Here is a 115,343-nt window from a genome sequence, read left to right as displayed (position 1 = left end):
ATAATCACTTTCAGCTCTGGCAAAGGTCACTGGCAAACGCCCGCCAGGCTCACGGTCACCGGCCAAAACACCCGCCAGCGCCGGGCCGAACTCTTGCCCGGGGTACCAGGCAACCAAAACAGCCGCAGCATCTTGCAGGCAACTGGTGTCAATCGGATGAGCGACATTCAACACCACTACGGTCCGGCTGTTGACGGCACATACGCGCCGTATGAGCTCAGCCTGGGCTGCGGGCAGCTGCGTCGTGGTACGGTCAACGCTCTCCAGTCCCGCATCTGCCGTTTCACCCACGATCAGCAAAACTTCATCTGCTTCAGCCGCCAAGGCGACAGCTTGTTCCAGCAGATCCTCCTTTGCCGGAACACCGCACCCCAACCACAGACCATGTGCCAGGCTGCGGGTAATGCGCAGGGTGGCAAGCAGTTCGACCGTACGCCCCTCCTCCAGTTGGCACGTGACTACCTGGTGGGGTGCCTGCATGAGCTTGCCCATGATGTCACCCTCGGCGACACTGCCGTCGAATGAGCCGACCCGTTGGCCATTGACATGCAAATCGACCACACCTGTACCACCGAGATGAAATACGTACTCGCCGCTGCGCGGAGCCACGAAGCACGTTCTCACTTCGACGACTCCCTCTCCCTCCAGTGCCAACAGGTTGCCAACGCCTGGCATCTGCTTGAACCAGATGAGCGAGCTGGCGTGACGGATCTCATGAGCGGCTACTGCCTCTTCCCCATCACGCCGATAAGTCACGTCGATGCCAGGCTGACCCTCGCTTCTGAACAAGGGCAGCTGTGTCAGGGGTGGAATGCGGTGTTCGGCCGGGACACCTTCGGCATGCCGCACTGTCCGCCCGGTCATTCGCGCAGACACTGCTTCAAGCGGCGTACGGATACCGTCAGACAGCGCCACTTTGGCGAAGGTACCGCCCTGGTAGCAGGGCGCTGTGGCGTTGGGACCGATCACTGCGAGCAATCCTGGAGTGCCCGCATCGAACGGTAATATTTGCCCTTCGTTGCGCAACAGGACCATGCCTGCAGCGGCGGCCTCTTCCAGTACTTCGAGGCGCTGCGCCTGGTGAGCAGGCTGATATCGATGACGGTTCTTGAGTCGATCGGACAGCGTCAGTAGGCGCTGCGCTGCATCATCAATACGCCCAGATTCGACTTCTGCCATTCTTCCATTGGCAAGCAGTGCGCTGCCCATGTGTCGACCTGGACCCGGCATTTCCAGGTCCAGGCCATTGTTCAAACTGCTCACACCATCATGCGTGCCGAACCAGTCGGACATCACCAGCCCGTCCCACCCCAGGTCGCCTTTAAGCCACTGCTGAAGGACCTGTCCATGCTCGGCGCACAGCACGCCGTTGACCTTGTTGTAACCCGTGAGCATGGCCCATGCGCCCGACTTAGCAGCGTATTCGAAGGGCCAGAAATAAACGTCGCGCAGTACATCGTCTGCAACCACCGCGTTCATGTTGCGTCGATCGGTCTCGGAGTCGTTGCACACCACATGTTTGATCACAGAGGCCACGCCTTTGCGCTGGACACCCTCGGCCCAAGCCCAACCTAGCGCTGCAATCAGATGAGGGTCTTCGCCAAACAGTTCGAAAGCTCGACCGGCAAGTGGACTGCGCATCAGGTTGAGATTAGGTGCCAGCATCGCCTGAACATTCATGCGCAATGCTTCATCACCAATCACTTCACCCACGCGGCCTACCAGCTCGGCATCCCAACTTGCTGCGAGGGATAGTCCACAAGGCGTCAGGAGAGCAACGTCACGCTCATCAACCCTGCCCCCAGTTACCCCCATGGGGCCGTCGGCCATCCGCACCGCATCCAGGCCAACCTGTGCCGAGGCACAGGTGGACCACATGTCGTTGCCAGCCGTGAGCGCCACTTTCTGCTCCAGCGGCAACTCTCTGACCTCGCTATGCATGGCAGCTCTCCGCCTCAACTGGCCGGATATAAGATGTGGGAACGCTCATGGTCTGCTCTGCCAAGGTTTCAAGCGACTGTTGAGCAGCGGCATTAAGGCATTGCCCAAGATCATCGAACATGGGGGTGCCCGCTGTATTAAGCGTGACGCCCAACGGCGTCGGCCATCCTCGCATCGCATGCACGATCGAGCGCAACGCACCCAGGGTCGTATTGCAGCCCTGCCAACCCGCGGCGGTGACAATACAGCCAACTGCACGGCCATCGAAATACACCCTGGCATCGCAGCGCAAATCTTCCAGGAGATCGAGCGCATTCTTGACCAGGCCAGAGACGCCGCCGTGATAACCCGGGGTAGCGATGATGATGCCGTCAGCCTGTCGAACCGCTTCTATGAATGCCTTCTGTTCAGCAGTACGCTCACTGATCTCCGGATTGAAGGGCGGCAGAGCCGCCAGCTCACGCCCGCCGAACAGCTTCGTCCGAGCGCCGCGCAAAGCAGCCGCGCGCAGGCTGCACGCCAATGCTTTTTCAGTACTGGAATTGGGGCGGGTGGTACCACCGATGCCAATGATGAGTGGGCCCTGGGCCTGCACGAAGGGTCTGACTTTTAGGTTCTGCATGATTGGACTCACTCTCGAATCACTTGAAACGCGGCATGACTTCGCGGGCGAACAGGCTCATCGACTGTTCGCTGAAACGAATACGCTCCGCGGTTAACGGCCCGTTGGTGAAGCCCATCAAGACATTACCGATGCCCAATTGGCGATGCTTCTCAAGCTCAGCTGCGACCGTGTCAGGGCTGCCATGCAGACACCAGGTTTTGATCCAGTCGCGGCTGAAGCAGTCAGGGTGAGGCTGCAGCTGTACCCCGCTGATCTGTTCAGCGCGCTTGTTGAAGGTGTGCTCGCGCTCGATAGCGCGCTTGTATGCCACCAGAATCTGCTGCAACTCTTCTTCTGCCTGGTCATCACTGGGTGCTACGTGTACACATTGATAGGTATGAGTCGTCCAGGACAGGCAGTGGTCGATGACTTCCTGCGTGTGGCCGGCTGCCAAAAGTGCTGCCTTGTAGCGATTGAAGTAGAGGCTGAGGTGCTCGAAAGGTTCGGCACTGGCCGGCACCGGCGGCGTGAAAGCTGGGATAAACGCAGGGCAGCCCATATCAGCAGCACGCTGCATACTGGTTTCACGTAAGGCAACCGGCATGATCCGGTTGAAAGGACGCTGATAAGCAGTGGGTACAATCCGCTGAACCACAGCTCCCTTGTAGTGGCCCGTCTCGAATGTGATTGGCTCATCTTCGGTTTGCTTGTTCCACAAGCGCAGCACCAGGTCCAGGTTTTCTTGCAGCATCGCCGAGGCATTTTTGTAGTTGACGCCAAAGCCAATCATTTCTTCCGGTGTAGTACCGCTGCCGATGCCGACCAGCAAGCGCCCCTCGGTCAGTTGGTCGAGCAGGTTGACACGCTCGGCAAATCGCACCGGGTGATGCAACGGAACAGTTGTCACCGACATCCCGAAGTGGACCCGCTTCAACTGACCTGCCAAGTAGGCAGCGAACAGAAACGGATCACTAGACATCGGGGCGTAGCCGGTAAAGTGGTGATCCGGCATGAACACGGCATCAAAGCCCAGTGCATCCGCCTGCCGAGCGTGGTCCACCAGGGCATCCATCACTGGCTTGTCTTCTTGAACGCAGGTAGACCTTCCAACGAGGAAAACTGAAAAGCGCATGGCGCGAGTCCTTTTTTGTTTTGTGAACCAGAATTCTAGTTCTGTTAATAAATCAAACAGGTAGCCAATCACGCACCTCCCCGCAGGGAAGAATCTGGCTGTAACGATGATGTCAGAGGCTCCCTCCCAAAAGCTGAGGGAGGCCAACCCTTAAATAGAATCATCGTTCTATTTAACCAAAGCTAGCATCTGCCATTGGCATCGTCAACCTATGAATTGATCCTCGCGCTACGCAAATTGAGAGGTCAATTTGTCAAGCCCTCCGCTCTCTCAAAGTAAGCGCGCAGCACTTCTTGCCGTTGCACAGTCGACGCTGCGTGGTCCATGTGAGGGTTGATATCCAACCTCATCACGTTGTCGGGTCGGGCATTGGCAGGCGTCCAGGACGCGTCTCCACCTCCAGCACTGTCTATACCAGTACGGCTCATGAAAGCGGCCCAGTAACCTTGGATGACGCTCGCCATCTTGCTATCAGCTGCCTCGTAAGGGCGACTGGTTCTATCGAGGACGTTGAACAGGTAAGGCACTTCGGCGGTATGAAATGCACCGAAGGATCGCCCGGCGGCCGCGGGGGGAACGTGCGTGAACAGATAGGTGTACACCGGATGATCCGTATGCTGCGTCACCTGCTGTGCCCAGAAACTGAGCGATACCATATAGCAGTCTCTGTCCAAGGCCTTGGCTGAAGACGCTGCTTGAGCGTCAGCGTCATGGGGATAGAGCGCCAGAAGCCGTTCCGCAAAATCGCCAAACCTCCCCTTAACCCATTTGACAAAATCTGATTTGTTCTGAGGGAGTTGCGTCAGGGCCTCATCGGCTGTGAAACCGATGATCAGTGGGATTTTTAACAAATGCTTCGAATGATAAGACAAAAAATTCTCTGTGATCGCCCATCCATCAAGGTGTGGCTGGAATTGAATTTTTGGTAAGTTTGACGATACAAAAGGTAGCCATATTGCTTGCGCTATTTCTTTCGCGGGCAATTGTCGTAGTTCGCGGGCCGTGGTGATGCCAAAGTACTTACCGAAGGACAACCCATCCCTTTCGGCACTTGCGGTATCGGGTATTTGCCCACCCAGCGTGACCGGGCTTTGTAAAATGGCTTTCGCGAATAGCCCTTGGGCCAGCGGCGATGAGGTCAGGTAAGCCGTCGAAATAGCCCCCGCAGATTGGCCAGTCAGCGTAATATTTTTCGCGTCACCACCAAACTGGGAGATGTTGGCACGCACCCATTTCAAGGCCGCTATCTGATCAAGCAGCCCATAATTACCTGATAACTTATCCGTATTTTCTGCCGCCAAGGCAGGGTGCGTTAAAAAACCAAATGGCCCAAGACGATAGTTTACCGTGACCACTACCACGCCTTGCTTCGCGAGCTGTGACCCATTGTAAATGGGAACAGCACCTGAGCCACCGATGAAACCACCGCCGTGTAACCAAACCATTACTGGATAGCGTTTAGAGCGATCTTCGGGCGCCCAGACGTTGAGATAAAGGCAGTCTTCACTCGGCGGCGGTGTCGCTAGAAATTCGCGAGAATAGGGACCGAATTCAGGCGCTTCGGGCTGATAGCAACTGCTCTGAAAGGCTTGTGCCTTGCGAGTTCCCGTCCAGGAAGACACGGGCTCTGGAGCGCGCCAGCGGAGCGAACCCACCGGCGGTGCCGCGTATGGAATCCCCAGAAATGAAACAACCCCGCCTGCAGAGAGCCCTGACAACATCCCTTCGCTTGTTGATACCACGGGAGCAGCCAGCGATAAACGACTCGCCACCAGGGTTAGCACAACCAAACCAGCCATCCCACCCAGTGCATTTTTCCGCATACTGATGCCTACCTTTTTATTATTTATCAACGCCAATACTTGGCTTACCGAAACTCAAACCTCATGAATGCAATGATCTATTCACCCGCTTTGCCATCGCTCCCCTGCCCTGGCAGCCACAAACCACCCAGGCGTATGAAGGATGCCAATAAACTATACAGGAACAGGAATTCTAGTTCTATTAGTAAATCTAACCGTTCGTGGCCCCGCCAATGGGTCGTCTTTGCACACGGTGATGCCACAGGTCCGACCAATGTTGCGCGCGAGGCGTTAACGGGTGACTGTCAAAGTTAACAGCGGGGTGCCACCGCACAGTGCTGTCATCCGTCGGTTACTTCAACGCACGCTTCTACGCATCAGCTTACCCGTCGCGGACTTCGGCAACTCTGCCAACATCTCCACAGTGCGCGGGTATTTGTAGGCGGCAAGATGCGCCTTGCAGTGCTCAATCAAGTCGGCTTCGCTAGCCTGACAGCCTGGTTTCAAAGAAACCACTGCCTTGACGCTCTCTCCCCGATAGTCATCGGGCACGCCAACCACCAACGCCTCGAAAACGGCAGGATGACGGTAGAGCACGTCTTCCACTTCACGTGGCCACACTTTGTACCCGGACACGTTAATCATGTCCTTCTTGCGGTCAATCAGATAGAACCAGCCTTTTTCATCCATGAATCCGACGTCGCCCGTCTTCAGCCAACCGTCAGCCATGGCAGCCAAGGTGGCCTGCGGCTGTTGCCAATACCCCTTCATGACCTGAGGCCCACGATCCAGTATTTCACCGCTGGCGCCGACGGGTACCACCTGACCCTCATCATCGACCACTCTCACACAGGTATTGAAGACGGGAACACCGATAGAGATGGCACCGGACTGCGGGTCGACCGGTGCTCGGTGTCCAAATGGTACCAGGTGCGTGGGCGAACAGGTTTCCGTCATGCCGAACGCGTTGTGTGGATAGACCCCAGAAAAGGCTTCGAACGCCTTGGCAGTGGCGGGAGACATCGGTGCTCCGCCGGTGTAAATAGCTCTGAAACTTGAAAAGTCATCCCGCTTCGCCCCTGGCGCCTTCATCAGGCTCATGAAGGCAGTGATCGCACCGATGGTGAAGGTAGGACGGTGCTGGCGCAGGGTGTCCAGAATGACATCCGGATGAAACCGGTGGGCCAGGATCAAGGGGCACCGCGCCAAAAACGACAAGGCAATGTGGGCTACCGCTCCGGTCACATGGAACAGTGGGGCAATGCCAAGAATTTTGTCTGTTGCGTTCAGGCCAATCCAGTCGCGATAGGTCTGGGCGGTGAAAACCAAGTTGCCATGGGTGTTCATTACCCCTTTCGGCTTTCCGGTCGTACCAGAGGTATAGGTGAGCATCGCCACATCGTCACTGACCAGGTGACTCAAACAGCAACTCGCCAGCAGCCGCCCTCTATCAACGATCTCTCGCAGGCATAAAACGCCTGAAGTCGAAAATTGCCCGCAGGGTCGATCCAAGACCCGGTGATCGTTGAGCGTCTGCCCGTCAAGGTTGGAACAAGTAACAACGAAGGGAACAAGGTCCGGCTCCTCCCGACGCACGACCTCGACCACATCCCTGTAGAGCGTGTCGAGGCAGAGCAAGGCGCGGGCCCCACTGTCCCTGAGAATGTAGGCAAGTTCGCGGGCCTTGTTCATTGGGTTGATCGCCACAGCGATCCCGCCAAGCTTCCAGCACGCCAGCTGTCCAATCACAAATGCCGGATTATTCTGCAGATACAGCCCGAGCCTGTCTCCCCGTGTGAAGCCGCCCGCGTTCAGCTCAGCCGCTAAACGACTCGAAGCCTCGTCCAGCTGCCGGAAGGTCAGCGTGCTGTCGAAGTAATGAAGGGCCGGCTGATCGGGCGCTGCATTGACTGCACTGAAGAAAGCTGCGAGCAGGCTTGGAAACTCAGGGTCTATAGCTGTGGGTATTTCTGCGCCATAACACGACAACCAAGGTTTGGTCTCGTAACAATCATCGTTCATCCCGGAACCTCATCGATGGTGTGCGCTCGACCACGTTCAGATACCGCCAAGGCCCACGCAGGAGCTTGAGCCTTGGCCGCGAAGCGCTATAGCAGACCTCACAAGCAAGGCTTCAGGCGCGAACTGACGCACCCCGCATCGCATCCTTTTGAGCCTGATGAGCAGCCTCGTACTCGGCTTTCAGTAGACGCTTCATCAGTTTGCCTGTCGGTTCGCGCGGAAGCTCACTGCGAAAATCGAATTGCTGTGGGCACTTGACGCCGCCGAGCGCCTCCCTGACGAAGCGCTTCAATCGCTCGCGAAGCTCATCATTAGGCACAACCCCGGCCTTCGGCTGCACGACGGCAACAACACGCTCGCCCATTTCATCATCAGGCGCGCCGATCACCGCCGCATCTTCGATCTCCGGATGAGTGATCAGGTGGTTCTCGATCTCCTGTGGGTAGATATTGACCCCACCAGAAATGATCATGAAACTTTTGCGATCGGTGATGAAGAGGTATCCCTCCTCATCGACCCAACCAATATCGTTAAGCGTCGCCCAGCCTTTGTCGTTGTAGGCCAGACGGGTTTTTTCGGGGTCATTGTGGTACTCGAACTTAGGCCCGTGGGCGAAGTAGATATCCCCCTGTGTGCCGGCGGGTACCTCCTCGCCGTCAGGGCCGACGATCTTCACCACACCCAGCACCGCCCGCCCCACCGAGCCCGGTTTGCTGAGCCACTCCGCTGAATCCAGAGCCGTGATACCACAGGTTTCGGTGCCCGAGTAATACTCGTAGATAATCGGCCCCCACCAATCGATCATGGCGTGCTTCACCGGTACCGGGCATGGTGCAGCAGCGTGGATCACCGCTTGCAGCGAAGCGTAATCGTATTGGCCGCGAATGCTCTGATCGAGCTTCAGCATGCGGACGAAGTGGGTGGGCACGAAGGTCGCGTGAGTGATTCGATGCTGCTCGATCAACGCGAGCGACTGCTCGGCGTCGAACCGGTCCATGATCACCACCGTGCCACCCAGCCGATGGATAACCATTGCCCATCGCAGCGGCGCGGCATGATACAGCGGAGAGGTTGAAAGATAGCTACTGGCCATGCTCATTCCGTACAAGCTTTCCCCCAGCTGCATCAAGGCCGTAGCGGATTCGATGGGCCCCTCAGGCAACTGGGGCTTCACACCCTTGGGTCGGCCAGTCATTCCCGACGAATACAGCATGTCGGAACCGATACTGGTGTCGCTGATCATGCTGCTTGGGAAATGCCGGCAGGCACTGAGAAACGGTACGTCACCTGGGGCATGGCTAAACACATGCAGCGTACCGGAACCGAGTTTTTGTGCAGCCTGAGTGGCAACGTCGGTATAAGCCTTGCCAGCAATCAAGACTTTAGCTTCGGAGTTGCCCAGCACGTAGGCCAGATCATCAACGGACGTTTTGGTCGAGACGGCAGTCATGTACAAGCCGATCCGCTGGGTCGCCCAGGCGGCGACGAATATCTCAAAATCATTACCGAGCACGACGGCGACGGTATCCCCACGTTTCAGGCCAAGGCTGCGCAGTAAATGGGCGCCCTGGTTGGCGAGCGCCTCGAGCTCGCCGTAGGTCAACACTTCATTTGTCGACGCCAGGATGCAAGCAGCCTTCTCTGGGCGCTCACCGGCGTGAATGAACGGGTGCATGGCTTATCCTCTTTTTATCGTTGTTGGCTAGCACATCACGGTCAATCAGCGCCCAAGCCACCTTGGTGGGCGTTTCTCAGCAAAGGCTTTAGGGCCTTCTACCGCGTCCTGCGAATTGAGCATCGTCTGCACATCTGGGTAATCCCACTGTTCATGCAGAGCCTGCGCCAAAGGCACTTCAAGCCCTCGGAGTACAGTGGCCTTGGTGGCCCGCACCGAGAGCGGGCTGCAGGCCAGAATATCGTCGGCCCAGCGGCGCGCGGCAGCCAGCACATCGCCGTCCACCACCTCGTTCACAAAACCCAGCTGCAGGCCTTCACTGGCGCTCACTCGACGCCCCGTCAGCAACATTCCCATGCTTTGCTTCAAGCCGATCAGGCTGGGCAACCGCTGCATGCCACCGGCGAGGGCAGCGAGCCCGACTTTGGCTTCCGGCAGCGCAAACACCGCATGCTGTGCGGCAACGATGATGTCGCACGCCAATGCCAGTTCAAAGCCGCCGCCCATTGCCACACCATTGACGGCGGCGATCACTGGCTTATTCATGTCAAAACGCCCGGTAAGACCGCCGAAACCGCTTGCCGGTGTGCCCAGGTTGGCATTGGTGGCCTGCTGTTTCAGGTCATGCCCTGCACAGAACGCTTTGCTGCCACTGCCGGTGATAATGGCAACCCACTGATCATCGCTGCGGGCGAAGTCATCAAAGGCGAGCTGAAGCTCTTCATGCGCCCCAAAATTCAGGGCATTGTGCGATTCGGGGCGCTGGAGCGTGATGAGCGTAAGATGCCCCTCATGTACAACATCGATAAACTGGTAATTCATCATGCACTCTCCAGCAGATGATCGAGCATTCCCGCAAGGCGCTTGCGGATGATGTCCTGGGCGTCACTCACCATGCGATCCAGCAATTGCTGACAAGTCGGTACATCGCGGATCAGGCCCTGAATCTGGCCGGCCCAGATCAGCCCGGCATCCAGGTTGCCGGTTTCCAGCGCCTCGCGGCCGCGGGCACCTGAGACGTAGCTGCGGATATCTTCAAAGGTCGCGCCCGGCGCCTTCGAGAGGTCCACGACAGTGTCGGAAACGCTGTTTCGCGCAACGCGCCCAGTATTGTGAAAGCGGCGGAAAATGAGGTTGGTAGCGCGCTCGTCGTTATCCACCAGAAACGCCTTGATCGCGTCATGAATGGGCGCCTCGCGGGTCGCGCAGAAACGCGTCCCCATATTCACGCCCTCTGCACCCAGTGCCATCGCCGCAGCCAGCCCGCGACCATCGCCGATACCGCCGCTGGCAATGATAGGGATACTGACTTGGTCGGCGGTGGCAGGAATCAGGACCAGGCCTGGAATATCATCCTCGCCCGGGTGCCCTGCGCACTCGAAACCGTCGATGGAGATAATGTCAACGCCCATGCGCTGCGCCGAGAGCGCGTGACGCACGGCGGTGCATTTATGGATGACGGTAAGGCCGTGCGCTTTGAAAACCTCGACATGCTCCTGGGGCTTGCTACCCGCGGTTTCGACGATACGCACGCCCGACTCGATGATCGCTTGACGGTATTCGGCGTACGGCGGAGGGTTTACGGAAGGCAGGATCGTCAGGTTAACCGCGAAGGGCTTGTCGGTCATGCTCCTGCAGCGCTCGATCTCCCGACGCAAGTCGTCGGGAGTCGGTTGCGTCAGGGCCGTCAGGGTGCCAAGCCCACCGGCATTGGACACCGCGCTGGCCAGTTCGGCGCGGCCGACCCACATCATGCCGCCCTGAACGATGGGGTGGCGGATGCCCAGGAGCTCTGTGACGCGATTCTTGAAAGCCATTCAGAGCACCTCCAGAATGGTCACATTGCTCACGCCACCACCCTCGCACATCGTTTGCAGGCCGTAGCGCTTGCCGCGCGCCTTCAGCGCATGAATCAAAGTGGTCATCAGCTTGGTTCCGGATGAGCCCAGTGGGTGACCCAAGGCGATGGCGCCGCCGTTCACGTTCAGGCGCTCAGGATCTGCCTCGATCGCATCAAGCCATGCCAAAGGTACGGGGGCAAACGCCTCATTGACTTCATACAGGTCGATGTCCGCGATGTTCATGCCGGCCCGCTTCAAGGCCTTGCGTGTGGTGAAAATTGGCTCTTCGAGCATGATGACCGGATCGCCGGCAGTCACGGTCATGTCGACGATTCGAGCAATGGGCGTCAAACCGTGCAGTTTCAACGCTCGCTCGCTTACGACCAGGACACCTGAGGCACCATCACATACCTGGCTGGCATTCGCCGCGGTGACGACACCGCCTTCGACAAGTGGCTTCACCGCGCCAATGCCTTCAAGCGATGCGTCAAAACGGATACCTTCGTCCACCAGGTGCAGGCCGTCCTCGACCGCCAGGCCAACGATCTCCTGCTGGAACGCTCCTGCGTTGGCCGCCTGCGCAGCCCGCTGATGGCTTTGCAAGGCAAACCGGTCCAGCGTGAGCCGGTCATAGCCGTATTTCTCCGCAAGCATCTGCGCACCGGCAAACTGGCTGAACGTGTCGACTCCGAAGCGCTGCTTGATGCGTTCGCTGAAGGGGCCCACACCCACGCCTTCCTTCTCATGGAACGACATGTTCGAAAACATCGGCACGCGGCTCATGCTCTCCGCGCCACCGGCGATGACGACGTCCTGCACGCCGGACATCACCGCTTGAGCGGCAAACTGGACAGCCTGCTGCGAGCTGCCGCACTGACGATCGATGGTCACTGCCGGAACACTTTGCGGCAACTTCGACGCCAACACCACATTACGGGCGAACGCAAACGCCTGTTCGCCTGCCTGGGTGACACAGCCAAAAATCACATCCTCGACCGCGGCAGGGTCGATGCCTGAACGGTCCACGAGGGCGTTCAGCACTTCGGCTCCCAAGTCCGCCGGGTGCCAACCTGCCAGCTTGCCGTTACGACGGCCACCAGCGGTACGAACGGCTGCAACGATATAGGCATCAGCCATGGCTCACCTCCTTCTTGTTCTTATGGGTCCGCTGCGCAACGAATGCAGCAACTTTGTCACGGACATAGGGTTGGCTCGCGAGCGCAGAGATGCTGCGGGCCTCTTGTTCGAGCTGGGATTCCAGCGAGGTACCATGGGTCTCGAGCAGTAATTGGCGCACCCGGCCAAGGGCCGACACGTTCATCGTCGCGAGACGCTGGGCGACTTCGACGCCTTCAGCCCACAACTGCCCCTCATTGACCACACGCGTGATCAGGCCAGTCACTTGGGCTTGTTCAGCGCTGACACGCTGGTTCAGCAGGATGATTTCCTGGGCTCGACGCAACCCGACCAGCCGGGGCAGCAGCCAACTCAGACCACCGTCTGGGCTCAATCCGATGGCCCCATACGCCGGGGTGAATGACGCGCTCGCTTCGGCAAGAACGATGTCACCCACCAGTGACAGACTCATGCCCGCCCCTGCCGCTGGACCATTGACCAGGACCACCAGTGGTTTTTCCATGCGCATGAGCCTGGAAACCGCCAAATGCAGCGTTCCTGCCAACTCGCTGAGAAAGCCGGCAATACCGTCGCCTGCGGCAACGAAGGCGTCGAGGTCGCCGCCGGCACAAAAGAGTTTTCCGCTCCCGGTCAACACGACGCTACTGACACTCGCGTGCTGATCACAAGTGATTACCGCTTTGAGCAGGGCTTGAGCCATGGGCAAGTCAATGGCGTTGCCTTGTTGCGGTCGGTTCAGGGTGATTGTCGCGACCTGATTGCACACATGCAGCTTGACTGAATCGTTCATCGGCATGCCTCCAGCGCCTTGCGAGCCAGGCTGGCCAGCAAGGGGAAGCTCTTGGCCCGCTCCTGTGCGTGAGCAGAGGCAGCTGTGCCCCGGATCACGCGCCCTTTGATGCCGTGGAAAATCGACGCCATGCGGAAGAAGTTGAACGCAATGTAGAACTCCCAGTCAGGTATCGAGTTTCGCCCTGTGCGTTCGCAGTAAGCCTGCACATAGCGCGACTCGCTGGGGATATTGAGGCTATGCAGATCCGCGCCAGCCAGGCCCGCCACGATTTCAGGTGGCATGCGATACATCATCGCGTGATTGGCAAAATCGGCAAGCGGGTGCCCCAAGGTAGACAGCTCCCAATCCAGCACCGCCACCACCTTAGGCTCAACCGGATGGAAAATCATGTTGTCGCAGCGGAAGTCGCCATGCACGATTCGCGTTTCATCACCGGCCGGGATGTGCTCGGGCAGCCACTGCACGAGCAGGTCCATGTCCGGGTTGCGCCCTGCTGCTTCATCTTCCAGGTACTGGCGGGTCCAGCGACTTATCTGGCGCGAAAAGTAGTTACCTGTCTTGCCATAGGATTCGAGGCCAACCGCAGACGGCTCGATGCTGTGCAGTTTGGCAAGCGTCTGGTTCATCGCCTCGAAATACAGCGGCCGCTCTGCCGCACTGACTTGCGCAAACGTGGCATCCCAGAAGATCCGCCCCTCCACCCTCTCCATCACGTAGAACGGCGTGCCTAGTACCGCAGGATCAGTGCACAGTGCGAAAACCTTCGGCACACTGAAACCAACCGTGGCCAATGCCTGCTGCACCTGCGCTTCCCGCTCGACCGAGTGGGCACCTTTGAGCAGAACCCCAGACGGTTTGCGCCGAAGCACATAGCTGTGGCTTGGCGTGGTGATCTGATAGGTCGGAATGGACTGCCCACCTTTGAACTGCAATACCGTCATCGGCCCCGAGAAGCCTTCCACATTCGCGCGCATCCATCGCGCCAGCGCCTGCTCATCGACCTCCATGTCTGCCCGGACAACGCCAGCACCGGCATTCGCTTGCTGATCGAGCACGTTCATTGTCTGGCCCTCGTCCATTCACGCTTGATCATTTTGGCCAGTGACCACTTATGCACTTCGGTCGGCCCGTCGTAGATACGGAAGGCGCGTATTTCGCGAAAAACTTGCTCGACGATGGTGTCACCGGTAACGCCGCTACCTCCCATCACCTGTACGCAGCGATCCGCCACCCGCATCAATGCCTCGCTCACAGCCACTTTGGTCATCGAACTCTCGTTGCCGCCCGATGCCCCGCTATCCAGTACGCCGGCACACCATTGGATCATCAGCTCGACCTGTTTCAGATCAATCAGGTTCTCCGCCAGGCTGAACCCCATGCCTTCGTGGTCGATCAACAGCTTGCCAAACGCCATCCGGCGGTTGGCATAGTCAGTAGCGATTTCGTTCGCGCGCAGACAGGCGCCATACCAACGCATGCAGTGGGACAATCGGGCCGGGGCAAGCCTGATCTGGGCATAGCGGAACCCCTCACCGGCCTCACCCAACATCTGCTCGGCAGGAACACGTAGGTTGTCCAGCGTGACAACGGCATGCCCGCCAGGCATTGAGCTGTCGATGGTCCGTGGGATGCGCTCGATACGTATCGCAGGATCAGGCAGCGCTACCAGGAACATGCACGCTCCCTCCTGCGCCTTGGCCATCACGATGCCGATCTGAGCACCTTGCGCGCCGGTGATGAACGCTTTTCGCCCATTGATGACCCAATGGGCACCCTCACGGGAACAAGTGGTGCGCATCATCGAGGGATCAGAACCCGCACCACCGTCTTCCGCCGGCTCGGTCATGAAGAACGCTGAGCGCGCGGTTCCGGCCACCAGTGGTGCCAGGAAGCGCTCCTTGAGCAAGTCGCTGCCCACTTTGCCCAGCAAATACATGTTGCCCTCGTCCGGAGCGCAGGTATTGCATGCCAGTGGCCCAAGCGGCGACAACCCGGTGCGTGCCAGAACCAATGCAGTGCCAGCCTGGCTCAGGTGACTGCCGTTGGCCAAGATGTGAGGCGTAAGCACGCCGGCTTGACGGGCCTTTTCGCGGAGCTCCAGAACAAGCTCGTCGGTTGGGCAATCATGATGGTCACGGCGTGGATCCTGCTCATAGGGCACCACTACTTCACGCACGAACCGCTCCACGCGATCAGCAATCGCCGTCGCCAACGGCAGATCGTCGACACTCATCGGGCAGCCATCCGAATTGCGCCGTCCAGGCGAATCACTTCTCCGTTGAGCATTGGATTCTCAACGATTGACTGGACCAATTGGGCGAATTCCTCAGGCTGGCCCAAACGACTGGGGAATGGGACCTGCTGCCCGAGTGACTGCTGAGCCTCTTGCGGTAACGAGGCCAGCAGCGGCGTAAGAAAGATACCGGGAGCGATAGTCATCACCCGGATGCCGTAGCGGGCGAACTCGCGGGCCAGGGGAAGCGTCATGCCCACGATAGCGGCCTTCGAAGCCGCATAGGCCGGCTGACCAATCTGGCCATCGAATGCCGCCACGCTCGCCGTGTTGATGATGACGCCGCGCTCCTCTTCTGCCTGCTCGACCGCGTGCAGCCGCGCAGCGAACTTCGACAATACGTTGAAGCTACCGTTGAGGTTGATGTTGACGATGCGCGCGAAGTCGGCAAGGGCAAGCGCCTTGCCTTCACGGTTGATAGCCTTGGCGGGCGGCCCGATACCTGCGCAGTTCACCAGAATACGCGCTTTGCCATGCACCCCCTCAGCGGTTTCCAGTGCATGCTCGATCGCTTGTTCATCCGTGACGTCGGCCTTGATGAACAGACCACCCGTTGCGCGGGCATGAGCTTGGCCTAGCTCTTCGTTGAGATCGATGATCGCAACCCTCGCTCCAGCCGCCGCCAGCCTCGCCACCACCGCCCCGCCCAGGCCTGAAGCTCCGCCTGTTACCACCGCTGCCACACCATGAATATTCATTCGGGCACATCCCCTGCTTGTTGTTTTGAATTCATGTCACTCATTCAGCGGTCAAAAACCATTTGGTAGACCACCTACTCGTGAGTAGGCTAGAATTCACACTGTGCCGCTGTCAAGGTTGTGCATGATGAAAAATACGAAGTGGCCAACCGCCTTGTGGTTTCCATCAGGTGGCTGCGCTGGTTCGCCTAGCCATGCCGCTTTTTCAGCACTCCAACTCTGACTGGAAAAACAAACGTGACAGAAACTTCCCCATTTCAAACAGCCCAGCAGAAGCAGAACGAGCGCGAAGCCAAGCGCCAAGCCGTGTTGCGCGCTGCTGTGCGTATCTTCAATGAGCGTGGTTTCCATGCCACCCTGCTGGAAGATGTTGCGACCAGCCTGGGCATTTCGAAGCCCACGATCTATCACTACCTCGGTAACAAGGAGCAGGTGTTGCTGCACTGCGTGGTGCATGGTCTGGAACAGCTCATCGAAGCGGCAGAATCGGCCCGGCAGGAACCAGGAACAGGCATTGATCGACTGCGCAACTACCTGAAGCGTTACGCCGAAATCAACATGGATGACTTCGGCCGTTGCGTGATCCGCACCGGGGACGAAGCCTTGTCGGAAGATGGCCGGACCAAATTCAGAGCGCTGAAAAGCCAAATCGACCAGGCCATGCGCGGGCTGATCGAGGAGGCGATCAGAGACGAGTCGATCGCGCCTTGCGACTCCAAAATGCTGGCATTCACATTGGCCGGCGCGCTGAACTGGCCAGCGCGGTGGTTCTCGCCGGACGGTACGCAATCCCGAGAGGAAGTGGCTGCGCAGATGGTCGATTTGCTGACCAAGGGCTTTGCGCCGCGCTGATGGGCTGAACCGAGGGCAGAAACCCGATCCAAGCTGGGAGGCTGTGAATCATGCTCAAACCCAATGCCGATTCAGATCCAGGTTTTGGCGGTCCGGTCCTTCCGCCCGTTCATGTTCGCCGCAACCGTATATTGCCGATGCTGAACCAGGCCGGCGGCACATTCGTGTTGTTGAGCGCTCCTGCGGGTTTCGGAAAATCCACAGCCATGATGCAAGCCTTCGAGCAGCTGTCCACACAAGGCATTGCCAGCGCCTGGCTCACCGCCAGCGCTAGCGACAATGATCTGCCGACCTTTTTGAGCCGGCTGGAAAAAATTGTCAGGTACCTGGATATCGCCCGCCCGGCATGTGACGCCATCACCAGCATGACCACGCACAACGGCCCTTTCGCACTGTTCATCGATGACTTGGAGGCCGTCAACGAAACCGCGGTACTGGAGCTGATAGAAGAAATTGCCCAGCACCTGCCGCGCCGCGCCTACCTGTTCGCAGCCACGCGCATTACGCCTTCGATGGCGCTTTCGCGCTTGCGAGTCGGCGGGCGCCTGACCGAAATCGGTAGTGGTGAGCTGCGCTTTGACCTGGATGAATGCCTCGCCTTGTTCAATGCCCAGTTTCCAGACGGCCACCTTGGGCAGGAGGATCTTGAGTACCTGCACAAGAAAACCGAAGGCTGGGCAGCGGCCTTGTGGCTGGCCTCGATCGCCCTGAGACGCACCGAGTCCCGCATCGATTTCATCGCGCAATTCTCCGGGTCCACCGGCACGGTAGCTCAGTACCTGAGTGAGGTGGTGTTAGCCGAGCAGGACGCCGCTACTCGGCGCTTTCTGCTGCGCATCAGCGTGGTCAAATCCTTCAATGTCGCGCTGTGCAATGCGCTGCACGACGGCGTTGACAGCCGGCAGATGATTGCACGCCTGCATGCCCAGGGCCTGGTCATACCCATCGAATCCATCACCGGCCAATGGCGTTTCCACGCCCTTTTCGCCGAGTTCCTGCGTGACCGACTCGCCAGCGAAGCCCCCGAAAGCCGCGCGGCACTGCATCAGTGCGCCTCTCAGTGGTATCAAGCGCATGGCCAAGCGGTGCTCGCCATCGACCACGCCCTGCTCGGCAATGCCTTCGGGCAGGCGATCAACCTGCTTGAGCAGCACGGGGAAACACTGCTCGAGCAGGGCCGAATGCGGCTTTTGAAACGCTGGTTCAGCGCCTTTTCGCTGCCATTGCTCAAAGCCCACCCTATCCTGCACATGATGTCGATCTGGGCGACAGCGCTGACAGAAGGTGCCCATCTTGCGCATCAGCAGTTGAATAATCTGGATTGGCGGAACAGCTCCGAGCCATGGGTACGTAACCATGGGGCCGCGCTCTATCCCACACTGCTGGGTATGCAGGACCAATGCGAGGAGGCCGTGAACGTTGGGCGACTAGCACTGGAACACATGGAGCCAGGCCACAATTTCGCCAGTGCCACGTTGCTCAATGCCATCGCCCACCAGACCCTGATCATTGGCAACGCACGCGATGCACAACGCATGCTAGATGCTGCGCGGCGCCTGCATGGCGGTGAAAGCCCATTCAATCGCATGTATTCAGAAACGACCGAGGGCTTGATCGACCTGCTGCACGGTCGCCTGCGGCACGCCTCCGCTCGGTTCCGCCTTGCGGTCGATGCGTCCCAGGCCAACTGCAACAAACACGCACATGGCAACGCCTGGGCAGGTGTCCTCTACACGGCAACAGTCTATGAGGCCAATGATCTGGTCAAAACCCGACACCTGGTCAATGTCTATCTGCCACTGGCCCGAGAGGTGGGCATACCCGACCACCTGATTCTCATCTATTTGCTTAAAGCCAGGTCGGCAGTGATCGATCAGGACCTCGACACAGCACTGCGAGCGCTGACAGAACTTGAATACCTGGGGCATGGCCGAAAACTCTCCAGGGTCGTGGCAGCTGCGCAACTGGAGCGAGCCAAAATCCTCCTCATCCAAGGCAAGGCCAACGCTTCGCTCGATGAGCTGGCCAGGGCAGATAATCCGGAGATATGGTCGCGGGAATGTCGGCAGCGTTTGTTAGCGCACGACAGCCACTACCTGCGCTTGGCACGCTTGAGGTGGGAGATTCATTTTGGCGACCCAGTGGCGGCATTGAAACAAGTCGATGCAGACCTGGATGAGGCAGGTACATCAGGCCGTAGACAACGCGCGCTGGTGTTGCAGTTGCTCAAGGCGCTCGCCCTGCACCGATGTGATCATATTCTCGCGGCGCATGCGGTGCTGGAGGACGCCCTGGCCTTTGCCGCGAGTGAAGGCTACCAGCGCACGATCCTTGACGAAGGCCCGCTGTTGGCGAGGGTGATTGCTGAGTTCAAACATGCCTACGAAACTCGCCGGATACGCAACCCTCTGCTGTCGGATTACCTTCGAGGATTACTGGTCGATTTTGGTCCGCTCGTGGACAAACAAGAGGTTGAGCAGCCGAGTGCGGGCTTGGCCGAGCCGCTTACGCGCAAAGAAATCGAAGTGCTGACTTTGCTGACCGAGGGTTGCTCCAATCTGGACCTGGCTGATCGTCTTCACGTGTCCAAAAGCACTGTGCGCACCCACCTTCGCAACATCAACGCCAAGCTTGAAACCACCAGTCGCAATCACGCGCTGGCAGTCGCTCGGCGGCTCGGGCTCGTTTCCTGATGCGGCCGGAAAAATCGTCTCTTGGGACGATTTTTCCTCCCCCTGCACTCCATAGACTGAACGCACGGCGCCCCCCTTCGCGGGCACTTCGCTCTCGCCGCCGGGCCCGCGGCGGCGCGCCTCACTTGCTGTCTCACGGCCTACCGGGTAGGACTAACGGCCCCGGGCACTTAGCAGATCCAACAACAATAACTACAGGGTTTACGCAATGAACGAGCAGAGCACGTCTTTACCCTATGTTGAAAGCAAGGTTCACCCAGGGCGCTGGTACGCATTGGGTTGTCTCATGATTTTCTATGCCGTTTCGATGGTCGACCGGTTCATTCTCTCTGCTGTCGCGCAGCCGGTAACGCAAAGTCTGGGCCTGACCAATACGCAAATGGGGCTGCTCTTGGGCGCAGGCTTTGCCGTGCTCTATGCCGTGGCGGGCATACCGGTCGCTTACCTGATCGACAAGGGCAACCGTGTCAGGATCATTCTCGCTGGCGTGTTGCTGTGGTCCATGATGACTGCTGCCTCGGCATTCACCGTCGACTTCACCACATTGATCATTTGCCGAGCGGGTGTCGCTATCGGTGAAGCCGTGCTCACGCCTGCTGCAATGTCGCTGATCGGTGACATGTTCCAGCGTAAGGAAAGAGCGCTCCCAACCAGCCTATACATGGCAACGGGCAACATAATGGCAACCGGTGCGTTCCTGATTGGCGGCGCCGTGTACCAATATGCCGGTGCTCAGCAGCTGTTTCCAGACATGGAGGCCTGGCGCTTCACTTTACTTGCCGTGAGCCTGCCAGGCTTCCTGATGATTGCACTGTTCGCCTTCACCGTTCGCGAGCCCGCACGCGTTGAGTCGCACCCGGCCGAAAGTACTGCTGTTGGGCGAGACGCGCTGGTGCCGTTCCTGAACGACCACAAAAGCATGTTCATCCCGTTTTTCATTGCCGTGGGGATGATTTCTTCCCTTACGCTGGGGGTGATCTCCTGGGCGCCGACCCTGCTGGTGCGACTGCATGACCTGACGGCGTCACATGCAAGCTTTGTGTTCGGCTCGGTAGGCCTGCCGACGTCTGTGTTGGGTACGTTGTGCCTGCCTTGGCTCGCTACCAAGGTTCAGAAGGCCGGCCGCCAGGATGGCATCTTGCTGGTGCTTCTGCTCTGCATCGCGATCCCGGTTCCAGCCATCATCGCAGGCCTTCTGCTCGACCAGTACTGGCTCCTTGTCGCTGCGTTCGGGTGCTGCATGATGTTTCTTCCCAGCATCTCGGTGATGACATGCCTGGGCATGCAGTTGATCAGCCCTTCCCGCCTCAGGGCGCGGACCGTAGCCGTGAACCTGTTGGTCATCAACCTGTTCGGTTACACCGTCGGGCCTTTCCTTAGCGGCCTGCTTGCCGATCGGGTGTTCACCGGACCTACCGCCATCGCCTCTGCACTGGCCACCATGGCAGCGATCATCGGCCCCGTTGCATTCCTGGGTTTCCTGTTCGCGCGGCGAAATTTCGGCCTGATGATGAGTGCTCAAAGAGACTGACACGGCGCCCTCCCATGGTCGTCGTGATGACCATGACCTCCACACAAGAATAAATATTGGAGTGTTCACATGAGTTTCCGAACAGCAGCTTTGCTGATGTCCACACTACCCCTGTCACTCGCTGCCGAGGCTCAGAGCAGTTTCTTCACCGACAGCAGTGCCAGCGTGCTTTTGCACAACTACTACATGGATCGGGACTACAAAGACCCACAAAACCCTGCGCTCAAGCGTGAGTTGCGTGAGTGGGCGCAAGGCGTCACCGTCGACTTCAAATCCGGTTATACGCAAGGCCCGATTGGCTTTGGCCTCGATCTCAGCAGCATGACGGGCATCAAACTGGACTCCGCCCCTCATCGCGCCGGTACGCAGTTGCTACCGGTCGATTCCAAGGGGCGAGCCGAAGACGATTTCAGCACTTTCGGCGGTATTGCCAAGATGCGCTTCGCCAAGTCCAAGCTCAATCATGGACGGATGGTGCTCCTGCTACCCGTCGCCTACTCGAGCCCCGGACGGTTGCTGCCTCAGACCTTCCAGGGCACCACGTTTCAGTCAGAGGACATCGACAAGCTCACCTTGCTGGGCGGGTACCTGGATCGCATCAAGTTTCGTGACTCGAGCAACTATGAAAATATTCGTGTGACAGCCCAGAACGGTCGCTTCCTCGATGTCGACTCAAGCGGTTTCAGCTACGTCGGGGGCAAATACAATGTCGCGCCCAATTTCACTGCCAGCTACTACCACGCCACGCTCAACGACATCTATCGCCAGGATTATGTATGGCTGGTCCATGACCTACCCTTGGGCCCCGGCAGTTTGAAAACCGATTTCCGCTGGGTGAAATCGACGGAGGATGGCGCCGCCAAGGCCGGCAAGGTGGATAACGACAACTACGGCGTGGTGTTCCGCTACGCCTTGGGCGGCCACACCTTCAGCACCGGCTACATGGCCCTGTTCGGTGACACCGCCCAGCCTTACATGGGGCGCAGTGAGCCGTCTCCCACCGTGGAGGGGGCGATTGCCACCGACTTCCTCAATACGAAGGAGCGCACGTGGCAGGTCCGTTACGACTACAACTTCGCTGCGGCTGGCATACCTGGGCTTACCGCCATGCTTTGGCACATGCGCGGTGACAACATCGAACTTCCCGAGCGTATGGGGGGCAGCGGCCTGTCTGAACGTGAAAGCCAGGCGCAAATAGCCTATGTCATTCAATCAGGCCCCCTCCAGGGCCTGGGCTTCAAGGTCCGTCATGCATGGTACCGCAACAACTTTACCCAAGCGGCCACGTTCCGTGACAACAACGATCTCCGGGTAAACGTGCTTTATACCTGGAAGCTCTGGTGAACCAATATGGGGGCAGCGCTGCCCCCGCTTTAGGGAGGCGCTAATGCAACGTCTGGGCTTTTGCACCGAACATGACATCTTCCGTGAGGCCTATCGGGCTTTCCTGCAAAAAGAGGTTCAACCGAACAAGCAGGCCTGGCGCCAAGCCGGCATCGTGCCTCGAGAGATGTTTCAAAAGATGGGCGCACTGGGTTTCCTGCTGGTGTGGGCCGATGAAGAGCACGGCGGGCTCGGCCTGTGGGACTTCCGTTATCAACAGATCATGATTGAGGAGGACAATCGCTTCGGTGAGGTGGGTTTCTACCATACCCTGCACAGTCGCTTGGTGGCGCCCTACATCACACACTTCGGTAACGCCGCACAGCAGCAACGTTGGCTGCCCCGTTGCGCGACCGGGGAGACCATCCTCGCGATCGCCATGACGGAGCCGGACGCGGGCAGCGACTTGGCGGGCATGAAAACCCGCGCGCAGGAACGCAGCGATCATTGGCTGCTCAATGGCGCCAAGACCTACATATCCAACGGTATCAATGGGGACGTGGTACTCGTGGCGGCCAAGACCAACCCTGAGAACCCCCGGCAGATCGGGCTGTTCCTGGTTGAGCGGGGCATGCCAGGGTTCGAGCGCGGGCGCCAACTGGAGAAGATGGGGCTGCACGCTCAAGACACTGCAGAGCTGTTTTTCAACGAGGTGCGGGTACCCAAGGAAAACGTCCTGGGCGACAGCGCCCTGGGCCTTCAGTACCTGAAGGCCTCGCTGGTCGAAGAACGGCTGATCTCGGCGGTAGGTTCATTGGCCAATGCCCAGTGCGGCTTCGCCCTGACACGGGATTACGTCAATGAACGACGCGCATTCGGCAAAAAAATTGCCGATTTCCAGAACACCCGTTTCACCCTCGCTGACTTGGCAGCTGACCTGGAAGTGGCGCAAGTCTATGTCGACCGCTGCGTCGATCTTCACAATGCCGGCGAGCTTTCGGCCCACTCGGCGGCAAAGGCCAAGCTCGTTACCAGCGAGCTGGAAGCCCGAGTAATGGATGCGGGCGTGCAATTGCACGGTGGCGCCGGCTACATGCAGGAGTACGAGATCTGTCAGCGCTTCCTGGACGCTCGGGTGTCCAGAATATTTGCAGGAAGCTCGGAAATCATGAAAGAAATCATCGCCCGCTCAGTGCTGGGTTGAATGCATCAGCGTGCCGGAGGAGCCATGGGCCCACTGCAAGGTATCAAGGTTGTAGAAATGTCGGGAATCGGGCCAGCACCCTTTTGTGCGATGGTTCTGGCGGATTACGGCGCCGACGTCATCCGCATTGTAAGGCCCGGTACGGCTGTTGATCACCGGGATGTACTCAGCCGAAACCGGCCTAGCGTAGAGCTGGATATTTCTACTGCACAAGGCCAGGCGGCCATACTCGATCTGGTCGAGCAAGCCGACCTTTTGATCGAGGGTTTCCGGCCGGGAGTGATGGAAAGGAACGGTTTGGGCCCCACCCAGTGTCATGCCCGTAACCCAAGACTGATCTATGGCCGCATGACAGGCTGGGGGCAATTCGGCCCACTGGCCCAGGCAGCCGGTCACGACATCAACTACATCGCGATCACGGGTGCATTGCACAGCATTGGTCGGCGCGATGAGACACCCCCGCCTCCGATCAACTTCGTGGGCGACTTCGGTGGCGGCGGCATGCTGCTACTGGTGGGGCTATTGGCCGCCCTGCATGAGGTCAAGCATTCGGGGGTAGGTCAGGTCATCGATGCCGCCATGAGCGATGGCACCTCCCTTTTAGCGGCCTTCATACACGGCCTGAAAGCCCAAGGCCATTGGACCAACGAGCGCGGCAGCAACCTGCTGGATGGCGCCGCCCCGTTCTACGATACCTACCGCTGCGCTGATGGGCGTTTCATCGCGCTGGGTGCCATCGAACCCAAGTTCTATCAAGAGCTGCGCGACCGATGTGGGCTAGAGGGCAGCTTGTTCGACGAGCAGATGGACCAGGCGTCCTGGGTGTCACAGAAGCAAGCCCTCAGCGGTATCATCGCCTCGCGCACCCGTGATGAATGGTGCGCCCTACTGGAAGGAACCGATGCCTGCTTCGCGCCGGTACTCGACTGGGAGGAAGCACCCGAGCATGCACACAATCGGGCCCGCGAAACCTTCGTCAGAGTGGAAGAAGTGTTGCACCCCGCGCCGGCGCCAAGGTTCTCACGCACAGCACCAGGCGTGCCTGAAGCACCGCATTCGATGTCGCTGGCACAGGTCATGGATCGCTGGGCTGCCAACCGCGGTTGATCGCAGGAGCCTGGGCGCCGTTCCCTGGCACCCGGGCTAGCCGCCCTGCCCGGCTGCTATCCTGCAAGCACAAACAAAGGGGGCGCCTGATCGGCGCCCCCTTTGACGTTTACAGCCAGCGTTGAAGCTCGAAGCTCAAACCGCTGAAACCTGGATAATGGTTTTCCCCAGCCCCTTGCCACTCAGCGCGTACTCAAGCGCTTGGGCATATTCGCCGAAACCGAAGACCTTGCCGATTGGCGGTTTCAGCTTGCCCTGCGCCACCCAACCGAGCAGTTGCTGCAAATGCTGTTCGCTTTTGTCCGGTTCGAAGATTCCGAACTGACGGACGTCGACCCCCACCAGCGAAGCGCCTTTGAGCAGCGGTAAGTTTGCCCGCAAGGCAGGAATCGGGCCACCGGCAAAACCTACGACCAGGTGCCTTCCACCCCAGGTCAACGAACGGAATGCGGGCTCGAAAAGCGGACCGCAAACCGGGTCGAACACCACATTCGGGCCTTTCTGGTCACACAATTCCTTTATCAGTTCACGGAAGTTCTCCGCTGCCGAATCAATAACGTGATCGGCACCCATTTGCGTGGCAAACGCACGCTTTTCAGCGCTGGAGGCGACGGCAATCACTCTGGCGCCAAGGCATTTGGCCACCTGAATCGCGGCCGAACCTACGCCGCCCGCTGCGCCTATCACCAGCACGGTTTCACCCGGCTGCAGGTTGCCACGATCACGCAGGGCATGGAGAACGGTGACATAGTTGATCTTGAAGCCGGCTGCCTGGGCGAAGTCCATGCCGGCCGGGATTCTTGTGACTTTAGTGGCACTGGCGGTTGCCAGCTCAGCGAAACCGCCGTGAATCTGCGTGATCACCCGATCACCAACCTGCAGATCGGCTACCCCCTCCCCAATCCCTACTACCTCGCCACTGATCTCTTGACCTGGCACATGCGGAACCGGTGGCCGGACCTGGTACTTACCCAATGACTCCAGCGCATCGACATACCCGATCCCGCAGCTTGCGACCTTTATCAACACCTCACCCGCGCCAGGTGCAGGGTCGGGGACATCCACCATCTTGTAATTGGAAATCGAATCCAGATCATGGGTTTCAACACGCTTCATGTGAATCTCCAGTTGATGCAAGCGGTAGGTATGTCGATGCAATCAAGCAAAGCCCCGGAACTCGACCACGGCTTCGAGCGGTTCACGCTCGGTGCGCAGGGCGTTGATAGGGTGATCAGCGTCGGCATAGCCAACGGCTATGCCGCAGAACAGCATCAGCTCAGCGGGCAACTCGAGTTGGCGCTGCACCGTCTGATGAACCAGCGTCCAGCAGGCTTGCGCACAGGTAGCCAGCCCTCGTTCGTGAGCCAATAGCATCAGGGTTTGCAGAAACATGCCCAGGTCCGCCCACTGGGCGCTTCCCATGCTCCTATCCACGGCCAGGATCATTCCGACCGGGGCATCGAAGAAGGTGAAGTTGCGGGCAAACTGCTGGGCGCGGCCGGCGCGGTCATCTCTAAGCACATTCAAGGTGGCGTAGAGGTCCTCAGCGCATTTTGCGCGGCGCGCCTGGAAGTGCGCTTTGAGGTCGTCTGGGTAGATGGGGTAGCCCATGCCTTCGCCACGTGGGCTCGCCTTCAGCGTCACCGCAACCTCGCTCTTCAGCTGGGCCAGGTTGTGGCCGGTCAGCACGTAAAGTTTCCAGGGCTGCAAATTGCCGCTTGAGGGCGAATAGCGCGCAGCCTCTATGATCTCGCGCAGCAGCGACTCTTCAACACCCCGGGATAGAAACGCCCGGGTCGAATGCCGGCTTTTTACCGCGTGCGTTACCGCTGACATATCTCACTCCTCACACAAGTCATTGCTCATCGTATCCTTGCGATTTTCGGATTAGAATAACCATCTTGCGATTTCACTTATGCGTAAATTCGATGAATACTCCCTCTCTCGCTGACGTTGAAGCCTTTCTTGCCGTAGCCGGCTGCAACAGCTTTGTTCTCGCTGCACGAGAACTTGGAGTCGCACAATCAACAGTCAGCCGACGAATCTCCAACCTGGAGGCACGACTTGGGCGCCAACTGGTGCTCAGAACGACTCGCAAGGTCGCGTTGACCGACTCAGGATTGACCTATGCATCTGATTTGCGCGACGTGATGGCACGCCTCAACTCGGCCGATACGCGTTTGCAAAGCGGCCTGTCCAAGCCAGAAGGCGTTTTGCGTGTGACCATGCCGACGTCATTTGGACGCACATTCGTGCTGCCGCGCATCGCCACGCTGTCCACCCAATATCCCGACCTGCGCTTCGAGGTCGATTTGTCTGATCGCTACGTTGACCTGCTGGATGGTGAATATGATGTCGCCATTCGCTTGGCTTCGCCGGCTCAGTCCGGCGTCAGGTACGACAAGGTCGCGAGCTTCGGATTGGCGCTCTGTGCTTCGCCCGCTTACTTCGAACGCAACCCTGCGCCCAAAGACCTGGCAGAGCTCAGTGCTCATGCCTGCCTGGCGCAGCGGGTTTACGCCCCGGTGATCAGCTTCCCGGTCACATGGCGGAAAAAGCGAACGGCTCTGCAGATCAACCCGGTAATCAGCGTCAATGATTCCACTTCGCTTCGCGCCTTGGCCTTGGCGGGAGCAGGATTAGCGGTACTCCCGCTGTACCTGATCGAGCAGGATCTCAAGGCCGGGTCGTTGGTAAACGCGCTCCCCGGTCTTGAATTCGCCCAGTACGAAGTATTTGCCGCCTACCTCAGGCACCGCCGGGAATCCGAGAAGGTCAAAGTGCTGCTTCAGGCACTGTCGACTTGACCTGCACAGCAGCGCTTGGCGACCGCGGGGGATCGCCCGTCACTGCACCACTACTCGGAGCCGATCCAGATTCCGTACCAAGGCGAACGGTGTCTGCGCATTGCCCTGCCGTTGCGTGGTTACGCGCAGTACCGGGTAGTAGGTACCTGGGGTCGTATAGCGCACCACCTTGCGGACCTGAAAATCGCCGTCAGGTAGGTGTTTCAGGCCAGATCTGGCGAAAGGGCCCTCGCTGGTAGCACTCCACTCGACCGCAACCACCTTGCCCACATTGGCAGGCAGGGAGATCTTGCCTGTGAGAGTAACCGGCTCGCCGCTGCGGACGTGAACGACCTTCTTGCCCGCAGTGGTGAGATCGACGCTGGCCTGGATACCGCCCCGCAGGGCCCCGGCCCGAGCGATCTCGACCTGGCCATTGGCGATGTTGTAGCGGGTCGTGGGTGAGGGTGGCTTACCCGCTTCCACCCAATGGCTCAGATCCCTCAAGGCTTGCTGAAGTATGCCGACGTAGCTGACCAACACCACATCGTTGCTCTTGCCAGAGATGATCACGGAGCCATCGGCATGGTTGGCGTTTTCGTTGTACCACAGCCTGAAGTTGTTTTCGAACCGAGGACCAAGCGCAGTCTTGACGCGTTGTGCGTACCAGTCACCATCCCAGGGAAACGCGTCAAGATCGAGTAGATTGCCAATGACGATCATTCTACCCGCAAAGCGCCCGGTGAACTGACCGCCGCCGGAAGCGCCATCGCCGATGACAGGGCCGACCAGCAGCGGGCGCTGGGGGTAGATCGCAGTACCGTCCGAGCGGCGAAATTGATCCCATACATGAAAGTCCCGTTCGCTGGGCACTTGGTAGCGGTGATAGGCGGTCAGCGCCAGCGACGCGCTGTTATCGATCTCGAGCATTGCCGCGCGCGTTACCGCATCGCCGACCTGGATAAGGCTCTGGGGGTCGATCGTGAAGGTTTTGCGGGAAGGATCCAGCACGCCTTTGACACTACCAAGGGATGAGCCGGCAGAGTCGAGCAATGTATAGGCGAGGTCTGTAACGGAGGTTCTTTCTGGCACGTGCTCAAGGTGAAGCACCTGCGGCGTGCTCGCCTCGACACTCAGCGACGTCTTCATGCTGACTCTCGCCGACCGGAAGATATCGCCCAGCCTTGAGTGCTCGGTGCCGAGATAACCCGGCCGCCGCCAAAAGTCGTGCGTGTACTCAGGGTCCAACGCTTGAACCGTGTCGGCGAAACCCATCAGCCCCTGCGCGTCGTCCAGCCCGAGCAGATAAGACGGCGTCGTCCAGCCTTTGAGTGGGACCCCCATAGCCGTCACTTCGCGCAGAATGGCCTGCTCCGTAGCATCGAGCCCTGAGTATGGATCGCCGCTACCGCCAGGCATCATGGCATCCTGAATTTGCGCGGCTTTATCCGCCAACACCACCCGTGCAAACGCCCGCACGAAAAAATTGACCGGGATCGAAGTTGGAGTCCCTATGACGAAAGGAACTGCGCCGTCCCAGACGCCCTGGCTGTTCTCCATCGCGGCAATGGTCTGATAGGACCCGCCGCTGCCGCCGGTGATGTAGCCGTAAATCTGGCGGCCAGGCGCCTGGTAGTAGTCTTGCGCAAGGGCTCTGGCCAGTTTTGCCGCAGCGGCATCTGCGCGATAGCCAGTGGTATGGCCGGTAGCGACGGTATACGCACCGTCTTCGTTGGCAAATGCCAGCGTAGCTTCGGGTATTTCACCATTGGACATGGGATAGACGCTTTGATAAAAGCGCCCACGCCACTGGGCTTTCGGCGGGAAGTAAATACTGAAGGTGGCTTCAGTACCTTTGAAATGTCCAGTGATCTTGACCATGTTCGCCGGTTGCTTTATCGAGGTTCTGGCATCGATAACCGGCTGGCCGAATTGTGGATCTACGCAGCTGGCGCTGATGAACAGCGGCGCACCCGACGCGGGTGCCTTGCACACCTCGCTCGAGTGCGCATTTGCGCACACAGCGAGGCACAGCATGAGAAGAACGGGCTTACGGCTTGAGGTCTTCACGCGAGGTCCATGCGGGCTAGTAGAAAAGTTTAGGATCGTTAGTCTCCAACAAGCTCACCAGCTTGGTCAGTGCAAAGCGAAGCTCCGACTGGTTGGTGGGTGACATCAGCACGATCCTCACGGCTGAGACGTCATCAGATCCTCCAGCCTCGAACTGGTTCGCGCTCATGACCAGTACACCATTGGCACGCGCTAGCGTGGCGAACTCATCGCTGCCCCAAGGTGCCGGGAGCTTAAGCCAAGCGTGGTAGCTGAAAGGCTGGCCAATCAACTCCCAGCGCTGGAAAACGTCGCGGGCAATCGCTTGCCGGGCTGCGGCCTCAGCCCTGTGCCGCGCAATGATTTCGGCATGCAAACCCGTGTTCAGAACATGACTGGCAATGTGTGCGGTCAGCGGCGAAGGCATCCACACCGTGCTACGAACCATCGCCGTCAAGCGTGGCAATAAACGCGCGGGGCTGTACAGGTAGCCGATGCGCAATGCCGGAAGAACCGACTTGGAAAGGCTGGTCAAATAGATGGAGCGCTCAGGAGCGAAAGTAGACAGCGGACGAATATCATCGTCAGTGGCGAGGAAACCATAGATATCGTCGTCCAGGATCAGAAAGTCGAACTCCCGCGCGATCGCCGCAATCTCTGCCCTTCGGGCATTGGGCATGATTGCGGTGGTAGGATTCTGGCAAGTGGCGACGCAAACCAGCATCGCCGGGCGCTCTCGCTTACAAATGTCACGCAGGGCCTGCGGAATGATCCCGTACTCATCCATGGGAACGCCTGCCAATCGGCGCCCGGTGCCATGCACCACCGAAATGATCCCGGGATAGCAGAGCGACTCGCACAGCACCAGGTCCTGATGACGGGTAAGCGCGCTGATCGCAACCATCAGCCCATGCTGGGCGCCGCTGGTCAGTACTACCTGCTGCCACTCTGCATCCGGAATCCATTGACTCAACCAGGCAGCGGCCGCCTGCCGGTGCAGCGGATGCCCTCCATCGGGCACGTAATCCAGGGCTGGACCAAGGTCATCACCTTGGGACAATTCTGCGAAGGCTGAACGGAGCCACGGTTCCTGGAATGTGCTCTGAGGTTTGATGATCGACAGGTCGAGCACTCCTGAGCGTAGAACGCCGCTCTGACCCGAACCGGGTATCGCCACAGGGAGTTCAGCCTCTGGGGCGCCCTCCCCCAGCACATAAGTGCCTCGCCCCACTTCTCCGTGGGTGAGCCCCCGCCGCGACGCTTCGGTATAGGCGCGGCTGACGGTGCCCGGGGTTATATCCAGGGCGGTGGCAAGCTCGCGCAAAGTCGGCAGTCGGTCGCCCCTTCTCAGTTGGCCGCGAGCAATGTCTTTGCCGAGCGCATCGACGATCGCGAGGTATACCGGTTGATTGTGCTCACTGAGGTGGGGGACCCACATAGTCTTTTGCCCTTGAGTCAAAGGAGCACAGATATTACACCAGTGGCCGACGAGCAGAGCGCATCAATTTGCACGGCCCCTTGAGCCTGCCTCCGCAACCAGGCGTGGTACGTTCCGCACCTTCCATCCGGCGCAGTAAATGTAACTTGATTTGTCTTAGTGACACATATTAGATTAATTGAACTGACTCAATATGAATCGATTGATTCGATCAAGATAGAGGTATGCGATGCCGGCAATCAGACAAGATCTATCCCTCTCGGCGGTAATTTCAGGTTTCGTGGCCATGCTTGTGTCGTACGCTGGGCCGTTGGTGATCGTGTTTCAAGCGGCGCACCAGGCGCACCTGCCCAACGACATCATCGGCTCTTGGATATGGGCCATCTCAATCGGCAGCGGCGTCACAGGAGTAGTGCTCAGCTATTGGCTCAAGGTACCGGTGATCACAGCATGGTCGACGCCTGGCGCTGCATTGCTGGTTTCGACGCTGCCGGGTATCACGCTGGCGCAGGCCATTGGTGCCTACCTCGTATCTGCAGCCCTGATCGCTGCAATTGCGTTGAGCGGTGCATTCGATCGGCTCATGAATCGACTCCCCAAGGCAATTGCCTCGGCCATGCTGGCGGGGATCCTGTTCCGCTTTGGCGCAGACCTGTTCGGCTCGCTCAACACGCAACCTGTGCTGGTGCTGGCCATGCTCGCCGCCTACCTGTGCTTCAAACGGATCAACCCCCGCTATGCGGTGCTGTCAGTACTGCTCGTTGGTTGTATCGTCGCCGCTTGCCTCGGTCAGTTGCACACTGGCGACTGGGTGCTTGAAGCATCGGTACCGGTGTGGACCACCCCTGAGTGGAACTGGCAGGTGATCATCAGCGTGGGCCTCCCTCTTGCGCTGGTCTCTCTGACAGGGCAGTCGGTACCGGGTATTGCAGTGTTGCGTAGCGCAGGCTACGGAACTCCGGCTCGGCCGATGGTCGCGCTCACTGCACTCGGCTCCTTGCTGATGGCACCGTTCGGTGCCCATGGCGTCAATCTGGCCGCCATCACCGCTGCAATCTGTACTGGACCCGAAGCCCACGAGAATCCAGGCAAACGCTACGTGGCCGGTATCGCCTGCGGGGTGTTCTACATTCTGGTGGGCACATTCGGTGCGACGCTGGCCGTGGTGTTCGGGGCGCTGCCGAAAGCGTTGATCGCAACACTGGCGGGCCTTGCTCTGTTCGGCGCCATCGCCAACGGCTTATCGGGTGCCATGGCAGATGAGAAGCAACGCGAAGCAGCCCTGATCACCTTCCTGGTGACCGCTTCTGGCATGAGCTTCCTGGGGCTCGCTGCAGCCTTCTGGGGAATCGTTTTCGGCATCGCAGCCTACGCGGGGCTCAACATGAACCTCGCGCGCAACAATGCCCCGACTCTTGAGCGCCCCACACGTTGACGCAGCAGCGGCGCAGCCAAGGGCCATTGCAGTTCTACGACGTGGCATCACACTGAACGAACTCTTGGCCTACCCTCCATGTCGCAGGTAGGAACGTTCGCCCCGAACGTGGTAGGCAACAGACTCCAGGAGGACAGCTTCATGGCCATTGATCGCCGCACACTGCTACGACTCGGTTCGCTAGCCGGGGCCAGTTTGATGCTCCCAGCCCAGGCCAGCACCCCTTCTCCAGAGCGCGCTGGCCGGCTGCTGATTCGCAACGCCACGGTGATTACCATGGATCCGGCGCTGGGCGACATGAACAATACCGACGTGTTGATAGAGCACGACACCATCCGCCAGATCGGCAAGGGGCTGGTCGCCAGTCAAGCGCAGGTAATCGACGCGACGGACATGATCCTGATCCCAGGGCTCATCGATACCCACTGGCATTTGTGGAATAGCTTGCTGCGCAATAGCGCGCCAGTTCCGGGCGGGCCTGCCTTCTTCGTCACCCAGCAAGCCACCAGCAAGCGCTTCACCCCTGCCCTCACCGAGCTCAGCATTCGGCTCGGGCTGGCCGAGGCCACTCATGCAGGCATCACCACGGTGAACAGCTGGGCGCACAATATTCGCGATCCCGACTTCGCCCAGGCTGAGTTGCGCGCCCTCTCCTCCAGCGGTTTGCGGGCGCGGCTGTGGTACGGCTATGCGCAAGACTTGCCGGCCACGGGTGCGATGGACTTCAAGGATATCGAGCGTGTGCAGTCCCAACTGAAGACCCCCGCTCACCGGCGCATCGATCTTGGGTTGGCTATCCGTGGTCCCGAACGCACCGAAGCGCCGATCTGGGAAGCAGAGTTTGCATTTGCCAAAGCCCATGGTCTGCCTGTATCCACCCATATTGCCGTCAGCCGCCAGATGCAGGAGAAAAAGGCTATCCAACAACTGGCTGGCCGGGGCCTGTTGAGCTCGTCCGTGCAACTGGTGCACGCCACCCACGCCGATGAACAAGACTTGGCCAGCATCGCGCAGGCGGGCGCCACGGTGTGCATCACACCCTTGACGGAAATGCGTGTGGGCTACGGGCTGCCGCCCGTGGCAGCGCTGCATCGCGCGAAACTACCGATCACGCTCGGCATCGACACGTTGGTGCTAGGGGGCAATGCCAACCCGTTCATGCTCATGCAGACCTGCCTCAACCTGGCTATTGGCACTTCTGGTGATGAGCAACTGATGACCGCCAAGGATGTGCTGCATTGGGCCACACAGGGGGCTGCGCTCGCCATGGGCATCGGCCAGGAAACAGGTTCGATCACTGTGGGCAAGCGCGCCGACCTGGCGCTGATCGACACCCGCAGGCTGGGCATCTTCCCAGTCAACGACCCCGTGGCGTGCATCGTTCAGTCGGCGACTCCAGCAGACGTCGACACCGTGATCGCCGACGGCCGTATCGTCAAACGTGGGGGCCAACTCATCGGGATCGATACAGCCACGCTCCGCAGCCAAGCCCTGGCTGCGGCACGGCACTTGTTGCAGCAAGGCTGACCCGCTTGCAAGCAGGGCAAGGCTTGTGCCTTGCCCTGCGCACGTACCACCTCTGCACTCAGAAGCTCGCTTGCACCTTCAAACCGCCTACCCAGGCATCGTCAACCTGTTTCACCCCGCCTGGGTGACGCACAAACTGCAGGTTCGGCCGCACCGTCAGCCAATCGGCTAGATGGATGCCATAGTTCAGCTCGGCGTTGTACTCGGTTTCCTGGACCGGCAGATAGTCGGGGTTGTCGTAGTCATCGATCCCGTTGACCTGATTGGTCAGCGCCGCATTCTTTCGGTAGGCCGCGTTCACATGGACTTCCGATAGAGCCAGGCCGACATCGTCCTTTGGCCGTGCATCGAATGGGCCCTTGTAGATAGCGCCCACAGACAGGTAGTGATCGACCTTGCTGGTCTTACGGTCATGGGCCGTGCCCATTGCAAAAACGGTCAGCCCGCGTGAAGCATCGCCAGCGTGCTGGGTTACCTGCTGCATGGCACCCAGCCACACGCCGTGCTTGCTCGATGCGCTGCGATAGGCTGCTCCGCTGATTACAGCAGGCTGGCCACGGCTGTCCTTGAGCACATCCTTGGCGTTGGACGTACTGTAGTAATAACCGGCACGGTATTCACCCGGTAGGCCGTCAATGCGCGGCTGCCATACCAGTTCCACCGGCAGCACTGCGCCCTCGGTGCCACTGCCACTGAGCTTGAAGCCATTGTCGTTCTGAGTGTTCGACGGGTTTTGCTCGTACGCGCCGATTTGCGCGAACAGCTCGGCACTGAGCTGGTACTTGACCCGCAGCGCCCACTGGGTGATCGGCCAGTTGTACCAGATGCCACCCCAGTTCCCGACCTGCGAGCCGCAAAAAGTCAGGTTCTGAAAGTTGCAATCAAAGCTGTTGAAGTCCTCACCCTCACCGAAGCGCCCAGCCTTGATGTCCAGGTGCCGATCGAAGAACGCTTGCTGGTAGTACAGCTGGGTCATGCGCCAGTGCGAGCCACGGCCCCAGACTTCCTGCGACGAGCTGAGCGTACCGGTGCGGGGGTCGCCAACGCGGTCGTTGGAAATGTTGTCGCCATTGCGGTTGGCCACGGTCAGCTGGAAGCGCGCGTCGTGCCAGCCCAGCAGTTTCTCCAGGTCGAAATGGGCGCCCAGGGAGTATTGGTCGCTGTAGCGGGCAGTACGGTCGTTGTTGTACCCGCCACCAAGATTGGCACCGATTTCGCCGACATAAGCGAATTCGAAATTCACGCCCTGCTGGGCCAGGTCGCTGCGGGCGCCATTCCAGTCGCCCAGCGCCCAAGGGGAATCGCTGGCAAAAGGCTCTGCAGCGTGAACGGTCGGGGCGCAGGCCAAAGCGGCAAGCAAGACGCGCTGTTTGAAAATGGACATTGATGGTTCTCTTTGTTATTGGATGCTGCCTGTTGCGGCTCTCGCCGCCGAAGGGCCGGCGGACACAGGTGGTGCACAGGGCCAATGGCCGTGCTCCACCTGTGCCGCAGGTTCAGCCGCGGGTGATTACTGAACGCTGGCGCGCATTTGCTCAGGCAGCTCAAGCTGCTTGCGCATCTTCGTCACTTCCGCAGCCGTGACCGGCTGGGCACTGTTGCCCCAGCTGTTGCGGGCAAATGTGAGGATGTCGGCGATCTCGCTGTCACTGAGTTTCCAGTCGAACGCCGGCATGCCCGCACCGGTGGTGTAGGTGTGGGTATGCACCGCACGCGCACCACCCAGGACCACGCTGGTGAGCGTGTCGGTGTTGTTCGCCAGGATCGCCTTGTTGCCGGCAAAGCCAGTGATCATATGGCTCACACCCTCGCCCGCAGTGCCGTGACAGGCCGAGCAATGCACCTCGTAGCCTTGACCCCCGCGTTGCATGCGCGCATCGCTTGCGGCCAGTGCTTGGGCGGCAGGTTGCGGTGTGCCAGGTAACGATTTGAGGTACACAGCAATGGCGCGCAGGTCCTGCTCGGTCAGGTGCTGTGTCGAGTTCTCGATCGCTTCGGCCATGGGCCCACTGGCTACTGCCACACCGTCACTGCCGGTTTTCAGGTAGTCGACGATCTGCTCGACCGAGCTGTCCCCCAAGCCCTGGTGCGGGTCGTTGGTGATGTTAGGCGCGAACCAAGTCCCTACCAGCCCACCCTGCAGGGCCTGGCTGGCAATCGGGCCACCCAAGGCATTACGCGGGCTGTGGCAGGCGGCGCAGTGCCCTGCCCCGTCCACCAGGTACCGGCCACGGTTCCACTCCACGCTTTGCCCAGGATCGGGGGCGTATGGCTGGTTGTCGAAAAACATCCAGTTCCAGCCGGCCATCAGCAAACGCTGGTTGAACGGGAAGTTCATGCCCGACAGCTCGTCGACTTTGTGCGCCTGCGGCTCGATCGTGCTGAAGAATGCCCACAACGCGCGCAGGTCATCGTCGCTCATGCGCGTGTAGTCGGTGTAAGGCATGGCCGGGAATAGCAGGCCATGACGGCCTCGGCCCTGGCGCACGGCATTGAAGAAGTCGCGCTGGGTGTAGTTGCCAATACCGGTTTCGCGGTCGGGGGTAATGTTGGAGGACTGGATGTCACCGAATGGCGTGCCGATCACATAGCCACCGGCAAAATCGCCACTTTTGGCAGTGTGGCAAGCCGCGCAGTCGGCGCCACGCATCACATATTCACCCTGCTTGATCAGCACCGCATCGGTGGATTTGAAATCGCCAAGACGCACCGTGTCGTCCGCCACCTGCGAGCGTGCAGTGGAGTTGGCCTGGATGACCAGGCCGAGCATCACGGCACCAGCCAAGGCCAGCATGCCGCCGCCGATCAGGGCGGTTTTCTTGTTGAGCATCGCGGGCCTCACACCAGGGAACCGGGGTTGTGCTGATACTTTTCATGGATCGCGCGTGCCGTACGTATGGCCAGAGCGCCGACGGTGCTGGTGGGGTTGTAACCCGCGTTGGTCGGGAACGCCGATGCGCCGACTACGAACACGTTGTGTGCATCCCAGCTTTGCAGGTAGGTGTTGACCGCGCTGGTCCGCGGGTCTTCGCCCATGATCATGCCGCCTTGGGTGTGGTTGGAGTTCTCGTCGTACGGGCTCCAGGACTTTGCCGCCGAGTTGAAGGTGTGCACGTGCTTGGCACCCATCTTCCTGCCGATGTCCACCGCGCGTTGCTCGATGAAACGGGCCATGTTGCGGTCGTTCTGGTTCCAGTCGAAGGTCATGCGCAGCAGCGGTGTGCCCCAGCGGTCCTTGTAGTTCGGGTCCAGTGACAGGTAGGCATCACGGGCCGGCATCGAAGTGCCCTGGCCGAAAATGATCCCGTAGTTCTGGTAGTTGTCCTGGTAGTTCTGCTTGAAGCCTTTACCCCAGCGTGGGGTGCCCGGCGGCAGCAGACCGGAACGGCCAATCGGCATACCTTCGCGGGAAACAGTGAGCAAGCCGGCACCGCCGATGAAGTCTTGCTGGCTGTGATCGAAGTTGTCACCGTTGTAGTCGTCGACCTGGATACCCAGACCGCCAGCGCCGATGAACGGGTTGAGTGTCTGGTCTTCGAACCACACGTGGGCGCCGGAGCAGGTCTGGTAGTTGTAGGCACGGCCGAGGGTGCCAGTCTGGGTCACCGGGTCGTACTGCTGACCGATCTGGCTGATCATCATCAGCCGCGCGTTGTCGTAGGTGAACGAACACAGCGCGACAATATCGGCCGGCTGGATCACTTCGCGGCCCTGCTCGTCGAAGTAGCTCACGCCGGTGGCGGTCTTGCCGTCCTCGGCCTTGTGGATCTTGGTCACATAACCCTGGGTGATCAGGGTGAAATTCTTGCGCCGCATCAGCGCCGGGATGACACAGGCCTGGGGCGATGACTTGGAATAGTTACCACAGCCGTGGAACATGCAATAGCCGCAGTAGGTGCACGGCGCCATGCTTACACCAAGCGGGTTCACATAGGCTGCGCCGACGTGGGCGACGGGAATGTAGAACGGGTGCAGGCCCATTTGTGCGGTGCTGTCGCGGTACATCTGCATCAGCTGTGAGTCTTTGAGCGCAGGCGTCGGGAATTCCCGACTGCGCGGCCCTTCGAAGGGGTTGCCGCCAGGTTGCAGCTTGCCATTGATGTTGCCAGCCACACCGGAGATACCGGCGATCCGCTCGAAGCGGTCGTAGAACGGCTCGAGGTCGGAATAGGTGATGCCCCAGTCCTGCACCTGCTCAAGGCCCTTGAGCTTGCTCGCACCGTAGCGTTCCAAGGTGGCCGAGCGCACGCGGAAGTCCCATTCGGAGAAGCGCCAGGCCATGCCGGCCCAGTGGAAGCCTGCGCCACCGACCGATTTGCCCATCTGGAAGGCCTTCAGTTCGCGTGTCGGCACCGCAGTCTGGCCTGAATGGTTGCGGAACGTCAGGGTGTAATCACCTGGCTGCAGCAGCAGCTCGCGGCGTATGGTCCAGCGCAGCTCGTCCGGGTCGACCGCTGGCGGGGTGTCGGTGGCGGTATCAAGCCAAGGGCCGCGGTCGATGGCGACCACTTCCAGCCCAGCACGCGTCAGTTCTTCGGCCATCAGCGAGCCGGCCCAGCCCAAGCCGACGATCACGACGTCAGCTTTCTTTCGTTGAATTGCCATGGGATTCTCCTGGGCTCAGCTCACCGGGATCAGGCTGATGGGCTCAAGGCCCAAGTCCTGACCGCGGCGGTCTATGTATTGGCGGTAGTCGTAGCGGGCACCGGGGAAGCCAACCAGCTTCCAGCCGACCATCCCACGGTTGCCGCCGTACAACGGGTCGGAGAAGTAGCCTTCACGCACGCTCATCAGCAGGAATTCAAACAGGCGGTTGCTGCTGCCCTTGCCTTCCCAATCAAGCTTGCCGGCCTCCAGGTCAGACAGTACAGCGTCCATCTGCTCGCCTTCGAGTTCGGCGAAGGGTTTGGAATGGCGCGCGCGGGCGTGCCGGTCAATGAACTCGAGCCCAGCCAGGGTGTAGTCGCGGCGGGTGCGCAAACTGATGGTCAGCCCCATTAATTGCGACTCATCCGCGCGCAGCGGCTGGTCCAGATAGAGGTCTTTCGACTCACCGTAGGGGCCGTTCATCTGCGCATCGAGGAAGTCTACGCAGCCCGCTTCACTGGCGGATGGGCCTAGCTCGTCATGGGGGATCAGGCGGTCGAACACCGCTGTCAGGGTGGCGCGAGCCTGGCCTTTGAACACGTTGCCTTGGCCGCCGCTCATAACGGGTGACGGCAGCATTTCGCGGGTCAGGCCGGTTTCTGACGGCACCGACTTGAGTTCAACCGCTCCGACCTTGGCAAGGCCTGCGGCGGCGAACAGCGCACCCATAGAACGCAAGGCGTCCCTACGCTTCATGGAATTCTCCTTATCGACAATCACGGGGGGCCGTGGGCAGGTAGCGGATTTTCGGGCACACGAGGGCACACGGCGCGCACGAATGAGCACGTCGAAGCGATGGGGAAGCAGTGGGCGAACGAAAAGCGCGGGATGCTGGGAGGTGTACCTGGCGACCTGCCGATCACGGCGGGCGCCAGTGTAGGGCGCGACATAACGCCACGCTATTGGGGCTTTGACGTGTTTACGTCAAAACAACTTCAGGGTCGGACAGATTCAACAGTCTCGTCGATCACTATACGCAGCTGTGGGTGCACTTGCGGGGGCGCGTCCAGGTCACCATTGGCGTAGAGCAACTGCTGGATGGCGGCTTCTGCCTGGCCTTCAGGGTCTTGGTCGAGGACCAGCGACAGTACCCCCTCGGCGAGCATATCAGCATGCTGATGCGTAGCCTCATGGCTGATCCAGACCGGATTGACAGTGAAACGCGCCAGCCCCCGATGCACCCCAGTCGATCCACTGCCCGTGGTATACAAGCCGGCGATCGGGGCGCCCTGGCTGGAGTGTTCACTGAGTGTCGCCGCGCTCAGGTCGTCATCATCGAAGCATTCAAGCGGGCCAAGCACCGTAACGTTCGGCGCCCGCTCCTCCATCACCTCGAGAAAACCTTGAACCCGCTGCTGGTGAGCGTGGTACAACAGCGAATTGGTTATCAGCAACACCGGGCCCTGCCCCGGGCGGACCCACTGGCTCATCAGCCGGCCGGCGGCACGGCCTGCCTTGTGGTTGTCAATGCCAACATAGGTTGCGCCTGTCAGCCCCGAGAGGCTGCTGGTCAGCAGCACCACTGGAACGCCGGCATCGATTTGCGCCCTCAGCGCGGCGCGTACTTCAGGTGTGTCCTGAGCCACCACGATCATGCCCTGGCGCGGCACCTTGGGTTTGCTGATCAGGGCAAGCAATTGCTGCGGGGCTCGCTCCTGCCAGACGTGGCGTTGCAGGACCAGGCGCGAGCGGTGTATCTGCGCCTGTTGAACGAAGGCTGCCGTCAGCCGCTGGAAGTGATCAGTTGCACTGTCGACCATCAGCAGGTCGAAACGCAGCAGACCATGCACCGGCGATGGCAGTAGCCGCTTGAGCCCTAGAGCCTGAGCAGCTTGCAGCACTTTGCGGCGCTTGCTGTCAGAGACACTGCCTCGTTCGTTCAGCACGCGGTCCACGGTGCTCAGGCTGACGCCAGCGTGACGGGCGACATCGGCCATGCGCTGGCGACGATCGATCTTGTCCACCTTGCAACATCCAGTTACTTAAAGCGGGCAGTCTGCCATGCCTGCCCGACTTTAGCCTACTGGCGTCGAGCTCAACCCAACGCGGCCCCTGGCTTGTTGACCGCCAAGGGTATGAGCCGCCGCGGGATAAGGCCACGATGCAACAACCAGCCGTCCAGTGAAAACTTGCCGGCGCCCGTCATCATCACTCCGGCGAACACGACCATCAGCAGCATCACGTACTCCCAGCCACCGCCGCCTGCCGAGGCCCACGCGTAACCGCGGCTCCATTCCCCACCGAAACCGATGGTGGCGACCAGGAAGTAGATGAGACTGATGAATGCGCCCAGCCTGGCAAACAGGCCAAGACCGACACTCACCGCACTGGCAAACTCGATCAACCCGCCCAGGATCACGAATGCCGCAGCCAGCTCCCCCAGACCGAAACCTTGGAAGCCCGCTTCGAGCTTATGGAACCAGCCCATGCCGGCGAAGATCTTTTCAGCACTGTGGCAAAGCTCGTTCAGGCCGAAGTACATCCGCACTAGCGTGGCCTGCCACAACAAGGTACCCAACCACGCACCTGGCCTGGACCGGCCTCGACGCAGGTCGCTGAGGGCGCAGTCCACGAACTGCAGAAAGATCGGAATGGCGGCGATGCTCGCGACCCACACCATCACCTGCGCGTCATTCATGGCGGCGACGCGCCAGGCGAGCAGGAACGGCAACAGCGACAACAGATAGCCAGGCGCGAACACCCTTGGCGTGATGAATACCGCGCTGAGCAACGCCACGCCCATCCAGAGGGTGCTGGACCAGGCTGCGAAATCTGGCAGTGTCAGGTTGCCCCAGCCGCAATAGAGTGCGGCCAGCAACGTGGCTGCCAGGCCCGCCACGCTGAGCGAGTGAGGCATGGTCGAAGGCTTCAGCAAGCCATAATCGCTGGCAAAAGCGCCCTCGACAGTATCAAGACGCAGAGCGGCGCTCTTCATGGACGGTGCTCCTCAAGGGTTGGCGGAACAGGTAGCGTTTTTTCGAAGGCACGCACCAACTCGGTGGCAAAGCGCTGCTCCTGGGAATCACCGGCACCACCGGCCACCCCTATGCCGCCGACCCGCTGGCCCTGCTGGCGTATCACCAGGCCCGCTACCGCCGGCAGGATGCCCGGGATGCTGCCCAGTTGCAGGTTGTCTTTGCGCGCCAGGTCGTAGAACACCACCGTGTCGACATCATTGATCGCGGCCGAGTTGGCCTTTTTGATCGCCGCCTCAACGCAGCCCGGGGCTGCGCCATCCATGCGCTTGAACGCCAGCAGGTAACCGCTGGCATCGGTGACCGCAATGCACGGATGCACGCCTTCTCCAATCGCCTTGGCGACTGCCTGTTCCAACAGCGCGGAAGCCCCGGCCAGCGAAAGGTTCGCAGCGTCAAGCAATGGCTGGGGCGCTTGCGCGGCATTGGCCAGCGGCAAGAGCCCTGCGACAGTGGCGGACAACAGTAAACGTGACAAGCTCATCTTCGATTCCTTACAGACAAAGTGCCGGTCCAATACGGCCCCCTGCAACACAGGAGGCCGCTGCTTTCAACGGAACGTGGCCGCCACGTCTTCTGCCAGTTTCTGTTCGGTCAAGTCTGTCGCGCCGCTGATGCCCACACTGCCGATCACGTTGCTGTCATGCTTGACCACGACACCGCCCACCGCTGGCAGGATGCCCGGAATGGTGCCGATGGCCAGGTTCTCTTTTCGCGCCAGGTCGTAGAAGGTGATGGTATTGATGGCAAAGCGCGCTGCAGACTTGGCCTTGGCGATCGACGCTTCGACGCAACCGGCGTAAGCGCCCTGCATGCGGGTAAAGGCCAGCAGATGCCCGTCGGCGTCGGTCACGGCAATACAGATGTTCATGCTGCGGCTGCGGGCCATCTCGGTTGCGCGTTCGGCCAACTGCTGGGCTGCGGCGGTCGACAGGTTTTCCTGGGTGACCACTGAAGTACTCGGCGCATTAGCCGCCTGCACATGGGTGAAAGCCGAAGCGATGAAGGCGAAGCTCAAAGCGGCCATGCTGTTTTTTGTTTTCATGGTTACAACTCCTGGGTTTACGACCTGTGCTCCATTGCACAGGCAGGCTTGGAAAATGTACGGGGGCCTTTCGCGCAGGCGTAGGCACCCTGCGGCCGCCAATGACGGCCGCTGGATCATGGGTGTGAAAGGTGCGGGGTTGGCAGGCACCGCAACGCCTGCCCGGGGTTCAACGCGTGGTGGCTAACGGTTTGCCGACCAGTCCAGGGACTTTCTCCCGATCGCCAAGGTTTTCAGGCAGCTGCAGCTTGTAGATCTTGAAGGGCAACTGCAGCGCATCCTTGCCCCCGGGCCCTCGGTTAGACGCCATGCGGGCACTTTGCGGAACCGGTATATACAGCTCGCGCTGATCGGAGATGATCATCGCGTCGGGGTTGGCCAGGCGTTCGTCCTCGGCAACCACGCGCAGCGTGCCATCTGGCGAATAGACAGTGACTCGGGGCTTGTCGTACTCACCCATGTAAATGTTGCCGGCGCTGTCGATTGCGGTGCCGGTAAGGGGATTGGTGTTGTAGACGAACTGCACTTGCTTGCCCAACTGCTCATCGCTCAGCCCCGGGTCACGCAGGCCGGCGGTCGGTACCCGCCACAATGGCCCGCTCAGCGGCTGGTAATAGAGCCACTGGCCATCGGGGCTGATCTCGATGGGGTCTGAGTGCACCTGGTGATCACTGCCGTCCGGCAGCAACAACACATGGCCGTCTTCACCGATTGGCCGCCGCGTGGGAATCATCTGCGTCGACGGGTGCCCCGCCAGCCGCCTGACAGCGTCACCGGTGCGCAAGTTGACGACGATCACCCCACCCAGGCCGGAGTCGGTCACATAGGCGTGTTCGCTGTCCAGGCGCAAATCATTGAGGTTCGCGCCAGCCGGCAGCACGCTGGCGGGTAGGCTGATGCTGCGCAACAGCTTGCCGCTGCGGGTATCGAACTGGAGGATCTTCTGCCCGGGATTGATGCCTTCAGGGCCCGCATCCTCGCCTTGGTCGATGGCCCACAAGGTGTCATCGTCGAAGATGTGGATGGTGTTGATCTTTACCAACGCGGCCGCACTTGGCTTGCCCGGCGCCCAGTCGTTCCACTGCCCGCCCGGGAAGGGCTTGAGGCTGCCATCAGGCATGACCTCAGCAATGGAGGGGGTTTTCTCGAACCCCGGCCAGCGCGGCAGGCCGACGAACATGCGGCCGTCAGAGGTCAGCGCCACGGCATTGCACAGCCAATCCAGGCGTGCCACTTCGGTGAGCGCAGCGCCCATGGTTGGCCACTGGCTGGCGTGCGCCTGCGGGGTGCCAGCCAGGCCGATCATGCAGGTTGCGAGGCTAAAGGCGCTGAACAGCTTTCTGCTCTTCTCGTACATTATTGTTGTCCTTGTCAGTAATGGGGCCACAGCGGGTAATCAATGGGCAGCCGCAGCGTTGAGTGGCGGGCCGGGTTGCGCACCATCCTGGCCGTTGGCGCCCTCGTCCGGGCGGCGCAGCGGGCCAACGATCACCAGGTAACTGACGAACGCCCCGACGGCATTCAGGGCGACGTAGATCAACGCGCCGTTGAACGAGTTCATCGACTGCACCATGTAGCCGATCACCACCGGTGTGACGATGCCGGCCAGGCTGCCGAAGGTATTGAAGATGGCGCCGTTCATGCCAATGCTGTCCTTGGGCGAGACGTCCGCGATGATCGCCCAACCCAAGGCGCCCACCCCCTTGCCGAAGAACGCCAGCGCCATGAACAGCACCACCAGCAGGTTGGTTTCCACGTAGTTGCACAAGATCATGCTCATCGACAGCGCCATGCCGATGAAGATCGGCAGCTTGCGCGCCAGGGTCAACGACAGGCCTTTGCGCAGCATCCAGTCCGACGCCATGCCACCGGTAATCCCCCCCACGAAGCCGCAGATCGCCGGCACGGCCGCGAGCAGCCCGGCGTCGAGCAGCGACAGCCCGCGCTGCTGCACCAGGTACACGGGGAACCAGGTGAGAAAGAAGAACGTCAAGGTACTGATGCAGAATTGGGCCAGGTAGATCCCTAGGTACATGCGTTGCCTGAGCAACCCACGGGCACGTTCCCAGGTCTGTTTCCAGCCCTCTGCCTGCGGGCGGCTTGCAGCATGCTCTCGCAGGCTGGCGCCACCGACGCGCATGGTTTCCAGCTCCGAAGGTGTGATGGAAGGGTGCTGCACGGGTGCCTTGATGCGGCGAATGAACAGCAACCCCATGAGCACGCCGGCAACGCCCATCACATAGAACACCCACGGCCAACCCCAGCGGGTGGATATCCAGGCCAGCAGCGGCGTGAACACCACCGCTGCAAAATACTGCGAAGAATTGAAGATCGCCGTGGCAGTCCCGCGCTCGGCAGTGGGAAACCACATCGAAACGATCTTGCTGTTGGCAGGAAAGCACGGGGCCTCGGCCGCGCCGACCATGAAACGCAGGATGAACACGGCGAAAAACGCGAGCCCCACCGGCATCATCGCCACTGTGCCAATCAGCCCGGTGAAGACCGACCAGGCCACGATCGCCAAGCCCAGCACACGAATGCTGCCGAACCGGTCGATGGCCAGTCCGCCGGGTAGTTGCAGCAGCATGTAGGCCCAGGCGAAGGCCGAGAACAGCCAGCCCATCTGGGCATGCCCCAAGCCCATCTCATCGGCCAGGCTGGCGCCGGCAATGGAGAGCGTGGCGCGGTCGCCCTGGTTGATGATCATCATTACAAACAGCAGGATGATGACTTCGTAACGGCGATGCTCGGCAAAAAAACGGCGCAGAGAATGTGTTTTTTTCATTGTATTCTCGATGGCGGATTGGCGGCGCAGACAAGCGGCTGCGCCGCAACCACTCAGCAGTGGGTTTCTCGGATGATTGCGTCCGCACGCTGCCTGGTCTCCGGCCGCAGCGCCGTCCCCAATCCCGGCAGGGTAGGCGCGAGCGCGAAGCCCGCTTCGATCTGCGGCAGATGGGTCACCAGTTCCCCATACCAGGTCGACAGCGAAGCGCGCACGACCTCCTGCAGCACAGCAGTGGGTGCATGCAGCCCCAAGTGCAGGCCGGCGAACAGCGCCACCGGTCCGGTGCAGTCATGCGGTGCCAGGGGCTTGTTGTAGGCCTGGGCCAACGCGGCAATCTTGCGCGCCTCGGTGAAACCACCGCACCACACCAGGTCCAGCATCAGGTAATCGAGGCTGCCGGCGTTGAGCAGGTCGCGGTAGGCAGTGCTGCCGCCGAGTGTCTCGCTGGCGCAGATCGGCACCCGGGTGCGGTTACGCAGGTCCGCCAGGGCCTGGGCATCGTCCATCTTGCACAGCGGGTCTTCCACCCAGTACACATCGAAGGCCTCCAATGCCTGGCAGATACGCAGGGCTGCAGTGCTGTCCCAGAGGCTGTGCAGCTCGCACATGATTTCGATGCGATCCCCCACAGCCTCGCGAATCTGGCGGAACGCCTCACAGCCTTTGCGCACCTCTTCAAGGCTGATGCTGTTGGCCCCTTGCTGGCGGGCAAACGGGTCGAACGGCCAGATTTTCATGGCCGTGTATCCCTCTTCAACCAGGCTGATCGCCAGGGCGCCAGCATCGCGACTGAAGGCCAGTTGGTCGTCATAGGGGCCCTGCGCACGATCAGCCGCAGTGATCTCGCGGCGTGCACCTTGCTGAGTGTTGAAATCGTAGCCGGCGCAGGTGTTGTAGACGCGAATCCGCTCGCGGCAGGCACCGCCCATGGCTTCGTGAATCGGCACTCCATGGCGCTGTCCCTTGAGGTCCCACAGAGCAATGTCGACCGCACTGGCGGCGCGGATTTCAGCGCTTGCGCTGTGGTAGCCGATGTAGGGGTTGGTGAGCTCCAGGGCGATGGCCTCGATCTGCCGCGAATCCCTGCCGATCAGGCCTGGCGCAATGAGTTCATGTATCGCCGCTTCGACGGTGGCAGCACCGCGAAAGGTTTCGCCGAGGCCAATAAGCCCTTCATCGGTTTCGATCTCCAGCCAGATCAGCTTGGGGCGCTCGGGCAGGCGCAAGGTTCTAACGCAGGTTATCTTGGACATTGTTCTTATCCTGAATCCATTCCAGCCAAATGGTATCGTTACCATTTCCGCTAAAAACCTAGCTCATCGAGCCAAGATGGACAAGAGGATTTCAACGATTCAATGAAAAAAATCGATCTGGTAACGTTATCTTTTAGCCGCCAAACAGCGCTTGCCCCCGCTAGATAGTGCTCTCCCGCTTCACCAGCTCGAAGCCGATATCGACCGTTTTCGACGCCACGCTATCACCCTGCAAGCGCTCCAAAAGCATCGTTGCGGCCGTGTGGCCCATGAGCGTGCCGTCGATCCTGACCGTGGACAAGGCGGGAAAGGTGTGAGCCGCGAATGCCATGTCGCCGAACCCCATCACCGCCAATTGTTCAGGCACGCGAATGCCACGGGAAGCTGCTTCGGTGAGCACACCCTGGGCGATGGTGTCGGAGGTGCACACCACCACGCAAGGCCCGGGCTGGTCGCTTGGCAAAGCCTGCAACAAGGCGCTCAGGCCCTCGCGCCCCTGCGCCAGTGAAGGCAAGCCTTGCCAGGTGCGCCGATACAGGTCAGTGCCCCCCTCCTCTGCCAGGGTCTTGCTGAAACTGTCGGCACGCCGCAAGCCGCGTGGGTCGTCGACAGCGAGCAGGGCGAAATGCCGATAGCCTTGGCCAAGCAAATGCCGAGCAACATCGCGGCCCGCCTGCTCGTGGGAAAACCCGACCAACATATCGATGGGTTCGGCCGACAAATCCCAGGTTTCGACCACCGGCACCCCGGCGGCCCGCAGGCGGTTGCGGCTGGTAGTGGTATGCAGGGTGCCGGTAAGGATGATGCCGTCCGGGCGGCGACTGAGGATTACCTCAAGCAGCTCCTGCTCCTGCTCGCACTGGTAACCGGAGACACCCAACAGCACCTGATACCCAGCCTTGGCCAGGCGCTCGTTGATCGCCTGGAAGGCGTCGGAAAAAATCGGGTTGGTCACCATCGGCACCACCACCGCCACCAGCCGAGTCCGGCTGGATTTCAGCGCACCGGCCAGGCGGTTGTGTACATAGCCGGTCTGCTCGATGGCCCGGCGGACTTTCAGGCGGGTAGGCTCACGCACTGTTTCCGGCTGGTTGAGATAGCGCGATACCGTCATGGGCGCAACACCAGCCAAGCGAGCCACATCGCTCAAGGTGACTGCCGCACGCCCCTGCCCTTTGCCCTCTGAAGACATACCTGCCCTACCCCGTGGTCCAGCGTTCGATAAGTCGCGCAAGAGTAGCCTGCGAAAATTTTGAAGGAAACCCATCAAAAGCATCGTGGCGCGATGTTCTGTCGCAGCCCTAGACTCGCTCCGCTTGGATTCGAAGCAACGTCCAGCCCCGTCGGTGACGTGCCGGGGACCTGCCTGCCCGGCCGTACACACAGTGTGCGGCGAACGTTGCATCAAGCCGATAACAATAACTCATGCGTCATCGCGCGGTGCCAGCGCATCGATTGCGGTCGACGCACGTCCTGAGGATGATGGACATGAACAGACGTGAAGCCTTGATATCGCTTGTTCAAATCAGCGCCCTTGGCGCGATCAGCAGCGCCAGCGCCGGCGTGATAGGTTCCGATAGCCACTTCCCTGCCGGCACCCAGGCTGATGCGCTGCCGTCGCCGCCAACCCCGGGTGCACTGGTGTACTTCACCGCTGCCGAAGCGCACGAAGTGGCCGCCCTCTTCGACCGGCTCATTCCCGAAGACGAACTGGGCATGAGTGCCAGTCAGGCGGGTTGCGTGGTCTTTGTTGACCGCCAGCTGGCGGGCCCCTACGGCCAGGCGGCCAGCACCTATCGCCTTGGCCCCTTCAAGCAAGGTACGGCAGAACAAGGACCGCAGTTCCGGCTGACCCCCGCCCAGCGTTACCGTGAAGCCCTTGCACGCCTGGGCGAGCACTGTCGCACTCAGTACGGAAAGTTGTTCAGCGCACTCGAACCCGACCGCCAGGACGACCTGCTTCGCGCCATGGAAGCCGGCCAAAACCGCCTGCCATTGCCGCTGGATGCCGAGTTCTTCGCTTTGCTGCTGCAGAACGTGCGTGAAGGTTACCTGGCTGACCCGATGTACGGCGGCAACCGCAACATGGTGGGCTGGCGCTTGATCGGTTTTCCGGGGGCACGCTACGACTACCGGCCCTACCTCCACAAAAAGGGCCAACCACTCCACCTGGAACCTGTGAGCCTGCTCGACAAGGCAGTCTGACCGGAAACACGGCATATCGCACACCCTTCACGCAAGGCGGTCACGGCATCTGCCGGGGCCCGGCTGCGCGCGAACCAAGGAACACGCATGAGAACAACAAGACCTAAAGCGGACGTGGTAGTCATCGGCCTGGGCTGGTCGGGCTCGGTGATTGCAGAGGAACTGGCCAGGGCTGGGCTGCGGGTAGTCGCCATCGAACGCGGCGCCTGGCGTGACACTGCCACCGACTTTCCACCCTCGGTGGACACCGACGAGCTGCGCTGGGCAACGCGCAGGGAAATTCTTCAGGCACCGCGCCAGGAAACCTACACCGTACGCAACAACGCCCGTCAGGAGGCGCTGCCCGTTCGCGAGTGGAGCAACCTCACCCTCGGCAACAATGTGGGTGGCGCAGGCACGCACTGGGCCGCAGCCTCCTGGCGCTTCAACCCGTTCGACTTCGAGCCTTACAGCAAGACCGTGGAGCGTTACGGCAAGGGCCACTTGCTGCCTGGCCTGCAGGTGCAGGACTGGGGTGTCACCTACCAGGAACTGGAGCCTTTCTACGATCGGTTCGAGCGCATCGCCGGCACGAGTGGCAAGGCAGGTGTCATCCAAGGCGTGGTCATGCCCGGCGGCAACCCGTTCGAGGGCTCACGCAGCCGTGAATTCCCTACGCCGCCATTGGTCCCGAGCCACTGGAACGACATCTTCAGCGAGAAGACTACGCAGATGGGCTACCACCCGTTCCCGGTACCTGCCGGGACGATATCCCAGGCCTACGTCAACCCGCTGGGGGTACGCATGGGGCCCTGCACCTATTGCGGTTACTGCCAGCTGTTCGGCTGCGGCAACTGGTCCAAAAGCAGCCCCAACGCCTGCGTGGTGCCGGCATTGATGCGCCACTCAAGTTTCGAACTGCTGACTGAAACCGAAGTACTGCATATCAACAAGTCGCCCGATGGCAAGACCGCAACCGGCGTCACCTACGTAGACAAGAATGGCGTGCGTGGTGAACAACCCGCCGACATCGTCATCGTCGCCGCCTATCAACTCGACAATGTGCGCCTGATGCTGCTCTCGGGCATCGGCGAGCCTTACGACCCGCGCACACGACGCGGCGTGATCGGCCGCAACTACAGCTTCCAGACCCTTTCGTATGCCTACCTGTGGTTCGAGAACGCACACCTCAACCCGTTCATGAACACCGGCTGCCTGGCGATTCAGATCGACGACTTCAACGCCGACAACTTCGACCACAGCGGGTTGGGGTTCATTGGCGGTGCGGGCATTCAGTCGTTATCCAACAGCGGCTTGCCGATTGGCATGGCCGGCGTACTGCCAAAAGGCGCCCCGGCCTGGGGCAAGGGATGGAAGCAGGCCTTCCGCCACAGCTATCAGAACTGGGCGATGATCCAGGGTCAAGGCACCAGCTACGCGCATGAAGACATGTACTTCGACCTGGACCCGACCTACAAGGACAACTACGGTCGACCGCTGATGCGCATGACGTTCGATTACAACCTCAACGACAAACGCTCAGGTGAGTTCATCCGGCAAAAGTGCGAGCAGATCGCCAAGGCCGTCGGAGGCCAGCACATCGAGTCCTACAACTTCGCTGCAGATCACTACACGCCATTTCGCGCCAATGACTCGTCTCACACCAACGGCGGCGTGGTCATGGGCACCGACCCCACCACCAGCGCGCTGAACCGCTACCAGCAATCCTGGGCCGCGCATAACGTGTTCGTGCTTGGCGCTTCATCGTTCCCCAATAATGGCGGCTATAACCCCACCGTGACCATCGGTGCGCTGGCGTTGTGGACCGCCAAGGCGATTCTCGAGCACTACCTGAAAAACCCTGGCCCATTGGTGCAAGCATGAGGAGAGCTGGCATGAGCAAGAAAAAACTGCTGGCAGCGACTGTCGCCTCGCTGGCACTGGTGGGGCTGGCCGCCGCCCTGTACAGCAACAACAATACCGCTGCCGATGATGTCGCCGACGACCAGGTCACGGCCGCCCAGGCCAGTCCCGCCGACCCGGCCGCCATCGCCCGTGGTGCCTATGTGGCGATTCAGGGCGACTGCGCCGCTTGCCACAGTGTCCCAGGCGGCAAGCCCTTTGCCGGCGGCTATGGTTTGCAGACACCGTTCGGCGTGGTCTATTCAACCAACATCACCCCCGCCCTCAACACCGGCCTGGGCCACTGGACCGAGCGCGACTTCTTCCGTGCCGTGCGCCACGGCAAGCACAAGGATGGGCAGCTGTTGTACCCGGCCATGCCCTACAACGCTTACGTGCGTTTCAATGACGATGACATGCACGACTTATGGGCCTACATACGCTCACTGCAACCTGTCGAGCAGCCGGCTAAGCAGAACACGCTAGGCTTCCCCTACAACATTCGCCTGGCGATGCACGGCTGGAACCTGCTGTTCTTCGACAATTCAACATTCCAGGCCGACCCATCGCAGTCTGAACAATGGAATCGCGGCCGTTATCTGGTAGACGGTGCTGGCCATTGTGCCTCGTGCCACACGCCGAAGAACCTGCTCGGCGGCGATACTGGCCGCTACCTGCAAGGTGCCGAAGTAGCGGGCAGCCATGCCCCCGAAATCACCGGGGAGCGTTACCACGGTCTGGGGGCCTGGAACGCCGAGCAGATCCAGCAGTACCTCAAGACCGGTAGCAACCATCAGGCAGTCGCATCAGGCACGATGGCAGAGGTTGTCGAGTTTTCGACCCAGTATTTCACTGATCAGGACCTAGCAGCGATTGCCGTATACCTGCTGTCATTGCCAGGCTCACAGAGCGCCAGGCCCAAAGCGCTTGCTCAAGCGACGCCAGTCATGCGCCGTGGTGCAGCTGTGTATGAGTACAACTGCATGGCCTGCCACAATGTCGCCGGTGAGGGTATTCCAGGCATGGTCACCGCCTTCGCCGACAATCCGGGGATTCGTGCACCAAGCCACTCCAACCTGGTGACAACCGTACTGTCCGGTAGCAGAGCCGCGATAACTGATGCAAACGTAACCGGTGCTGGCATGCCTTCGTTCGACTGGAAACTCAGCGATGCCGACATTGCAGCGGTGTTGACCTACGTGCGTAACAGTTGGGGAAATGCTGCTCCAGAGGTGCAGGCGGTGGAGGTTGCCAAGGTCCGGAAGTACCTGGGCAAACCGGGGAACCTGCAGAACAGCTTCTAAGCCACGATCAGGCGACACCTTGCACGTGAGCGTCTTCTTCTACCGGCCGGCTGAAGCCTTGCACCCATTAGACTGACCGGCGTCGGGGTCCGCTGGCCGACGCCGGTGCATGCCAGGCCAGGATTCGGGCTTTTCCGGCCAGCTATGGCAGGGCTGTTGCTGCAGCCGGTGTTCGAAGCCCAACGAATCTCAGAGGTATTTATCGAGCCAGCTTTGGGCTTCACTGCCACTGGCAATTTCAGCTTTCACACGTTCTTCAAGCGCCTCGTGGGCTTGCGCCAGTTTCAGAATTTGTACGGCATCCGCTTGCGGGAAACTGACGACACCGTCTTCATCGCCAACGATGATGTCACCCGGGCTGATGATCTGCCCACCAATGCTGACCGGCACATTGATTTCTCCAGGCCCGGACTTATACGGCCCGCAGTGTGTCACCGCTCGCGCATACAGCGGTGTGGCGTCGAAGGCTGCCACATCGCGGATGGCGCCGTCGACCACGTAACCTACGCAGCCTTTTGACTCTGCATACAGTTTTATCAATTCGCCGATGACGGCGTTATTGGTATCGCCTTGGGCATCAATCACCAATACGTGGCCTGGTCGAATCAACGGGAGCGCTTTGTAAATATACAGATTGTCGCCAGGGCGGGTCTTGATGGTCAGGGCCGTGCCGACAAGCTTCCCTTTCGTGTTCATGCGCGTGAGGCCACGTACGCCTATATGCCGGGCCAGATTGTCGCTTATGTGCGGCGTTACCACGCGCTTGAACGCCTCGATGATTGCGACGTCGGCTAGAGGTGGGCACGGGTTCACTCGGTGACCGATCAAGGACATTTGATCAACTCCAATAATGGTGAGAGGGGGGTTCCAGCCAGCTGAAGTGGGCGCCCATGCTTGAGCGCCCACGCGCACTACTGCTGTTCCAGGGGCTCGGATATCGTGAGCAAGATCACGAAGCTGAGGAGCGAACTGATCGCCATGAAGAGGAAGACGTAGTTCCAGCCAAGGCTGTCGAGGAGGATGCCGGTAATCAGAGGCGTCGCTGCCCCGCCTAATTGCCCACCCATGTTCACGACGGCACTGGAGATAGGGAAAGTCTTCTTGGTGGCCAGGCCCATGGGATAGACCATGTAGGACGAGTAGCCAACGCTGAGCAAAATCCCGGTGAGTAGCAACAGCATGCCGTACTGAAGCGGGTCTGCTGGGGAATTGATCAACAAATACATCATGACCGCTGTAGCCAAGGCAGACAGCATCATGCCTGGTTTGCGGCGCCCGCCCAGCACTCGGTCAGAAAGGAAACCGCCGAGAATGTTGCCGATCACAGCGCCGACCCAGGGTGCTGCTGAAACCAGCCCCATGTTCATCAGCGAATAGTTTTTGACCGTCACAAGGTATGTGGGAATCCAGGCCAGCAGTACGCTCGAAATGCCAAGCTGGAAGCAGTAACCCAGCGCGCACCCCCAAATGTTCCAGGATCTGAACACCCTGCGGTTGGTATCGAGCGGTTCTTCACGACGCGCCCGGATGAAGCGATCCAGCATCCTGAAATCACGCCGACGCGCTGGGGCGGTAGCACCTGCCTGCGATGGCTTGTCGACCGCCTCGTCATGCTCGATGTATTCCAGCTCGGCCTTGTTGACGAACCGGCTTTCGGAAGGTGTGTTGGTGATCAGGAAATACCAGGCGATAGACAGGACGATCCCTGGAATAGCGAAGAAGTAAAAGATTTCCCGCCAACCCCACACTGCAATGATCACGGCGCACAATGGAGGAACGATAACCGGTCCAAACTTTACTGCCGACAGGAAAATACCCGTCGCCGTGCCCTTCTCTCTAGCTGGAAACCAGTTGTTGATGGTGGACGTCATCCCGATAGGAAGCGGCCCCTCCGCAAGGCCCAAGCCCACGCGATAAATTTTCAAGGCGATGACCGAACTTACCGTGCCCACCAAACCGGTGAACAAAGAAGTTGCGATCATCGCACCCGGAAGAATCTTTCTGACGCCAAACCGGCTCGAGGCAAATCCTGATGGTAGCTGAGCCAAGGCGTAGGCCAGCAGGAACAGGCTGATCAGTGCCCCTGCCTCCGTATTGGACATCTCGAACTCTTTACGTATGAATGGAAGGGCAACGCCAAGGTTGGCCCGGTCCGCGGCAGCGATTGTGTAAACGAGGAATATCATGCCTGCGACGATCCAACGAAAACGCGTTGGCTTCACCACTTGAGGCACATCCAGTTTCAAGTTGGACATGTGGCCTACCTTTCTGATTTTTTTTGTTAGCTCGATTCTCCGACGCCATTTATTGAAGAAAAAGCGAATTTTTCTCTGGCTTTATGTTCGCTTTTTGGAAACATTGAGGTGCGCTTACTTACACCAGGCCGGCGGGCGCGCTGAAGTTCAGGGTCTTGATGGCCAGTGAACGCGCTTGTTCTATCAACGGGCGTGTATCGTCACGACGCCACTGGAAAGTGTATTGAAGCGGCCGCAGGGCCGGGAATGAATCGAGCGCAACCAGGGCCCCCTTCGCGATGAGTGCTTCGGCCCACGCTCGCGGCAGGAAGCCCAGGCCAAGACCGTGATGAATCAAGCCTGCCACTGCGCCCCAGTTTTCACAGATGATCGAGCGCTCCGGCGTAACGCCGTGATCGGCCAGCCAATCGTCGAGAATTCTCACGGTCCCTGCGCTAGCAGGGAGGCTCACCAGGGGGAGTGAGGGCAAGTCCTCCAGGCCAATGGCACTGACATCGCGCCCTGACGTCAGCACCTTGCGGCTTACCCAGGTGAACTCGGCAGTTCCAATAATGTGAGAGGAAATGCCAGGCCGTGTCGAGGGGCCCGCAATCAGCGCGAAATCAAGCTCGGCATTCGCCAGTGCCATCTCGATCTTCATGCCTACGCTGACAGTGGGCTCCATCAGCAGGTTTGGATGTTCGGCTTGCATCGCTGCCATCATGGAAGGCAACCAGGTAAGGCCGGTCAACTCGCCAACGCCAAACCGGCATCGGCCCTCGATTGTGGAACTGCTCTTCGCCATGTCCAGGAAGCGGCCTGCGTGAGTGAGCAGGTCCCGTGCGTGAGGGAGCAAATGTTGCGCGGCAGGGGTGACCGCCGCATTTCGGGATGAGCGATTGAACAGCTCCGTCCCCAGCGCCCCTTCCAGTTCAACGATCCGTTTGGAGAGGGAGGAAACTGAAATATTGAGCCGATTCGCAGCTATGGCGAAGCTGGAACAGGTGGCAGCCCAATAAAAGGCTTCCAGTTGCTTCAAGGTCATCGAACACCCCTTCTATTTCATAAAAGCGAACAAAAAAGAATAAATTAATTCGCTTTAATGGTAAACGTTCTGGCTTTACCGTGACCCTCATAATTAAAACCGTCTGCAGAAGTGAGTGTCGAACGTGAGCAATCTCAACCGGTTTCTATCCTTGCACGATTTTGAAGCGGTCGCCCGCAAGCGCCTGCCAGGGCCCCTCTATGCCTACGTATCGGGCGCCGTGGAAGACGAGGTGTCGGTAAAGGCCAATCAGGCAGCGTTCGGCGAGTACGGGTTCGTACCCAATGTGCTGGTCAACGTTTCCCGGATCGACATGTCCATCGAGCTGTTCGGCGAAGCCTACGCTGCCCCTGTTGGTATCGCGCCGATGGGGATAGCTGCTCTGACCAGTTACCGCGGTGATGTGACGCTCGCCAAGGCTGCTGAGCGGGCTGCCCTACCCAGCATCATGAGCGGATCCTCACTGATCCGTCTGGAAGAGGTGATTGAAAAGGCACCCTCAACCTGGTTTCAGGCATATCTGCCGGGGAATGAGGCGCAAATTGATGCGCTGATTGACAGAATCGCTGCAGCAGGCGTTCGCACGCTTGTGCTTACGGTCGATACCCCCGTCGCGGCCAACAGAGAAAACAATATCAAGGCTGGCTTCTCGACGCCTCTGAGGCCCAGCTTGCGACTTGCGCTGGAAGGCATCACGCATCCGCGCTGGTTGTTCGGCACTTTCCTGAAAACGCTGTATCACCATGGCATGCCCCACTTCGAGAACAACTATGCGACCCGCGGCACGCCTATCATGTCGAAGAATGTGTTGCGCGACTTCTCGGATCGAGGCCATTTGAACTGGGAACATGTCGCAAGGATTCGGGCTCGATGGCAGGGCCCGCTCGTCATCAAGGGCATCCTCAATCCACAGGATGCGGTGAAAGCGAGATCGATCGGTGTCGATGGCATCATCGTCTCAAACCACGGCGGGCGCCAACTCGATGGCAGCGTACCGCCACTACTGGTGCTGCCACAGATCGTAGAAGCAGTGCCCGATGTAACAGTGATGCTGGACAGTGGCGTACGTCGTGGCACCGATGTCATCAAAGCAATGAGCCTTGGGGCAAAAGCCGTCTTCATTGGCAGACCTTTCAACTATGCAGCGTGCATTGCAGGCGAAGCCGGCGTCTCACGTGCAATCGAGCTGGTTTGTGCCGAGATAAAGCGTGATCTCGGCTTGCTCGGTGTCCCCAACCTGTCGGACTTGAATGCAGCCGCCGTGCGAGCACTGTAACGCCAGGCCGAGGTGCGCGCACATGAATGAAAAAAAGGGGCCATCAATACAAGATGGCCCCTTTGCTTTGCGACCAACAAAGCGAAGACGGTTAACGTGCCCTACACGCGGGCAAATGGATCGGCGTCTGGCCCAGCCACGACCCCCGAGTCATGCAGCCGTGCTATTTCGATTCCAGACAAGCCCAGGACGTCATGCAGCACCTCGTCTGTATGCGTGCCCAGCAACGGAGCAGGTGAATTTGGAGTACTCTCCAGCCCTTCGAACCTGGCAGCCAGCTTGGCACTGATGTGAGTGCCTACGCCCTCGGTGGCCAGCGTCTCGAAGATGGGATTGCTCAAGCCGACGCGTGGGTCATCATTGAGCAGTTGCTTCACACTTGAGTATTTACCCCAAGACACTTTGAATTGATCCAGGCGCTGTCCGACCTCTGCAAAAGAGCGGCTACGGAACCACGGCTCCAATAAAGCGACGATCGACTCCCTCCCCGCGTAGCGCTGCATTTCATCATTGAAATCCAGGTTGAGCTGCGCCTCCAATTGCCCTATTTGACCGCCAACGCCACAGCAGCTAATCAGAGAATGCCATTGGGAGGCAGTGATAGCAGCGACCATCAACCGCTGCCCATCGGCAGTCTCAAAGTCGCGCCCAAACGCACCATAGATATGGTTTCCAACTGCCCCCCGATCGCGATCGAGCACCTCAGCTTCCGCTAGCAGCCCCAAATGCGACATTGTCGAAAACGCCACATCCGACATCGCGATTTTGATCAAAGCCCCTTCACCGCGCACCAATCGACGGTTGATTGCCCCCAGAAACGCAAACGCTGCCTGGTATGCCGTGACCACATCCCAAGCCGGTAGCTGGCTGTTGACTGGCCTTGCGCATTGGTTTTCTCGAGCGAGCATCGGAAAACCCGTGGCACTACTCAGCGTGCACTCCATCACTGAAGACCCGTCAGGGTTTCCTTCGATCAGGCAAGAAATCAAGTCGTGCCTGCGCTCGACCAGCAGGCTGTGGTTCAACCAGGATGCAGCTCGGTTAGTGAGCAGATTGCCCGTCCGACATACCAGCTCCTGCACCAGCTCGCGGGCTTCTGGTCGGCGAAAATCGATCGCCAGAGAGCGCTTTCCAGCGTTGAGCGACGCCCAGAACAGGCTGCGGCCACTGTCAGGTACGCGGGGTGCTCGTCGGTAGTCGATTCCACCACCAATGGCATCTATGCGGATGACATCGGCTCCAAATTGGGCCAAGGCTAGCCCTGCTAGCGGTGCAGGCACGAAAGCGGAGCTTTCGACAACACTCACACCTTGCAGAAACGGATAAGGCATGTGGCCCTCGCAAGATTTCAAAACGTCGCGAGCCGGCTCCATGCTCACCTAGCGTGGTTGGCGAGCACAGAGCCGGAACGCAAACCTAACCCAGCTCTCGTTTGAGCTGCTCCCGATCAAGCACACCTTCCCAACGCGCCACAAAGAGCGCTGCAACACCATTGCCAATAACGTTGATCAAGGCGCCACCTTCGGAAATGAAGCGGTATACACCCAGGACCAGGACGAGACCTGCAGCCGGGATCACATCGATAGAGCCAAGGGTCGCTGCCAACGTGATGAACGCGCCACCGGTCACGCTCGCCGCCCCCTTTGAGGTCAACAGGAGAATCAACAGCAGCGTGACCTGGTGATAAATCGACACATCGATATCCAGTGCTTGCGCGATGAAAATCGCGAGCACGGTCATGTTGATGCAGCTGCCATCGAGGTTGAAGCAATAGCCGGAGGGAACAACCAGGCCAACCGTCGATTTTTCGCAGCCCAGCTTCTCCAGTTTGCCCATCAGGCGGGGCAGTGCCGACTCCGAAGAGGATGTACCGAGTACCAGAACCAGCTCTTCACGGATGTACTTCAAAAACTTCCAGAGGCTGAAGCCTGCCAGCCGCGCAGCGATGTTCAGGACCACGAAGACAAAGACGAAACCGGTAACGTAATAGCAGATCAGCAGGTGGCCATACGACGCCAGCGAGCCAATTCCGTATTTGCCGATTGTGAATGCCATCCCGCCGAAGGCGCCCAGAGGTGCCACGTACATGACGATTTTGAGCATGCGGAAGAAGGCTTGGGCGACCAGGTCGATCGTATCCAGCAGCGGCTTGCCGATCGGGCCAAGCAATTGAAGGCCGAAAGCGAACAGCACCGAAATGAACAACACTTGCAGAATGTCGCCTTCACTGAATGCGCCGAATACAGTGGTCGGCACAATATGAGTCAGGAAACCGACAACGGATTGATCATGCGCGGCTTTTGTGTAACTGGCAATCGCCGAGCCATCCAGCGTAGACGGGTCGATATGCATCCCCACGCCCGGTTTGAACAGGTTCACACCCACCAGGCCGATGATCAGTGCCAAGGTTGTAAGAACCTCGAAATAGACCAGCGACTTGAAGCCAATCCGACCAATTTTTTTCAGGTTCTGCATGCCAGCAATGCCGCTGACGACAGTACAGAAGATGATCGGCGCGATCAGCATTTTAATGAGCTTGATGAATGTATCACCCAGCGGCTTCATCTGTTCGCCCAGGCCTGGACTGACATGCCCGAGCAGGATACCCAGCAAAATCGCGGCCAGCACTTGAACGTACAGATGATGATAAAACGGCTTACGTTTGACCACAGGAAGGTCAGGGAGGTCGGCCGAAGAGCTGATTGTTTTTGTCATGGCGCTCTACCTTGTGATTTTCGATTGAGGGGATTTACGACACCACGTTGATTGCCTTGTCCGATGCGTAAGCAGCGATGTTCGCGAGCAAGGTATTGACCAGGCGGGCGACACTGCTTTGACTCGCCCAGCCCACATGTGGCGTTACGATCAAGTTCGGCAGCTCTGCATTCAGCAGAGGGTGATCGGCCTGGGGAGGCTCGACATCGAGCACATCCAATGCTGCGCCGCCAAGATGCCCCGACTGCAAAGCGGCAAGCACAGCCTGCTCGTTCACCAAGGGCCCGCGCGCGGTGTTGATCAACAATGCGCCACGCTTCATTCGCGCGAGTTGTTCCGCGCCGATCAAATGCCGCGTTTGCGGGGTGAGAGGACAATGCAGGGAGATCGCGTCAGCCTCTTCGAGCATCGCTTCAAAGGGTACGTAGCCTTCACGAACCTGGGCCGCCCCGCGGTGTTCCGCAAACATGACATTGATATCCAAGCCCACTGCCAGTTGAGCCACACGGCTGCCAATATCGCCTCGGCCGACAATGCCCAGGGTCGATCCTTTGATGTCTTGGATCGGGGTGCCGTGGACACAGAAATGGTTGGACGTCGGCCAACGCGAAGTAGCGGAGTCTCGATATTCAAAAAGGCTTCTGCGCAGCGCGAAAATCGAGCCGATAACGGCTTCAGCGACGCTGTTGGCCGAGTAGGCAGGTGCATTGCAGACCGTCACCCCCAGATCCCTGCAGGCAGCTACATCGACGCAGTCATACCCGGTAGCGGCCACACAGATGAGCTTGAGATTTGGCAGTTGCTCCAGCTGAACTCGACCGAGCTTCACCTTGTTGGTGATTGCCACGTCTGCCCCGGCCAGGGCGCCAATCAGTTCATCTTGCGACGTGCTTTCACGCACAGTCCAGGTCGACGCCTGGGCGGGCCGCGCCATGGGATACGGCAAGCTCGCCCCATCCAGAAAAACAATATTCATAAGACACCTCACCACTATGGTCCGACAGCGTTAGATCAACTCGGAAATCTCGATCAAATTGAGATCCGGGTCGCGGACATACACTGATCTGATCGGGCCAGTTGCCCCGGTACGCTGGACAGGACCCTCTACGATTGGCCACTGCACCGCGTGCAAGTGTTCGATGACCGCATCGAGGCCTTGGCTGGCAATGAAGCACAGGTCCAACGCGCCCGGCACTGGCAAATGAGCCTTGGGCTCGAATTCTTTGCCACGCACATGTACGTTGATTTTTTGATTGCCAAATCGATACGCGATGCGCCCCTGACCGAAAGACTCCAACTTCATGCCCATTACACGCAGGTAGAAATCCTTGGATGCGTCGAGGTCGATCGTCGTCAGCACGAGGTGATCCAGATGATCGATCATTTGACCCCCTGCGCTGCGTTCGAGACCACTTGCTTGGCGAGTGTATTGACGTGCTCAGGAATCGGGTGCAGATCCAGACGCTTGCCAGCTTTCAAAATCTGGCTCGGGGTCGGATGCCCAATCAATTGAGGGAGCCTCGCAGAGGCCTGGAGAATACCGTCGAGGTCGACATTCGTGTCGTAGCCCATGAGCTGGAGCATATGCACCAGATCTTCGGTACATACATTGCCGCTGGCCCCAGGTGCGTACGGACAGCCGCCCAGTCCGCCTAGTGAAGAGTCGAAACGGTCCACGCCGGCCTGCAACGCCGCCACGGTGTTGGCCAGTGCCATGCCCCGCGTGTTGTGGAAGTGCAGCGTGACCTGAAGCTCAGGGAAACGTTCGATCACTTGCGCTGACAAGGTCTGAACCTGGGAGGGGAACGCCATGCCTGTGGTATCGCACAGGGTGACGCCTCGAACGCCTAGATTGGCGAACCGATCAACCCACCCCAGTATTTCATCGACCGGTACATCACCCTGCATAGGGCAACCGAAAACAGTCGACAGAGAAACGTTCACCGCAACTGGCCCAGCGCCAATCACCGAAACGACTTCCTTGAGCTGGAGGAACGATTGCTCCCGAGTCATGCGCAGATTTGAGCGATTATGTGGCTCGCTCACCGACATCACCAAATTAGCTTCATCGACGCCACACCCCAGTGCACGCTCTGCGCCACGTACATTCGGCACCAGTACGGTGTATTCGACGTCCGGATGGCGTTCAATCCCTTGCATGACGGCTTCAGCATCGCGCAGTGCCGGGATCGCCTTGGGCGAAGTGAACGAGGTCACTTCAATCTTTGCGTAGCCGCACTGGCTCAGCGCGTTCACCATCGAAATCTTGTCGGCAGTTTCGATGAAGGTAGATTCGTTCTGGAAGCCGTCACGGGTCGCGACTTCCTGCATATATAGGCGTTTCATCAGGCTACTCCGTACTTCAAATAATGCCGCGGCTGCGCCACACTTCACGGGTGCTGGCATCGAAGCCATGAGCCTCCAGCACCTCGTCTGTGTGTTCACCAAGACGCGGGGCTTTGCGGCTTACCTCTCCCGGTGTCGATAGCAACTTGGGGACGATTCCCGGCAACGTAACCGCCGTACCGTCGTCCAGCGTACTTTCAAGCAACATGTTCCGCGCTTTGTAGTGAGGATCGCTCGCGATATCGGCGGCGTCGTAGATCTTGCCTGCAGGGATGCGTGCGTCATTCAGGGCATCCAACACTTCTTCCAGAGAGCGCTCTGCAGTCCACGTGGAAATGGCGGCGTCGATGCGTGCAACATGCCGCACCCGGCCGTCGTTTTGCGCAAGCTCAGGGTCATCGGCCAGATCGATGCGATCGATTTTCTCCATGAGCCGGCGATAGATGCTGTCGCCGTTCCCGGCAATAAGTGCATACTTTCCGTCTTTGCAACGGTAAGCATTGGTCGGGGCAATGCCTGGCAAACTGCTGCCGGCAGGCTGACGAATCGTCTCGAACACGGAATATTCGGGAATCAGGCTCTCCATCATGTTGAAGACCGACTCGTACAGGGCAACGTCAACCTGCTGACCTTCGCCGTTGTTCTGCTCACGATGACGCAGTGCCAGTAGAACGCCGATCACACCGTGCAGCGCGGAAAGTGAATCGCCAATCGACACCCCAACGCGGACAGGCGTGCGGCCAGGCTCTCCAGACAGGTGGCGAAGTCCGCCCATCGCCTCGCCAATCACACCAAAGCCTGGGAGGTCACGATAGGGGCCGCTCTGGCCGTAACCCGAAACCCGAAGCATCACCAAGCCAGGGTTGATTTCCCGCAGCACTTCCCAACCCAGCCCCCACTTCTCGAGGGTTCCCGGGCGAAAGTTTTCGATCAGGATGTCGGCGTCCTTGACCAGCCGCTTGATGACGTCATGCGCTTCCTCTTGGCGGAGGTCGAGCGTCACGGAGCGTTTGTTGCGAGACTGCGCAGCCCACCACACGGAAGTGCCATCGTGCAGCATGCGCCATTTGCGCAGAGGGTCACCGGTGACGGGCGGCTCGATCTTGATGACATCAGCACCAAACTCGCCGAGGATCTTGGCAGCAAAAGGACCAGCGATCAGCTGACCCATCTCGATAACCTTTATGCCTTTCAATGGAGAGGTCATTGGCGTAATCCGTTTTTGTTGATTGTTATGGTCAGATGATCCCCCCAGTGTTGCTGGATGAAAATTGCATAATTTTCCAGTACCCTTTCCATAATCGAAAGCCTTGGAGCCGCGGATGAATCTCTTGCAAATCGATCTGCTTTCTCTTCGCCTGCTGGTATTCGCGGCGGAAACGCTCAATCTGACCCAGGCCGCATCTCGAGCCAATATGACACTGTCGACCGCCAGCAAGCGCATCTCCGAGCTGGAGCGGATCACTGACTGCGCACTCTTCGTGAGGCTACCCCGCGGAATGGAAATTACCGCAGCCGGCCGCGCCATTGCAGACCACGCACGCCAAGTTCTCGAGAGCGTTAATCGCATGGCCTACGATGTGAACGACTTTGCGATGGGCGTCAGAGGGCACGTGCGCTTGACGGCCAACACCTCTGCAGTGGTTCAGTTCTTGCCTCAGGATCTGGCAAGCTACCTGGCGCAAAACCCCCTCATCCGTATAGGCATGGAAGAGGCCTTGAGCGATGACATCGTTGCGGCGGTACTCGACGGGAGATCGGACATTGGTATCTTCGCGGACAACGTAAGCTCTGAAGGGCTTGTCAAACAGGTGTACCGTCGAGATGAGCTGGTGTTGCTCGTCCCTCGTGGACACCCGCTGGCAACCCATCAAGAGGCAAGCCTGGCGACAGCACTGGATTATGACTTTGTGGCCCTCAACCAAGGCAGCTCCCTCCTCCGACGCCTTACCGACGCAGCTGTAGCGAATGGAAAAATGCTGAAGGTCAGGATCCAGGTGAGCAGCTTCGATGGCATTTGCAGGATGATCGAGGCTGGCCTGGGAATTGGCGTCCTTCCATTCGGATCGGTACGCCAGGAGCTACTGGGCAGTCGGCTTGAAGCCGTACGGCTGACGGATGAATGGGCTAAGCGGACGCTTTTCGTAGGTGTTGCCAGTGAGGCGAATCTATCACCTGAAGCCAGCAAGCTTTATGACTACCTTGCCCGAATGGAAACCCGGAAGGATGTTTAGCACCTTCCAGCTGCCTCCTCGGGGCCAACCGTAAGTGGCTCGGCCAGCCGTTAGGCTGGCCGAGCATGGGCGCTACGCAATCAGAGCCCCATTTCCTTGAAGACTTCCTTGGCAATTTTGAAGCTATCGATAGCAGCCGGTACGCCGCAATAGATCGCCGACTGCAGGAACACTTCAGCAATCTCTTCCTTGCTCAAGCCGTTGTTGATCGCACCGCGGACATGCAGCTTGATCTCGTGCGGACGATTCAGTGCGGTGAGCATGGCCAGATTCAGGAAACTACGGGTACGTCGGTCGAGACCCGGACGGTTCCACACGTCGCCCCAGCAATACTGGGTAACGTGCTCCTGCATGCAACGGTTGAAGTCATCAGCGTTTTGGAGCGATGCATCGACATACTCCGAGCCCAGCACCTCCCGACGAGTTTTCAGCCCGATTTCGAAGAGTTCTTGATTCATTTGCAGATCCTCCAGTGATTTGAACGTGGTGTTGCAGTCAGATTTGCGCGCTGGCTTCAGCCTTCGCAGCACGAAGTATTTTGGGGAGAAACACCGCAATGACGCCGGCGATAACGAAAGCGCCGGCCATTGCCAACAACCCGGCCTGGTTGCTGCCTGTAGCGCCTTTCATCCAGCCAAGGAGCACCGGGCCGATGAACCCGCCGAGGCTGCCTACGGAGTTGACCATCGCCAGTGCGACAGCTGCCCGCGCACCGTCGAAGTGACGTGATGGGAAACTGAAAAGCAGGGGTACCGCAGCCTGAATGCAGGCAGCCATGCACAGGCCGATGAACGCGACCGTCGCGGAAGCGGCCAAACTGGACAAGACGAAACCAATAGCGCAAAAGAACAGGACACCCACCATGGCTCGCTCAAGCGAAGCGCCCTTCTCGATTCGTTTGGACACGACCAACAAGGACAGACCGGAAATGACCCAAGGGACCGCGGACAAGACACCCGCCTGCACCGTGTCCACTTGCAGCCTGTCCTGCAAAATTTGCGGCAACCAGTAAGTCACCGTCCAGAAACCGATCATCATGAATAAGTAGCAAGCGGAGTACGCCCACGCAGCACCACTTGAGAATATTTCTCGCAGCGCAGTCGAGTGGCCCGATTCGGTTTCATGGACGGCCGCCGAATCCTGAGCAAGCGCCTCAGCCAGAATTCGCTTCTCTTCGTCGGAAAGCCATTTGGCCTCTGCCGGGGTATTGGCCATGTATTTGAGGGTGAACAAGCCCATGACCACGGCAGCACCGCCCTCGATCAGGAACACCCACTGCCACCCGTGAATACCTGCGAGCCCATCCATACGCAGGAGCTGGGCAGTCACCAGAGAGCCAAGCGCCAACGAAATGGGGATGCCTAACTGGAACAGCGAGTAGGCTCGGGTCAGCGACCGGGAAGGTAACCAGAAACTCATCCAGAACAATATGCCTGGATAGAAACCCGCCTCAGCGATACCCAAAAGGAAGCGCGCAAGATAAAGGGATTCTGCAGTATTGACGAACAGGGTGAGCATGGTGATCGCTCCCCAACTGATCATGATCCGCGCAATCCATCTGCGTGCACCATAGCGACGCAGTGCAATATTGCTTGGAACTTCAGTGAGGATATAACCGAGATAGAACAGGCCGGCCGCCAAGCCAAAAGCAGCAGGACTCAAACTGAGGCTGTCGCTCATCGAATGGCCGGCAACGCTCAGATTTGTACGATCAATGAAAGCCACAAACAAACCAAGAATGGCAATCGGTATAATATGACGCTTAATTTTGGAAAATACTTTTTCTTGCTGTGAAACCTGCTGATCACCGTCACGCTTGGCACGATCCGCTTCACAGGCTTTATGGGCCGCTTCTATTATATTCTGATCAATCATACCAACACCTTTTATAGTTATACGTGAAGGCGCGTCAGTACCTGTAAAGATACAACGTGAGCAGTGAAACCTTTGAAGGTTGCCTGTCCATTGCGGGACAGGCGTGTCGATCAATCGACGAAGTCAGCCAGAATGGGCTGCAGGTACTCTTTGAACAGCGGGTAATTTTCGCTCACGGGGAAATGGCCGATATTGACCATGCGCCCGCCCTTCGCACCGGGAATAGCATCAAGGGTGGCCTGGGTATCGAAGACTGTACACGCGTGGTCGTACTCACCGGTCAGCAAGTAAACCGGACATTTCGCAGTATCAATCTCCGCCTCCCGACCCCGCAGGTCCAGGTCTTGGCTATAGAAGTAGGTATCACCACGATAGATGCCCGGGCCGCCTTGGCTATAGATCCACCAAACTTCTCTTTTAGACGCCTCGGGACTCATGGGCGCCATCAGGCTGTACGTCCAGGATGCGACGCTTTGCTGAGCGTTGATGTCGGGCGCCAGCGACCAGTCCTGGAACCGCCCCTTGACATTGGATGCGCCGGAAAGCCCGATCACACACCGCCATTTCTCGGCGTTACGGCGCACCAATTCGAGCACCAGCGAACCTGCCATGGAGCACCCCATGACGATGGGGCGATCAAGCGCTAGCGCATCTGCAAAACGCTCTACCGTCTCGGCGTAAACATTTGCCGTGAGCAGATATTCCTGCTCCCACCAGCGATCAGGTGGCAACGACCGGCCATGCCACGGCAAGTCAAACGCAATCACCCGAAAAGACTTGGTAATTTCAGGGTCGTTGAGTAACTGGCGATACTGGCGCGAATCCGCCCCCGCCGTGTGCAGGCAAATCAGGGGAACGCCCTGCCCCGCTTCCTCGAAAAAGATTCGCTGTTGGACCCCAGCGACAGTGAGGTGTAAATAACGACCGATGACAGCTTCGATATAGGCCATCTTTACCCCCTCCGCGGAGCGATAGTCAAAAGCCTTTGCAACACTCTCAAATGGCGCAGCAGGTAGAGACGTTCCGACGGTATCGAGAAATCTTCCTGACTTTTTTCCATTGCAAGAAAATCGCTATACAGAGGGTCCGGGACCACTTTGAGCATCTTCTCCCAGGCAGGGTGACTGCCCACAAACTCGACGACATCCAAGTCCGGCGCCAACACGCCTTCGAAAAATTCGAATTGCCCTTGTACGAACTTAAAGCAAGCGGTAGTACCGCCCACGTTGAGCTTGAGTGCAAAGCGAGAGAGCTTCCCGATATGCGACAGCTCTCTATCTTGTGCAATTGTCTCCAGCCACTGGCTTACCCAAGCGGAGCTCAATATTTCAGACATCACAGGCACCTATGCGCGTGTGACCGTCACTCACCACTTACCTGGTTGAGCACGTGAAACCCATCCTTTGCTGCCTCGTAGGCGGCTTGCACATGTTTCTCGCATGCTTCTCTGGCCGCAACGGGGTCCCGTTTCACTGCGGCGGCATCAGAGATCAGCTTGATCTCTTCGACGCTTCGCAATGCTCGGCCTGGCAAATTAAGGGTGTAAGCACGTAACAACTCAGTTCGGCTGTGAATTGCGCGCAGTGCGCGCTCGACGGCCTCATTATCCGCCCCGGCCAGCAGGACATGATAATACCTATCTTTAAGTTGGGTTCGTTCGCTGACAGGGAGGTGTTCAAGGGAGCCACTGATCTGCTCGGTCAGCGCGACCACTTCGGCGCATTGCGCAGCAGAGGCTCTCACCGCAAACAGTTGGCCAATCAAGCCCTCAAGAACACCCCGAAGTTCATAGAGATCCCGAATGTCTTTCTCCGTCAGTATCGCGACACGCGGGCCACGCCTGGGGATCATCTCTACAATCCCTTCGGCCTCCAATTGCCGAAGCACCTCCCGGACGACAGTCCGGCTGACATCGAAGCGTTCGCACAACCGTGTCTCGATCAGACGCTCACCAGGCTTAAACTCCATCGCCACGATTGCTGCCCGCAACAGATCAGCTGTCTGCTGCCTCAGTGGCGCTGCGAGTTGAAGAAAAGGGTTTTGAGTCATTTCGAGATCCTAGGTTTACGAATTTATGCCACTGCTGGCGCGCCCAGGAAGGTTTCGTCATCCAGTGCCAAGGTCAACCCGGTCAAAGCTGCGACGTAGCTGTACTGACGCAGTCCCATCGCGACACCGGTTGCGGAACGACTGAATTTAGACTCCCAAGGCCCACCTGGCAGACCACGCGGGGCGGTTGGCGGACAGACGATATTAGCAAAATGCACCTCGACTACGGGCTTTTGCGTTTCTTCGAGCGCGTGCCGAGTAGCCTCGCCGACTACGGTGAGGCCAGCCGGATTGATGATGTAGCCGTCAACGCGCGAGGCGGACTCATGGATAAATTCAAGGATGGCGCCTTCGTAGTTCGAGGCGAACACTTCAACCTCTACACCAAGCTTTTGCCCGGTCTCAACCACATAGGACTGCAAATCGGACAGGGAGTTGATACGGCCGTATACGCGCTTGTTGCGCGCCCCCAAATTCGTCATGTTCGGCCCGTCGACGACGGCGATTCGATGAACTTTGGTACCGGTACGAAGAGATTGCTGAGACATACGCACACCATTTCCCAGGTTGTTGGAGTTATTTTCAGCCGGCGGGGCGGCCTGGAGTACTACCGTAATACCGTATTACCGTCGTGTCAACGGCCCAAACCTGCTCGTGCTCCTACGGTAGCCGCAGAGTGCAGTGGCTGATGAAACGTTTATTCCAATTAATAACAACGACTTAATCAGATAGGCTGGTGCGCAGGAAAATTCCGAACAGGCGCTTTGATGGCAGAATTCGGGTATGACCGTGAGTGATAATTGGCGCTGAAGCAGGCTCTCGGGCCATAAATGGGGGCGGTGTGAAGAAGGGCATGGAGCCGCACCCCACTGCATGCCAATATTCCGCAACTCTATAGAGCCGGGAAACCTGGCGCCCAGTGAGGCGGCTTGCACCCACGCCTTTATCAGGACTTGCGTAGGCTCTCCAGGTACGATTTCACACATTCGCGCGCCAGGCTTGAGAGCGTGTAGCCCAAGGCCTGCTGATCATGTTTCATGAAAGCGAAATGATAATCCACCGGCGAGACGCCGGACGATAGCATCACCTCCTGGTACAGACCGCTCTCGATATCGTCCTCAAAGAGTATTTTTGGAATGCAACTCACACCCACTCCTGCGCGAATCAGCGCAGCGAGGGCGAAGAGGCTGTTGCTGCCGAACACTTTTTTGAAATCAACACCCGCCTGTGCGAAAAGGCTCTCGATGCGTGTCGTGATCCCTGACTGTGAGCCCTGAATGATGACGGGTAGCCGAGCGAGCTCTCTGACCGTGACCGGCACCCCGTCCACGAACGAACCGGGAGGTGCAAGCCACGTGAAATCCACCGAGTCGATGAGCAGCGATTCCATTTCAGCGGAAACATAATCCACCGGCACAACAATGAGGTCCAGCTCCCCAGCCAGCATTTTTTGCTGGAGCCGGGCCGAAATATCCACGTCAGGGAGCACGGCTATGTGGGGATAGATACTGTTGAGTTGCTGGACGAAGCGCGAGAACCAGGTCAGGGTCGCCAACTCGGAAATTCCGATCCTGATCGTTCTGATGGTGCGCTGGGCCGACGCACGCATTTCATCCAACTGCTGCAAACTCTCCAGCACCGCACCCGCTGCGACGAGGAGTTCTTCACCCTTGCCGGTCAACGCGGATTTCTGCGCATTGGTGTCGAACAGCGACACCGACGCTTGCTTCTCCAGCTCCTTGATGCGTTTGGTAATGGCTGACTGGGTGATGAACAACTTTACGGCAGCACGCTGCAGCGTGCCCAGCTTGACCGTCCAGTAGAACGCCTCTATCTGCTTGATGTTGGACATGCTTCATACCCCGCGCGCGACATCGATACCGAACGACATGCTCACCGTGCTTGCCGAGCTACACACTTCACCAATGATTTCTGAAATACGCCGCAGCACCGGAGTGAAGGAGTCTGAACGCGCGACGACCACGTAGGGGATGCACGGTGGCTCTGGGTGCATCTGCAGCTCGATCAACTGCCCGCTCTGAACACAGCTGGCGGCGATCATGGGCGGGATGAACGCAACACCGAGGCCTGAAATGGTCAGGCCCAGCATGGCGACGATACTGTTGCACGACATCAGATTGAGGGTTTTTACATTGTTGGCCTTCAGCCACTCGCTGACGAGCATGCCGGAGCCCGATTTTTTTCCTTCGAACAGTAGTGTGTGGCGCTCGAACAGCGTGATATCGACGTTGTTCCGATCAAGCTTCAAATCAGCAGAGCAATACAGCCGATTCGCAATGGCTTGCAGAGGTCGCTTGACCAGCCCTTCTTGTACGAACGCGTCCGGAAGCACGACGACATCCAGCCGCCCGGCCAGCAGCAGGTCCTTCAGACCTGCGCTCATCTCGACGACCGGCTCCACGACGATTTGCGGATACTCTCTGGAAATCGCCTGAATGATGCTGGACAACCAGGCCATCGCTGTCAGCTCCGTGATGCCGATTCTGAGCTTGCGCTTGACGACCTCGCTACTCATCAAGCAGCTCTCGAACACACCTCGCTGAAGCAGAACGAATCGAGCTTGCGCGACAACTTCACGCGCCATCGCATTCGGTTTTGCCGTGCGCCCCGTACGATCGAACAGATCGAATCCGAACCACTGCTCCAGCTCCTGGATCTGCCGGGAGATCGCAGACTGCGCCAATCCTAGATGCCGGGCGGCGCCGTCGAAGGTACCGTGATCGCAGACCGCAATGAAGGCCTCAAGCTGCTTGAACGTGACGTTCATGTCCTATCTCGCTTTGGAATACTTTTCCTTCAATTATTATCACTATGCCTCCTACCGAGGCTTCTGTAAAACTTTGTCCATACGCGCGCACCTTGATCACAACATCAGGTTCCCGGCTCAGGCCGGTGAACCGTCCACAATAAGCCGTGCTCCTTAGGAACAGTGTATGCAGCAGCCAGACTTGAACGCCTGCAATGACGTCGTCGTCATCGGTGCGGGAATCGTAGGACTTTCGGTCGCTCTTCAGCTACAGCTGGACGGCTTCAAGGTCACCGTTATCGACCACTCGCCTGCGATGGAAGGTTGCTCGGCAGGTAACGCAGGTTACCTTTCCCAAGCGAACATCTTTCCACCAGCAACCCCTGACCTGTTGCTCAAGTTACCTAAGCTTCTGCTGGATAAAGAAGGACCTCTGGTTATCAAACCCAGCTACTTCGGCAAGATGATTCCTTGGTCGATGCGAGCTGTTTCCGCACTGAAGCCGGGACCCTACGCTAAAACCGTAGACGCGATGGCCAGTTTGATCACTCGCTCTCAGGCGTGCATTGCCGAGCTCGCCAGCAAAGCTGAGGCTAACCACCTATTGACGCAGGAAGGCGGCCTGATTGCCTTTCGCACCGAATCAGCATTCGCTACACGGCAGAAGGCTATCCCCGCCTGGCGGGATCATGGGGTTGATGTCACTACCCTCTCGCGCGAAGAAGCCTTGGCATTGGAACCGGCGCTGACGCCACAGTTGGTGGGCGCCATACAGTTCGCCCACTCGGGGCGCTGTAGTGATCCTCAAGGCCTTGGCCTGCTGTACGCAAGGCAACTCGAACGAGGCGGGGCTCGGTTCATCCGGGACAAGGTGCTGAGCATCAAGCAGAGTGAGAACGCTGACTGGACCCTGATCACCCCTTCACAAAAGCTGAGCACCTCAAAAGTTGTGCTGTGCGCGGGTCACGCCTCTGATCAGTTGTTGGCCGGCTACGGATACCGCAAAGCCTTGGTGAGTGAGCGTGGCTACCATCTGATGCTGCCGTCCTCGGGCATTCAGTTGACCCGGCCGGTCGTGTTCGGCGAACCCTATTTTGCGGCGACGCCGATGCTCCATGGGCTGCGGCTTGCCGGTACGGCGGAATTCTGCTCGGCCAGCGCCCCACCCAACACTCAACGCTCGCACATGCTCGGCAGCCTTGCGCAGAAATACCTACCCGGCTTGAACATTGAGGGTGCCAAGCCGTGGATGGGCGTGCGCCCTTCGCTACCTGACGGCCTACCGGCCATCGGCCAGGTGGAAAGAGGCAACGGTTTCTTTTATGCCTTCGGGCACGGCCATAACGGCCTGATGACATCGGCGATTACCGCCAAATGCGTCTCTGAACTGATACGCAGGCAGGAAACGTCGATCGATCTTTCGCCGTTCGATCTGAAACGGTTTGGTTAATGTACAGGAGAAGTACCGTGGCAAATTTCACTCGTATCAAACATAACGAACTCATGAGCAAAGCCGTGCGGGCCAATGGCTTTGTTTTTGTCGGCGGCCAGACCCCCGACCAACGCGAAGAAGATGTCGCTGGGCAAACACGTCAGGTACTGCGGAAGATTGACGAAAACCTTGAAGCCCTGGGCCTGGATAAATCCCACTTGGTCAGCGTATCCATCTGGCTTAAAGATATCACCCGCGATTTCGATGCGATGAACGCGGTGTGGGCCGAATGGGTGGATAAAAACAATACCCCTTCACGGGCCACCGTCGAGGCACATCTGCGCACCGCCGACATGCTGGTGGAAATTGCGGCCATCGCCGCCGAATAACGATCGCGTTAGAAACATCGCCCACGCATGGGGCGCCAGCTGTTCGTTGCAGATCGATTGTCGAATGGCTTTATAAACTGCCGCAATAAATCTTCAAGCGATGGCGCAGGCACGTATGTGCCCGCGCCTGGCATGTCAATCACTACAAAAAACAGACATCGATTATGCGCATATCTAAAACCCCGCTTGTTTGGCAAATTCTCATTGGTTTCGCACTCGGCGTCCTTGTGGGTGCCGTGCTTCATCACTTCCCTGAGCAACGCGACTGGATGAATGCCAATGTGCTTCAACCAGCCGGTGACATTTTCATCAAACTGATGAAGATGATCGTGGTCCCGATCGTTTTCTGCTGCATGGTTGTCGGAATCGCCGGGCATGGTGACGGCCAGTCGATCGGCCGACTCGGTGCCAAGACCATGATCTACTTCATGAGTGTGACCACCACCGCGATTGTGTTTGGCCTGGTAATGGGCAACCTCACCCAACCTGGCGCAGGCATGGACATGTCGAGCCTTCACCAAACTCACGTAACCATCAACGCAGCGCCAGCTGCCAGCCATGGGATCGGCGGTATCATTCTGGGGATCATTCCCGATAACATTCTCGAGGCAATGTCTCAGGGCAAATTACTATCGGTACTGTTCTTCGCCGTGCTCTTCGGCATGGCGCTCAACCGCCTCAGTAGCGAGAAGAAGGCCCCCATCATTGCGCTCTTCTCGAGTGTTTCCGAGACCATGTTCAAGGTCACCCACATGATCATGGCTTACTCACCCATCGGGGTGTTCGGCATGATCGCCGTGACCATCTCGTCCTTCGGTTTCTCTGCCCTGATCCCGCTAGCGAAGTTGATCATCGTAGTTTACGCCTCGTTCATTATCTTTGCAGCGGTCGTCCTGGGCAGCATTGCGCGTTATGCCGGTATCAACCTGCTTCACCTGATCCGCCATATCAAGGACGAGTTGATCCTGACGTACTCGAGTGCGACGTCTGCTGCCGTCATTCCTCAGATTATTCAAAAAGTGGAAGCCCTTGGAGCACCGAGATCATTGACCGGTTTCGTGGTACCGGTCGGGTACTCCTTCAACCTGGACGGCACGTCCATCGTTCTGGGCATCGCCACCTTGTTCATCACCCAGCTCTACGGCATTGAGCTGAGCCTGAGCCAGCAACTGATGCTGGTGGTGACGATGGTCCTCACCAGCAAAGGCGCAGCAGGCGTTCCTGGATTCATGTTCGTGGTGCTCTCCGCAACCCTCTCCAGCGCGGGGCTTCCGCTGGAAGGCATCGCATTCATCGCGGGTATCTATCGGATCATCGATATGGCGTCCTCGACCATGAACGTGCTGGGCAACGCGTTGGCACCTTTGGTCATCGCGAAATGGGAGGAGAGTACTCAGAAGAAGGTGGGCTATGGACAAACAGGCCAAAGTAACGCCTGAGGGGAACGTGAAACACACGTACCGCTTGCTCTCCACGTTCGTGCGTAGAACAAGTGCCAAGTATCAACCCTGGGAGGCCAAGCAGCCGCAGTTATCTGGCTTTGGCTGGCGTCCCGATACAAAAACTGAGAATAGGTGACCTATGTTTTCGTACGACGATATCCTGCAAGCCCGTGAACGCATCAAGCACCGCATCGTGGAAACGCCAGTACTGTCTTCCCCGATGCTCAACGACATGGTCGGAGCGGAAATCTACGTAAAGGCCGAATCCTTGCAGTTGACGGGCTCGTTCAAAGTTCGTGGTGCGCTGAACAAAGTCATGTCACTGTCTGCTGAAGAACGCGAGCGAGGTGTACTGGCTTACTCCTCCGGCAACCACGGGCACGCCGTCTCGGCGGCTTCGAAGATTGTCGGGACCAAAGCTACCATCTGCCTGCCCTCGTTCGCCCCCGCAATCAAAGTCGCCAATTGCCGCTGGTGGGGGGCGGAGGTTGTTTTTTACGATGCCGAAACCACTGACCGGGAAGAATTTGGTGCGGCATTGGCCGCAGAGCGCGGGCTGACCTTGGTCAAACCTTTCGACGACTACCTGGTAATGGCTGGCCAAGGCACCGCAGGCCTCGAACTATGCGAGTTTCTGAAGGCGCGCGACATCGATCTGGACATGATGCTCGTCAACTGCAGCGGTGGTGGCCTGACCTCGGGCGTTTTTGCGGCAGTCAAACATCATTTCGATAATGTCGAATACGGCGTCGTCGAACCCGTGGGTTACGAGAAAGTTGCCCGCTCCCTCAGCAGCGGTGTGCCTCAACGTAATGATGTTATCCGGCCGAACGTCATGGACGGCATCCTCGGCCCGGTAATGGGTGCCTACACCTTCCCGGTCATCCGCGACTGTAACCCTACCCCATACGCAGTTACCGAAGAAGAAGCCCTGAACGCAGTGAAAGTTGCCTTCAAAACCTTGAAGTTGGTGTTGGAGCCTGGGGCGGCCGTGTCGCTGGCTGCGATTCTGGCGGGCAAAGTTGATGTGCGCGGCAAGAAAGTGGCCTTGATCGGCTCCGGCGGCAATGTCGACCCGGAAATGTTCACCCGCGCACTTGCCGTTTAAGCGCAACAGCCCACACCCCATTGCGACCACGCATCGCAATGGGGTGTGTTTTTTTCAGCTAGGTAAGCATGCATTGTCGGCACCGCTGGCGTCTGGCTCAACCAATACGCGCGGCGAAACCGGCATGCACGCCTTACCTCGAGACTCGGTGATCATCATGGATGCCATTTTACAACGCTTGACGCAGTTGGGCCTGACACTGCCAGCATTCAATACCCGCGGTGGCAATTACGTTCAATTCACGCGCCACGACAACCTGATCTTTGCTGCAGGGCAAGTGTGCCTGGTTGACGATGTCCTGAAGTATCAAGGCACCGTCGGCGTGGAAGTTACCCTGGAACAAGCTCAGGACGCGGCGCGCCTTTGTGCGCTCAACCTTCTTGCCATTGCGCATGCCGCCGCTGACAGGCAGCTGGATCGTGTGCGCGTGCTTAAAGTCAACGGATACATAAAGTGCCTGCCCGAGTTCACCCAGCAGGCGAAGGTGCTGGATGGCGCGTCGAACCTGTTCATCGAGCTGTTTGGTCAGGAACGTGGTGGTCACGCCCGCGCGGCAGTCGGTGTAGCGGCTCTCCCGCGGGGTGCGCCGGTCGAAGTTGAAGCAGTCTTTGCAATCGATAGCGCGCCCTGAGTGCTGCCACAGCCTATCGCAATACAATCATCGCCATTGCCAAACGCTTGACTCCATTCCCTGTCGAAGCTCAACAGGGAAACGACCTCGATGCCCCCCGTGCGGGGGCCAATGAACGTAACTACGGCACCCTCCCCCTCCCTCGCCACGGGTGCCGGCGCTCAGCACTAAGCGCTCACCCTTGCAGCCATGGCCGTAACTTCGACCCGCATCCCAGGTTTTCCCAGGGCCGCAACCCCTATGCCGGCACGAACTGGCCAGGGGCGCGAGAAGTAGCGTTTGTAAACCTCGTTAAAACCTGCCCGATCCTCTGGGTGGGTGAGGTAGATAGTCAGATGAAGGACGCGCGCCATTGAACTACCGGCCTTCTCTAACGCCTGCTTGAGTGCAAGCAGGGTGCATTCGCTCTGCGCGTGGATGTCGCCAAGCTCCATCTCGCCGTCAGGCTTCAGCGGAATTTGCGTGGTGATGATCAGGTCGCCGAACAAGGCAACATCGGACGAGATAGAACCGGGGTCAGCATCCGGGATAAACGCTATATCATGCATCAATACACCCTCTACTCAACAAAAAAACGGGACCTGACCCGATGGGTAGATCCCGCTGAAAAAGCCACCTGTTTGCGCCTGCTCGCAGATGGCATCAGGCCTGTTCGCAGTAATGACTTGCCGTCACCTGCTGCCCAGATCAGTGCGCGCGCAAATCCGAAATGAACGCTTTCGCCCGAGCATGTTGGGGGGCGGAGAAAAAGCCCACGGGGTCATTTTCCTCCAAGATTGCGCCCTGATCCATGAACCAGATCCTGTCCGCCACTTCGCGGGCAAAACCCATTTCATGTGTCACGCACATCATGGTCATTCCTTCCTTGGCCAGCGCCTTCATGACACTGAGCACTTCCCCCACCATTTCAGGATCGAGTGCACTGGTCGGCTCGTCAAAGAGCATCACCGGTGGATTCATCGCCAGCGCCCGGGCAATGGCTACGCGTTGCTGCTGGCCACCTGAGAGTTGTTGTGGGTAAGCCTGTGCTTTATGCGCCAGGCCGACCCGATCCAACAACTCCATCGCCTGGCGCTTTACATCAGCTTTGCTCTGCCCGCGCACGGTGATAGGGGCCAATGAAACATTATCCAACGCCGACATATGAGGGAAAAGGTTGAACTGTTGAAAGACGAACCCCACCCGCGTTCTGAAGTCATTCAAATCCAGGCCTTTGGCATGGATATTCTGGCCGTCTAGAAAAATATCACCACGCTGAATTTCTTCGAGGCGGTTGATGGTCCTGATGAGGGTTGATTTACCCGACCCTGACGGCCCGCAAATCACGACCACTTCACCTTTTTTAACCTCGGCATTGACGTCGACCAAAGCCTGGTAGTCGCCGTACCACTTACTAACCTTGGAGAACTGGATCATTTGTTTTACTCCGACTTGCAGTGTTGACACCGAGGCGTTTACGGGTGATGCGCTTTTCAAGGGTTTGTGCCAGCTGGGTCAAACAGAAGCACACGACAAAGTACACCAGCGCCAGGATCAGGAAGACCTCGAACGGTTTGGTCAACAGTTGTGTATTGATCTGGTTGGCGGAGAACGTGAGTTCCTGCACGCCAATCACGTAACCCAGCGAAGTCTCCTTGATCGTCGAGATGAACTGGCTGATGAGGCTAGGTACCATGTTGTACAAGGCCTGTGGCAGAATCACCTTGATCATGGTTTTCCAGTAGCTAAGCCCCAGCGAACGTGCCGCCTCGGTTTGCCCCTTGGGCAGAGATTCGATGCCGGCACGCACTACCTCCGAGAGATAAGCAGCTTCATAGACGATCAGCGTGCACAACAGCGCCGTGAAGCCGCTCACAGTGTGCCCTACCATCAGCGGCACCAGGAAATAACTCCAGAAGATCATCATGACCAGCGGCAGCCCGCGTACCACATAAACCAGGACCGTCGCTGGCACCCGAAGGGCCCGCCATGGCGATACGCGACACAGCGCAATGGCCACGCTCAGCGGAAACGAAATGAGCAGCCCGAGTACCGAGAGAATCAGCGTCAAGGCGACCCCGCCCAACACGCCCTGCGGATATTGCCCGACGAGAATCTGTTGCCAGTAAACTTCAATGATTTCCCACATACATCACCTCGCCGGAATACGCGCCTGATGCGCAACATAACTACCGAGCCACATCAAGCTCAGTGACACCATGAGGTAGAACAACGTGGCAATCAGATAAGCCTGGAAGGTGAGGAAGGTCTGATTTTCGATATCCCGTACCGCGTAGGTCATTTCAGCAGCGCCGACGGCCATCGCCAAACTGGTATTCTTGAACAGCAAGACCGTGTGGTTGATGAAAGGCGGGGCACAGACACGTAACGCTTGCGGCAAAATTACATGACGCATGGACTTGAGATAACTCATGCCCAACGACCGAGAAGCCTCGTGTTGACCATAAGGAATGGAACGCAGCCCGCTGCGTATGTCTTCGCAGAAGTAAGCCGCCATGCACAGGCCGATGGCGATGGCCGGGTAGATGAACTCACTGCCTAAGGCACTCAGTTGGTCCTGCAGGGCGATGGGCAGAATGTTCGAGACGCCGAAATACCAGAGCAGGATGTGCACAAGCATGGGCACATTGCGTTGAAATGCGACATAGCTCGCTACTGTTTTCTGGCAGACGATGTTCTTCGACTCACGGACCATAGCCAGCAGGACGCCCAACGCCACCGCCAGAATCCAACTGAACAGCGTCAATTTCAAAGTGAGGACCAGCCCATCCAGCAGCAGAACGTCGTACGGCGGTTTAAACAGCGTGATGAAGGCATTCAGAAAGTTTTGCATGAGACGACTCCAGCTTGGCTGGCGAGCGCCAGCCAATACTCAAACACGTGAATCGTTAAGGTACGATCGGCTGTACCTTGAAATTCCGTTCCATGCTGTAGATCGTTCCTTTACCCATCCATTTCTGGAAAATCTGGTCGGCCTCACCTGAAGACTCCATCTCGCTCAGGGTTTCGTTGACCGCTGCCAGCAATTGTGGCTCACCTTTCTTCACCCCAAGGCCCCAGTGCTCTTGGCCAATGGGCTTCTCCAAAACGACGATTTTGGAATTGTCGCCCAATTTGGCGATGAAGCGTCGCAGCATCGCTTCGGTCAAGCCAAAGCCATCAACCTTGCGCTGAGCCAACGCCATGAAGGCAGAGGGTGCGTCGTCGTAGCTGACCACTTTTGCCCCAGGTATTGAGGCGCGAATCATGACCTGCGTACTAGAGCCCTTGATCGAGCTGATGCGCTTGCCATCGAGCTCGCTGAGCGATGTGTAGTTAGCACTCTGCTGGACTGCCAGCTTCATTTCGCTCAAGAAATAACTGTTTGAAAAGTCCACCTGCTCAGCGCGAGCCGGCGTGTAACCCAACACAGCGGCAAGGACATCCACGCGGCCTTGAGAAAGCTCAGGAATGCGCGCATCCAGCGACAACTGACGGAAATCGGGTTTGACACCCAGATGCTTAGCGAGGGATTTGCAGAAATCGACGTCATAGCCAACCAGTTCACGGCTGGCGGGGTCAACATAACCGAAGGGCTCAAGCGTGCTGAGCACACCACACACCAACGTCCCGCGGGCTTTGATGTCGGCAAGTTGATCAGCTTGAGACTGAAGAGAAACAAGGGCAAACAGGGCGGAGACGGTGAGCATGCCCACGGCTTTCATTTTCATTGTGTTCCTCGCTTTTTGTGTTGAGCAGTTTGAAAAAAACATCGCTCGAGCTTTTGTTTTCGAGGTGTGGCTCGTGTGTAGAGATTTTTACAGCAGCTCCCCTAGGAAGCATAGTGATAAAAGCTGAAGGAATAATATTCCAAAATACGATACTTCAAGTGATCTTGGGGGCGTGGGCATACAGCTCAGGCTAGCTGCTGACGTCAGACTCCACAGCCTTCATGCTACCGCGGTCCCGCTGCCAGCAGCGGGAGGCCATCAAGGTGTCGCAGGCCTGATACTTGGGATCGTTCCGGACAACATCATCGACTCGAAGGCCAAAGGCAATCTAATGCCTGTGCTGTTCTTCGCGGTCATGTTCAGCCTGGGCCTGTCCGGCCTCCCTTCGGAGCGCAAGGATCCGGTGCTGGCGCTATCCAGCGCGAGCTCCACTGCGGTCATGCCGCAACTGATGGCCAAACTCGAAAAGTTTGGTGCGCCGAGCCTGGTCGCGAGGGCGAGCATGGTGTCCGCGTGGTGTTAAGCGGACACTATCGCCCTTAAGAATAGAGCCATCGAACGCAGGCTCTCAAAGATCTGGTTTACCCATTCAGCCGGCACTCAGCATTAGGTGGCTGCGTACGGGGGCACAAGTGCCCGCACGTACTGATCGCACTCTACGCACGCCAGCTCGGCGACCAAGCGGATGGCCTCGGATGAATGCGCTTGGGTATAGCTTACAACCAAGGGTTGGTTAGGAATTGCCAGCCCGCAGTCCACCAGCCTTACACGCCCCGACTCGATGGCATAGCGCACCGGCGCAAGAGGCACAAACGCATTGCCAAAGCCAGCCTCAACCAGTTGCACGAGTGCTGAAATAGAGCTGACATGATGGGTTTTGCCAACCGGTAGGCTGAACCTGCGATACAGCTCCTTGAGGACCAGATGGGGTTGTGAGTTCTGGCTCATGGTAATGGTTGGTTGGCCGAGTAAATCAAGAATGGGCTGCTGGGCACTGATCATGGCCTGATTGCTGACTATCCATCCCGTTGCGATTGAGAGGCACGGGATGCTGGTGATCCCGTCACCTTCAATCGGATGCGTCTGCAGCGCAATGTCGATCATGCCATCACGCAAAGCTTTGTGAACGCCGGCGCTGGTCTCCGAAGTCAGTTGCACCTCGATGCCAGGGTAGGTCGACTGCAAGCGTTTCAGAAAGTCGATCAACCAGGTATGCACCACGCTGTCTACAGCACCAATACGCACCAATCCCAAAATTTCGTGACTTGGCCGACCGAGGTGACGGATCTCTTGTTCGAGATCCAGTATGCGCTCGCCATAGTCGACCAGCCGCGCGCCGACCGCAGTCAACTTGAGCTCTCTGGTCTCCCGCTCAAATAACCGAGCACCGATCTCTTCTTCCAGTGAAGCGATCCGGTTGGAGATGGCAGCCTGGGTCAGGTGCAGATGCTCGGCCGCGGCTCTGAAACTCTTCAGCCTCGCAATCTGTAGGAATGCCTCGATGAAACGCGTATTCATTGATTCCCCACGAGCTCGATCCGGCAGATAGCCCCGCTGCTAAGCGAGGCGTTCGGTCTAGGGTCGATGATCCATCAGAACAGGCTCAGTGGGTAGCTGATCACGAGGCGGTTTTCGTCTATATCATTACCGAAGGTTGAACGGACGGTGGCGTTGCGCCATTTGATTGCGGCGTTTTTCCAAGAGCCGCCCTGAATGACATAGGTGAGCTCACTGTTGCGTTCCCATTCGCGTCCTTCGCCGCCGCTCGCAAGCTCAACTTGGTCGCCCCGTACATACCGGCTCATGAAACTCAGCCCAGGAACACCCCATGCGGCCAGATCCAGATCGTAGCGCACCTGCCACGAACGCTCTCCAGCATTGGAGAACTGCAGGATCTGCACGAAGTTAACGAGGTAGGGATCGGTTCCGTTTACATACGGATAAGCATCGCGCCCGCTCATCTTCTGGAAGCCCACACTCAATGTGTGATGCTTCTGGCGCAACCCTACCAACGCACCCACTGCCCTGTTGTCGATGTCGCGAAAGTCCTCTACCTCCCCCGCCTTCGCCCAGCGCAAATCGAAAGAGAGGTGTCGATCCGCCGTGAAATCGACGCGCCCTTGGTAATTGGCCAGCGTGTGTTGGTAAATGCCATCCAGCTTTCCGTAATACACCCGGAGTTGGCTTTTGTCATTCAGCGCATAATCCGCTCCATAAAGGGTGAAATCGTCGCTGCGCCCGCCATAGCGGCTGGTCAGCCTCTCCCAATCAGATGAATCTGAACCCATCGTCTTGGTCACGCGTGCAGCCTGAAGCGTGAGGCCCGCCAGCTCACTGGATTCCACCGTAGTGGCTTTGAACAGACCAGGTAGCAGACGAGAGTCGGCGCTTTGCAGCACGGGCTTACGAAAGGCCATGACACCCGAGCGAACAAGGGTCTTGGAATACTTCAGTTTGAAGCTCGCGCCCAGTCGGCTGAATTCATTATCCGAACTGCCGTCACGCTCAGTTGGGAACATGCCGGTGCCTGCGCGATCGGGGCTGGAATCGAGGTTGAGGCCGGTCATGGCGACGCCATCGATCCCCAGCCCAAACGCGCCTTGAGTAAATCCGGATTGGAGTGTCAGAACGGCGGCTTGACCCCATTCCCGTGCTTGGCTTTGACCGTTTGCACTGTTCCCTCCAGGCTGGCGAAAGTCTCGATCGAAGTACAGGTTTCTGAAGTCGACGTTTGCGCGGGTGTCTTCGAGAAAGCCAGCGGCTCTCAGGTCCGTTGCAAAGGTCAAACACAGGACAGCAGGTACCACGGGCCAATGTGCACGCATGCAGCGACCTCTTCTTCTTGAATAGATGAATACCGCGGGAGGGAGTGCGCACGATCAGGTCGTGCGCTTGCTGGCTTTCCCTTAGGAAGGGACCAGCCAGGCGATTGGCGACCCGTAGCCGACAAGCTCGCCGTCGACCGGGCAATAGCCGGCCATGACGCCGGCGGCTTTCACTTTGACGGGTTGAAGGGACTCACCAACCTGAATGAAGCCGATGATTGCACCCGCCTCGACAGGTTCGCCAACGGCCGCCAGAGCGACGCCCTGCAAAGGATGGGAAGACAAGAACCGGCCGGCCTTCGGAGCCTCGACCAAAGTATCCTGGTGACCCGGGACAGGCAGTTGAACCGCGTCCACGACAGGTGTACGGGAATATGACGCGAAGACCAGAACCACTGACTCCTGCTCTGTTTCGTACTCACATCGCGCAATACTTCGCCCCTGCAACTGCTCAACCAGTACCGTGAGTTCTTCAACGCTCATGAGGGCTCTCCGCAGACTGACCGAAGCCTTGTTCGAAAAGATGTTCCAAGTGATGGATGTTGTAGCCGCCAGCTGTGAAGCCAGGTTCATCCATCAACCGTCTGTGCAGTGGAATAGTGCATGAAATCCCCTCCAGCACGGTTTCTCCTAGTGCCTGGCGCATCCTGCTGACGGCCTCCTCGCGGTTGCTGCCATGGGTAAGCATCTTGGCCACCAGCGAGTCGTAATGGGCCGGTACTCGGTACCCGGAATACAAGTGGGACTCGACACGAACTCCCGGGCCGCCGGGTGGAAGCCAATGGTCAACTGTGCCCGGTGCCGGCGTGAACCGCCATGGATCCTCGGCGTTGATGCGACACTCAATCGCGTGCCCGGTCACGGCGACATCCTTCTGGCCGAACGACAGCGGCTCCCCCCGGGCGATTCGCAACTGCTCCACCACCAAATCGATACCGGTCACCAATTCAGTCACCGGATGCTCGACCTGGATTCGCGTATTCATCTCGATGAAGTAGAAAGCCCCGTCTTCGTAGAGAAACTCGAAAGTGCCCGCGCCGCGATAGCCGATGTGTACGCAGGCGTCGACGCAGCGTTGCCCGATCTCTGCGATCGCCTCTCGCGAAACACCGGGGGCGGGGGATTCTTCGATCACTTTCTGATGTCGCCGTTGCATGGAACAGTCACGCTCACCGAGCCATACCGCATTGCCGAATCCGTCTGCCAGAATCTGGATTTCGATATGCCGCGGATTTTCGAGAAACCGTTCGATGTAAAGGGTCGGGTTACCAAACGCACGATTGGCTTCTTCCCGCGTGGTAGTCACCGCCTGAGCCAACTGGCTTGGCTCGCGGACGATGCGCATTCCCCGCCCGCCTCCACCACCTGCTGCCTTCACAATCAGCGGATACCCCACATCTCGGGCTATGTCAGCCACCACCTGTGGGTTGCTAGGCAGAGCGCCGTCCGAGCCGGGCACGCAAGGCACGCCGGATTCCAGCATGGCCTTCTTGGCACTGACCTTATCGCCCATCAGGCGAATGGCTGCAGCGGTAGGGCCAATGTACACTCGACCGGAGCGTTCCACAGCCTCGGCAAACTCGGCACGCTCAGACAAAAAGCCGTAGCCGGGGTGGATGGCGCCCGCGCCGGTTAGCTCGGCGGCCTCCAGCAGGCGACCGATATCCAAGTAACTTTGAGCCGAGGCTGCGGGGCCAATACACAGTGTCTGATCGGCCAATTGCACATGGCGCAGATGGGCGTCTGCCGAGGAATGCACGGCAATGGTCCGAATCTGCAATGCCCGGCAAGCACGCAGGATTCTCAAGGCGATCTCGCCTCGGTTGGCGATCAAGACTGAGTCAAACATGGGTGTCCTCCATCGATTGCACCTCGAACAGCGGCGTCCCTGCCTCTACCGAGGCACCGTCCTCTACCAAGATGCGCACCACACGCCCGCTGCGGTCGCTTTCGAGCACGTTGAGCATCTTCATCGCCTCAATGATCCCTACCTGCTGGCCTTCCTCGATGGCAGTGCCAACATCGACGAAAGCGGACTCATCCGGCGAAGGGGCGCGGTAGAAAATGCCAGGCAATCCGGCATCGATGGTCCAACTCGATTGGCGTGTCGTGGTTGCCATTGATGACTGCGCTTCAGGTGGACGAGGCTGCATGGGGACCGTTTGACCCGACTCTCTCACCAACCGAATACGGGTGCCGCCTGCCGAGTATTCGATTTCACTCAATGCGCTGTTTTCGATCAGGCTGACTAGCCGTTCGACAAGGTGTTTGTCCATCAGCGGGATCCCTCAGCGAAAGCACAAACCTGAACGCCGGCCGACTCCAAGGTCTTGCGTAGTACCCGTGCCATGCTGATCGCACCTGGCGTATCGCTGTGCACACAGATGGTGTCGATATGAACTGGAAGCATGCGTCCGCTAACCGTTTCGATACCGCCTGCCTGAACCATGCGCAGCATGCGCTGGGCGGCGAATTTCACGTCGTGGAGCACTGCACCAGGCTCTTTACGATGAACCAGATGGCCGGCCTCGGTATAAGCACGGTCCGCGAAGACCTCTGCACGAGTTTCGAGGCCCATATCATTGGCAATCGGAATCATCAGTCCACCCGCGAATGTGACGCAGACGAGCTTGGGGTCGACGGCTTTGACGGCCTTGGCGATCGCCTTGGCAACCTCGGGGTCCGTTTGGGTGAGATTCCCGAGCGCACCATGGGCTTTGACGAACGTGATGGGGTGACCGGCGTAACTGGACAGCGCCACGGCTGCACCGACCTGGTAGGCAACGAAGCGCTCAATTTCGCCGGTCGTGTGCGGGATCACTCTTCGACCGAAACCCCACAGATCTGGAAAACCGGGGTGTGCTCCCACTGCTACGCCCTTGGCTTTGGCCTGGGCGAAGGTGGTCGCCATGATCTCAGGGTCGCCGGCATGCAGTCCGCAGGCGACGTTAGCAGAGGTGACGATGTCGAGGATGGCGTCATCGTCACCCATTTTCCAGGGGCCGAAGCCTTCGCCCATGTCCGAGTTGATATCGATGCGCAAAGTTTTGTTGTTCATTGTCTGTTCCTCGAATCAGGCTGGTGGGCTAACGCCCAGGTGTCGCTGAATGTTTGCGAGTGCCGCACGGTGCTGGGCAAGGGCTTCGATGCCTTCGGCTACCGTGACGGGCTTGAAATGGATGCTGCAGCCGACGCCTGCTTGGGCAAGGCGCCATAGGTCGCAATCGAGCACCGTGGCGATCTTTGGATAGCCGCCACAGGTATTGGCTTCTGCCAGTTGCACGATGGGTTGCCCCGCCGGCGGCACCTGGACAGTGCCCGGTGCAATGCCGTGGGAGAGCAACTCGATCGGTCGAATGGTCTGCAGGGTCTGGCCCTGGAGGCGGTAACCGACACGGTTGGCCTGCGGGGTGACTTCGTAGGCGGTGGAATAGAACGCGTCCAACGAAGTGGAGGAAAAGTCGTTAGCCTGAGCTGCAGCGATCGCCCGCACCGTCACCTGCTGGGCGCGCATAGCCTCTGCATGCTGCACACGCTCAAAGGGCAGGATGGCACGTCCTGTTGACGAAGGGCTTTGGGGCAACAGTTGAAGACGGTCACCACGATTGAGACCTCGTCCTTCATGACCACCGAATCCCGCCTTCAGATCTGTCGCACGGGAACCCAAATACACCGGTGCGTCAACACCACCCGAAAACGCAAGATAAGCCCTGACACCCAAGCGTGGGCGCTCAACCACCACCTGTTGGCCGGCCCTGATCTCCAGGCAAGTCCAACTGGGTACGGGATGCCCATCCACTTTCATCGCGCAGTGTGCACCGGTGCAACTGATGAGCACTTCGCGTTCCACCTTGAAACGGAACGGAAAGATGTTCACTTCAAGCCCTGCAGCGTTCTCCAGGTTGCCAACCAGCCAGTTAGCAATCATCAGCGCGGGCGCATCCATGGCGCCACTGCGGCTAACCCCCATCGCCATGCACCCCGAGCGCCCGAGATCCTGGACGAGGTTGAGCGCACCACCACTCAGTACTTCGATCATGACGCGACCTCCTGAACCAAGAACCGGACTTGGTCGCCGGGCAACAGCAGGCATGGCTGCTGTCTTTGAATGTCGAACAGATCGACGTCAGTACGCCCTATCGCGTGCCACCCTGATGGTGCGGTGCATGGCATTACGCCGGCCTGCGCCCCACCAATAATCACAGAACCTTTGGCAAGCTGTGCCCGCGGCGACGCTCTTCTGGGTTTGGCCAGTTCAGCGGGTAGCCCGGTCAGGTAGGCGAAGCCGGGCATGGAGCCGACACACGCCACCTCGTACGTCGCGTTACTGTGATAGTCGACCCACCGATCAATGCTGAGCCCCGCGTGCTCGGCGAGCATGGCCAGGTCCTCACCAGCTTCACCGCCGTAGCTCACCGGGATTTCCACAACCTGGGGGGCGGAAGGAAGCGCATCGGGATACAGCCAAAGGCTCTGAATCAGTTGTTCAATCGCCGAAGGCGAACTAACGAGCGGATCGAACATGACCAACAGATTGTTCACCCCGAGCACCACTTCACTGATCTGTTGATCAGCTTCCAGCGCGCGGGCGAGTGAAATAAACTTTCTTTGCACACTTGGCGAAAAAACCGACTGGCAACTATCTACAAGCACTGCACCACAACCTGACGGACTAAACAACAAGTCGGCGGCAGGCATTTCAATAATTTCTGTGTCTCGCATGGCTTGATCCCACAGCGAAGTTTTGACAGGCAAGCCCCATTGCACATCAGGAAGTTGCCTCTCTGTTTCGGATTATTCTTCTAGCGGTTTCCTGGCAGTTTCACGTGCGAATGCGAGCGCTATCAAGGTGATGATCAGCCCGCCAGCGATATATAGGCTGACTGCGAACGAAGACTCGTAGACCTTGAATATTCCCGTGATAACGAGTGGGGCCAGTCCGCTTCCGACAATGCCGGCCAACGTATAGGCCAACGACGAACCGGCATACCTCACACGGGTGGGGAACTGCTCGGTAACGAAAGCAGCTTGGGGGCCGAACATCATGGCCTGGAAAATCATGCCGACAATGACGGCCAGACAGATGAGCACGGGGGATGCGGTATCCAGCAGTACGAAGAACACGAACCCCCAGCCAAGCGATAGCACTGCGCCTGATGCATAGACCGGCCGGCGCCCTAGTCGGTCCGAAAGCATTCCGAACAATGGAACACTGACGGCATGGAACACGGAACCAATAATCGTGGCGGTCAGCGCAGTGGAGCGAGGCAAATGCAGTACGTTAGTCACATAAGCAAGCGTGAATACCACCAGCAGTGCGTAGACGATGTCCGAGCCAATACGTGCACCGCCCGCCACCAGCAACCGCCGCCAGTGCCCAACGAACACTTCCCGCACGGGTGCGTCGACTTTGGCTTCCTTCGCCTCGATCGACTTGAATACCGGTGTTTCATCGACACCACGACGCAGCCAGAATCCGAGCATCACCAACAGGACACTGGACAGGAATGGAATACGCCAGCCCCATTCCTGGAACGTCTCTGGCGTCATGACGTAAGTGATCAAAGCAATGAACCCGGCACCCAAAAGGGTCCCGCAGGCCGGTCCTACCTGTGTGAAGGACGCATTTCGACCACGATGGCGATCCTCCCCATGCTCCATGGACAACAGTACCGACCCGGCCCACTCCCCACCAATTGCCGCCCCTTGCAGGAAGCGCAGCAGGACCAGAAGGATCGGGCTCCAGATCCCCCACGTTGCATAGGTAGGTAACAACCCCATGAGCCCGGTCACCGTACCCATCAAGATCAGTGTCGCCACCAAAACCCAGCGCCGGCCAAGTTTGTCACCCAGGCTGCCGAAGACGATCCCGCCCAAAGGGCGCGAGACATAGCCCACCGCATAGGTGGAGAACGCAATCACGGTACCGGCCAACGGGTCGAATGAAGGGAAGAAAATGACGTTGAAGACCAGCGCCGCCATCAGGTTGTATACAGTGAAGTCATACCATTCAAGCGTCGTCCCGATCGAGCTAGCAGCGGCCAGCCGCCTGATGTCGGCGCGCTTGCCGGGTTGTTTGGAGCTGACGGGCTGTGACTGATCCACGGACGCGATCGTACTGTTCATCGACGCACCTCCCCACCCAAGCTATCGCTCAGGCTCTGATACACACCGAAATGACTGCTACCGGCTGGCAAATTGCTCAGGCTGGTTTGGACAGCCTGTCGCGCAGCGCTCTCGCTGGAGCACTCGACAATGAGCATGGGTGTCATCGGCTGCGGGTTACTGGCTTCCTGGGGCAACGGCAAGCTCAGCGATGGCACGGGGCGTACAAAGTAGCTCTGGATATAACCAGGCATCTCGAAAAAGGTTGATTGAAGCGTGTTCAGCGATCGAGGCTCAGTCGCATGGGTTGTTGCGACGACTGCCACCCACTTACCCCCAGGCTGATCAAATTGCCCAAATGCCTCACCGATGCGACGGGTAGGGTTTTGCATGAGCGGGAGCATTTTCTTGGACCAGACAGACTGGTACTTGAACGCATGTGCATATTCCGGGCAGTCGAAGGCAGCTAGGCCCTCGGCCCAATAGAGGGCTAGATATTTCGGGGAGTCGGAGGGCGATTTAAACCGGGTTGCCTTGACCACGCCGGCCATCGACGCACGGTCCGGAAGATGCTCTTCGTCGTACCAACGGTTGAATTCAACTTCATGCGCTGCATCAATGTCAGATGCAACAAATAACAGACCGAATGGTGAGCCGTTCATTGTTGTTTTCCTCAGGGTGGCTTGACCTTAAGGCTATGTTCAGCGATAGAAAAAACTTAGGCAAACGAGTTTTTTTACCCTCTTTTGATAGGAAAAACTTTTCAAACTCCGCGTCTATCTGCTCCTTTTTGAGCCGTTGCACTACTTGTCTGCACCCCACCAGCGCGAACATTGACTGCGTTTAAATAAAAAAGCTGCACCCCCTGTATTGCACGTATGCAATTGAGGAAGTGCAGCCTTTCGGTGCGCTCTGTCAGCGAGAGTATCTAGCTATCGTGCATGCTCACAAAAGCTGTGAATGGCCTGGCACGCCGCTCGCAGCGAGTCGTCATCCAGCGCGTACGCAATGCGAAGGTAGCCTGGGAGACCAAAAGCACTGCCCTGGACGACTGCAACGTTGGCCTCCTCCAGCAATGCCAGCGCCACCGCCTCATCATTGACCAGTTCACGACCCACGGCTGAACGCTTGCCGATCAGCCCAGAACAGTCGGCAAAAGCATAGAAAGCCCCACCAGGGACCTCGCAACTGATGCCCGGCGCCTGGTTGAGCAATTCGACCATGAAATCACGACGCCGCTGGAACACCTCGCGACTGAGAGCGATGAAGTCTTTCGGGCCGTCGAGGGCAGCGATTGCTGCATGCTGCGAGATGGAACAAGCGCCTGAGGTCTGCTGACCCTGAAGCTTCTCCATTGCCTCGAGCAGCCAGCGAGGACCAGTGGCAAACCCGATTCGCCAACCCGTCATGGCATAGGCCTTCGACACGCCGTTCATGGTTAATGTTCGTGTAGCCAGCCGCGGTTCAACCTGGGCAAGCGTGAGAAAGTCACGGCCGTCGAAGATCAGGTGCTCATAGATGTCGTCAGCCAGAATCAGAACTTGCGGATGGGCTAACAATACCTCAGCCAGAGCTTGCAATTCATCGCGTTCGTACACGGCACCCGTGGGGTTGGACGGCGAATTCAGGATCAGCCAGCGGGTGTTCGGGCCTATCGCTTCGGCCAATGCTTGCGGGGTCAACTTGAAGCTGGTCTCGGCGCCGCAAGCAACAATGCGCGACTCGCCGCCACACAGCTCAACCATTTCTGGATAGCTGACCCAGTACGGCGCAGGGATCACAACTTCGTCGCCCTCGTTCAAGGTCGCGGCCAGGGCATTGAAGATGACTTGCTTGCCACCGCTGCAAACCAGCGTGTCCTGCCAGCTGACGTCGAGACCATTTTCACGCTGGTATTTGCGCGCGATGGCTTCACGCAACGTGCGAAGGCCGGCCACCTGGGTGTATCGCGTATGGCCATCGTTGATCGCACTGATGGCCGCGGCACGGATGTGCTCCGGTGTATCGAAGTCCGGCTCGCCCGCGCAAAGCGAAATGATCTTCGCCCCTTCTGCGCGCCGTGCAGCCACGCGGTCGATGATTTTGTAAGTTGCCGAAGGCTTGGCAGCCTCCAAGCGACGGTTCAGCGTTTCCAGGCTCACGCGTGCTCCTCCGGGTGAGTAAGGCCCATCAGGTCCATGGTGCTGTGACCCTCGCGCAGCTTGGCCATGAACAATGCCTCTTTGTCGGCACGCCTCTGGCCTTCGCGTAGCGTGCGTTCGGCCGCATCCGCCGGGATGATGACCACACCGTCCTCGTCCGCAACGACCAGATCGCCGGCGCTCACTTGCGCACCGCTGAAGTCGAACGGTTTACCTACGGAAGGAGTGGTCGCCTTGACGGTACCTTTGACCGAGATACCCCGCGCGAATACAGGGAAGCTATGCGCTTCAAGCGCGGCGATGTCGCGCACGCCGCCATTGATTACCAAACCGACAATACCTGCGGTTTCAGCCGCCACCGTGAGCACTTCACCCCAGTAGCCAGCAATGAAGTCGGCGCAATCACAAACCAGAACGCTACCGCGCGGCGCTTTGGCCACGGCCAAGTGCAAGCCCAGGTTGTCACCAGGCGAACACTGCAGCGGATAAGCAGGCGCAGCAATGAATGCGCCCTTCCAGACAGCGCGAATCTCGGGGTCGACCGCAGTCGGCAGCCCAGAAGCCTCGTACAGGGTGGAACTGCCGAGGACCTTTGCAATGTTCTGATAATCGTGTGGAAGGCTCATGGCTGCTTGCTCTGCAAGGAGTGATAACCGAGGGCCGCACGCGCTTCCTTGAGGCTCTTGCCAGTGGCGATCTGTTCGCGGATCTGCGCTTCAACGTGTTCGATACGACGTGCCGTTTCAGCGACTTCCTGGGCACGGCTGCGTGGGACAATGACGACACCATTGGCGTCAGCGACGACGATGTCGCGGGCGCAAACTCGCGCCTGGCCAATCGACACCGGCTTGTTGACAGCGACGACTTCCACGCGGTCCTTACCGGTACGCATGAAACGGCCTTTGCTGAACAGCGGGTAACCTTCACCCAGCGCCTTGTTCACATCGCGGCAGACGCCGTCAATGACCGTGCCGGCAATCCCCCGGGCCAGTGCGTACTGGGTCATGATGTCGCCCCACACCGTGCAATCGGTACGGCCGTCATTGGCGATAACCACCACATCGCCTGGTGCTACTTCATCAATGAAATCACCGACAGTGCCGGGCGGTGTGCTCGCACTGACGTACTGAACAGTAAAGGCTGGGCCGACCACGACCTGGCTATAGTTTGCCAGCGGTGCGATCCCGAAGGCCTGGCCAGGAAGGCCCAGCTTGTCCATAGCGTCGGATACACCTGGGGTATCCAGGCCTTCAAACAAGGCAACCAGGTCTTTATCAGAGAGGGTCATATCAGTGCTCCACCTTGATGGCTTCGAATTGCGTGTCGTGCATCACTTCCTCGACCGAGCGGCCGGCCCGAACGGCGTCGACCATGCCGGCTTGGCGTCGGTCGATACGCTCGGCCAGATCAAGCACCTTCTCGATAGCATTGGCGGGGACGAAAACGGTGCCGCATTCATCGGCGATAACGTAGTCGCCTTCATCAACGTCAACACCCGCCATGCGAACAGTGACGGCCGCGTCGATCTGAATGAGCCTATTGCGCGCGCTGATCATGGTTACGCCGCGACCGAAGACGGGGTAGCCAATATCGGCGCTGCCACGGATGTCACGACTGAAGCCATCAATGATTGATCCACGGATACCTTTGCGCTGGGCTGCGTTGGCCAGAATGTCGCCCCAGCTGGAGATCCCGTCGACGCCACCCGCGATCACCAGTACGCGGTCGTCGGTGGAGACTTGCTCTACTACCGGGGTAATAAGGTGGACAGTGGGCGCCACGTCTTGTTTGGGTCCCAGTTGCACAGTGCTGGCTCGGCCCACAATTTTGGGGCAATTCCAGAGCGGCATCAGGCCGTTAGTAGCGCCGGGCAGTTCGAGGAAGTCCAGGGCGTCCGACACTGTGTTGGTGTCGAGCGCGAACAAGCGTTCGAGCGGGGCTTTCAAGCTCATCGGTTGCAGGCCTCTTGTTGGTGAGGCTTGAGTATCTGCGCCGGCATTTGATACGTATATTACGAAGACGCTAAGCTTGTTATATCCAAAACCTATGGAAAAGCGCCGTGATCAACTTTCGCTTGATACGCCACCTCTGGCTGTTCCTGGCAGTGGCCGAAGACCAAAACTTCAGCCGCGCGGCCAAACGGCTAGGTATGTCGCAACCGCCGTTGACCGAGCAAATCCAGGCGCTCGAACAATCCCTTCGCGTTCAACTGTTCACCCGCTCCCGCCGCGGTGCGCAACTGACTGCCGCTGGCGCTGCGATTCTCCCCGCGGTCCGAAAATTTGCTGATCAGCTGGAACGATTAGAGTTGGCGGTTCACGAAGCCGTCGCAGGCCATGCCGGCGTGGTGACCATCGGAGCGATCACATCAGCCATGATCGACGTGCTGCCCCCACTGATCGAGCGCTTCAAGCAGAACCATCCATTGATCACGGTTTCGGTTCGTGAGATAGACAGCGCGGAGGCCATACCCGCACTGGAAGCAGGTGATATCGACATTGCATTCGCACGCCTGGAAGGGAATCTTGGCCGACATATTCAAGCATTGCCGTTGTCCGAAGACAGGCTTGCTGTCGCGCTACCCAAAGACCATCCCTTGGCTACGAGGGAGTCCATCTCACTGCAAGCGCTCGCGGATGAGACCTTGGTGATGGCTTCGCGGGATGTGAGTCCTGTGTATTTCGACTATCTGGTTGGGCAGTGCAAAGCCAGCGGCTTCGCACCGCGCATCGTTCACCAGGTGCGGTCCGTATCATCACAAGTCGCCTTCGTCAGCTGCGGCCAGGGCATCGCACTGGTACCGACGTCCATGGGTAAACTCGCGCCGGAGAACGTCCTCATCCGCCCCCTTCATCCCGAAGTCAAAGTGGTCATCACAGCCGTGGCCTGGCACAACGAACACAACAATCCACTGGTGGAGGCAATGATCGAGCATGCAAGACAAGATTTTCTGCCATAGGCCAGACGTATGACAGGGTTCGTGGCTTCGTATTTTACAAATCATGTGACGCGTTCAACATTGGAGACTCTGTTATAGGAGTCAGTAGCCGTGCCCCATGCAGCTCGCTTCACCTACGAAAAAGTCCCACTGAACATCGATGGCGTACAGCTCGACCTGGCGGTGATACACCGCACGGGGCCAAAAACCCCCATCCTGTTCCTTCACGGTTTCGGTTCTACCAAAGAGGATTACGCCGATATCACGCTGCAGCCGGCTTTCGAAGGACACCCCTTCATAGCCTACGATGCACCAGGTTGCGGTGAAACGAACTGCGCCGACCTCTCGCACATCAACATCGCTTTCCTGGTGAAAACCGCGAAAGCCGTGCTTAAGCGTTTTGGAATCGGCAAATTCCATCTGGTAGGGCATTCCATGGGGGGGCTGACCGGCTTGATGTTGGCTCACGAGGAACCTGATCGCATTCGATCGTTCGTTGATATCGAAGGCAACATCGCACCTGAGGATTGTTTTCTAAGCCGTCAGATCCATGACCATAACCGTGATGACGACGCGGGCTTCTTCCGTGACTTTATCGACCGCACTCGGTTGGCTTCGGATCCTGCGAGTGCTCTCTATGCGGCCAGCCTCGCGCATAAAGTGCGAACCGGCGCAGTGCGTGGCATTTTCGAGTCAATGGTGGAGTTGTCCGACAACGCCCAGTTAATGGACAAATTCCTTGCGCTACCCTTCCCGCGCCAATACATGTATGGCGTCACCAACTCACACTTGTCCTACCTCGACCACATCGCCGCACACGGCGTGGAACTGGCGTGCATCCCTGATTGTGGTCATTTTCCGATGTACTCGAATCCCTCTCTGATGTGGAAGCACATCAAGGCCTTGCAAGACCGCGCCTGAGCGAATCCTTTCTTTTTTTCACGCGGCTGCGCCAGCCGCGTGAGGCTTGCACTCCCCTAGTAAAAATAACAATGAGGTTGCGCCATGCTCGAAGCCATCAATGGTTTTCTTTCGGGAAAGCTGCTCATCGTCCTGGTCGTCGGACTGGGCACTTATTTCACCATCAAGACACGCTTTGTGCAGCTTCGGTATTTCCTGCACATGTTCAAAGTTTTCAAAAACAGCCTGAGCAGCAGCTCAGCGCAAATTAGCTCCTTTCAAGCACTCATGCTTAGCCTCGCGGGTCGGGTCGGTGCAGGCAACATTGCCGGCGTGGGTGTTGCCGTGACAATGGGGGGGCCGGGTGCTGTCTTCTGGATGTGGGTCACGGCTCTGGTTGGAATGGCGACCACGCTGATGGAATGTAGCTTGGCTCAGTTGTACAAGCGCAAAGATGCCGGCGGCCAATTTTACGGCGGGCCGTCCTTCTACATAGAATATGGGCTGAACAAGCGGTGGCTCGGCGTGCTGATGGCCCTTCTGCTCATCGTTACCTTTGGCTTCTCATTCAACGGTCTGCAGTCGCATGCCGTCACCCACTCTCTGCAAAATGCCTTCGGCATTGATCCCACCCACTCGGGTATCGTCCTGGCCGTCGTACTTGGACTGGTATTCGTCGGCGGCATCAAACGCATCGCGAAAGTGGCAGACCTGCTGGTACCGGTCAAAACGCTGGCCTACGTGGCGGTGACACTCTACGTGATTGTTTTGCAGTTCGATCACGTCCCGATGATGCTTCTGACCATCATCAAAAGCGCCTTCGGCCTGGATCAGGCTTTCGGCGGCCTTATTGGCAGCGCCATCGTGATGGGCGTCAAACGCGGGGTTTTCGCGAATGAAGCCGGCTTGGGCAGCGCTCCCAACGTGGCGGCAGTGGCCGAGGTCAGACACCCAATTTCTCAAGGTGTGGTACAGGCATTTAGCGTGTTCTTCGACACGTTCGTCATTTGTACCTGTACTGCTCTGCTGATCCTGCTGTCGGGCTTCTACACCGCCGGTTTTGCCGGAGACGGTCTGGTGCTGACCCAAAACTCACTGGCTGCGGTGGTGGGCGACTGGGGGCGCGTTTTCATTAGCGCTGCCCTGGCGTTGTTCGTGTTTACCTCGATCCTCTATAACTACTACCTCGGCGAAAACAACCTGAAGTTCATCCTCGGTGAAAGCCGCAAGGTGCTTCTCGGTTACCGGGCAGTCGTACTTGCACTCATACTCTGGGGCTCGATGGAAGACCTATCAACTGTATTCGCGTTTGCCGACATCACCATGACGCTCTCCGCTTTGGTAAACCTGATCGCCCTCACGCTGTTGTGCAAGGTCGGCCTCAGGCTGCTCGCCGACTACGACAAACAACGTAAAGCGGGCATTACCGAGCCAGTGCTTACCGCCAGTGCTTTTCAGGATGTGAATATCGATCAGGGCGTCTGGTCTGAACAATCCCCAGCCCTGGTAGATGACCCAGCAGTTGTGGTTAGCCACCGCTAAACCTGGCTATGGCGATGGGGCGCGCTACTTGGCCCCATTGCCTGCATAGCCGAGGTTCAACGTGAATGCGAGCCTACCGCCTTCACCGCAGATCTGCAGGTGCGCGAGAAACGCTCTGCATCGACCTGAGCAATGCTCACCATGACTACCCGGACAGCCCTACTCACCGTGGCTTTAACCTCGCAGGGCACGGCGAAGAATCTTCCCCGTGGAGGTCACTGGTAAAGACTCGATGAACGCGATGATCCTTGGAACTTTATAAGATGCCAGTTCACGTTTGCAGTGAGCCATCAATTCTTCCTCCGAGCAGCTCACGCCCGGCCGCAACACCACAAAAGCCTTCGCCAACTCACCTTTCATAACATCGGCTACAGAAACAACAGCCGACAGGGCAACGGCCGGATGCTTCGCCAATGCCTGCTCCACCTCCGCAGGATAGATGTTATACCCAGCCGTAATGATGATATCCTTGAGCCTGTCGACAATGTAAATATACCCCTGCCCGTCGATGGTTGCGATATCACCCGTTCTCAACCACCCACCCGGCAAGATACTGGCTTCGGTCGCGTCCTTGTTGTTGTAATAGCCGAGCATTACCGTTACACCGCGTAACTGCAGTTCCCCGGTTTGGCCATGGGAGAGTACTTGCCCGGGATCACCGCAGTCGGCAACGCGCACCTCCAGCCCGGGGAAAGGCATACCGACAGAACCAGGTTTAGAGGGGAGGTACGGTGAATGAGTGGTCGCCGGGCCCGCCACTTCTGTCATGCCCCACAGCTCAAGGAGGGGGCAGCCAAATACTTCGGCAATTTCTTCGACCTTAGAAACCGGCATGTTTTGGCCGCCCACCGTACAGCGACGAAGTGAGCTGAAATCTACATCCCCAACCGCCGGGTGACCCAACATGTAATGATACATGGTCGGCACACCCTCAAATAGGGTGGCTTTCTTTTCCTGTATTTTTCGGAAAGCCCAATCAACCTCAAATTTTCTGGTAGTTATCAATGCCATGCCTACCAAGAAGCATGAGTTCATGACGACGTTGCCGTACACGTGTGGGAAAGGTAAGGCGCTGATTACTCGCTCACCTTCGCTTCTGACATGAATCGTTGAAGAGTGAGCAATACTGTAGAAAACGGCGGCATGCGTTAGCATCGCCCCTTTGGGAGCACCTGTCGTTCCAGAGGTGTACGCGATTGTCCATAGATCGCCGGGCTCCAGATCGACAGGTAGCATCCCCTTGCACGCAAGTAGATCATCAAAGGTTAAAGCCCCTTGATGCATTGAGGTTTTCTGTGATCCATTCGCGTGAATCAGACACGTGAGCGTGGTGCCCTCACCTACAACTGCACCGAGCCTGGCGCAACGTTCTGAAGGACCGATGAAGCATTTGGCCTGACAATCGGCAACGATGTAGGCGACTTCTTCGATGCTCAGTAAAAAGTTAGCGGGTATGACAACCGCGCCGACGCGAGCAATCGCATAGTATGCAACCACCCACTGCCAATCATTTGGAAGATGGAGAATTACGCGATCACCACGACCAATGCCACGCTCGCTGAGCCCGCTAGCAAAACGGCTAGCCAGATCGTCTACTTCCTTGAACGTCAGGGTCGCCTCATCGGTTTCAAGCGCGACAGAGGCTCCGAAACGTTGGGCAGCGTTGATTGTCAGCAAGCTAATTATTGGTTTCATCAAATGAACCTTTTATTTTCCATAGCTAATGCAGCAGTCGCCAGGAAGCCACTCCCTGGCGACGATGTTAATCCAAACAATCAATATTCACGCGCCATCAGTGTCTGCAAATTCGTATATTCTGCAAGACCATCCAAGGCATTCTCTATACCGAATCCAGACTGCTTATGCCCCCCGAAAGGCGTGCATGGCGAAAACTGGTGAATCTGGTTAATCCAGACTGTTCCAGCCTGGATCTGTGCAGCCAGTTCCTGGGCTTTCACCAAGTCCCGCCCCCAAATGGAGCCCGCCAGACCAAAGGGTGTATCGTTCGCACGACGAATGACTTCATCATATTCGCTGTATTTCAGAAGTGGCAGCAGTGGCCCGAACGCTTCCTCAGTGACACAGCGAGCGTTGTCAGGCGGGTTATCGACAATGCTGACGGGTATGCAGTAGCCTGGCGCGGTGGGGACATCTCCACCTGTCAGGAACTTGAGACCTTGCTGTTTGCTGTGGGCTATCAACTCACACACTTTATCAAACTGCATTTTATTCTGGATGGGCCCCAGGTCGGTGGCTGCTTCCAATCCATTGCCCACTCGAATCGTCTCAGCATATCTTTTCAGTGCTTGTGCAAATTCATCATAAATCGCTTCATGCACGAATAGCCTTTTGGTAGCGACGCAGAATTGACCGCTATTCTGGAATGCCGCCCAGAACAGTTTTTGCGCAGCGTCCTCCACATCCACGTCAGGCAAAACGATCGCCGGGTCGTTACCCCCAAGCTCCAGGGTGATTCTCTTCAGGTTAGAAGCAGCACTTTGCATCACTTTGCGCCCGGTCTCAGTGGAGCCAGTGAATGCCACCTTCGCGACATCAGGGTGTTCGGTGAGGACTTGACCCAGTTCGTTGCCGCCCGCGACGACATTCAGCACTCCCGGAGGCAATACCTGTTGTGCCAATTCACCAAACCAAAGGGTACAAAGGGGGGTGAAAGGTGACGGCTTCACAACAATGGTGTTACCCGCGGCCAAAGCTGGGGCGATCTTCCAGATGGCGAGCAACAACGGGAAATTCCATGGCGTGATTGCTGCAACTACCCCTAGTGGCACATGACGAGTGACAATCACCGATCCTTGGCCATCTTGCCGATGGGATTCCGGCAGCGTCTGGTTGGCAACTTCACGCAGCCAGTGGACGCACCCCCCAATCTCCCACTCAGCCCCCTTGAGAGGCTTCCCTTGTTCGAGTGTGAGGAGATTCATGAATGCTGTTTTATTGTTTTCGATGAGATCTGCCAACTGTGAGAGGCAGGCTCGCCGCTCCTCACCTGGCACATGCCGCCATCGCTCGAAAGCACTGCGCGCAGCGGCCACCGCTTCTCGCATCGTATCAACATCACCTACCGAGTGAGAGGTCAGCACCTGCTCGGTTGCTGGGTTCAAAACATGCGAGGTTCCAACAGTGCTTACTAATTTGCCATCAATCGATAAAGGGAATTGGGTTTTAGGCAGCAAAAGCGTTGGGAAGGATTCAGAGATTAGAGTCATTTTTGTTCTCTCAAGGGGCGTTTTCCAACAGCTAAATTCAGGTCGACTTGAAACGATTAAATCTTGACCTTCAAAGACTGCACTGTAATGTTACGGGCAGTAAACGTTTGTTCCAGCGGTGCAATCAAGGCCAGGTCTGGGAATTCTTCCGCCAGTGTAGCGATACCCTCTTCAAGCTCCAGGAGGCTCAGCAGCATGCCTAGGCACATATACACGCCGCCACCAAAGACGAGGTGAGGACGCTCGCTAACTCGGTCCAGGTCGTAGTGTGCAGCTTCAGGCAGACCCGTCGTATCACGTTGAGCGCCCAATATGGACACAGAGATCCATGAGCCCGCGGGAATACTGACGCCGTTCACCACGGTGTCAATAGTTGCTATACGGTTGATGGTGGTAACTTTAGGCGTTATCCTAATCGACTCATCGATAGCCTTTTTGATGAGCCCCGGGTTGTCCTTGATGTGCTGCCAACGCTCAGGCACCGATAGCAGATGATGCATCGTCAACGCAAACTGGTTGCCCGTATTATCAACACTCGCCTCCAACAGCATGGCGACATTGTTCACGAGCTCGTCGTGGGAGAGCGCACCTTCTTCCCGCTTGCCAATGAGGTAGGATATGAGATCGTCGCCTCGATTCAAGGTGCGCTCAGCAATTAGATTTTCGGTGTACGTTTTCAGTCGATTGCCGGCTTTGATGATACGATCTCGATTTTTCGGATCCTGATCAAAGATCGTCAGAATCTCATCGGAGGTATGGGCTAAAAACGCCGCATCTTCGTCGGGGCGAGCAATCAACCTGCAGAAGAGGTACGCGGGCAGTACGAGGCAAACATCCCGGGCAAGATCCAGAGTCCCGTCTTTGGCAGAGGTTTTGACACGTGACCGTACGATATCCCGGACGTGCGAACGCCAGCGCCCAATTGCACGGGGGCCGAAAAACTCTAAGAAAATACTCTTAAGCTTCACGTGAGCAGGGCCCTGCACGTTTGCGAGGGTGCTCCCCATATGGTGATAGATCCACCCGTCCTCTGGTGTCAGCCCGGAATTCTCACTCAACTTACCGAACGGAGAGGCAAAATCCCTACTGCGCAAGATGCTCGAGGCTTCTGCATAGCGAAAAATTTCAAAGCCCCGAATACTACGTGCGCCCCACGATTCCAATCGGCACGCGTCAAGAGTGGCTAACAGCGCCTCCCCCTCGCCGAGATCTCCATCGCCTGCCCAAGTCACTACCGGCAATTCAGCCGAAACCAACAGATCGTTCATTTAATATGCTCCCCTTCCGCAAGCCGTGTTTATAAATCCAGTACAAGATTGGCTGTTTTGGCCCTGGAGCAACAAACCAGCATCTGATCGTTGTGAGACTTCTCGGTATCCGAAAGGAACTGATCCCGGTGATCAGGAATACCGTCCAGGACCCGGGTCAAACATGATCCGCAAACACCTTGCTCGCAGAAAACGGGAACCTCAACGCCTGCAGCGATCAGAGCAGCTGCAATGCTCTCGTCTGGACCAACCTCAATGGTTACCCCACTACGCAAAGCCGTGACCTGCGCTGCTTCATTGACCACGGATGAGTCGATAGCGGCAGCAAAGAACTCCCTATGTATACATTCATCCTGCCAACCTAAATTTTTTGCAGTAGCCAGCACCGCCTCGATAAGCCCAGCAGGCCCGCACACATAGACATGGACACCTGAGGAGGGATTTGCCAACGCGCCCTTCAAATCCAATGTTGAGCCGGCTTCATCAAACGCATAATTAACGGCACCGCTGACCAAGCCTGAGTTCAAGCGATCGACGAATGCGGCAGAGCGCTGTGAGCGAGCGCCATAGTGCATTTCAAATGACTTGCCCTGTCGCTGCAGTGCCTCGGCCATGGCAAGAATCGGGGTAATACCAATGCCACCCGCGATCAAAATCGAGTGTTCTGCTTCAACATTCAAAGGAAAATGATTGCGAGGTGCCGAAATACGCAGCGTGGACCCCACCCCGATAGTTTCGACGATCCCTCGGGAACCACCACGGGAGTTGGGGTCGTTGAGGACGCCAATTTGATAATTAGGGCTATCAGGCGACTGGCAAAGAGAGTATTGACGCACGAGCCCGGGTGCAACTTCTACATCAATATGCGAGCCCGCGTCGACACGGGGCAGTTGAATGTTTTGCATGGATGACAAGATGAAGCAATACACCTCACTTGCCTCCTGCCACTTCTCGACGACATTTACTTCAAGCCAATTCTGCATGACACACCTCAATCTAGACTTCACGCCTGGCACAGCGGCACAAACAAGCCCACGAACAGCCCAATGACTACCATTGGGCAACAGGGCGAGCTGAGCGCTACACGGACACCGACGTTAATGTATTGTATTTATTCACTAAAGCCTGTGCTTCTTCTTCCCAAGCGGCGCGCAACGCTAATTTAGTTTTGTCGTCAAGCCAGGAAGCTTCAATACTACGGACAGCCAATTTGACCATTTTTTCAACCGGCAGACCTAAAGACAGGTACTCGCCTGTGAGATCACACTGAAAAAAACCTGGGTCATCCGTATTAATCATGACATTCAGGCCTGCATCAAGCATGGCATGAATAGCATGTGATCGGTCAGAAGGGTCTTTCCAGATGGTCGTGTGCCGTGTGGTCGTTGGGCAGCACGTAAACCATATGCCACTGTGCTTATAACGAGAAAGTAGATTTTCATCATCTACAATGTGATAACCGTGATCAATTCGATCGCAACCCAACACTGCAACACAACTGCGCACGTAGGTGCTTGGCCCGTCTTCACCGGCATGTGCCGTAAGGCGAAGGCCTGCACGAGCCGCTGCCTGATAAAGCTCACGGTACTCATCAGGTGGGTAGGGATGTTCTGCGAACTCTAGGCCGATACCCACAACTTCAGGAACTCGATACGATTGCACCATATCCAAGAACTCGAGTCCCGCTTTAGCACCCAGCATGCGATTGTGCGAAGGAATGACGAAGGACGTGATACCAAATTCCTGACGCGCGTCATTCATACCCATGATTATTCCATCCATCATGGATTTATACGACATGACCGGGTGTGACGATGGACTGAAGAAGAACTCGACATGCCTTGCGCCATGGCTGGCCGACTGCCTCAGCATTTCATAGGTTGTCCGCCGGAAGTCATCCTCATCCAACATCACCGAGAATGTCAAACTCGCCACGCGAATGAAATCATCCAAGTTTTTGAAATCAAATACGACAGCAGGATGGATATCGGGCGGCAGTTGTACACCGTGCTTATGCGCAAGTTCAATCAGGGTACGCACAGACATGGCGCCCTCCAAATGCAGATGCAACTCTGCTTTTGGAAGGGCTTTCACCAGCTCGTACAATTCGTTCTTTTCATCAACAGGACTCATGGCTTCACCTAACGCGTTGACAGTTTCAACAACTCAACAGCTGTCCTTAGCCGTTAAGTCATCACATTCTCAAAAACCGCAAATGTAGTCAAGGCCTTTACTATTTTTCTCGCGCAAGCGCCTGGACGTGTCTATCTCGGCACTTACAGTGGCCCGAGTAAGCTGGAAAGCAGCTATTTCTAGTGTGTTTCGATGATTTTCTTCGACGCGACGCCCCTGCGCTGCCTGAGAATCAGGAGCAGGATCGGCAACACACATGCAAACTGCAGACTGGCACCCAGGATACCGAGTTGTCCGAAGCCCTGACTCAGATCCGTGAAAGCGGCAATTACAATCGGGCCGATAAGCAACCCCAGAGAGTCTGCACTCCCCACTGCGGCGGTCGACCTGCCGGTACTGTCAATGTAAGCGGAGTACATGCGGGCGTAAGCCATCAAGAACAGGTAGATCGTCGACATCACAATGACAGTGATCCACCACCCGGTTACCGTAGTTTTGACATATTCCAGCATGCACACGCCCAAGACCGTAGTGGCAATGAACATCGGCCAGACGGATTTATTTTTCGCGAAAATGGCGGTAGCGATAAAGGGCGCGATCGCGGATACCAGTGTGGCCACAGATGCACACAGCCCTACGGCTGGTGCAGACAGACCATTAGCCTCGCCCACTTGCTGGAGGTAGATCCACCCCGAGCTGCATGCCACGCTGGCAAGCAGGCAGAGAATGAATACTGCTACGTTACTCGCGTCAACCTTGAAACCTTGCGAGAACGTTTTTTCTGCAAGCTTTTCAATTTTTGTGCCAGGCAGTATGAAAGCCAGTGGCAGGGCAATCACTGCCAAGATGGTATTGAACTGGAAGATGGTCGTCATCCCCAGCGTACCTTCGAGTGCAGGCACCACAAGGAAGCCCAGCCATGTAATCAGCGCAGTGACACCCCCCACCCAAGAAAGGAATTTAATGCCACCCTGCATCTGAGCGAGGCTTGCCAGACCCAAGCCAATACACAACCCTTTACCCACGCCCGCTAACGCCCTGGCCGCTACCACGACAGCGAAGGAGTCAGTGAGTATCGAGATCACTTCGCCAACCAAGAACAAACTCACCGCAACTATCATTGTCGTGCGAGGACGCAGTTTAGCCAGGATGGCCGATACCGATAAGGTCAGCAGAGAGATACAGCCAATTTCAGCAGTGGTGGCAATTGTTGCAGTGGCACTGTCCACATTGAACTTTACAATGATCGCATTGAAAATCATGGGAATCCCCATGATGGTAAAATAAGCGAAGCATGGCAAAAGCAAGCCTGCAAGGCGTTGCGCCAGCGTTGCCTGGTACCGGACCGATTGTTCAATAGCCATTATCATTCCCCAGCTCTATTTATTATAGGAAATTTTAGAATTTATAACCAAGCCCGACGGTATAACCTATGCCATCAGCGTTAGCTTTGAACGGTCCATCACCGTAATCGATTTCCGCGCCATCTCGGTAGTAACTGCTATTGTGGAAGTAATAAGCCGTGAGCATCACCTGAAAATGCCCATCCAGGTAGGTAAACCGGTTCGCCAACACCAACGAATTGTCGGTGTACGCGCTCCCCTGCTTTTCTTTTGTTTTCGAGTCAAAGTCGTAATTGGTGTAACCCGAGTAACTCAAAGAACGACCACCGCCAAAATCTGCAACGGGTAAATTATAGTTGAATTGAGCGCGGTACCCGTCCCAGCTGTATTCGGTGGCGGCGCTGTAATTCTCCCAGTTGCGTTTGGCGTATAGATTAAAGGACAGATTCAGCGGACTGTGGGTTTCAATATCCGTACCCAACCCGGAGTACAAGACATTCGACCTACTCTGCGACGTATCGCCATGGTCATATAACCAGTCAAACGCCACATAAAACTCTTTGAATGGGCCGAATGCGAAGCTTCGCCCGGCCAGTCCGTCTATCGATATTCTGGGTTCATGCTCCATGAATAAGGGCGAGCCGTCGTCCCATGCTCCGTGATCGTTCTTGTTTCCTACACCGAAAATTTTCGGCAGGTCGATATAGCCGTAATATTCGAGGACACCTGTTCTGCCATAGTACTCATACTCAGCATAAACGTCGTCAACAGGCTTGGGACCAAATTTGATATTACTCGAACCCACGACACTTACGCTGTGTGAGAAAAAGTCTCGACTAGGCGGGGTGCGCTCTTCAGTGGTGAGTGTCGGGTCGAGACTTTGGCCTTGGGCGCTTGTACTGGCTAAGTCCTCACTCACCCTTGAATCAGCTACCGCACTGGCGGTTACCAAAGTACTCATCAAACCTACGAGAACGCCAGCATGAATTACCCTAACGCCTCGCGATGGAGCAGCACCACTCAAACCAAAACGATCATTGATTTCGTACATGAGTAAATCACCAAGATGGATCTACAAAAGCCGCCCTAGACACGGGCGAGACCATTTTTATTTTTTCCCAGACCTTAGTTGCGCATTCACCACACCTCCGCAAGCAAACCCATCATGTAGTTAAGGCCTTAACCATGTGATTAAGGCATTAAGCAGTTTGCATGCCAACGCGTTGGAGTGGCCTGGAAAGCGACTTCCGGGGAAGATCGTTTGCTCATGGGACGAGGGGCGCGCACTGAATCGGTGCTGATGCCCCGAAATGCCGCAGTACGCAGGCTGCCAAGGCGTAGATGGACCGACAACGGACCTCAATGCGCCTGAAACCGAAAGCTGAGAGCGAAGTGGCAACCCGTCAGTTGGATGTCGCTGAGGGCTCCGAAACGCGCATGTGTAATCTGTTATTGCTACTGATGTACTCAGTTGGATTGCGCCGGGCGACGCTGAATCAGTTCATGGACTTGCCATGGGCTGAGAAACGACAGCGATCTGCGTCGTGACGATACAGATGCATCACATCCGCTGTTGTGACGGAGAGCTCTAGGACGTGGTTTGGGATGATGCAGGCGATCCAGCGAAGCCTGGTTGTCTGCAGTTTGAAAGTGTTACCGTCTGGGTCGAGGGTCGGTCGAGTGCCTGCCTTGAAAAGGAGCGGGAGACGTCAAGACACCAAATTCAATCTCACCCTGGGTTACTTACGACGTTTGGCATCCTGACCACCTTCAGCAAGCTTAGCCAGCAAACCTACCAAGGTTGAGACCTCGTCACCTGTGAGCGCGCTCACCCACGTGCAATAGCGATCATTGGTCTTGACGAAGATGGCTTCAAACTCTGCCCTACCAGAAGGCGTGAGGTTGAGAATGACAGAACGACCATCATTCGGATGGCGCGTCCGAGCGAGATGACCCGACCGTTCGAGCGTATTGGATATACCAGAGATGGTTGCGCGGCTCACGCCCATCAGCGATGCAGCAGTCGACGCTTCTGCTGGCCCGATCAACCACAAGATCCAGCACAGATGGAAACCCGATGAGCTGATACCTTCAGGCCGCTGCACAGTGGCCTCCAGATCGTAGAGTAGAGCATCAGAGATCCGGATCAGCATGAGCACGAGACGACTTGCCGGGATGTTTATCGCTGGTAGATCGCTCGCTGTGATATCCAAGGCGGTGTCGATAAACCCGACGACATCATTGTCTTCACAGCGTTGAATAAGCTCCGTTCTCAATTTACTCATACTGTCCCCACGCTGCTGATTGACCGCCCATCCTATAGAATACTGGGCGCTTCTGCTAGAAGGCGGCCCCTGGTCCAACACTCAGCGTGGGGAGCCCGCAGACTCCAGAGCAACAGCAAGCGCGCCCTAGTAATCATGGTATCGCGTATAAACGAAGCGGGGTTCTGCCGGACTGGGCTACCGAAGGCGTAAGCGACCACGCCAACATTGAGGTTGTCGACGATTCCTGTGTTGTCGCGCCACATGCTTCAAGGCCGTTCACTCTATTTGGAAAACGCCTGGAACGCCTCACCGCCCTGACGCCAGCATGAATCAGCCGCTAATCATGGTGCTTCAGCAGACGGGTGATGTCCCGTAGCTCACATGGCCCTAACCGCCATTTTTTGGCCTTTCTCGCCATATCCAGCGTGCCACTCATTGCCCAAAATCATCCCAGCCTCACTCGAAAGATACGAGGTCAGCCAGGGAGGCCAAAATAAAAACAATGCGAGAGGCTGCCCCCTCTACACGTCAGACAGCTGACGCAAAGCATCCTGCCAAGATCGCATGCCTCAGGCGTGCAATAACAATACAGAGGATGAAGTAATGTCTTCCAACATCGATATTCATTTCGCTGCGTCACCGCTGCAAAAAGCGTCCGCCCTTTTCATCCCCTGTTTTGCCTACGTCGCGATTCTGGGGATCCCCATCACCTTCACAGGGATCATCGAGACCTTCGGGATCGACCCTGCCCAAGCAACCATCGCTTCAACCGCGGAGATTGCCTGCATCGCATTCGCGTCGATCTGCATGTCATTCGTACTGGGCCTGATGAACCGTAAGACCTTATACGTCCTGGGGATCCTGATGGCTTTCGCTGGCCAGGTGGGTACGCTGGTGTCAGGTGATTTTAGTCAGGCAGTCGTGTATCGAGGGCTCGCGGGGCTCGGTGAGGGGCTCTGCATCGGTCTAGGCTTCGCCAGCCTGGCCCAATTCAAGGGCGGCACAAAGCTTCTGGGTTACAGCTCGGCGATCAGCGCTGGGGTGACGTTGAGCGCATTTATGCTGGTACCAGCACTGCATGAGGTTCTCGGCAACAAAGCGGTGTTCTGGGCGCTCGCTATTGGATATGCAGTGTTACTTCCACTGGCTTTCGCGCTTCCCAACGTCGCTAAAATCCAACATATCGAGCTGCCAAAGCCCTCGTCGTCTATCGGTCTGCGCAGCATTTCTCTTTTTGCTCTTTGCCTGCTGAGCAGCATCGGCGCCAATACACTTTGGCTTTATTTCGAGCAGGTGGGCCAGCAGGCAGGACTCGATTTCGCGGGGGTGGGCATGGTCGGCTCCGTAGGCATGTTCTGCTCGATGTTCGTGCCTTTTCTCGCCAACAAAGCGTTTGCCAAATTCAAGAATGCGCTGCCTCTCGTGGCTACGTGTCTCCTGATGGCTATTACCTCTTACCTGTATGTGAAACCGCACCTGTACATCTATTGGTCGGTCGGTCTGTCGATGACATTCCTGTATGTCTTCCTACTTGCATACGCTCGTATGTACTCTTCGGAGATCGATAGCACAGGGAGGACTACCGCTGCTGCCAGTGGCGCGGACTCCTTGGGTATGGTTATCGGCCCCATGGTGGTTGCCGTTACCTTGCAGTTTGAGAATGGCTACGGTCAGCTGGGTGATTTTGGTGTGCTCATGCAACTCCTCTGCATCGTCCCCGCGGCTGTTATCCTCGCAAAAAAGACTAGAGCGGCGCCTCTGCACCCTTGACCTGCACGTCTTTCTGGCCGCTAACGGCGGCCAGGGGAGTCACACTCATTTACTGAGTAATGGTATGGCTGCCGCCATACCTGGTATGCCAGGAGCCAACTCGCCGACGAGATGCACAAGACAGGCTTGTACCGCTTTCGCAGCTGCTGTCTGAGGTACTGAGTTGAGCCTACACAATGAGACGCATCGTTCGAGCGTGGGGTTGGTCAAATAGCGGCTTAGGACGTGGGGCGGGCGATCACTGTCTCCGACGGGTGCTTTCCCTCCCAGATAGCCCGGTAAAAGAGTGGCAGCCTCACCTCGCTGAGCGATTTCGATCATCGCCGGCAGGGAGTTGATGTCCGCGACGACGTTCAACTCCAGCCCCTCTGCGTCAAACACTCGCTCTATGAGCAGCCTCAATCCATTTGTCCGACCTGGAAGGACGAGCGGCACGCCTGACATCGCTTCAAGCGCAACACACGGGTCGTTAGCGTTACCCACCCAAGGGACACCGAGTACAGCCAGTCTTTCAGTGAACAGTGGAATGACCGTGACATCACGCGTTTCTTCCTCCCGGAGAAGCACTGCGAAATCCAGAGTACCGACGGCGAGTAGTTCCTGAAGGTAACCGCTCATACCATCGAAAAACTCCATCCGAATTCCAGGGTGCAGCGACCGAACCCGCTCGAAAAGCGGAATCGCAAGGCTGGATGAGATACTGCTTGGCATCCCTACCGCTACCCGTCCTGACAACGCGTGCACCCCAGTCTTCATTTCACTGCGCATCTGAACGACCTGTTTCAGGATCGACTGCGCGTGTCGATAAAGTGTCAAACCCGCTTCAGTAGGGACAACGCCGGCATGGCTACGGGTAAGCAGTGGCATGCCAAAATCGCTCTCCATCTCGGCAATTTGCTGGCTGAGTGAAGGCTGGGAGATCGCGAGGGCGACGGCTGCTTTAGAAAGGCTCCCTGAGTCGACGCAAACCACAAAGTTACGCATTCTTCGAATATCCACGGCCCTGCCTTCTCCTTCAGCCAGTTCTGGCGTAGCGCCCGAAGCTTCTCACGAAACCGCAGTGCATAGGGTATAAGAATCCTCGATACCACCATTGACAATTCGTATTTGTTACCAAAGAAATTCACACGCTATGATTTTTCGCAGTCACACGAATGACTGAATAACAAGAAGCCAAAAGGAGAATGAGTGTGCACACTTGCGAACAATCTATTTTCATCGAAGGTGTATGGGAGCCTGCTCTTTCCGGCTCAACACTCGCCGTGAAGTCTCCCGCTGACGGCGAAACGTTCAACGTTATTTCGAAAGGGGCCAAACCAGAAGTAGATCGCGCTGTAGCCGCCGCACGCAAAGCATTGTCTGGAACATGGGGTACCCTGGCCGGCTTTGAGCGTGGAAGGGTAATGTGCAAGCTCTCTGCTCTTATCTTAGAAAACTGTGTGGAATTGGCCGAATTAGAAGCTCGCGATACTGGCAAACCTATCAGCCAAGCGAGGACAGACATCCAGTCAACCGCTCGCTACTTCGAATTCTATGCCGGTGCGGCTGACAAGATACTTGGTGACGTGATCCCGTTTTTGGATGGTTACCAAGTGATGGTGCACCGAGAGCCTCGAGGCGTCTGCGGCATGATCATACCCTGGAACTACCCCGCCTCAATGTTCGGGCGCACCATCGGGCCGGCCCTTGCGACAGGCAACACAGTGGTGCTGAAGCCTGCAGAAGATGCCAGCATGAGCTGCATCTATCTCACCAAACTGGCCCATGAAGCGGGCGTTCCACCAGGAGTACTCAATCTCGTAACTGGGTTGGGCGAGGAAGCAGGTGCCGCACTGTCCCAGCACCCGGGCGTAGACTTCTTGTCCTTCACCGGCTCCTCAGAAGTGGGCACAATCATCCAGACTGCAGCAGCGATGAACCATGTGCCCTGCGTGCTGGAGCTTGGAGGAAAATCGCCGCAGATCGTTTTCGCGGATTCGGACTTCGAACGTGCGGCCCAGACCATCGTGAATGTCATTACTCAAAATGCGGGACAAACCTGCTCTGCAGGTAGTCGAGTGCTGGTTCAACAATCGATCTACGATCCATTTGTGGAATTGCTGAAATCCAAGATGTCGAATGTTCGCGTAGGCGCTCCAAGTGCTGACCTACAGTGCGGGCCAGTCATTAACAAAACCCAGCAGCTTAAAGTCCAAGGTTTTCTTGACCGCGCGCACACTGACGGAATCGAAGTGCTTGCGCAAGGCTCAATGGACGAAAGCGCCGGACCTACCGGCTATTTCGTTCGCCCTACCCTTCTGGGCCCCGTCCCGACCACTCACGAGCTGGCTCAGCAAGAAATTTTCGGTCCTGTACTTGCGGTTATCACATTTGAAGACGAGGCCGAGGCCATTGCCATCGCCAACGGTACTAACTATGGCTTGGTCGCTGGTGTCTGGACGGAGAATGGGGCACGGCAAATGCGTGTGGCCAAAAAACTACGCGTCGGGCAGGTCTTCATCAACAACTACGGCGCTGGGGGTGGGATCGAATTGCCATTCGGGGGAGTAAAGCGCAGCGGGCACGGGCGGGAGAAGGGCCTGGAGGCGCTCAAAGAATACACCGTCACTAAAACAATTGTGCAGAAGCACGACTGAATCTTGATCTAACAAAGGCAATTGACGATGACATCACTTCCCGAGTTTTCCAGGGCGGCAGTGCTGCGTGAGTTCAAAGCACCTCTCGTCATTGAAGAGGTGCCCGTACCTCGTCTAGTCGAACCTGGTGCTGCGCTCATCAAGATCGAAATGTGCTCCATTTGCGGAACGGATGTACACCTGTGGCAAGGTGCACTCTCTCTGAACGTGAACTTGCCTGTCATTATCGGCCACGAAATGGTCGGCAGGGTGGTACAAGCGGGCAGTGGAAGCATGACTGATTCTGTGGGTACTCCCCTGCGAATCGGTGACCGTGTTGTATATACCCATACATCCTGCGGCGGTTGCTACTACTGCACCACCGCACGCGCCCCGACCCTCTGCAGCAATCGCCGTGCCTACATGTACGAAAACATTGAAGAGCCTCCCTACCTTCTGGGCGGGTTCTCTCAGTACGGGTACGTATTACCTCAGTCGGGTCGACTGCGGGTTCCTGACTCGATACCGAACGAATTGGCGAGTCTCTCCAGCTGCGCACTGCGTTCTGTAATGAATGCCTACTCGCAGATTGGTGCGATAGAGCCTACTGACACCGTATTGATCCAAGGAGCTGGCCCACTCGGTTTGCTGGCTACGGCAAACGCCAAGGTGCGCGGTGCAAAGAAGGTCATTGTGATTGGCTCGCCTTCAGCACGCCTGCAGATGGCGGAGCGATTTGGTGCAGATGTCTGCATCCCTGTCGAAGGTACATCAGCACGAGAACGTCTCGACAGAGTGCTCGCGGAAACGGGAGGACGAGGCGCTGACATCGTGATGGAGTTTACAGGTGTGCCCGCCGCCTTCGTGGAAGGAATGGCGCTTGCCAGGAAGGGTGGTCGCTATCTCGTGGTCGGTCAGCTTGGTGAGGCAGAGACGAGTATGGCCCCCTCGATGATTGTGAAGAAAAACCTCCAGTTGATCGGGTCTTTTTCGGGCGATGCACGTAGCTATTCGCTCGCCCTGCAATTTTTGGAAAAGCATCAAAACAATTTCCCATTCCACGAGATGATCACTGGCCGGTACTCGCTTGACCAAGTAAACATCGCCCTTACACGCATGAAAAACTTTGAAGAAATTAAGCCTGTCATCACGGTCGATTGATTTGAAAACCACGCTCAAGGCCAAAGGCTTAGCTTTCCATCCGGGAATCAAGTCGCCTTGAGCTCAATGGTCGAGTGGAAGGGAGCCATTCACTATCTGGCTAACGAGGAAACGCTCACAAGGCCACACACTAGCAAGCCATGTACGCACACAACAATAACAAAGGTTGAAAAAATGTATACATCAGCCCAAAGCAGTACAGCAACGCACTCTAAAAGCCTTGACGCAGACACGAAAAAAACGATGAAGAACGTCGTCGCCGGCAGCCTGTTCGGCACGGCACTGGAGACCTATGATATCTACCTGTACGGAACAGCCGCGGCCTTAATCTTCGCGCCCCTATTTTTTCCAGGATCTGACGAATCAGTCTCCAGATTACTCGCCCTGGCATCTTTCGCGATCTCATTTATAGCGCGCCCTCATGGCGCGCTGGTGCTTGGCCACTTTGGCGATAGAATTGGCAGAAAAAAACTGCTCTACCTGACGCTGATAATGATGGGATTGAGCACAGTGGCTATTGGTCTACTTCCCACCTATGCCAGTATCGGCATCTGGGCACCATTGATTCTGTGTTCACTGCGTTTCATCCAAGGTTTTTCCTTTGCCGGCGAGTACAGCGGCGCTGTCTTAATGCTCCTTGAGCATGCACCGAGACGTGCAAGAGGCTTCTATTCAGCGCTCAACAACATAGGTCCTGTGTTTGGATTTATAGCGTCAGCCGGCATGCTGCTCATCGTCAGCGCCACGACAACTACTGAAGCGTTTCATAGCTGGGGATGGCGCATCCCATTCGTCGCAAGCTTGGCCTTGTTGATCATCGGCGTATTCATCAGGGCAAAGGTTCCGGAGTCACCGGTGTTTGAGCATGCAGCGTCTCAACGCCACAACCAGAGCGCACCTCCGCAGGCGCCTGCATTCCAGTTGATCACGAGGTATCCTAAACAACTACTCTTGGTAGCCGGGGCAAATATCTGTCACTTCTCTACCTTCTACCTATTTACGGTCTTCTCCCTAAGTTATGGCCAAAAAGAGCTAGGATTATCCAACAGCTTTATCCTCTCAATCGTTATGACAGCCATGTGCACTCACTTGTTGACAGTGCCCTTGGCGGGGCTGATGGCGGATAAACTGGGGCGGCGTGCCACCCTGCTAATCGGCTTTGCCGTGACTGCACTCTCAGCATTCCCTTTCTGGCACCTTTACTCAAGTGCAGACTTTTCACAAATGCTCGCGGGCGCCAGTATGTTAATGGTGGGGTATGGATTGGTCTTCGGTGCTATACCATCCTTCACCGGAGAGGCCTTCGGACCCAGTGCCAGATTCACTGGATTCGCCATGGCAACAAACATCGGTGGCATCATAGGGGGTGGCACAGCACCGATAATAGGCGCGTATCTACTCAGCCACTTCGGATCACCTTATTACATTGCGAGCTACATGGTCTTACTGGCACTCTTCTCGGCAGGCTGTACCTATATGTGCGTTGAAACCAAAGATTTCGACATTACCAGCGAATCACTCATCAAGGCGAGCGCTCCAGGCTGATGCACGAGGCAATGTGCGGGCCCTGAACGGCACAACTGCAACCCTGGAGCATGCAATCGCTACCCTTTCTGCACGGGTGGTTACGCCCCTGCCGGCGCCACCCTGTTCTGACTAGCCACCCTGTTCTGACTATCCACCCACGGGCTCGCCAAGGACCCGACTCGTCTTGACACCCAGCTGAGCATTGCATGAAAAAAAGTGATGATGAATGTTGAAATAAAATCGCTTTCCATAAGGATCGATAATGTTTAGGGTGGCGGCTGTCCATCGATCCGATAAAAATACCGCTATCCACGGGTCCCCGGACAAAGATTTATAGCTGAACGACAGAACGTATATAACGCTTATAAAAATCTGCCCTTTCTGTTGAGGCCCCCTATGCCAAACATATCTTTGTGCCCCCTCCTGCTACAGACTGCCCTTCATAATAAATAAAACTGGACTCGGTTACTGGCCACCATTTTGGCTTGAAGCATCACCAACTCAAATTCAAAGCCGACACTGTGCGCCAGATACAAGCACCGGTTAACTGTGCCCCATTAACTCTCCTTCTCTATCCATCATAATAAATCAGGAGTGGTAAATTGAAGTACAACCGTCACGTTGCAGTCGTATTAGCAGGCCTGGGTTCGGCATTATCACATGGAGCAAATGCTGATCTGCTTGACGACAGCCGAGCCAGTCTGAGCTCCAGGACTCTCTATTTCGAGAATGATGTACGCGCGCTTGACTCTGATCAGCGTCAAACCGCGACGGGACTCAAATTCGACTTCAATTCAGGGTACACCGATGGACTGATTGGGTTTGGGTTCGATCTACAAGGGGTCGTGGGTATCAACCTAGGGGGAGGCATCGACAATCACTCGGCGAGTACCACCAACACTTTCACTCCTGTTTCCAGTGATGGCTCCCCTGTGGACGAATGGTCTAGCCTGCGAGGTGCTGGCAAGGTTCGCCTCTCAAAGACAGAAGCTTTAGTCGGCAACAGTCTCCAGCCCAATTTACCGGTGCTAGTCACTAACGATGGACGGCTCCTACCTGCAGCCTACAGCGGCGCGCAGATCACCTCCAAAGAGCTGGACAGTTTTACATTCACTGGCGGCAGGCTGACTCGGGAAATTGGACGGGCCTCCAGTAATTGGGCTGGGATCGCCATGGGTGGGGGTGCCCATGGGTCAGATGCCTTCTGGTACGGAGGCACTGACTGGAAGGTAAATAAAGAACTGACACTCCAGTATTACTACGCCAACCTTGAAGACTATTACAGCCAGCATTTTCTGGGTTTGGTTCACCAGTTCCCAATTGCCGAAGGACAGACCTTTAAAACGGATCTTCGCTACTTCAATAGCCGAGCCGACGGGCGAAATGGCAGCGCTACTTATTCGTTCAACAACAATGGCGGCTACGCAAAAGAAGCTGGCGAAGTCGATAATAACACCTGGTCTGCGATTTTCACCTACACCCTTGGCGGCAACCTCTTCCTACTTGGCCACCAACAGGTTGGGGACAACGGCGGTATGGCATCGGTGAACAACGGAAGCCTGCGGGACGGTCGTGGTCGCCCAGAGGGTGAAGGGGGTTCAAGCTACTATCTATTCACGGACTCTATGATCAACGCGTTCGTGCGCGCAGGTGAAAACACCACGTTTGGTCAGTATGCCTATGATTTCGCTGCCTTGGGTGTGCCTGGTCTCAAAGCGTCCATCACATACCTCCATGCCAATGGCATCAAAGACGCGACTGGTAACGGGGACACTTATTCGGAGTGGGAACGTGATTACCGGATCGATTACGTGATCCAGTCCGGTGTAGGGAAGGGTATCGGATTTGCACTGCGACGAGCCAATTATCGTACTGAAGTCCCGGAAAGCCAAGGCGGCTACGACACGGATCAGACTCGCTTCTACGTAAATTACACGTACCAATTCAAATAGTTTCCTATCCGTTTTGGACAGCCCAGCTCAGTAGCGCTGGGCTTTTGTCTGTCTGGGATCTACGTATTTAGGTTGGCTACCCACGCAGGCCGCCCCCCCTCCAAACTGGTCTGTGGTAGATTGCCGCGCATGAGCCAGCGGCTGCGTGCAGGCCGATTAGAATTTCTGGAGGGTACATGTCCGATAAGCTTTCACAACTCGAATCCGATCTGAGCGGGCCACTCGTCGCCTCTGCGCACCTTGTGGTAGAGGGCCAAGTGCCTGCTTCTGAATTTGAATTCGGCATGATCCTCACCTGGAACGCTTTTTCCAGATGGGCCACATCATGCATGAGTGCAGCGGGCGCGCCAGACCTGGGCATGGTGGACATCATCGTGTTGAATCACATTTGCCAC

The 115,343-nt window shown here is 57.7% G+C and carries 103 protein-coding genes (2 of these 103 running past the window's edge); 29 read left to right on the top strand and 74 right to left on the bottom strand.

The genetic code is table 11. The features are described 5' to 3' along the window. The 13 genes from DMX11_RS08455 to DMX11_RS08395 form a co-directional block, all read right to left on the bottom strand. Nucleotides 1-1,941: the 5' portion of a glycoside hydrolase family 3 protein gene (locus DMX11_RS08455; protein ID WP_110744081.1), read on the bottom strand. 504 nt of this gene lie to the left of the window's left edge; 1,941 of the gene's 2,445 nt are visible here — the first part of the coding sequence; it begins with the start codon at nt 1,939-1,941; the stop codon falls past the left edge of the window. Next, nucleotides 1,934-2,563: an NADPH-dependent FMN reductase gene (locus tag DMX11_RS08450; RefSeq protein WP_110744080.1), complete on the bottom strand. Its 630-nt coding sequence runs from the start codon at nt 2,561-2,563 to the stop codon at nt 1,934-1,936. Before DMX11_RS08450 ends, DMX11_RS08455 begins: the two co-directional genes overlap by 8 nt. A 19-nt stretch (nt 2,564-2,582) precedes the next feature. Further along, entirely contained in the window at nt 2,583-3,749 is a 1,167-nt protein-coding gene (locus DMX11_RS08445; RefSeq protein ID WP_256590543.1) for an LLM class flavin-dependent oxidoreductase, read from the bottom strand. A 173-nt stretch (nt 3,750-3,922) separates the two neighbouring features. Then, nucleotides 3,923-5,500 (bottom strand): carboxylesterase/lipase family protein, encoded by a 1,578-nt coding sequence (locus tag DMX11_RS08440; RefSeq protein WP_110744078.1) that lies wholly within the window; start codon nt 5,498-5,500, stop codon nt 3,923-3,925. Nucleotides 5,501-5,836: 336 nt separating this feature from the next. Next, the gene (locus DMX11_RS08435; protein WP_110744077.1) at nt 5,837-7,501 is read right to left on the bottom strand and encodes a class I adenylate-forming enzyme family protein; all 1,665 of its coding nucleotides are present in this window, start codon (nt 7,499-7,501) and stop codon (nt 5,837-5,839) included. Between the two features lie 112 nt (nt 7,502-7,613). Beyond that, nucleotides 7,614-9,176 (bottom strand): acyl-CoA synthetase, encoded by a 1,563-nt coding sequence (locus DMX11_RS08430; protein WP_110744076.1) that lies wholly within the window; start codon nt 9,174-9,176, stop codon nt 7,614-7,616. Nucleotides 9,177-9,221: 45 nt separating this feature from the next. Next, nucleotides 9,222-10,001: an enoyl-CoA hydratase-related protein gene (locus tag DMX11_RS08425; protein WP_256590542.1), complete on the bottom strand. Its 780-nt coding sequence runs from the start codon at nt 9,999-10,001 to the stop codon at nt 9,222-9,224. Next, nucleotides 9,998-10,993, bottom strand: a complete 996-nt coding sequence (locus tag DMX11_RS08420) for a nitronate monooxygenase family protein (protein WP_110744074.1) — start codon at nt 10,991-10,993, stop codon at nt 9,998-10,000. Before DMX11_RS08420 ends, DMX11_RS08425 begins: the two co-directional genes overlap by 4 nt. Next, on the bottom strand, nt 10,994-12,154 hold the full coding sequence (locus tag DMX11_RS08415; protein WP_110744073.1) for an acetyl-CoA C-acetyltransferase: 1,161 nt from the start codon (nt 12,152-12,154) through the stop codon (nt 10,994-10,996). It abuts the gene before it with no gap. Next, a complete protein-coding gene (locus DMX11_RS08410; RefSeq protein ID WP_110744072.1) occupies nt 12,147-12,944 on the bottom strand; it encodes an enoyl-CoA hydratase/isomerase family protein in 798 nt (265 codons plus the stop codon). Before DMX11_RS08410 ends, DMX11_RS08415 begins: the two co-directional genes overlap by 8 nt. After that, nucleotides 12,941-14,008: a phosphotransferase gene (locus DMX11_RS08405; protein WP_110744097.1), complete on the bottom strand. Its 1,068-nt coding sequence runs from the start codon at nt 14,006-14,008 to the stop codon at nt 12,941-12,943. Before DMX11_RS08405 ends, DMX11_RS08410 begins: the two co-directional genes overlap by 4 nt. Continuing rightward, nucleotides 14,005-15,180 carry an acyl-CoA dehydrogenase family protein gene (locus tag DMX11_RS08400; protein ID WP_110744071.1) on the bottom strand — a complete coding sequence of 392 codons (1,176 nt, stop codon included), beginning with the start codon at nt 15,178-15,180 and terminating at the stop codon, nt 14,005-14,007. The genes DMX11_RS08405 and DMX11_RS08400 overlap by 4 nt, the downstream gene beginning before the upstream one ends. Beyond that, on the bottom strand, nt 15,177-15,938 hold the full coding sequence (locus DMX11_RS08395; protein WP_110744070.1) for an SDR family NAD(P)-dependent oxidoreductase: 762 nt from the start codon (nt 15,936-15,938) through the stop codon (nt 15,177-15,179). The genes DMX11_RS08400 and DMX11_RS08395 overlap by 4 nt, the downstream gene beginning before the upstream one ends. Before the next feature lie 237 nt (nt 15,939-16,175). Here DMX11_RS08395 and DMX11_RS08390 point away from each other — a divergent pair, with 237 nt between their 5' ends. From DMX11_RS08390 to DMX11_RS08365, 6 genes are all read left to right on the top strand, one after another. Then, nucleotides 16,176-16,790 (top strand): TetR/AcrR family transcriptional regulator, encoded by a 615-nt coding sequence (locus DMX11_RS08390; RefSeq protein WP_218278953.1) that lies wholly within the window; start codon nt 16,176-16,178, stop codon nt 16,788-16,790. A 50-nt stretch (nt 16,791-16,840) separates the two neighbouring features. Further along, complete coding sequence (locus DMX11_RS08385) at nt 16,841-19,483, top strand: LuxR C-terminal-related transcriptional regulator (protein WP_110744068.1); 2,643 nt, start codon at nt 16,841-16,843, stop codon at nt 19,481-19,483. 208 nt (nt 19,484-19,691) lie between these two features. After that, on the top strand, nt 19,692-21,014 hold the full coding sequence (locus DMX11_RS08380; RefSeq protein ID WP_110744067.1) for an MFS transporter: 1,323 nt from the start codon (nt 19,692-19,694) through the stop codon (nt 21,012-21,014). Nucleotides 21,015-21,110: 96 nt separating this feature from the next. Further along, nucleotides 21,111-22,358, top strand: a complete 1,248-nt coding sequence (locus DMX11_RS08375; protein ID WP_110744066.1) for an OprD family porin — start codon at nt 21,111-21,113, stop codon at nt 22,356-22,358. 43 nt (nt 22,359-22,401) lie between these two features. After that, nucleotides 22,402-23,541 carry an acyl-CoA dehydrogenase family protein gene (locus DMX11_RS08370; protein WP_110744065.1) on the top strand — a complete coding sequence of 380 codons (1,140 nt, stop codon included), beginning with the start codon at nt 22,402-22,404 and terminating at the stop codon, nt 23,539-23,541. 24 nt (nt 23,542-23,565) lie between these two features. Further along, the gene (locus tag DMX11_RS08365) at nt 23,566-24,648 is read left to right on the top strand and encodes a CaiB/BaiF CoA-transferase family protein (protein ID WP_110744064.1); all 1,083 of its coding nucleotides are present in this window, start codon (nt 23,566-23,568) and stop codon (nt 24,646-24,648) included. Between the two features lie 135 nt (nt 24,649-24,783). Here the strand turns inward: DMX11_RS08365 and DMX11_RS08360 are convergent, their stop codons facing one another. Both DMX11_RS08360 and DMX11_RS08355 read right to left on the bottom strand, forming a co-directional pair. Continuing rightward, on the bottom strand, nt 24,784-25,764 hold the full coding sequence (locus tag DMX11_RS08360) for an NADPH:quinone oxidoreductase family protein (protein WP_256590540.1): 981 nt from the start codon (nt 25,762-25,764) through the stop codon (nt 24,784-24,786). A gap of 42 nt (nt 25,765-25,806) precedes the next feature. Continuing rightward, nucleotides 25,807-26,484 carry a nitroreductase gene (locus tag DMX11_RS08355; RefSeq protein WP_110744063.1) on the bottom strand — a complete coding sequence of 226 codons (678 nt, stop codon included), beginning with the start codon at nt 26,482-26,484 and terminating at the stop codon, nt 25,807-25,809. Between the two features lie 92 nt (nt 26,485-26,576). Here DMX11_RS08355 and DMX11_RS08350 point away from each other — a divergent pair, with 92 nt between their 5' ends. After that, nucleotides 26,577-27,455, top strand: a complete 879-nt coding sequence (locus DMX11_RS08350; RefSeq protein WP_110744062.1) for a LysR family transcriptional regulator — start codon at nt 26,577-26,579, stop codon at nt 27,453-27,455. Between the two features lie 39 nt (nt 27,456-27,494). Here the strand turns inward: DMX11_RS08350 and DMX11_RS08345 are convergent, their stop codons facing one another. Together DMX11_RS08345 and DMX11_RS08340 are read right to left on the bottom strand one after the other, a co-directional pair. Further along, nucleotides 27,495-29,504: a Tat pathway signal sequence domain protein gene (locus tag DMX11_RS08345; protein ID WP_256590538.1), complete on the bottom strand. Its 2,010-nt coding sequence runs from the start codon at nt 29,502-29,504 to the stop codon at nt 27,495-27,497. Nucleotides 29,505-29,520: 16 nt separating this feature from the next. Continuing rightward, nucleotides 29,521-30,921, bottom strand: a complete 1,401-nt coding sequence (locus tag DMX11_RS08340) for a PLP-dependent aminotransferase family protein (RefSeq protein ID WP_110744061.1) — start codon at nt 30,919-30,921, stop codon at nt 29,521-29,523. A gap of 229 nt (nt 30,922-31,150) precedes the next feature. On the opposite strand from DMX11_RS08340, the gene DMX11_RS08335 reads away from it, so the two are divergent. Both DMX11_RS08335 and DMX11_RS08330 read left to right on the top strand, forming a co-directional pair. Next, a complete protein-coding gene (locus tag DMX11_RS08335; protein WP_110744060.1) occupies nt 31,151-32,356 on the top strand; it encodes a benzoate/H(+) symporter BenE family transporter in 1,206 nt (401 codons plus the stop codon). Between the two features lie 276 nt (nt 32,357-32,632). Next, nucleotides 32,633-33,883 (top strand): amidohydrolase family protein, encoded by a 1,251-nt coding sequence (locus DMX11_RS08330; protein ID WP_158286166.1) that lies wholly within the window; start codon nt 32,633-32,635, stop codon nt 33,881-33,883. Between the two features lie 58 nt (nt 33,884-33,941). Here the strand turns inward: DMX11_RS08330 and DMX11_RS08325 are convergent, their stop codons facing one another. The 12 genes from DMX11_RS08325 to DMX11_RS08270 form a co-directional block, all read right to left on the bottom strand. Further along, on the bottom strand, nt 33,942-35,267 hold the full coding sequence (locus tag DMX11_RS08325; protein ID WP_110744058.1) for a carbohydrate porin: 1,326 nt from the start codon (nt 35,265-35,267) through the stop codon (nt 33,942-33,944). A gap of 126 nt (nt 35,268-35,393) precedes the next feature. After that, nucleotides 35,394-36,713: a cytochrome c gene (locus tag DMX11_RS08320; protein ID WP_110744057.1), complete on the bottom strand. Its 1,320-nt coding sequence runs from the start codon at nt 36,711-36,713 to the stop codon at nt 35,394-35,396. A gap of 8 nt (nt 36,714-36,721) precedes the next feature. Continuing rightward, complete coding sequence (locus tag DMX11_RS08315) at nt 36,722-38,488, bottom strand: GMC family oxidoreductase (RefSeq protein ID WP_110744056.1); 1,767 nt, start codon at nt 38,486-38,488, stop codon at nt 36,722-36,724. A gap of 15 nt (nt 38,489-38,503) precedes the next feature. Then, nucleotides 38,504-39,226: a gluconate 2-dehydrogenase subunit 3 family protein gene (locus tag DMX11_RS08310; RefSeq protein ID WP_110744055.1), complete on the bottom strand. Its 723-nt coding sequence runs from the start codon at nt 39,224-39,226 to the stop codon at nt 38,504-38,506. Between the two features lie 239 nt (nt 39,227-39,465). Then, on the bottom strand, nt 39,466-40,494 hold the full coding sequence (locus tag DMX11_RS08305; protein WP_110744054.1) for a LacI family DNA-binding transcriptional regulator: 1,029 nt from the start codon (nt 40,492-40,494) through the stop codon (nt 39,466-39,468). Between the two features lie 71 nt (nt 40,495-40,565). Beyond that, entirely contained in the window at nt 40,566-41,465 is a 900-nt protein-coding gene (locus tag DMX11_RS08300; RefSeq protein ID WP_110744053.1) for a DoxX family protein, read from the bottom strand. Further along, the gene (locus DMX11_RS08295) at nt 41,462-41,989 is read right to left on the bottom strand and encodes a heme-binding protein (RefSeq protein ID WP_110744052.1); all 528 of its coding nucleotides are present in this window, start codon (nt 41,987-41,989) and stop codon (nt 41,462-41,464) included. Before DMX11_RS08295 ends, DMX11_RS08300 begins: the two co-directional genes overlap by 4 nt. 66 nt (nt 41,990-42,055) lie before the next feature. Next, complete coding sequence (locus DMX11_RS08290; RefSeq protein ID WP_256590536.1) at nt 42,056-42,550, bottom strand: heme-binding protein; 495 nt, start codon at nt 42,548-42,550, stop codon at nt 42,056-42,058. A gap of 169 nt (nt 42,551-42,719) precedes the next feature. Continuing rightward, complete coding sequence (locus DMX11_RS08285) at nt 42,720-43,907, bottom strand: major royal jelly family protein (RefSeq protein ID WP_256590535.1); 1,188 nt, start codon at nt 43,905-43,907, stop codon at nt 42,720-42,722. 39 nt (nt 43,908-43,946) lie between these two features. Further along, nucleotides 43,947-45,335: an MFS transporter gene (locus tag DMX11_RS08280; RefSeq protein ID WP_110744051.1), complete on the bottom strand. Its 1,389-nt coding sequence runs from the start codon at nt 45,333-45,335 to the stop codon at nt 43,947-43,949. A gap of 53 nt (nt 45,336-45,388) precedes the next feature. After that, the gene (locus tag DMX11_RS08275) at nt 45,389-46,591 is read right to left on the bottom strand and encodes a mandelate racemase/muconate lactonizing enzyme family protein (RefSeq protein ID WP_110744050.1); all 1,203 of its coding nucleotides are present in this window, start codon (nt 46,589-46,591) and stop codon (nt 45,389-45,391) included. Nucleotides 46,592-46,751: 160 nt separating this feature from the next. Next, complete coding sequence (locus DMX11_RS08270; protein WP_110744049.1) at nt 46,752-47,783, bottom strand: LacI family DNA-binding transcriptional regulator; 1,032 nt, start codon at nt 47,781-47,783, stop codon at nt 46,752-46,754. Nucleotides 47,784-48,079: 296 nt separating this feature from the next. Between DMX11_RS08270 and DMX11_RS08265 the strand changes: the two genes are divergently transcribed. The 3 genes from DMX11_RS08265 to DMX11_RS08255 all read left to right on the top strand — a co-directional run bounded on the left by DMX11_RS08265 (nt 48,080) and on the right by DMX11_RS08255 (nt 51,981). Beyond that, the gene (locus DMX11_RS08265; RefSeq protein ID WP_110744048.1) at nt 48,080-48,796 is read left to right on the top strand and encodes a gluconate 2-dehydrogenase subunit 3 family protein; all 717 of its coding nucleotides are present in this window, start codon (nt 48,080-48,082) and stop codon (nt 48,794-48,796) included. Between the two features lie 87 nt (nt 48,797-48,883). Further along, the gene (locus DMX11_RS08260; protein WP_110744047.1) at nt 48,884-50,659 is read left to right on the top strand and encodes a GMC family oxidoreductase; all 1,776 of its coding nucleotides are present in this window, start codon (nt 48,884-48,886) and stop codon (nt 50,657-50,659) included. Between the two features lie 11 nt (nt 50,660-50,670). After that, the gene (locus DMX11_RS08255; RefSeq protein ID WP_110744046.1) at nt 50,671-51,981 is read left to right on the top strand and encodes a cytochrome c; all 1,311 of its coding nucleotides are present in this window, start codon (nt 50,671-50,673) and stop codon (nt 51,979-51,981) included. Between the two features lie 189 nt (nt 51,982-52,170). Here the strand turns inward: DMX11_RS08255 and DMX11_RS08250 are convergent, their stop codons facing one another. The 3 genes from DMX11_RS08250 to DMX11_RS08240 form a co-directional block, all read right to left on the bottom strand. Then, the gene (locus tag DMX11_RS08250) at nt 52,171-52,815 is read right to left on the bottom strand and encodes an RraA family protein (protein WP_110744045.1); all 645 of its coding nucleotides are present in this window, start codon (nt 52,813-52,815) and stop codon (nt 52,171-52,173) included. A 77-nt stretch (nt 52,816-52,892) separates the two neighbouring features. Continuing rightward, nucleotides 52,893-54,236 (bottom strand): MFS transporter, encoded by a 1,344-nt coding sequence (locus tag DMX11_RS08245; RefSeq protein ID WP_110744044.1) that lies wholly within the window; start codon nt 54,234-54,236, stop codon nt 52,893-52,895. Between the two features lie 118 nt (nt 54,237-54,354). Next, a complete protein-coding gene (locus tag DMX11_RS08240; protein ID WP_110744043.1) occupies nt 54,355-55,260 on the bottom strand; it encodes a LysR family transcriptional regulator in 906 nt (301 codons plus the stop codon). A 124-nt stretch (nt 55,261-55,384) separates the two neighbouring features. On the opposite strand from DMX11_RS08240, the gene DMX11_RS08235 reads away from it, so the two are divergent. Continuing rightward, nucleotides 55,385-56,536 (top strand): alpha-hydroxy acid oxidase, encoded by a 1,152-nt coding sequence (locus tag DMX11_RS08235; protein ID WP_110744042.1) that lies wholly within the window; start codon nt 55,385-55,387, stop codon nt 56,534-56,536. A 101-nt stretch (nt 56,537-56,637) separates the two neighbouring features. Here the strand turns inward: DMX11_RS08235 and DMX11_RS08230 are convergent, their stop codons facing one another. From DMX11_RS08230 to DMX11_RS08205, 6 genes are all read right to left on the bottom strand, one after another. Continuing rightward, nucleotides 56,638-57,867 (bottom strand): CoA transferase, encoded by a 1,230-nt coding sequence (locus DMX11_RS08230; RefSeq protein WP_110744093.1) that lies wholly within the window; start codon nt 57,865-57,867, stop codon nt 56,638-56,640. Nucleotides 57,868-57,952: 85 nt separating this feature from the next. Beyond that, entirely contained in the window at nt 57,953-59,251 is a 1,299-nt protein-coding gene (gene dctA / locus DMX11_RS08225) for a C4-dicarboxylate transporter DctA (protein WP_110744041.1), read from the bottom strand. A 34-nt stretch (nt 59,252-59,285) separates the two neighbouring features. Beyond that, the gene (locus DMX11_RS08220; protein ID WP_110744040.1) at nt 59,286-60,227 is read right to left on the bottom strand and encodes a D-2-hydroxyacid dehydrogenase; all 942 of its coding nucleotides are present in this window, start codon (nt 60,225-60,227) and stop codon (nt 59,286-59,288) included. 30 nt (nt 60,228-60,257) lie between these two features. Further along, complete coding sequence (locus tag DMX11_RS08215; RefSeq protein ID WP_110744039.1) at nt 60,258-60,635, bottom strand: VOC family protein; 378 nt, start codon at nt 60,633-60,635, stop codon at nt 60,258-60,260. Continuing rightward, nucleotides 60,632-61,597 (bottom strand): hydroxymethylglutaryl-CoA lyase, encoded by a 966-nt coding sequence (locus tag DMX11_RS08210; protein WP_110744038.1) that lies wholly within the window; start codon nt 61,595-61,597, stop codon nt 60,632-60,634. Before DMX11_RS08210 ends, DMX11_RS08215 begins: the two co-directional genes overlap by 4 nt. A 16-nt stretch (nt 61,598-61,613) precedes the next feature. After that, complete coding sequence (locus tag DMX11_RS08205) at nt 61,614-62,804, bottom strand: CaiB/BaiF CoA-transferase family protein (RefSeq protein WP_110744037.1); 1,191 nt, start codon at nt 62,802-62,804, stop codon at nt 61,614-61,616. 115 nt (nt 62,805-62,919) lie between these two features. Here DMX11_RS08205 and DMX11_RS08200 point away from each other — a divergent pair, with 115 nt between their 5' ends. Then, complete coding sequence (locus DMX11_RS08200; protein WP_110744036.1) at nt 62,920-63,831, top strand: LysR family transcriptional regulator; 912 nt, start codon at nt 62,920-62,922, stop codon at nt 63,829-63,831. 80 nt (nt 63,832-63,911) lie between these two features. On the opposite strand, the gene DMX11_RS08195 is transcribed toward DMX11_RS08200, so the two are convergent. The 8 genes from DMX11_RS08195 to DMX11_RS08160 all read right to left on the bottom strand — a co-directional run bounded on the left by DMX11_RS08195 (nt 63,912) and on the right by DMX11_RS08160 (nt 70,543). Beyond that, nucleotides 63,912-64,289, bottom strand: a complete 378-nt coding sequence (locus DMX11_RS08195) for a carboxymuconolactone decarboxylase family protein (RefSeq protein WP_110744035.1) — start codon at nt 64,287-64,289, stop codon at nt 63,912-63,914. Nucleotides 64,290-64,326: 37 nt separating this feature from the next. After that, nucleotides 64,327-65,706, bottom strand: coding sequence for an MFS transporter (locus DMX11_RS08190; RefSeq protein WP_110744034.1), 1,380 nt, complete (start codon nt 65,704-65,706; stop codon nt 64,327-64,329). 110 nt (nt 65,707-65,816) lie between these two features. Then, nucleotides 65,817-66,656 carry an alpha/beta fold hydrolase gene (locus DMX11_RS08185; protein WP_110744033.1) on the bottom strand — a complete coding sequence of 280 codons (840 nt, stop codon included), beginning with the start codon at nt 66,654-66,656 and terminating at the stop codon, nt 65,817-65,819. 2 nt (nt 66,657-66,658) lie between these two features. Next, complete coding sequence (locus DMX11_RS08180; RefSeq protein ID WP_110744032.1) at nt 66,659-67,042, bottom strand: hypothetical protein; 384 nt, start codon at nt 67,040-67,042, stop codon at nt 66,659-66,661. Between the two features lie 26 nt (nt 67,043-67,068). Continuing rightward, on the bottom strand, nt 67,069-67,755 hold the full coding sequence (locus tag DMX11_RS08175) for a GntR family transcriptional regulator (protein WP_110744031.1): 687 nt from the start codon (nt 67,753-67,755) through the stop codon (nt 67,069-67,071). 23 nt (nt 67,756-67,778) lie between these two features. Next, entirely contained in the window at nt 67,779-68,303 is a 525-nt protein-coding gene (locus tag DMX11_RS08170) for a type II 3-dehydroquinate dehydratase (RefSeq protein ID WP_110744030.1), read from the bottom strand. 398 nt (nt 68,304-68,701) lie between these two features. After that, entirely contained in the window at nt 68,702-69,607 is a 906-nt protein-coding gene (locus DMX11_RS08165; RefSeq protein WP_110744029.1) for a LysR family transcriptional regulator, read from the bottom strand. Between the two features lie 3 nt (nt 69,608-69,610). Next, nucleotides 69,611-70,543 (bottom strand): LysR family transcriptional regulator, encoded by a 933-nt coding sequence (locus DMX11_RS08160; protein ID WP_110744028.1) that lies wholly within the window; start codon nt 70,541-70,543, stop codon nt 69,611-69,613. A gap of 166 nt (nt 70,544-70,709) precedes the next feature. On the opposite strand from DMX11_RS08160, the gene DMX11_RS08155 reads away from it, so the two are divergent. From DMX11_RS08155 to DMX11_RS08135, 5 genes are all read left to right on the top strand, one after another. Continuing rightward, entirely contained in the window at nt 70,710-71,972 is a 1,263-nt protein-coding gene (locus DMX11_RS08155; RefSeq protein ID WP_110744027.1) for an FAD-binding oxidoreductase, read from the top strand. 17 nt (nt 71,973-71,989) lie between these two features. Next, nucleotides 71,990-72,343 (top strand): RidA family protein, encoded by a 354-nt coding sequence (locus tag DMX11_RS08150; RefSeq protein WP_110744026.1) that lies wholly within the window; start codon nt 71,990-71,992, stop codon nt 72,341-72,343. Nucleotides 72,344-72,507: 164 nt separating this feature from the next. Continuing rightward, nucleotides 72,508-73,782, top strand: coding sequence for a cation:dicarboxylate symporter family transporter (locus DMX11_RS08145; RefSeq protein ID WP_110744025.1), 1,275 nt, complete (start codon nt 72,508-72,510; stop codon nt 73,780-73,782). Between the two features lie 142 nt (nt 73,783-73,924). Then, nucleotides 73,925-74,893, top strand: coding sequence for a threonine/serine dehydratase (locus DMX11_RS08140; RefSeq protein WP_110744024.1), 969 nt, complete (start codon nt 73,925-73,927; stop codon nt 74,891-74,893). Between the two features lie 73 nt (nt 74,894-74,966). Then, nucleotides 74,967-75,524, top strand: coding sequence for a RidA family protein (locus DMX11_RS08135; protein WP_158286165.1), 558 nt, complete (start codon nt 74,967-74,969; stop codon nt 75,522-75,524). 167 nt (nt 75,525-75,691) lie between these two features. Here the strand turns inward: DMX11_RS08135 and DMX11_RS08130 are convergent, their stop codons facing one another. From DMX11_RS08130 to DMX11_RS08110, 5 genes are all read right to left on the bottom strand, one after another. Beyond that, nucleotides 75,692-76,072, bottom strand: a complete 381-nt coding sequence (locus tag DMX11_RS08130) for a RidA family protein (RefSeq protein WP_110744022.1) — start codon at nt 76,070-76,072, stop codon at nt 75,692-75,694. A 139-nt stretch (nt 76,073-76,211) separates the two neighbouring features. Then, entirely contained in the window at nt 76,212-76,940 is a 729-nt protein-coding gene (locus DMX11_RS08125; protein WP_110744021.1) for an amino acid ABC transporter ATP-binding protein, read from the bottom strand. Next, a complete protein-coding gene (locus DMX11_RS08120; RefSeq protein WP_063426003.1) occupies nt 76,918-77,652 on the bottom strand; it encodes an amino acid ABC transporter permease in 735 nt (244 codons plus the stop codon). Before DMX11_RS08120 ends, DMX11_RS08125 begins: the two co-directional genes overlap by 23 nt. Nucleotides 77,653-77,655: 3 nt before the next feature. Then, nucleotides 77,656-78,357: an amino acid ABC transporter permease gene (locus DMX11_RS08115; RefSeq protein ID WP_110744020.1), complete on the bottom strand. Its 702-nt coding sequence runs from the start codon at nt 78,355-78,357 to the stop codon at nt 77,656-77,658. A gap of 55 nt (nt 78,358-78,412) precedes the next feature. Further along, nucleotides 78,413-79,234 (bottom strand): ABC transporter substrate-binding protein, encoded by an 822-nt coding sequence (locus DMX11_RS08110; protein ID WP_110744019.1) that lies wholly within the window; start codon nt 79,232-79,234, stop codon nt 78,413-78,415. Between the two features lie 172 nt (nt 79,235-79,406). On the opposite strand from DMX11_RS08110, the gene DMX11_RS08105 reads away from it, so the two are divergent. Beyond that, nucleotides 79,407-79,757: a cation:dicarboxylate symporter family transporter gene (locus tag DMX11_RS08105; protein WP_158286164.1), complete on the top strand. Its 351-nt coding sequence runs from the start codon at nt 79,407-79,409 to the stop codon at nt 79,755-79,757. An 83-nt stretch (nt 79,758-79,840) separates the two neighbouring features. On the opposite strand, the gene DMX11_RS08100 is transcribed toward DMX11_RS08105, so the two are convergent. The 14 genes from DMX11_RS08100 to DMX11_RS08035 all read right to left on the bottom strand — a co-directional run bounded on the left by DMX11_RS08100 (nt 79,841) and on the right by DMX11_RS08035 (nt 92,257). Beyond that, entirely contained in the window at nt 79,841-80,752 is a 912-nt protein-coding gene (locus DMX11_RS08100) for a LysR family transcriptional regulator (protein WP_110744017.1), read from the bottom strand. Nucleotides 80,753-80,826: 74 nt separating this feature from the next. After that, a complete protein-coding gene (locus DMX11_RS08095) occupies nt 80,827-82,059 on the bottom strand; it encodes an OprD family porin (RefSeq protein WP_110744016.1) in 1,233 nt (410 codons plus the stop codon). An 81-nt stretch (nt 82,060-82,140) separates the two neighbouring features. Beyond that, nucleotides 82,141-82,542 (bottom strand): hypothetical protein, encoded by a 402-nt coding sequence (locus DMX11_RS08090; RefSeq protein WP_110744015.1) that lies wholly within the window; start codon nt 82,540-82,542, stop codon nt 82,141-82,143. Next, nucleotides 82,532-83,908, bottom strand: coding sequence for an acetyl-CoA carboxylase biotin carboxylase subunit (gene accC, locus DMX11_RS08085; protein WP_110744014.1), 1,377 nt, complete (start codon nt 83,906-83,908; stop codon nt 82,532-82,534). The genes DMX11_RS08090 and accC overlap by 11 nt, the downstream gene beginning before the upstream one ends. After that, nucleotides 83,901-84,335: an acetyl-CoA carboxylase gene (locus DMX11_RS08080; protein ID WP_110744013.1), complete on the bottom strand. Its 435-nt coding sequence runs from the start codon at nt 84,333-84,335 to the stop codon at nt 83,901-83,903. The genes accC and DMX11_RS08080 overlap by 8 nt, the downstream gene beginning before the upstream one ends. Beyond that, nucleotides 84,335-85,117: a LamB/YcsF family protein gene (locus DMX11_RS08075; protein WP_110744012.1), complete on the bottom strand. Its 783-nt coding sequence runs from the start codon at nt 85,115-85,117 to the stop codon at nt 84,335-84,337. Before DMX11_RS08075 ends, DMX11_RS08080 begins: the two co-directional genes overlap by 1 nt. A gap of 15 nt (nt 85,118-85,132) precedes the next feature. Next, entirely contained in the window at nt 85,133-86,098 is a 966-nt protein-coding gene (locus DMX11_RS08070; protein ID WP_110744011.1) for a biotin-dependent carboxyltransferase family protein, read from the bottom strand. Continuing rightward, a complete protein-coding gene (gene pxpB, locus DMX11_RS08065; RefSeq protein ID WP_256590533.1) occupies nt 86,095-86,781 on the bottom strand; it encodes a 5-oxoprolinase subunit PxpB in 687 nt (228 codons plus the stop codon). Before pxpB ends, DMX11_RS08070 begins: the two co-directional genes overlap by 4 nt. A gap of 72 nt (nt 86,782-86,853) precedes the next feature. Continuing rightward, entirely contained in the window at nt 86,854-88,185 is a 1,332-nt protein-coding gene (locus DMX11_RS08060; RefSeq protein ID WP_218278950.1) for an MFS transporter, read from the bottom strand. Further along, a complete protein-coding gene (locus DMX11_RS08055; RefSeq protein WP_110744010.1) occupies nt 88,182-88,826 on the bottom strand; it encodes a DUF4286 family protein in 645 nt (214 codons plus the stop codon). Before DMX11_RS08055 ends, DMX11_RS08060 begins: the two co-directional genes overlap by 4 nt. A 270-nt stretch (nt 88,827-89,096) precedes the next feature. Further along, the gene (locus tag DMX11_RS08050) at nt 89,097-90,305 is read right to left on the bottom strand and encodes a pyridoxal phosphate-dependent aminotransferase (RefSeq protein WP_110744009.1); all 1,209 of its coding nucleotides are present in this window, start codon (nt 90,303-90,305) and stop codon (nt 89,097-89,099) included. Beyond that, nucleotides 90,302-90,931, bottom strand: coding sequence for an RraA family protein (locus DMX11_RS08045; protein WP_110744008.1), 630 nt, complete (start codon nt 90,929-90,931; stop codon nt 90,302-90,304). The genes DMX11_RS08050 and DMX11_RS08045 overlap by 4 nt, the downstream gene beginning before the upstream one ends. Further along, nucleotides 90,928-91,593, bottom strand: coding sequence for an RraA family protein (locus DMX11_RS08040; RefSeq protein WP_110744007.1), 666 nt, complete (start codon nt 91,591-91,593; stop codon nt 90,928-90,930). The genes DMX11_RS08045 and DMX11_RS08040 overlap by 4 nt, the downstream gene beginning before the upstream one ends. A 1-nt stretch (nt 91,594) precedes the next feature. After that, nucleotides 91,595-92,257 (bottom strand): RraA family protein, encoded by a 663-nt coding sequence (locus DMX11_RS08035; RefSeq protein WP_110744006.1) that lies wholly within the window; start codon nt 92,255-92,257, stop codon nt 91,595-91,597. Nucleotides 92,258-92,364: 107 nt separating this feature from the next. Here DMX11_RS08035 and DMX11_RS08030 point away from each other — a divergent pair, with 107 nt between their 5' ends. The 3 genes from DMX11_RS08030 to DMX11_RS08020 all read left to right on the top strand — a co-directional run bounded on the left by DMX11_RS08030 (nt 92,365) and on the right by DMX11_RS08020 (nt 95,685). Beyond that, complete coding sequence (locus DMX11_RS08030; protein ID WP_110744005.1) at nt 92,365-93,264, top strand: LysR substrate-binding domain-containing protein; 900 nt, start codon at nt 92,365-92,367, stop codon at nt 93,262-93,264. Nucleotides 93,265-93,354: 90 nt separating this feature from the next. After that, the gene (locus DMX11_RS08025) at nt 93,355-94,164 is read left to right on the top strand and encodes an alpha/beta fold hydrolase (protein WP_110744004.1); all 810 of its coding nucleotides are present in this window, start codon (nt 93,355-93,357) and stop codon (nt 94,162-94,164) included. Between the two features lie 84 nt (nt 94,165-94,248). After that, the gene (locus DMX11_RS08020) at nt 94,249-95,685 is read left to right on the top strand and encodes a sodium:alanine symporter family protein (protein ID WP_110744003.1); all 1,437 of its coding nucleotides are present in this window, start codon (nt 94,249-94,251) and stop codon (nt 95,683-95,685) included. A gap of 174 nt (nt 95,686-95,859) precedes the next feature. Here the strand turns inward: DMX11_RS08020 and DMX11_RS08015 are convergent, their stop codons facing one another. The 8 genes from DMX11_RS08015 to DMX11_RS07980 all read right to left on the bottom strand — a co-directional run bounded on the left by DMX11_RS08015 (nt 95,860) and on the right by DMX11_RS07980 (nt 105,941). Further along, nucleotides 95,860-97,380: a class I adenylate-forming enzyme family protein gene (locus tag DMX11_RS08015; RefSeq protein WP_218278949.1), complete on the bottom strand. Its 1,521-nt coding sequence runs from the start codon at nt 97,378-97,380 to the stop codon at nt 95,860-95,862. 80 nt (nt 97,381-97,460) lie between these two features. Further along, on the bottom strand, nt 97,461-98,912 hold the full coding sequence (locus DMX11_RS08010) for an aldehyde dehydrogenase family protein (RefSeq protein ID WP_110744001.1): 1,452 nt from the start codon (nt 98,910-98,912) through the stop codon (nt 97,461-97,463). Nucleotides 98,913-98,968: 56 nt separating this feature from the next. Then, entirely contained in the window at nt 98,969-100,180 is a 1,212-nt protein-coding gene (locus DMX11_RS08005) for a cytochrome P450 (protein ID WP_110744000.1), read from the bottom strand. Nucleotides 100,181-100,209: 29 nt separating this feature from the next. After that, the gene (locus tag DMX11_RS08000; protein WP_110743999.1) at nt 100,210-101,163 is read right to left on the bottom strand and encodes a PDR/VanB family oxidoreductase; all 954 of its coding nucleotides are present in this window, start codon (nt 101,161-101,163) and stop codon (nt 100,210-100,212) included. 97 nt (nt 101,164-101,260) lie between these two features. Then, complete coding sequence (add, locus tag DMX11_RS07995; protein ID WP_110743998.1) at nt 101,261-102,313, bottom strand: adenosine deaminase; 1,053 nt, start codon at nt 102,311-102,313, stop codon at nt 101,261-101,263. A gap of 179 nt (nt 102,314-102,492) precedes the next feature. Continuing rightward, nucleotides 102,493-103,677, bottom strand: coding sequence for an MFS transporter (locus tag DMX11_RS07990; RefSeq protein WP_158286163.1), 1,185 nt, complete (start codon nt 103,675-103,677; stop codon nt 102,493-102,495). 34 nt (nt 103,678-103,711) lie between these two features. Then, nucleotides 103,712-104,617 (bottom strand): nucleoside-specific channel-forming protein Tsx, encoded by a 906-nt coding sequence (tsx, locus tag DMX11_RS07985; protein ID WP_110743996.1) that lies wholly within the window; start codon nt 104,615-104,617, stop codon nt 103,712-103,714. Between the two features lie 778 nt (nt 104,618-105,395). Then, a complete protein-coding gene (locus DMX11_RS07980) occupies nt 105,396-105,941 on the bottom strand; it encodes a MarR family winged helix-turn-helix transcriptional regulator (protein ID WP_110743995.1) in 546 nt (181 codons plus the stop codon). Nucleotides 105,942-106,526: 585 nt separating this feature from the next. Between DMX11_RS07980 and DMX11_RS07975 the strand changes: the two genes are divergently transcribed. Further along, on the top strand, nt 106,527-107,693 hold the full coding sequence (locus DMX11_RS07975; RefSeq protein ID WP_110743994.1) for an MFS transporter: 1,167 nt from the start codon (nt 106,527-106,529) through the stop codon (nt 107,691-107,693). A gap of 45 nt (nt 107,694-107,738) precedes the next feature. On the opposite strand, the gene DMX11_RS07970 is transcribed toward DMX11_RS07975, so the two are convergent. Beyond that, entirely contained in the window at nt 107,739-108,677 is a 939-nt protein-coding gene (locus tag DMX11_RS07970; protein WP_218278948.1) for a LysR substrate-binding domain-containing protein, read from the bottom strand. 206 nt (nt 108,678-108,883) lie between these two features. On the opposite strand from DMX11_RS07970, the gene DMX11_RS07965 reads away from it, so the two are divergent. The 5 genes from DMX11_RS07965 to DMX11_RS07945 all read left to right on the top strand — a co-directional run. Further along, nucleotides 108,884-110,329: an aldehyde dehydrogenase family protein gene (locus DMX11_RS07965; protein ID WP_256590530.1), complete on the top strand. Its 1,446-nt coding sequence runs from the start codon at nt 108,884-108,886 to the stop codon at nt 110,327-110,329. A gap of 27 nt (nt 110,330-110,356) precedes the next feature. Then, nucleotides 110,357-111,469, top strand: coding sequence for a zinc-binding dehydrogenase (locus DMX11_RS07960; protein WP_110743991.1), 1,113 nt, complete (start codon nt 110,357-110,359; stop codon nt 111,467-111,469). 243 nt (nt 111,470-111,712) lie between these two features. After that, complete coding sequence (locus DMX11_RS07955; RefSeq protein WP_177410721.1) at nt 111,713-113,014, top strand: MFS transporter; 1,302 nt, start codon at nt 111,713-111,715, stop codon at nt 113,012-113,014. 584 nt (nt 113,015-113,598) lie between these two features. After that, entirely contained in the window at nt 113,599-114,948 is a 1,350-nt protein-coding gene (locus tag DMX11_RS07950; protein WP_110743989.1) for an OprD family outer membrane porin, read from the top strand. A 176-nt stretch (nt 114,949-115,124) separates the two neighbouring features. Beyond that, a protein-coding gene (locus DMX11_RS07945) for a winged helix DNA-binding protein (protein WP_110743988.1) crosses the window boundary here: on the top strand, nt 115,125-115,343 show its start. Its footprint extends 315 nt past the window's final position; only the first 219 of its 534 coding nucleotides appear in the window; it begins with the start codon at nt 115,125-115,127; its stop codon lies off the right edge, out of view.

It is taken from the genome of Pseudomonas sp. LB-090624, assembly GCF_003205205.1.
Classification (GTDB): Bacteria; Pseudomonadota; Gammaproteobacteria; order Pseudomonadales; family Pseudomonadaceae; genus Aquipseudomonas.
The sequence above is the reverse complement of the archived record's forward strand: the minus strand, read 5'-3'. Positions and strand labels throughout refer to the sequence as shown.

Coding starts and splice junctions, on each gene's coding strand:
- DMX11_RS08425 (WP_256590542.1), bottom strand. CDS start 10,001: ATGATGAATTACCAGTTTATCGATGTTGTACATGAGGGGCATCTTACG.
- DMX11_RS08180 (WP_110744032.1), bottom strand. CDS start 67,042: ATGTCTGAAATATTGAGCTCCGCTTGGGTAAGCCAGTGGCTGGAGACA.
- DMX11_RS08015 (WP_218278949.1), bottom strand. CDS start 97,380: ATGAAACCAATAATTAGCTTGCTGACAATCAACGCTGCCCAACGTTTC.
- DMX11_RS08405 (WP_110744097.1), bottom strand. CDS start 14,008: ATGAACGTGCTCGATCAGCAAGCGAATGCCGGTGCTGGCGTTGTCCGG.
- DMX11_RS08165 (WP_110744029.1), bottom strand. CDS start 69,607: ATGTCCAACATCAAGCAGATAGAGGCGTTCTACTGGACGGTCAAGCTG.
- DMX11_RS08215 (WP_110744039.1), bottom strand. CDS start 60,635: ATGATCGATCATCTGGATCACCTCGTGCTGACGACGATCGACCTCGAC.
- DMX11_RS08220 (WP_110744040.1), bottom strand. CDS start 60,227: ATGAATATTGTTTTTCTGGATGGGGCGAGCTTGCCGTATCCCATGGCG.
- tsx (WP_110743996.1), bottom strand. CDS start 104,617: ATGAGTACTTTGGTAACCGCCAGTGCGGTAGCTGATTCAAGGGTGAGT.
- DMX11_RS08035 (WP_110744006.1), bottom strand. CDS start 92,257: ATGAGCTTGAAAGCCCCGCTCGAACGCTTGTTCGCGCTCGACACCAAC.
- DMX11_RS08145 (WP_110744025.1), top strand. CDS start 72,508: ATGCGCATATCTAAAACCCCGCTTGTTTGGCAAATTCTCATTGGTTTC.
- DMX11_RS08310 (WP_110744055.1), bottom strand. CDS start 39,226: ATGAAGCGTAGGGACGCCTTGCGTTCTATGGGTGCGCTGTTCGCCGCC.
- DMX11_RS08010 (WP_110744001.1), bottom strand. CDS start 98,912: ATGACTCTAATCTCTGAATCCTTCCCAACGCTTTTGCTGCCTAAAACC.
- DMX11_RS08140 (WP_110744024.1), top strand. CDS start 73,925: ATGTTTTCGTACGACGATATCCTGCAAGCCCGTGAACGCATCAAGCAC.
- DMX11_RS08360 (WP_256590540.1), bottom strand. CDS start 25,764: ATGAAGCGTGTTGAAACCCATGATCTGGATTCGATTTCCAATTACAAG.
- DMX11_RS08000 (WP_110743999.1), bottom strand. CDS start 101,163: ATGCAGAATTGGCTTGAAGTAAATGTCGTCGAGAAGTGGCAGGAGGCA.
- DMX11_RS07980 (WP_110743995.1), bottom strand. CDS start 105,941: ATGAGTAAATTGAGAACGGAGCTTATTCAACGCTGTGAAGACAATGAT.
- DMX11_RS08335 (WP_110744060.1), top strand. CDS start 31,151: ATGCCGGCAATCAGACAAGATCTATCCCTCTCGGCGGTAATTTCAGGT.
- DMX11_RS08230 (WP_110744093.1), bottom strand. CDS start 57,867: ATGCCTTATCCGTTTCTGCAAGGTGTGAGTGTTGTCGAAAGCTCCGCT.
- DMX11_RS08380 (WP_110744067.1), top strand. CDS start 19,692: ATGAACGAGCAGAGCACGTCTTTACCCTATGTTGAAAGCAAGGTTCAC.
- DMX11_RS08185 (WP_110744033.1), bottom strand. CDS start 66,656: ATGGCCTATATCGAAGCTGTCATCGGTCGTTATTTACACCTCACTGTC.
- DMX11_RS08370 (WP_110744065.1), top strand. CDS start 22,402: ATGCAACGTCTGGGCTTTTGCACCGAACATGACATCTTCCGTGAGGCC.
- DMX11_RS08070 (WP_110744011.1), bottom strand. CDS start 86,098: ATGATCGAAGTACTGAGTGGTGGTGCGCTCAACCTCGTCCAGGATCTC.
- DMX11_RS08435 (WP_110744077.1), bottom strand. CDS start 7,501: ATGAACGATGATTGTTACGAGACCAAACCTTGGTTGTCGTGTTATGGC.
- DMX11_RS08170 (WP_110744030.1), bottom strand. CDS start 68,303: ATGTCTCAGCAATCTCTTCGTACCGGTACCAAAGTTCATCGAATCGCC.
- add (WP_110743998.1), bottom strand. CDS start 102,313: ATGAGTCCTGTTGATGAAAAGAACGAATTGTACGAGCTGGTGAAAGCC.
- DMX11_RS08265 (WP_110744048.1), top strand. CDS start 48,080: ATGAACAGACGTGAAGCCTTGATATCGCTTGTTCAAATCAGCGCCCTT.
- DMX11_RS07955 (WP_177410721.1), top strand. CDS start 111,713: ATGAAGAACGTCGTCGCCGGCAGCCTGTTCGGCACGGCACTGGAGACC.
- DMX11_RS08240 (WP_110744043.1), bottom strand. CDS start 55,260: ATGACCTTGAAGCAACTGGAAGCCTTTTATTGGGCTGCCACCTGTTCC.
- DMX11_RS08410 (WP_110744072.1), bottom strand. CDS start 12,944: ATGAACGATTCAGTCAAGCTGCATGTGTGCAATCAGGTCGCGACAATC.
- DMX11_RS08395 (WP_110744070.1), bottom strand. CDS start 15,938: ATGAATATTCATGGTGTGGCAGCGGTGGTAACAGGCGGAGCTTCAGGC.
- DMX11_RS08045 (WP_110744008.1), bottom strand. CDS start 90,931: ATGAGCCTTCCACACGATTATCAGAACATTGCAAAGGTCCTCGGCAGT.
- DMX11_RS08160 (WP_110744028.1), bottom strand. CDS start 70,543: ATGAACGTCACGTTCAAGCAGCTTGAGGCCTTCATTGCGGTCTGCGAT.
- DMX11_RS08365 (WP_110744064.1), top strand. CDS start 23,566: ATGGGCCCACTGCAAGGTATCAAGGTTGTAGAAATGTCGGGAATCGGG.
- DMX11_RS08205 (WP_110744037.1), bottom strand. CDS start 62,804: ATGACCTCTCCATTGAAAGGCATAAAGGTTATCGAGATGGGTCAGCTG.
- DMX11_RS07975 (WP_110743994.1), top strand. CDS start 106,527: ATGTCTTCCAACATCGATATTCATTTCGCTGCGTCACCGCTGCAAAAA.
- DMX11_RS08375 (WP_110744066.1), top strand. CDS start 21,111: ATGTCCACACTACCCCTGTCACTCGCTGCCGAGGCTCAGAGCAGTTTC.
- dctA (WP_110744041.1), bottom strand. CDS start 59,251: ATGACAAAAACAATCAGCTCTTCGGCCGACCTCCCTGACCTTCCTGTG.
- DMX11_RS08330 (WP_158286166.1), top strand. CDS start 32,633: ATGGATCCGGCGCTGGGCGACATGAACAATACCGACGTGTTGATAGAG.
- DMX11_RS08155 (WP_110744027.1), top strand. CDS start 70,710: ATGCAGCAGCCAGACTTGAACGCCTGCAATGACGTCGTCGTCATCGGT.
- DMX11_RS08315 (WP_110744056.1), bottom strand. CDS start 38,488: ATGGCAATTCAACGAAAGAAAGCTGACGTCGTGATCGTCGGCTTGGGC.
- DMX11_RS08080 (WP_110744013.1), bottom strand. CDS start 84,335: ATGGACAAACACCTTGTCGAACGGCTAGTCAGCCTGATCGAAAACAGC.
- DMX11_RS08120 (WP_063426003.1), bottom strand. CDS start 77,652: ATGTGGGAAATCATTGAAGTTTACTGGCAACAGATTCTCGTCGGGCAA.
- DMX11_RS08270 (WP_110744049.1), bottom strand. CDS start 47,783: ATGTCTTCAGAGGGCAAAGGGCAGGGGCGTGCGGCAGTCACCTTGAGC.
- DMX11_RS08005 (WP_110744000.1), bottom strand. CDS start 100,180: ATGAACGATCTGTTGGTTTCGGCTGAATTGCCGGTAGTGACTTGGGCA.
- DMX11_RS07970 (WP_218278948.1), bottom strand. CDS start 108,677: ATGCGTAACTTTGTGGTTTGCGTCGACTCAGGGAGCCTTTCTAAAGCA.
- DMX11_RS08275 (WP_110744050.1), bottom strand. CDS start 46,591: ATGTCCAAGATAACCTGCGTTAGAACCTTGCGCCTGCCCGAGCGCCCC.
- DMX11_RS08175 (WP_110744031.1), bottom strand. CDS start 67,755: ATGACTCAAAACCCTTTTCTTCAACTCGCAGCGCCACTGAGGCAGCAG.
- DMX11_RS08280 (WP_110744051.1), bottom strand. CDS start 45,335: ATGAAAAAAACACATTCTCTGCGCCGTTTTTTTGCCGAGCATCGCCGT.
- DMX11_RS08075 (WP_110744012.1), bottom strand. CDS start 85,117: ATGAACAACAAAACTTTGCGCATCGATATCAACTCGGACATGGGCGAA.
- DMX11_RS07960 (WP_110743991.1), top strand. CDS start 110,357: ATGACATCACTTCCCGAGTTTTCCAGGGCGGCAGTGCTGCGTGAGTTC.
- DMX11_RS08190 (WP_110744034.1), bottom strand. CDS start 65,706: ATGATTGATCAGAATATAATAGAAGCGGCCCATAAAGCCTGTGAAGCG.
- DMX11_RS08385 (WP_110744068.1), top strand. CDS start 16,841: ATGCTCAAACCCAATGCCGATTCAGATCCAGGTTTTGGCGGTCCGGTC.
- DMX11_RS08040 (WP_110744007.1), bottom strand. CDS start 91,593: ATGACCCTCTCTGATAAAGACCTGGTTGCCTTGTTTGAAGGCCTGGAT.
- DMX11_RS08200 (WP_110744036.1), top strand. CDS start 62,920: ATGAATCTCTTGCAAATCGATCTGCTTTCTCTTCGCCTGCTGGTATTC.
- DMX11_RS08195 (WP_110744035.1), bottom strand. CDS start 64,289: ATGAATCAAGAACTCTTCGAAATCGGGCTGAAAACTCGTCGGGAGGTG.
- DMX11_RS08440 (WP_110744078.1), bottom strand. CDS start 5,500: ATGCGGAAAAATGCACTGGGTGGGATGGCTGGTTTGGTTGTGCTAACC.
- DMX11_RS08340 (WP_110744061.1), bottom strand. CDS start 30,921: ATGTGGGTCCCCCACCTCAGTGAGCACAATCAACCGGTATACCTCGCG.
- DMX11_RS08100 (WP_110744017.1), bottom strand. CDS start 80,752: ATGAATACGCGTTTCATCGAGGCATTCCTACAGATTGCGAGGCTGAAG.
- DMX11_RS08285 (WP_256590535.1), bottom strand. CDS start 43,907: ATGTACGAGAAGAGCAGAAAGCTGTTCAGCGCCTTTAGCCTCGCAACC.
- DMX11_RS08320 (WP_110744057.1), bottom strand. CDS start 36,713: ATGCTCAACAAGAAAACCGCCCTGATCGGCGGCGGCATGCTGGCCTTG.
- DMX11_RS08125 (WP_110744021.1), bottom strand. CDS start 76,940: ATGATCCAGTTCTCCAAGGTTAGTAAGTGGTACGGCGACTACCAGGCT.
- DMX11_RS08295 (WP_110744052.1), bottom strand. CDS start 41,989: ATGAGCTTGTCACGTTTACTGTTGTCCGCCACTGTCGCAGGGCTCTTG.
- DMX11_RS08210 (WP_110744038.1), bottom strand. CDS start 61,597: ATGAAACGCCTATATATGCAGGAAGTCGCGACCCGTGACGGCTTCCAG.
- DMX11_RS08060 (WP_218278950.1), bottom strand. CDS start 88,185: ATGAACAGTACGATCGCGTCCGTGGATCAGTCACAGCCCGTCAGCTCC.
- DMX11_RS08110 (WP_110744019.1), bottom strand. CDS start 79,234: ATGAAAATGAAAGCCGTGGGCATGCTCACCGTCTCCGCCCTGTTTGCC.
- DMX11_RS08290 (WP_256590536.1), bottom strand. CDS start 42,550: ATGAAAACAAAAAACAGCATGGCCGCTTTGAGCTTCGCCTTCATCGCT.
- DMX11_RS08115 (WP_110744020.1), bottom strand. CDS start 78,357: ATGCAAAACTTTCTGAATGCCTTCATCACGCTGTTTAAACCGCCGTAC.
- accC (WP_110744014.1), bottom strand. CDS start 83,908: ATGTTTGACTCAGTCTTGATCGCCAACCGAGGCGAGATCGCCTTGAGA.
- DMX11_RS08355 (WP_110744063.1), bottom strand. CDS start 26,484: ATGTCAGCGGTAACGCACGCGGTAAAAAGCCGGCATTCGACCCGGGCG.
- DMX11_RS08415 (WP_110744073.1), bottom strand. CDS start 12,154: ATGGCTGATGCCTATATCGTTGCAGCCGTTCGTACCGCTGGTGGCCGT.
- DMX11_RS08095 (WP_110744016.1), bottom strand. CDS start 82,059: ATGCGTGCACATTGGCCCGTGGTACCTGCTGTCCTGTGTTTGACCTTT.
- DMX11_RS08450 (WP_110744080.1), bottom strand. CDS start 2,563: ATGCAGAACCTAAAAGTCAGACCCTTCGTGCAGGCCCAGGGCCCACTC.
- pxpB (WP_256590533.1), bottom strand. CDS start 86,781: ATGCGAGACACAGAAATTATTGAAATGCCTGCCGCCGACTTGTTGTTT.
- DMX11_RS08055 (WP_110744010.1), bottom strand. CDS start 88,826: ATGAACGGCTCACCATTCGGTCTGTTATTTGTTGCATCTGACATTGAT.
- DMX11_RS08130 (WP_110744022.1), bottom strand. CDS start 76,072: ATGCATGATATAGCGTTTATCCCGGATGCTGACCCCGGTTCTATCTCG.
- DMX11_RS08255 (WP_110744046.1), top strand. CDS start 50,671: ATGAGCAAGAAAAAACTGCTGGCAGCGACTGTCGCCTCGCTGGCACTG.
- DMX11_RS08250 (WP_110744045.1), bottom strand. CDS start 52,815: ATGTCCTTGATCGGTCACCGAGTGAACCCGTGCCCACCTCTAGCCGAC.
- DMX11_RS08420 (WP_110744074.1), bottom strand. CDS start 10,993: ATGGCTTTCAAGAATCGCGTCACAGAGCTCCTGGGCATCCGCCACCCC.
- DMX11_RS08020 (WP_110744003.1), top strand. CDS start 94,249: ATGCTCGAAGCCATCAATGGTTTTCTTTCGGGAAAGCTGCTCATCGTC.
- DMX11_RS08430 (WP_110744076.1), bottom strand. CDS start 9,176: ATGCACCCGTTCATTCACGCCGGTGAGCGCCCAGAGAAGGCTGCTTGC.
- DMX11_RS08260 (WP_110744047.1), top strand. CDS start 48,884: ATGAGAACAACAAGACCTAAAGCGGACGTGGTAGTCATCGGCCTGGGC.
- DMX11_RS07990 (WP_158286163.1), bottom strand. CDS start 103,677: ATGGCTATTGAACAATCGGTCCGGTACCAGGCAACGCTGGCGCAACGC.
- DMX11_RS08300 (WP_110744053.1), bottom strand. CDS start 41,465: ATGAAGAGCGCCGCTCTGCGTCTTGATACTGTCGAGGGCGCTTTTGCC.
- DMX11_RS08090 (WP_110744015.1), bottom strand. CDS start 82,542: ATGAGCGTTGAAGAACTCACGGTACTGGTTGAGCAGTTGCAGGGGCGA.
- DMX11_RS08245 (WP_110744044.1), bottom strand. CDS start 54,236: ATGTCCAACTTGAAACTGGATGTGCCTCAAGTGGTGAAGCCAACGCGT.
- DMX11_RS08400 (WP_110744071.1), bottom strand. CDS start 15,180: ATGAGTGTCGACGATCTGCCGTTGGCGACGGCGATTGCTGATCGCGTG.
- DMX11_RS08350 (WP_110744062.1), top strand. CDS start 26,577: ATGAATACTCCCTCTCTCGCTGACGTTGAAGCCTTTCTTGCCGTAGCC.
- DMX11_RS08325 (WP_110744058.1), bottom strand. CDS start 35,267: ATGTCCATTTTCAAACAGCGCGTCTTGCTTGCCGCTTTGGCCTGCGCC.